The following is a 115,343-nucleotide window of genomic DNA, read 5'->3' as shown; positions in this document are numbered from 1 at the left end:
GAGGCCCGGTTCCGGTCGCGACGAGTACGCACCACCCACGGCGCGTCGCGACTCCCGCCCGCGTGCCCGCTCCCACGGACACCCCGGCGGTCGATCCCGTGAGGTCTTCCTCGCTGCCGAGCGCGAGTGGGTCGGACTCGGCGACCCCATCGAGGACCCGTACGCCCCGTCACTCATCCGATCAGCCCCCCGGTTCATCCGCCGGCTGCTCGGTGAGGCGCTCGCCGAGGAGGCGACCGCCTCGATCGTCGCCGACATGGGCATCGGTGTGACGGTCTGGCACGACCTCGATGCGGGTGCGGAGGGCAAGCTCGACCACGTCGTGCTCATGCCGAGCGGGTTGTGGGCGCTCGAGTCCATCGACTGGGGCGGGCCGGTGCGGATCGACCACGGCGAGATCGTCGGCGAGACGCTCGAGCCGGGGGAGCGCCCCGTGAAGGAGCTCGTCCGCGCGGCCCGTGCCGTCCAGAAGCAGACCCGCGTGCGGTTCACCGGCCGGCTGCTCGTCGTCCCGGACTCCGCGGTCGACCACGACGTGCAGCTCGTCGGCTCCCCGAAGAAGCCGACCGCCTACGTGGTCCGGCGCAGTGCGCTCGGGCAGGTGCTCAACGGCGTGTGGTCCCCGGAGGGCGCGGTCGACGTGTTCGAGATCCGGGACCGCCTGCAGCAGACCGTCCGGTTCGTCTGACGCGCTGGACCATCCGGGCGATCAGTAGCCGCGGAGCTTCTCGAGGTCCCGGCGCTCCCGCTTGCTCGGACGTCCGGCACCGCGATCGCGCATCGGGACGAAGCCGGCCTCTTCCTTCGGCAGGCGGGGCGGGGTCCTGTCGTCGAGGTGCTTCGCCGCCTCGGTGGCCCCGACGCGCTTCAGGATGATGCTCTTCACGACGACGATGCGGTCGAACCCGGCCTGACGGACACGGACCTCGTCACCGGGGCCGACCGGCTGCGACGGTTTCGCCCGCTCGCCGTTGACCCGGACGTGTCCGGCCTTGCACGCGGTCGTCGCGGCGGACCGGGTCTTGGTGATCCGGACCGCCCAGATCCAGCTGTCCACCCGGGCCTTGTCCATCCCCCCACCCTAGGCGTCCGGTACCCGCCCGCGGCAGCCCGTAGGGTCGGGGGCGTGGGAGCGGACGAACAGGGGCGGATCGCACGGGCACTCGCGATCGGCGTGCTCGCCGAGGTCGAGCTGGGGACACGCGTCGTCGTCCGGGCGCACCACGGCGACGGCGCGAGTGACGCACTCGGCGACCTCGTCGCACGCACACCGGACACCGTCACGATCGACACCCGCCGCGGCCGGGTCGAGGTCGCCCTCACCGACGTCGTCGCCGCGAAGCGCGTCCCACCGCCCCCGCCACGTCGTCCTCGCTGACGCCGTTCGAAGCGAGCGACCGCGGCGAGCCGTCGCCGGGCACGCACCCGTGCCGTCGTAGCCTCTGGCCATGGCAGTCCCCGTCCCACCCGGCACCGAGGACCGCACCGCCCGTGTGACGCTCCGCCGCCCAGACTCCTGGCGACGCGAGGACGCGTCCCACGCGGACCTCCGGCTGCGCGGCGACGACGTCGTCCTCACCGTCCGGTCCCGCCCGAGCGATCGCGGCATCGGGGACGAGAACGCCTCGCTCATCGAACGACTCCCCGGGTCCGTCGACGGCCTGCTCCTCGTCGGCTGCGACGTCTGGGGCACGGTCGGCGCACCCGCACGCCTGGTCGAGTACGTCCGCCCCGGCGAGGACGGCGACGAGGACCACGAATCGACCTCGATCGTCGGCGCCCACCTGCTGTTCGTCACCGGACGGCACCGCGTCGACGTGACCGTCGAACGTCCGCTCGCGCGGCTCGACGAGACCGACGACGTCGTGTTCGCCGTGCTCGACTCCGTCCGCGCCGTCGGCCCGGTCTCCGCGTCGTCGCCCCGCGACCTCGAGGAGCTGCCGGCCGCGCAGCCGGCACCGGAGCTCGACGGACCGCACATCGCCTCCGACGCCCTCACCACGCTGCAGAGCATGGCCGGGAAGCGCTGGAGCCCCACGCTCCTGCGCAGTCCCGGCGGACGCGGACTCGTCGACGCCGGCCTGGTCGGACGCTTCGGGACGGTCCCACCGACGACCCAGGCCCTCATCGAACCGTGGGCCGGCGACGTGCAGCCGACCACGCTGGAACAGCACCTGCCAGACGGGCGCGTGTCGCGCCTCCAGGCCTGGTCCGGCACCGTCGTGGACGGGACGGACGACGCGGATTCCGTGATCACCCGGCTCGCGCCGGAGCGCGTGGTCGCGATCGCGGCCGGGAGGCTCGGTGTCGGTCCGGCATGGACCTTCCCGTTCCGCACGGGGTCGCTCCGGGCCGACCTGCTCGGCAGGCGGCTGGCCGGTGGCGACGACGCTCCCGACCTGCCGGCGTCGATCGCCGATGCCGACCCGCGGCTCGCCCGGTTCTGGGCGGCGCCGTGGACGGTGTCGTACCTGCGTCGGCCGGGGAAGCCCCGACCGATCACGATCGTGCACGCCGAGGGACATGGCTTCGCACGCGTCGGACGCACGGAGGCCGGCGCCTCCGCGTTCTGGGCGGAGTCGCCGGCCAACGTCTACCGGTCCTTGGTGCGTGCGTTCCTTGCGTGACGGCGGAGTCGCCGGTCTGGTCAGACCGGTGTACCGGTCCTTGGTGCGTGCGTTCCTTGCGTGACGGCGGAGTCGCCGGTCTGGTCAGACCGGTGTACCGGTCCTTGGTGCGTGCGTTCCTTGCGTGACGGCGGAGTCGCCGGTCTGGCCAGACCGGTGTACCGGTCCTTGGTGCGAGCCTTCCTGTCCTAGGCGGCAGGGCCCGCGGTGAGCGTCACCGTGACGGTGCTCGCCGTGCCGGCGCTGTTCGTGTAGCCGACTGAGACCTTGTCGCCGACGGACTTCGACTGGATCACCTGCGTCAGCTGGTCCGAGCTCGTGATCGCGGTGCCGTCGATCGACGTGATCGTGTCACCGGCAGCGAGGCCCGCTGCCGCTGCGCCTGACCCCTCGACGGTCCCGGCGACCGCGACCCCGCCCGTGGTGGTGGACGTGCCGCTCACCTGGACGCCGAGGAACGCGGGCAGCCCGATCGTGATCGTCCCGGATGCGTCACCGGCGAGGATCTTGTCCGCGATCGCCTTCGCCGTCGTGATCGGGATCGCGTAGCCCGTCACGTCGGCCGAACCCGAGGACGCAGCGGTCGCCATGCCGACGACCTCACCCTCGCTGTCGAGCACCGGACCGCCGGAGTCGCCGGAGACGATGTCCGCGGCGATCTCGATCAGGCCGGTGAGGGACTCGGTGCCCGTGCCGGACTCGCTCTGCACCTGGATGTCCTGGTCGGTCGCGGTGACGGTGCCCTCCGCGGCGACGAGGTTGCCCGTGCCCTCGGCGTTGCCGACGTCGGTCACGGCGTCACCGGTGCTCGGTTCGCCGTCGTCGTCGAGCGTGACGGTCGACAAGCCGGACGCGTTCTCCAGCTTGAGGACCGCCACGTCGTTCGTGGCGTCGGCACCGACCACGTCGGCCTTGTACTCCTTGCCGGTGGTCTCGTCGGTGACCGTGATGCTCGTCGCACCCTGGATGACGTGGTTGTTCGTGAGGATCGTGCCGTCGGAGGTCAGGACCATCCCGGTGCCGGCGGCCTGCGACGACTGGTCGTAGTCCAGGATCGTGTTGATCGTGACGACGCCCTTCTTCTGGGCTGCCGTGGCCGCCGTGGCGGCGGACTCGGTGCTGGTGCCGGACGAGCTGCTCCCGCTCCCGTCGCCGGGCACCGTGAAGCCGTTCGTGCCGTTCCCAGTGCCGCTGCCGGTGTCCGGCGAGGTCGTCGTGCCCTGGGACTGACTCGACGTGGTCTCGGTGCCGACCGACGAGAGCCCGAGTGCCGTCCCGCCGGCGGCACCGACGATCGCGAGGGCGGCGATGCCGGACCCGATCACCAGCCCGAGCTTGCGCTTCTTCGTGCCGGGGCGCGTGCCGAAGGCACCGCTCCACCCCTGCTCCGACGGGTGCTGCTGCGACGGGTACTGCTGCCCGTGCTGCGCCGCGTGGGCCCAGCCCTGGTGGACGCCGGCGAGGGCGGGGCTGCCGATGAGGTACGGGCCACGACCGTCGTGCGTGTAGGCGTACGGGCCGGAGCCGTCTGGTGCGTAGAGGTACGGACCGGAGCCGTCGAACGCGTAGGCGGGACGGAGTGTGGACGCGTCGGCGTGCGGAGCCTCCCACGTGGAGCGGGGTGCGGCGTCCTGTGCGTCGATCGGGGTCGTGCCCGGTTCGGCGTCGGGGTTCGGGGTCTCGTTCATCGGTGCTCTCCGGTCGCTCTCGACGACCCGGTCGGGCGTCGATGGATACGAGTACAAGCCCGTTTCCCATGACGAACCTATGAGCGAGCCCTGCGCGCGCTCACGACTCGCTCGGGGATCACCGAGGGGGAGTGCGGGGGTCGTCGTCGCCCGCGAGACGTTAGGGTTGCCTTACTCCTCATGCGTTCCCCGTCACCAGCGCCGCCGGCGCCCCGTTCCGTGCCCCGACTCGTCGGTGCGACGGTCATCGCCGTCCTGGTGCTCGCCGTGGCCGTCGCCATGAGCGTCGCGTTCGGGTCGCGGCCGATCCCGCTGGGGACGGTGCTCGACACCGTGCTGCACCCGGGCCGGAACGACGAGATCGGGCTCATCGTGCTCGGCAACCGCGTCCCGCGCACCCTCGTCGGTTTGCTCGCGGGCGCAGCCCTCGGGGTCGCCGGCGCCGTGATGCAGGGGGTCACCCGCAACCCGCTCGCCGACCCGAGCATCCTCGGCATCAACTCCGGCGCGGCCCTGGCCGTCGTGACGGGCATCGCGGTCTTCGGCATCAGTGGGACGGCCGAGTACCTGCCGTTCGCCTTCGCCGGTGCCGCGCTCGCCGCACTGCTCGTCTACGGCATCGCCGCGGTCGCCAGGCGGGGGCTGACGCCCGTCGGCCTCGCGCTGTCCGGGGCCGTGGTCGCCGCGGCGCTCGCGTCCATCTCGACCGCGGTCCTCGTGACGAGCCAGAGCCTCCTCGACCAGCTGCGGTTCTGGCAGGTCGGCGCGCTGGCGGGCAAGGACCTCGGCACCGCCGGGGTCGTCACGGTCCCGGTGCTCGTCGGACTGTGCATCGCGTTCGCCCTCGGTCGTTCGCTCAACACGCTCGCACTCGGCGACGAGCTCGCCGCGTCGCTCGGCCAGCGCGTCGTGCTCGTCCGGGCCGTCGGTGGCCTCGTCACCGTGCTGCTCGCCGGCTCGGCGGTCGCCGCTGCCGGGCCCATCGCGTTCGTCGGGCTCGCCGTGCCGCACGCCGTCCGCCGACTGAGCGGTCCCGACCACCGGTGGACGATCCTGCTGTCCGCCATCGTCGCACCGGCCCTGCTGCTCGTCGCCGACGTCATCGGCCGGGTCGTCGCGTACCCGGGGGAGCTGCAGGTCGGCATCGTCACGGCCTTGATCGGTGCGCCGGTGTTCATCGCCCTGGTCCGGTCGAAGGCGGTGACGGGGCTGTGAGCACCACCGACCAGACCCGGGCCCGGACTCGGCCCCGGCTCGGGGCGGCGCGTCGTGAGCTCGTCGTGCTCGGCTCCGTCCTCGTCGTGCTGGTCGGGCTCGTGCTCGTCGGGCTCGGCGTGGGCGAGATCCCGCTCTCGCCCGCTCAGGTCGTCCAGGCGCTGTTCGGGCACGGGGACACGATCTCGGACTTCGTGATCGGGCAGCTCCGCGGGCCGAGGACCCTCGCGGCGCTCCTCGTCGGGGCCAGCCTCGGCGTCGCGGGCGGCATCGTGCAGAGCGTCGTCAGGAACCCCATCGCCAGCCCCGACGTGATCGGCATCACCTCCGGCGCGAGCGCGTCCGGGCTGACCGCGATCGTGCTGTTCGGGGTCTCCGGCATCGGACTGTTCTGGACGGTGCTCGTCGGTGCCCTCGTCGTGTCGCTGGTCATCGCTGCGCTCGCGTGGCGGAGGGGCATCACGGGCAACCGCGTGGTCCTCGTCGGCATCGGGGTCGCGGCGATGTCCCTGAGCGTGACCGGCTGGATGCTCACGAGCGGCTCCGTGCAACAGGCGGGGACGGCACTCCTCTGGCTCTCCGGCAGTCTCAACGCGGTCGACCGGAGCGTCGTCGGTGTGCTCGTGGTGGCGTTCGTCGTGCTCATGGTGCTGGCGCTCCTGCAGTCACCGCGACTGACCGTCCTGACGCTCGGCGACGACGTGGCGGCCGCACTCGGCCTGCGACCGAACCGTGCGAAACTCCTGCTCCTCCTGACCGCCGTGTGCCTCACCGCGGCAGCCGTCGCGACCGCGGGGCCGGTGTCGTTCGTCGCCCTGATGGCGGCGCCGATCTCCAGACGGCTCGTCGGGGGCGGTCGTGTGGCGCTGGGTGTCTCGGCCGCGGTCGGCGCCGTGATCGTGCTCGCGAGCGACCTCATCGCCCAGTTCGCGATCCCCGGGAACGCCCTGCCGGTCGGCGTCGTCACCGGCGTCGTCGGCGCGCCGTACCTGCTCTGGTTGCTCGCGCGCGGTCGCTGACGACCGCCTGCTGCGGACGCGTGCCGTGATCGGCCGTCGTGACCTCCTGCCGCGACGCCCTGCCGCGACGTCCGTGGCGGAGCCGAGCCGAGCCTCCCGTCCGGCCCGCTCAACCGGGACACCACCTGCGGGTCGAACTACGTGAACCTCTCGACCGTGTCGAACTCCTGCTCCGGGATCGACCAGGGCGGGAAGCTCTTCGCCGACGCCCTCGGCAAGGGCTTCACCGGCGGGATCGTCGCCGCGGCGGCCGACGTCACCACGGCGGAGCCCTCGTCCACCGTGCAGCCGACCGATGACCCGTCGACGAGCCCGTACCCGGTGTGGAACACGGACGCCTCGTACCTGGAGGGCACCAAGATCGTCTGGCACCACAACGTCTACGAGGCGAAGTGGTGGACGTCGGGCGACCTGCCGGACGACCCGGTGCTGAGCGCCTACGAGACGCCGTGGCAGCTCATCGGCCCCGTCCTGAAGGGTGAGAAGCCGGTGAAGCAGGTCACCTTGCCGGCCGGCACGTACGACGCGTGGACCGGGACGAAGCAGTACGACACCGGCGACCGTGTGCTGTTCGGCGGCGTGCCCTACCAGGCGAAGTGGTGGAACACGGGCGACAGTCCGCAGGCCTCCACCAGTGACCCGGACGGCTCGCCGTGGGTCAAGCTCAAGGACTCCGAGATCAAGGAGATCCTGTCCGGCCTGCAGGCCGGCGACTGACGGACGGGAGGCTCGGTACCAGCTGGTACCGGGCCTCCTGTCCGTCGTCCGGTCGCGCACCGCTGTCCGCTCGTCGCGGACAGGTCGTGTCACCCGGGTACGGGACTCTCGCTCGGTCGGTCGTTTCCGATACGCTGGGTTGCCAAGAGGAGGAGGTCCACGATGCCAGATCCAGTGGTCCCGCAGCCTGAGGGACAACGACCCCCGGAGCAGCGGCTGGTCGACACGACGCTGACCTTCAGCATGGACATGGGCGCGGCACTCACGCCCGAGTCCGGTGTCTCGCCGGAAGAACGCGACGCCATCAACGCCCTGCCCTCCGGGTCGGCGCTGCTCGTCGTCCGTCGCGGCCCGAACGTCGGTGCCCGCTTCCTGCTCGACTCCGACGTCACGACGGCCGGTCGCCACCCCGATGCGGACATCTTCCTCGACGACGTCACGGTGTCCCGGAAGCACGCGCAGTTCCTCCGTGCCGGGACGGCCTTCACGGTCAAGGACCTCGGTTCGCTGAACGGCACGTACTTCGACGGCGACCGCATCGACGAAGCGCCGCTGTCCGACGGGGCAGAGGTCCAGGTCGGCAAGTTCCGCCTGACGTTCTACGCATCCCGGGTCGACCTGGCGCGCCTGGCGAACGCGTAGTGGCCGCCCGCTCGGCCGCAGCGCGGTCGGGTTCGCCGGCCGCGGACCTGCTGACGATCGGCCAGGTCATCGCTCGGCTGAAGCCCGACTTCCCGGACCTCTCGAGCTCCAAGCTGCGGTTCCTCGAAGAGCGCGAGCTCGTCACACCCGTCCGCACGGCCAGCGGCTACCGCAAGTTCTCCCCGGCCGACGTCGACCGGCTTCGTGTCGTCCTCGGCCTGCAGCGGGACCACTACCTGCCGCTCAAGGTCATCAAGGAGTACCTCGCCGACCTCGACGCCGGGCGCGAGCCCGTGCTGCCCGGCGGTGGCGACGGGCCGAAGCCGTCCATCCTGGGCGGCGAGAAGCGGTACTCCCGCGACGACCTCGTCCGAGCGGCCGGCGCCACGCCGATGCTGCTCTCCGACGCGGTGTCCGCCTCGCTGCTGCCGGCGACCGACACTTTCGGCGAGGACTCGGTCGTCGTGCTCAAAGCCCTCGTCGAGCTGCAGCGGACCGGCATCGAGCCGCGGCACCTCCGCACCTTCCGCTCGACCGCCGAGCGCGAGGTCGGCCTCATCGAGTCCGCGCTGATGCCCGTCTCGCGGCGGGGCGACGCGACCTCGAAGGCGAAGGCCCTCGAGCTCGCGCGGGAGATCTCCGGGCACCTCGAGGTCATCCGGTCCAACCTGATCCGCGCCGCCATCGGCCGGATGGACGCGTGAACCGCCCTGGTGGGGCCCGTGTGCCGGGGCGTATCCTCGACACGCCGGACGCGCCGAGTCGGATGTCCCGCGTCGGAGCCATCGGAGTCGCTACCGTGGACCTCGGCACAACTCTCAACCCGTCGTTGAAGCTTCGGATGAGGGCTCGATCGTCCTGGAAGGCAGTCCAATGAGTGGGAACGAAACCCCCGGTACCCCGTCAGACATGACGCGGTACGACCTCGGGTTGCTCTTCACCGACGGACTCCCGGAGCACGACGAGCAGAACGGCTACCGCGGCACCGTCGCCGCCAAGGCAGCCGGCATCAGCTACCGCCAGCTCGACTACTGGGCTCGCACCGAGCTCGTGCAGCCGACGATCCGCGGCGCCGCGGGGTCCGGTTCGCAGCGGCTCTACGGCTTCCGGGACATCCTCGTCCTGAAGCTCGTCAAGCGACTCCTCGACACCGGCATCTCGCTCCAGCAGATCCGGACCGCCGTCAACCAGCTCCGCGAGTCCGGTGTGTCCGACCTCGCGCAGACCACGCTGATGTCCGACGGCGCATCGGTCTACCTGTGCACCTCGGACGACGAGGTCATCGACCTGGTGTCCCGCGGGCAGGGCGTGTTCGGCATCGCGGTCGGCAAGGTCCTGCGCGAGGTGGAGTCCTCGCTCGTCGAACTCGACGCGACGCCCGCGGCCGACCCGGCCGACGAGCTCGCCGCACGCCGAGCAACCCGCGCTTCCTGACGCCGCGCAGGCGCAGGCGCTTCCTGACGCCGCCCTTCCCCCCTTTCCCCCCCGCTCGCCGCTTGCCGAGTGGCCACGACTTCCCGCACGTCACCCGTCGAGCGGTCGAGGACCGTCGCTCGCGCGCACGTCGATCGACGATTTGCGACACGTCGCGGGACGTGAGCGGGGAGTTGTGACCGGTGACCGGTGACCGGTGACCGGTAAGCGGTAGCGCTTGCCGGGACTGGGTGGGTATCAGCGGCATCCGGTCGGGGGCACCTGTCGAGCGCGCGCCGAGCGGTCGCGCCATGTCGCCGAGTGCGCGCCGAGCGGTCACGACACGTCGCCGACCACACGGCGAGAGGTCAGGAACCGTCGCTTGTTCGTGGTCCAGCCGACGGTTCGTGACCTTCGCCGCAACCTGAGCGGGGAGTCGTGACCGGTCGAGCCTCGTGACCGGTCGTCCCATCGTGGCAGGTCGTCCCTGCGGGGGTCTCCTGTGCGGAGCAGCGCTACTCGGCGATGGCCGCGGCAGCGCCGTCGGCGTAGGGGCCGATCTTGCCCGTCCGCATGATGCGCTCGAGGAGCTGGTCGAAGTTGCGCGCCATCTCCTGTGCGGACTCGCCGGGCCACACGTGCAGGGGCTTCGCGGCACCCTGGGCCTGCTGGAGCGACGTACGCTCGGGCAACTGCGGCGAGAGCACGAGCGGACCGAACATGTCGCGGAGTTCCTTGATGCGGAACTGGTGCTCGAGGGACTGCACGCGGGCACGGTTCACGATGATGCCGAGCGGCTGCAGGCGGGGGGAGAGTCCGCGGCGGATCTCCTCGATCGCGCGGAGGGCACGGTCGGCGGCGGCCACGGAGAAGAGCCCGGGCTCGGTGACGACGGTCACGCGGTCGGACGCGGCCCACGCGGTGCGGGTGAGGGCGTTGAGCGACGGCGCGCAGTCGATGAGGACGAGCTCGTAGTCCTGCTCGACGTTGGCGAGCGCTTCCTCGAGCTTCCAGATGTCGCGGATCGACGGGTGCGGCCCGTCGAAGTTGATGGCGGAGGGGGAGCCGACCATGACGTCGATCTTGCCCTGCGAACCCTTCGTCCAGCCGGACGGCGCGATGGCCTGGCGGACGATCTTCTCCTTCGGGTTCTCGAGTACGTCGGCCACGTTGAGGTGGCCGGCGATGTTGATGTCGAGGCCGGTGGAGACGTCGGACTGGGGGTCGAGATCGACCACCAGCGTTCGCAGACCCTTGGCGAACGCGGCCGAGGTCAGACCGAGTGTGACCGTCGTCTTGCCGACACCGCCCTTGAGAGAGCTCACGCTGAGTACATGCACGTTGAGCAACGTTACCGCCAGTAGGGTTGTCTCACCTGACCCAGCGCTGAAAGGGCCCGCGTGTTCCGCAAGATCCTGGTCGCCAACCGTGGCGAGATCGCGATCCGCGCGTTCCGCGCGGCGTACGAACTCGGCGCCCGCACCGTCGCCGTCTACCCATACGAGGACCGGAACTCGCTGCACCGTCTCAAGGCGGACGAGGCGTACCTGATCGGCGAGCGGGGCCACCCGGTCCGCGCCTACCTCGACGTGTCGGAGATCATCCGCGTCGCCCGGGAATCCGGTGCGGACGCGATCTACCCCGGCTACGGCTTCCTGTCCGAGAACCCGGACCTCGCCGCCGCTGCCGCCGCGAACGGGATCACGTTCATCGGACCCGGCGAGCACGTCCTCGAGATGGCCGGCAACAAGGTCACCGCGAAGGAGCACGCGATCGCGGCCGGCGTGCCGGTCCTCGCGAGCACCCCGGCGAGCCGCGACGTCGACGAGCTGGTCGCCGGCGCCGAGGCGATCGGGTTCCCGGTCTTCGCCAAGGCCGTCGCCGGTGGTGGCGGTCGTGGCATGCGCCGCGTCGAGACCCCGGCCGAGCTGCGTCCGGCGCTCGAAGAAGCGATGCGCGAGGCCGACAGCGCGTTCGGCGACCCCACGATGTTCCTGGAACAGGCGGTCCTGCGTCCGCGGCACATCGAGGTGCAGATCCTCGCCGACGCCACCGGGACCGAGGCCGGGACGATCCACCTCTTCGAGCGGGACTGCTCCGTGCAGCGCCGCAACCAGAAGGTCGTGGAGATCGCGCCTGCGCCGAACCTCGATCCGTCGATCGCACGGGCACTGCACCGCGACGCCGTGGCCTTCGCCCGCTCGATCGGCTACGTGAACGCCGGAACCGTCGAGTTCCTGCTCGACACCGTCGGGGAGCGTGCCGGGCAGCACGTCTTCATCGAGATGAACCCGCGCATCCAGGTCGAGCACACCGTGACCGAAGAGGTGACCGACGTCGACCTCGTGCAGTCGCAGATGCGCATCGCCGCGGGGGAGACCCTCGCCGACCTCGGCCTGTCGCAGGACACCGTGTCCGTGCACGGCGCCGCGCTGCAGACCCGCATCACGACCGAGGACCCGACCCAGGGCTTCCGACCGGACACCGGGCGGATCACCACCTACCGCAGCCCTGGTGGCGCCGGGGTCCGCCTCGACGGCGGCACGGTCGCCACCGGCGCGCAGATCAGCCCGCACTTCGACTCGATGCTCGCGAAGATGACGTGCCGCGGCCGGGACTTCCCGACCGCCGTCGCCCGTGCCAAGCGCGCCCTCGCCGAGTTCCGCATCCGCGGGGTCAGCACGAACATCCCGTTCCTGCAGGCCGTGCTCGAGGACCCCGACTTCGCGCGGGGCGACATCTCGACCGCGTTCATCGGCGAACGTCCGCAGCTGTTCAGCGGACACGTGTCCAAAGACCGCGGCACGAAGGTCGTCAACTGGCTCGCCGACGTCACGGTGAACAAGCCGAACGGCGAACCCGGCGCGCAGATCGTCGACCCGGCGCTGAAGCTGCCGACCGTCGACCTCACCGCGGAACCGCCGGCCGGTCAGCGCCAGAAGCTGCTGCAGCTGGGTCCGGTCGGATGGGCGAGGGCCCTCCGCCAGCAGACCGCCCTCGCCGTCACCGAGACGACGATGCGCGACGCCCACCAGTCGCTCCTCGCGACGCGGGTCCGCAGCAAGGACCTCGTCGCCGTGGCGCCGTCCGTGGCGCGGCTGACCCCGGAGCTGCTCAGCATGGAGGCATGGGGCGGCGCGACCTACGACGTCGCGCTCCGCTTCCTCGGCGAGGATCCGTGGGAGCGCCTGGCGTCCCTGCGCGAGGCGATGCCGAACATCCCGATCCAGATGCTCCTGCGCGGGCGCAACACCGTCGGGTACACGCCATACCCGACCGAGGTCACCGACGCGTTCGTCGCCGAGGCCGCGGCCACCGGCGTGGACGTGTTCCGCGTGTTCGACGCCCTGAACGACGTCAGTCAGCTGCGACCGGCGCTCGACGCCGTGCTCGCGACGGACACCGCGGTCGCCGAGGCGGCCCTCTGCTACTCCGGCGACCTCCTCGACCCCGCCGAGGACCTCTACACGCTCGACTACTACCTGCGCCTCGCGGAGCAGATGGTGGACGCCGGCGCGCACGTCATCGGCATCAAGGACATGGCGGGGCTCCTCCGTGCCGGCGCCGCCGAGAAGCTCGTGACCGCGTTGCGGGAGCGGTTCGACCAGCCGGTGCACGTGCACACGCACGACACCGCCGGCGGACAGCTCGCGACGCTCCTCGCTGCCGCGCGTGCCGGCGCCGACGCGGTCGACGTCGCGGCGGCACCGATGGCGGGGACGACGAGCCAACCGAGCATGTCCGCCCTCGTCGCGGCCCTCGCACACACCGAGCGCGACACCGGCATCTCGTTGGACGCGGTCGGCGACCTCGAGCCCTACTGGGAGGCGGTCCGTCGCGTGTACGCACCGTTCGAGTCGGGTCTCGCGGGTCCGACCGGCCGGGTCTACAAGCACGAGATCCCGGGCGGCCAGCTGTCGAACCTCCGACAGCAGGCCATCGCGCTCGGCCTCGGCGACCGCTTCGAGCAGGTCGAGGACTGGTACGCCGAAGCGAACCGGATCCTCGGTCGCCCGACGAAGGTCACGCCGTCGTCGAAGGTCGTCGGCGACCTCGCGCTGCAGCTCGCGGCCGTGGACGCCGATCCGGCCGACTTCGAGGAGAACCCGCAGAAGTACGACATCCCGGACTCGGTGATCGGCTTCATGGCCGGTGAGCTCGGTGAGCTACCCGGCGGATGGCCGGAGCCGTTCCGGACGAAGGTGCTGGCCGGACGCGACATCGTCCCGACCATCACCCCGGTGCCCGACGACGAGCGCACGGCACTCGAGACCCCGGGCGCCGACCGCCGGCAGGCCCTGAACCGGCTGCTGTTCGCCGGCCCGACGAAGGCGTTCCAGCAGGTCAGGGACGACTTCGGCGACCTCTCCGTCGTCTCGACCGTCGACTACCTCTACGGCCTGCGTCCCGGCGAGGAGCACGTCGTGCCGCTCGGCAAGGGCGTGAACCTGCTCGTCGGGCTCGAGGCGATCGGTGAAGCGGACGAGCGCGGCATCCGGACGGTCATGGCGACGCTCAACGGCCAGCTCCGCCCGGTGTACGTCCGCGACCGCTCGATCCACGTCGAGACGAAGGCCGCCGAGAAGGCGGACAAGTCCGACCCGAAGCACGTCGCGGCGCCGTTCTCCGGCGTGGTGACGCTCAAGGTCGCCGTCGGTGACGTCGTCGAAGCCGGTGCGCCGGTGGCGAGCATCGAGGCGATGAAGATGGAAGCGGCCATCACGGCGCCCGTCGCGGGCACCGTCGGCCGTCTCGCGATCCCGGCGACCCAACAGGTGGACGCCGGCGACCTCCTGGTGGTGCTGCAGTAACGTGACCGTCCGTCCCATCCGCCTCTTCGGCGACCCCGTCCTCCGCTCCCCGGCGGACCCGATCCGACCCGAGCAACTCGGCAGCGCGGGCATCCGCGACCTCGTACAGGACCTCGTCGACACCGTGCAGGAGCCGGGGCGCGCCGGCGTCGCGGCCCCGCAGATCGGTGTCGGCCTGCGCGCGTTCTCCTACAACGTCGACGGCGAGGTCGGGTACGTCCTGAACCCCGAGGTCGTCGAGGTGTCCGGGGAGCCCGAGCTCATGGACGAGGGCTGCCTGTCCGTCCCCGGGCTCTCGTACCCGACGACCCGTCACCCCTACGCCAAGGTCCGTGGCGTGGACGTCGACGGCAACGAGGTCGTGCTCGAGGGAACGGGGCTCATGGCCGAGGCGCTCCAGCACGAGGTCGACCACCTCGACGGCACCGTCTACGTGATGACGCTGGCCCCGGAGACCCGCAGGCAGGCGCTCCGCGACATCCGCGAACAGGACTGGTTCCACTAGGACCGACTTGTCCCCGAAGTGGCGGACACCCGATCGTGGGGGTCCGCTCCGGCCTGGTTCCACGTAGGTTCGACCCGTTCACCACGACGGGGCAGGGGCGCACCATGGAACGACGGACCACGACCACGCGGCGGGTGGTCGCACTGACGCTGGCCGTCATCGCGGCGGCGACCGCCGTGACGACGGCGACGGCAACGGGTGCGTCGACCGCACCGGCGACGGCTGCGACCAGCACCGAGCGCGAGGCGGCCGACTACGCCACCGACGTCTACGGCGACGCCTGGGACTTCACGAACTCCGGCGACGCGAACACCAGCTTCACGGCGGCGCCGTCCGGTGTCTCCGGCGGCTCGCTCAACGTGGACCTCACGGACGGCGACTCGGTGATGCTCGTGCACTCGATCTCCGGCAGCGTGCCGTTCGGTCGCGACGGTGCACTCCAGCCGGTCGACACCGCGAAGTACACGCGGCTGTCGTTCTCGATGGACCAGCCGCTGGCGAACCGCATCGGCGCGGTCTACTGGTTCACCTGCCGGGAGCAGACCGCGGCCTGCGGCGGCGGTGTGACCTTCCCGACCGTGCAGGGGAAGAACACCTACGACCTCGACCTCGCCGCCTCGTCGACCCTGCTCGGCAAGCGTGCGTGGCGCTCGGCGAAGATGGTCGTCGTCCGGTTCGACCCGGTCGTCCTGCCTGCGCACACCGCGAAGGCGGGGACGGCGAAGATCGACTGGGTCCGGCTGCACGCCGCACCGGACGCGGCGCACCCGCACGCGGCGATGCCGCCGGGAGCGTACGGCGCGTACACCGTGACCCCGTTGCCGCAGCTCGTCGTCGACTCGCCGAACCCGTCGCAGGGCGCCGACCTCGCTGCCGTCCAGCGCGGTCGTTCATGGGACTTCCGATCGGCACCGGCGACGGGGGCGGTGCGCTACCAGGACGCCACCCTCCTGGCGCGCGACGCACGGGGGATCACGGCGCGGAACGCCGGGCCCGCGCAGAACGACCCCAGGGTGCTGTTCCCGGTGTCCGCGTTCTCCGGCAACACCTACCACTACCTGCAGTTCGACATGTCCTACGACGGCAAGTTCGACCTGTCCGGCAATCCCGGTGGCGGGAAGATGGCGCGGCTCATCTGGAACGTGTCCGGGTCGGGAACGCCGCAGATCAGCAACGACATCCTGACCTACGACTCCGGCAACCAGTCGGAGGTGACCCTCGACCTCACCGCAGGTGACCCGCTCGACGAGAACGCGATCGCTCCCCGCCTCGGCTGGGGTGGTCGAACGGTGACCGGCCTGCGGTTCGACCCGAACGAGGACCCGGGAGCCGCCACGTGGCACCTCCGGTCCCTGCACCTCCGCGCCGACCCGGCGGCGGCGGGCTCGACGACGGTGCAGTTCCACGACGCGGCGTGGGTCGCCGGCTCGACGGCCACGGTCGCGGTCGGGATGCACCCGCCGGGGAGCCGCGGGTACGTGGCGATCGCGAAGGACGTCGCGGTCGCGAAGGGGACGAACGGGGCGAAGTTCGCGCTCGGTTCGATGGCACCGGGGCGGTACTGGGTCAAGGTCACCCTGCGGCACCCGGACGGCAGCGAGGCGACCCGGTACGCCGCGGCACCCGTCGTCATGCGCCGCTGATCCCGCACGCGCGGCTGCGGTTCCCCGCACGTTCGTGACACCCGGACGCGGGATTGTCGCCATGTCCTGACGAGGAGGTACCGTGTCCGGGTCGGGATCCCCACCGACACGGTTTCCCACCCCCCACAGGACGCACGATGGCACCTCAGGACGACGAGCTCAGCTCGCACCGCACCCGCACGAACCGCCGCCCCGAGCCGGTCCAGTCGACGACGTCGGCGACCGCCGTGCTCGAGCCCACGGACGTGCAGCAGCAGCAGAACGGCTGACCGCGCGCGGTGCCCTCGACGACGCACCGCACGCCATGAACGCAACGCACTGGAGGCCCGGTGCCGGTCCCTGGGACCGGCACCGGGCCTCCTTGCGGTCGCGTTCCGACCCATCGCACCCGCAATCGAAAGCCGATTCGCGCGTAGGCGGCCGGAACAACCGACCTCCTACGCGCGATTCGACCTCCTACGCGCGGGACCGCCTGCGTCCCTGCACCACCGGCGTCGCCGTCGTCTGCACCTTCGAGCCCGAGTAGATGTGCTCGATGTCCGCCGCGAAGTCCTTGAGCACGACGTTCCGCTTGATCGTCAGCTTCGGCGTGAGGTGCCCGGACGCCTCCGTCAGCTCCGTGTCGAGGATCGTGAACGACCGCACGGACTCGGCACGGGAGACCCGCCCGTTCGCGGTGTCGACGGCGTCCTGTACGGCGGCGAGCACACGCTCGTCGTAGGCGGCCTCGTGGGCGGACAGCGCCGGGCTGATGCCGCGTGCCTCGCACCACCCGGGGAGCATGTCCCGGTCGAGGGTCACGAGCGCGGCCACGAAGGGCTTGCCCTCGCCGACCACGACGACCTGCCCGACGAGCGGGTGCTCGCGCACACCGTCCTCGAGCGGCGCCGGTGCCACGTTCTTACCGCTCGCGGTGACGATGAGCTCCTTGGCGCGTCCGGTGACCGTGAGCACGCCGTCGCCGTCGAGCCGGCCGAGGTCGCCGGTGCGGAACCAGCCGTCGGCGAAGGCCTTCGCGGTCGCCTCGGGGTTCTTCCAGTACCGGTCGAAGACGTCGACGCCGCGGATCAGGATCTCCTCGTCGTCGGCGATGCGGATCTCGACGCCGGGGAGTGCCCGACCGACGCTCCCGATGCGGAGCTCGGCTGCGCGGTTCACGGTGGCGGGCGCCGTGGTCTCGGTGAGGCCGTAGCCCTCGAGGATGAGCACCCCGATCGAGCGGAAGAAGTGCGACAGCCGGGGCGACAGGGGAGCGGAGCCGCTGATGGCGTACCGGACGCGACCACCGATCGCGTCGCGGAGCTTGGCGTAGACGAGCTTGTCGAACAGACGGAACTTCAGCGACAGCACGAGGGGCACCTTGCCGGCCGCGAGGGCCTGGGAGTGCGCGACGGCGGTGTCGGCGGCTGCGCGGAAGATCCTGCCCCGCCCCCCGAGGTCCGCCTTCTGCTCGGCCGAGTTGTAGATCTTCTCGAACACCCGCGGCACCGCGAGCAGGAACGTCGGCTTGAACGTCGACACGGCCTGCATGAGGTCCTTCGTGTCGGGCTCGTGGCCGACGAGGACGCCCTCGGCGACGCTCATCACGGCGATGAACCGCGCGAACACGTGGGCCATCGGGATGAAGAGGAGTGTGGACGCGTCGTCGGCGACGACCTCGGGCATCGCCTCGGCTGCCCCCTCGACCGTGCCCGTGAAGTTGTCGTGCCGGAGCACGCACCCCTTCGGGCGACCGGTGGTGCCCGAGGTGTAGATGATCGTGGCGTCGTCGTGCCCGTGCACCGCTGCGGTGCGGGCGTCGAGCTCCTCGTCGGTGACGTCCTCGCCGAGCCGGGTCAGGTCGTCGAGTCCACCGCCGTCGATCGTCCAGTGCTGCCCGAGGTGCGGCAGGTCGGGTGCGATGCCGGCGACGCGGCGGGCGTGCTCCTCCTGCTCGACGACGATCGCCACGGACTCGGAGTCCCCGAGGATCCACCGGATCTGGTCGGGGGAACTCGTCTCGTAGACCGGGACCGAGACCAGCCCGGCGGTCCACATCGCGAAGTCGACGAGCGTCCACTCGAGTCGGGTCCGCGAGAGGATCGCGACGTGCGCGCCGGGTTCGAGCCCGGCGGCGACGAACCCCTTGGCGATGCCGCGGACACGCGCCAGGACGTCGGACGCGGGGATCGTCGTCCAGGTGTCGCCGTGGCGTTCTCCGAGGATCGGACGGTCCGGCGTGAGCCGTGCGCGGTCGGCGAGCAGACGCGCTGCCGAACCGTGGTCGGGCGCGACGGGGGCCTGGCTGGACGGGGTGGTGGCTGCGCTGGTTGTGGCGGGCCGCTGATCGTTCACGGTGACTCCCTTGTCGGCCGATTCGATTCGAGTGCTTCTCATCTTCGAGAGCTCTGCTCCCAGCATAGGGCCCGAGGTCGCGCGTTCGATGAGTACGCACCGAACCGGTAGGCTCGGTCCTCGTGCACGCCATCGGAATCGACATCGGGGGCACCAAGATCGCGGGAGCGGTCGTCACGGAACTGGGTGAGATCATCGCCGAGGACCGTGTGGCCACGAACGCTGCGGACCCGGACGCAATGCTCGACGACGTCGTCGCGATGGTCTCGCGACTTCGCGACTCTCAGGACGTCGGGGCCGTCGGCGTCGCGGCGCCGGGGTTCATCGATGCGTCGCAGTCGATCGTCTACTACACGCCGAACATCCGGTGGCGGAACGAACCGCTCCGCCAGAAGCTGCAGCAGCGGCTCGGCGACCTGCACATCACCGTCGACAACGACGCGAACGCCGCCGGCTGGGCGGAGTTCCGCTTCGGTGCCGGCCGGCTCGTGTCGGACATGACGATGCTCACCATCGGCACCGGTGTCGGCGGGGCCATCGTGACGGAGGACCGTCTGTTCCGCGGCGGCTTCGGCACCGGTGGTGAGATCGGCCACCTGCGCATCGTCCCGAACGGCCTGCCGTGTGGGTGCGGCGCCCGCGGCTGCATCGAGCAGTACGGCTCCGGTCGCGCGCTGCAGCGCATGGCGAACGACGTCGCCGACGCCGGCGGCATCGGCGTCGCGCTCGCCCAGGCCCGCGACGACAACGGCGGCCACCTGGACGGCAAGGTCGTCGGCGACCTGATCCTGGCAGACGACCCCGGTGCGCTCGCGGCGCTCCGTCGTCTCGGCCGGCACCTCGGTGAGGCGTGTGCCTCGCTGTCCGCCGTGCTCGACCCGCAGCTGTTCGTGTTCGGCGGCGGCGTCGCGAGCGCGGGGGAGCGGCTGCTCGAGCCCATCCGTCAGGCCTACCTCAACAACCTGCCGGCCCGTGGGTACCACCCGGAGCCCGAGTTCGTCATCGCCGAGCTGGTCAACGACGCCGGCGTCGTCGGTGCCGCGGACCTCGCACGGATCCACGCCCGCACCGCCTGACGCACCACCCGAACCGGAGTCGACGATGCTCTACTGGCTGCTGAAGAACTTCCTGCTCGGTCCGCTCATCCTCACGCTGTTCCGGCCGTGGGTGGTCGGGCGCGAGAACGTCCCGACCTCGGGACCGGTGATCTTCGCGTCCAACCACGTGTCGTTCATCGACTCGGTGATCCTGCCGGCCGTGCTGGACCGCCGGATGTCGTTCCTCGCGAAGAGCGACTACTTCACCGGCCGTGGGCTCAAGGGCTGGGCGACGAAGACGTTCTTCAACGCGATCGGTCAGCTGCCGATCGACCGCTCCGGCGGCAAGGCGTCGGAGGCCTCGCTCCGCACCGGGCTCCAGGTCCTGGCGCGCGGTGAGCAGCTCGGCATCTACCCGGAGGGCACGCGCAGCCCCGACGGCAAGCTCTACCGGGGCCGCACCGGCATCGCGCGGATGATCCTCGAGGGTCGTGTCGTGGTGATCCCCGTCGCCATGATCGGCACGCGAGAGGTGCAGCAGATCGGGCAGCGCATCCCGAAGTTCAAGCGCGTCGGCGTCGTCTTCGGCAAGCCGCTCGACTTCTCCCGCTTCCAGGGGTTCGAGACCGACCGGTTCATCCTGCGGAGCGTCACCGACGAGGTCATGCACGAGCTCGCCGGTCTCAGCCGGCAGGAGTACGCCGACGTCTACGCGACGAGCGTCAAGGAGCGTGCGAGCTCGGCGCGCGAGAAGGTCATGCGGGAACGCCAGGGCACGCCTGCACGTTAGGCTCTGATGGTCCCGGCATCCCCGCCGGGACGGACCAACTCCCAGAACACCGAGGTACTCCCTTGTTCGAGTCGACCGACTTCGTCGCCCTGCAGGATCCGGACGTGATCGAGGGCCTCGACTATTGGCGGACGCTCCCGATCAAGCAGCAGCCGAGCTGGCCCGACCAGGCCGCCGCCGAGGCCGCCTCGGCCGAGCTCGCCACGCTCCCGCCGCTCGTCTTCGCGGGCGAGGTGGACCAGCTCCGCGACCGCCTCGCTGCTGCGGCGCAGGGCAAGGCCTTCCTGCTGCAGGGCGGTGACTGCGCCGAGACCTTCGCCGGAGCGACCGCGGACTCCATCCGTGACCGCGTCAAGACGATCCTGCAGATGGCCGTCGTGCTGACGTACGGCGCCTCGATGCCCGTCGTCAAGATGGGTCGCATGGCCGGGCAGTTCGCCAAGCCGCGCTCGAGCGACTTCGAGACCCGTGGTGACGTGACGCTGCCGGCCTACCGCGGCGACATCGTGAACGGCTACGACTTCACGCCGGAGAGCCGTCAGGCGGATCCCCGTCGCCTCGTGCAGGGGTACCACACGGCAGCGTCCACGCTGAACCTCGTCCGCGCATTCACGCAGGGCGGGTTCGCGGACCTCCGCCAGGTCCACTCGTGGAACAAGGGCTTCGCGTCGAACCCGGCGAACGCGCGCTACGAGCACCTCGCGAAGGAGATCGACCGCGCCATCCGGTTCATGGGTGCGTGCGGCGCGGACTTCGACCAGCTCAAGCACGTCGAGTTCTTCGCCTCGCACGAGGGCCTGCTCATGGACTACGAGCGCCCGATGACCCGGATCGACTCCCGCTCCGGCCAGGCGTACGACACGTCGGGCCACTTCATCTGGATCGGGGAGCGCACGCGTGACCTCGACGGCGCGCACGTGGACTTCCTGTCCCGCGTGCGGAACCCGATCGGCGTCAAGCTCGGCCCGACCACGTCGGTCGCCGACATGGAGGCGCTCATCGAGAAGCTCGACCCGAACCGCGAGCCCGGCCGTCTGACCTTCATCACCCGCATGGGTGCCGGCAAGATCCGCGACGAGCTGCCGAAGCTCCTCGAGGCGATCAAGGGCATGGACGCGAACCCCCTGTGGGTGACCGACCCGATGCACGGCAACGGCCTGACGACGCCGACCGGCTACAAGACGCGCCGGTTCGACGACGTCGTGGACGAGGTCCTCGGCTTCTTCGAGGTCCACCGCGAAGCCGGCACGTACCCGGGTGGCATGCACGTCGAGCTCACGGGCGACGACGTCACGGAGTGCCTGGGCGGGTCGGAGCAGATCGACGAGGCCACCCTCGCGACCCGCTACGAGTCCCTGTGCGACCCGCGCCTGAACCACATGCAGTCGCTGGAGCTGGCGTTCCTCGTGGCCGAGGAACTGAGCGCGCACCCGCACACCGCGCGGTAATCGCGACCACGAGACGGACGGGAGGCCCGGTGCCAGCTGGCACCGGGCCTCCCGTCCGTCGTCTCGCGGGCGGAACCGCGCGGCTACTGGTCGTAGGCCAGGGTGATCGTGTCGCCCTTGTGGACCGTGGTCCCCGCGGCGGGGTCCGTGGACCTGACCGGCAGGCTCGCCTTCCAGTCGTAGAAACCGCAGAGGATGTTCGTGCAGTCGGGCACCGAGACCTTCAACCCGAGGTTCTCGAGGGTCGAGGTCGCCTGGTTGATCGTCTTGCCGTGCACGTCGGGCAGTGCGATCGGCGCCGGGCCCTTCGACACGACGAGGTCGACGGCCGTGCCCTGCACGACGGGGTCGTCCTGCGGCTTCGCGGAGATGACCTGTCCCTCCGGGACGTCGTCGCTGTACTGCTGGTCCTGCGACCCGACCGTGAGCTCGACGGCCTCGAGCGCCGCCTGTGCATCGGCGGCGGACTTGCCGACGACGTCGGGCACGGGGCCGAGCGACACCGTGAGCGTGATCGGGCCGCGTTCGCCGTACTCGGTGACCGTGGTGAGGTCGACGCCGTTGCCGTCCGCGTCCCGCCCGGTCGCCGCGATGACGGTGTCCTTCGCGACGTCGGCCGAGAACTGGTACTGCGGGTCCTGCAGGTCGAAGTCGTCGTCGAGCGCGGCCTGCGCGGTCGACACCGACTGCCCGACGATCGCGGGGAGGGCGATCATCTTCGGGCCGTCGGACACCAGGATCTGCACGGAGGTGCCCTTGCGGACCTCTCGGGACGCCGCGGGGGCCGTCGCGGACACCTGCCCCTTCGCCACGACGGCGTCGAACCGGGTACCGGTCTTGTCCGCCGCCTGCAGGCCCTGTGCCTCGAGCAACTGGCGCGCCTGGGACACGGACTTGCCGGCGACCTGCGGGATCCGCACGTTGCCACCAGGGCCTGGGCCGAGGTACCAGCCGACGCCGGCACCGACCAACGCCAGCACGACGAAGACGGCGAGGAGGATCCAGCCGCGCTTGCGTCGCTTCGCAGACTTGTCCGCGAGCCGCTGCCCGGCGGGGGAGAGCGCGTTCGGGTCCACCCCGATGCGTCGTGGTCCCGGGGCGTTCTTGCCTGCACGCTTCGCCGCTGTGGTCTCACCCGATGGCTGTCGTCCGCCGTGCGGCTCGAGGACCGTGGTGGCGTCGGACGCGTCAGGACCGGGAGCGCCGGCCGGGAGGATCGCGGTGGCGTTCTCCGGTCGGAGCACCGCCGTGCGGTACTGCCCGGTCGCGCGCTGCTGGTTGCCGGTGATGTGATCGAGCATCTCCCGGGCGTCCCGCGGACGGTCGTCGGGGTCGCGCGCCGTGGCCCATGCCACCAGGTCGTCGAGCTCCGACGGGACGCCGGGGACCACGGCGCTCGGGGCGGGGACGGTGTCGTTGGCGTGCTGGTAGGCGATCTGCATCGGCTGCTCGCCCTTGTACGGCTGCTCGCCGGTGAGCATCTCGTAGAGCATGATGCCGACGGCGTAGATGTCGCTGCGGGAGTCGGCGGCTCCGCGCGTGACGAGCTCGGGGGAGAGGTACGCGATCGTGCCGAGGAGCGCCGCTCCGGTCGCGGTGTTCTGCGTCGACGCACGGGCCAGCCCGAAGTCGCCGAGCTTGATCCGGCCGTCGTCGGCGAGCAGCACGTTCTCGGGCTTGAGGTCGCGGTGCACGATCCCGGCTCGGTGTGCGGACGCCAACCCGGCGAGCACGGCGCGGATGATGTCGGTCGCCTGTTCTGGCGTCAGCGCGCGGTGCTCCTGCAGGAGGTCGCGGAGCGTGATGCCCGGGATGTACTCCATGACGATGTAGGCGGTGTCGCCCTCTGCGCCCTGGTCGTACACGCCGACGAGGTTCGGGTGCGACAGCCGTGCTGCGGAACGGGCCTCCTGGATGAAGCGCTCGCGGAAGGCCGCGTCGTCGGCCAGGTGGCCGTGCATGATCTTGATCGCGACCCTGCGCTCGAGTCGGACGTCGGTCGCGAGGTACACGGTCGCCATGCCCCCGCGCGCGATGCGGGATCGGACGCGGTACCGCTGATCGATCATGCGACCGATCATCGGATCCGTGGCGGCGTTCGTGCTCATCGGCGGCATTCTACGAATCCGGAGTGCACGACACCGCATCGGCGCACCGGTCGTGATGCAATCTCGATCGAACGGATGACCCCGGACCGCTCACGGGACCGGCAGCCGGGCCCGCTCGCGGTCGTGTTCAGAGCGTCGCCAGCCAGGCGGTCGCCGACTTCTCCCACTGGGCGTACGCCTTCGGGTACGCGGAGAGCTGCACGGCCTGCGCGGCGTCCGTCACGCTCTTCGTGGACCAGCCCGGGATGTCGAGGAGCCCAGCGGTCTTCCCGGCGTTCGGGTTCGACTTCCCGCCGAAGAACAGCCTGGTCGCGTAGGTCGGGTCCTGCAGCTGTGCCGCCGTGCCCCAACCCTGGCTCGGACGCTGCTGGAACAGTCCGACCGAGTCGCGGTCGCCGTGGGACAGGTTCCGGAGACCGGACTCCTGCATGGCGGCGGCCAGCGCGATCACGAGGCCCCGGTCGGACACGCCGAGCGAGCGCCCGACGCTGACGATGGTCTCGGCGTTCGCGCGCTGCTCGGCGGTGAGCGACGGTCCGGACGACGGCAGGACGAGCGTCCTGCCGGCGTAGATCGTGCTCGTGTAGGTCAGGCCGTTGGCGGAGAGCAGCGCCGAGACGGAGACGCCGTGCGAGGCCGCGATCGACGCGATGGTGTCACCGTTGCCGATGGTCACCGATCCGCCCTTCGACGCGGCCGGAGCAGCGGCGGCCGGAGCAGCCGCGACCGGGGCAGCAGCGGTCGGAGCAGCGGCCGCTGCCGCCGGAGCCGAGGACCCGGCGCGAGGCACGGTGAGGGACTGGCCCGGGTAGATGACGCTGCCGAGCGAGAGCTTGTTCGCGCCGAGGAGCGCACTGGTCGACACGCCGACCCTGGCCGCGATGCCCGAGATCGTGTCGCCCTGCTTGACGTGGTACGTCGCGCTCGACGAGGTGGTCGCGCTGGCGGTGGTCGCGACGGGCGTCGAGGCGAGGTGGAGCGACTGGCCCGGGTGGATGATCGTGTTCCACCCCAGTCCGTTGCGCACGAGGATCTCCTGCGCGGAGAGTCCGTAGCGGGCGGCGATGCCCGAGACGGTGTCGCCCTGGCGCACGGTGTACGTGGTCGGAGCCTGCTGCACCGACGCGACGGTGGTCACCGTGGTCTGGGACGGGCGGGCGACCGCGGTCCCGAAGACCGAGCGGTGCCCGACGTTCTGGTCCTCGTCCACGTGGCGCTTGTTGTTCGAGTCGTCGTCGTGGCGGGGTTCGGCGTGGGCGACCGGGCCGGTGAGGCCTGCGGTCACGGCGATCGTCCCGGCGAGGACGATCGGCATGGTGGCGAATCGTGCAGATCGTGCGCGTCGAGCGCGGTCCTGGGCTTCGGTGTCCACGGTGTGCTCCTGTCTCCGGGTGAGCCGTGCGCACGCAGGCGCGCACTCACAGGTGGCTCCACGCTGGCATGTCGTGAATCGCAAGTCAACCAGAGAGTCGAGTGTGAAGTGTGTGACGAATGTGACTCGTGAGTTGGTGCTCGGTTCCGCGGCACTCTGGCAACATGGGCGTGTGAGTGCCACACCCACGGATGACATGACCCTTTCCGAACGCTGGTTGACGGTCCCGGACCTCGTCGAGATGCTCGGCGTGAGCCCCGGCCGCGTCCACCGCCTGTTCGAGCAGCGCACCCTGCTGCCCGCCCGCATCGGCGGTGTGCTGCGCGTCCCGAGCGAGTTCTTCGAGGACGGTGAGCCGCGGCCCGAGCTCCGGGGCACGTTGATCGTGCTGAACGACAACGGCTTCTCGGACGACGAAGCCGTGCGCTGGATGCTCACGGTGGACGACGCGATCGGCGACTCGCCGATCAACGCGCTGCGCGCCGGCCGCAAGGCCGAGGTGCGCCGCATCGCGCAGTCCCTCCTCTAGCCGCCGTCGGCTCCCGGCGACCGGTCGCCGGTCGGGAGGCCCGGTGCCGGCTGGCACCGCGCCTCCCGACCGTTGGTGGTGCGGATCAGGCGGACCGGCGGCTGACCGTGTCGGCGAGCGTCGCGAGCTGCTCCCGCGCCGACGGCGTGAGCGGGGCGGCGTCGAGCGCCGCCTTCGCACGCTGCACGTGCCGGTCGATCGAGCGCTCCACCGCGGTCACGGCGCCGGACTCGGTGAGGGTCGCGCGGAGCATCTGCACCTGGTCCTCGTCGAGGTCCGGGTCGCCCAGCAGCTCGTCGAGGAGCGAGCGTGCTCCACCCGGCAGTGCCTTGCGTGCCGTGGCGATCAGGACGGTGCGCTTGCCCTCGCGCAGGTCGTCACCGGCGGGCTTGCCCGTGAGCTCCGGGTCGCCGAAGACGCCGAGCATGTCGTCGCGCAGCTGGTACGCGACGCCGAGCGGGAGCCCGAAGGCGCGGAGGCCCTCGAGCTGGGACTCGGTCGCTCCGGCGACGAGTGCACCGATGACGAGGGGTGCCTCGACCGAGTACTTCGCCGACTTGAAGACGATGACCCGCTGCGCGCGGAGGAGCTGTTCGCTCTCGTCCACGGTCGGCCAGGCCGTCTCCTCGTGGATGTCGAGGTACTGGCCCGCCGTGACGTCGAGCCGCATGGCGTGGAACTCCTGACGGACGATGCGCGCCCGGACCGGGTCGAGGAGCGCGAGGCCCTCGTCGAAGACGGCGTCGCTCAGGGAGAGCAGCAGGTCGCCGAGGAGCAGCGCGGAGTTGGTGCCGTAGAGGGCACGGTCGCCGACCCACCCGGACTCCTCGTGGCGGGACTCGAAGCGGCGGTGTGCGGCGGGACGACCACGACGGGTGTCCGAGCGGTCCATGATGTCGTCGTGCACCAGGGCCGCGGCGTGGAAGACCTCGAGCGCGGCGGCGACGGTGACGACCGCCTCTGCCGTGGTCTGCCTCGCACCCTCGGCGAGCGGGTCGAACGAGCCCGAACGGCCGGCGACCGACTGCCATCCCCAGTAGCAGAACAGCGCCCGGAACCGCTTGCCGCCGGACAGCAGGTCCCGCGCGTACTCGTCGAACGGAGCCAGGTCGGGACTGATCGCGAGGAGGCGATCACGTTGCTCGTCGAGCGCTCGATCGATCCGAGCCGAAACGAGGTCCACTAATCGCGTACTCTCAGCCACGATCCCTACCCTAGTGGGTGGCCGAGACATACAATCGGTCCACTGACCACGCGTTGATCCCAGGGACAAAGAGGGAATCAAGATGCCACTCTCGGAGCAAGAGCAGCGACTTCTCGAAGAGATGGAGCGCAGCCTCTACCAGAACGACTCCGACTTCGTGGCGCGCGTCACCCGGCGACAGGGGCGACCGACCTACACGTCGATCACACTCGGTGTCCTGGGCGCGCTCGCTGGAGTCGCCGTCGTCATCCTCGGGTTGGTCCTGCGCCAGCCCCTCATCGGCATCGTCGGCTTCGTCGTCATGCTCGCGGGCGTGCTCTTCGCGCTGCGCCCGGGGATGCGAGCGCCGAAGTCCAAGGCTCCCCGGACGCCGTCGTCCGGTGGTGCTCGCGGATCGTCGCCGTCGGGTGGCTCGTTCATGGACCGCATGAACGACCGCTGGGACAAGCGGAACGACCAGAGTCAGTAGGACTCCACTCCACACTCCTCCACGGGGTCGGCCCACACGGGCCGGCCCCGTTTTTCGTGCCCGGGCGGGATCCCGAGTCGGGCGGGCTGCGAAAACCCTCCACTTTCCTCCCCACGTGACCCATGGCGGGAGAACCGCGGAATTCCGGGCTTGTGCTGCCTGCCCGAGGTGGGTCGAGCCTCCCGTCTGCACCCCAAAAGGGGTGTCAGGGGTGTTTTGGGGAGCTGATTTCCACCGCGGTGGAGGGAAGTGGAGTACCGTGGGGCTCATCGACAACCGGTGGAGCTGAGGGGAGGCCCCGACGTGCTGCTCGGTACCCATGCCCCGAAGCTGGACGAGAAGGGTCGCGTGATCCTCCCCGCCAAGTTCCGGGACGAGCTGTCCGGGGGTCTCGTGATGACCCGTGGGCAGGAGCGCTGCGTGGTGGTCTTCAGTGCCAGGACGTTCGAGGAACTCCACGAACGCATTCGTCAGGCGCCGATGACGTCGAAGCGCACCAGGGACTACATGCGCCTGTTCCTCTCGGGGGCCAGCGCAGAACAGCCCGACAAGCAGAACCGCGTGACGATCCCGCAGAACCTCCGTGAGTACGCGGGGCTCGAGCGGGACCTCACGGTCATCGGCAGCGGTGACCGTGCCGAGATCTGGTCGACCACCGCGTGGGAGGCCTACTACGCCGAGGCCGAAGAGGCCTTCGCCGAGAACGACGAGGAGGTGATCCCGGGCATCTTCTGATCCGCGGATCGGGACTCCCAGCCGTCCGCCCTGATGCACCTTCCCCGGTGTCAGGTCGGTATGGATGGGGATCCGGACCCGTGGCCCACGAAGAGCAGGGCTGGACATGGCAGAGACCGAACGGTTCCCACACACCCCCGTCATGCTCGAGCGCATCGTGGACCTCTTCACGCCGACGCTCGAGGGACCGGGCAAGGTCGTCGTCGACGCGACGCTCGGCATGGGCGGGCACTCCGAGGGGCTGCTCGAGCGGTTCCCGGAGCTGACGCTCATCGGCCTCGACCGGGACACCGACGCGCTCGGCATCGCGGGGGAGCGGCTCGCCCGCTTCGGCGACCGGGTGCGCCTCGTGCACACCGTCTACGACGAGATCGTCGACGCGATCCGCGGTGAGGGGTTCGACGAGGTGGACGGCGTGCTGTTCGACCTCGGCGTCTCCTCGCTGCAGCTGGACCGTGCCGAGCGCGGCTTCGCCTACAGCCAGGACGCCCCGCTCGACATGCGGATGGACCGGACGCAGGGGATCACCGCGGCCGAGGTCCTCGCCGACTACGACGAGGGCGAACTCCGGCGGATCTTCCAGCGCTACGGCGAGGAGAAGCTCGCCGGCCGGTACGCCAAGGCCATCGTCGAGCGCCGCGCCGAGACGCCGTTCACGATGTCCGGCGACCTCGTGCAGGTCCTCCACGACGCCACCCCCGTGGCCATCCAGCGGCAGGGCCACCCGGCGAAGCGCGTGTTCCAGGCGCTCCGCATCGAGGTCAACACGGAGCTCAGCGTGCTGGAGCGGGCGATCCCGGCGGCACTCGACTCCATCGCCGTGGGTGGCCGCATCGTCGTCGAGTCGTACCAGTCGCTCGAGGACCGCATCGTCAAGCGGGCCCTCGTCAAGCGGACGACGTCGAGCGCGCCGGCCGACCTGCCGGTGGAGCTCCCCGAGCACGCCCCCACCTTCTCCCTGATCGTCAAGGGCGCGGAACTGGCCGACGAGGCCGAACGCGCCGCCAACCCCCGAGCAACACCCGTGCGTCTCCGCGCGGCCGAGCGGATCCGGAAGTGACATGAGCACGAACCTCGCACTCGTCGACCCCGTCGTCGCCCCGTCGCGCGCACCGCGCCCGTCCCGCAACCGACCGGAACTCGTGGAGGTCACCCCGACCAAGGCGCAGCGTCGGGCACGTCCGCGCATCGCCTACGCGATCGTGGCGGTCGCGGCGCTCGGCACCCTGCTCCTGGCGCAGCTCGGCATCAGCATGGTGCTCAGCCAGGGCGCCTACGAGCTGAACTCCCTGACCGCGGAGCAGACCCGGCTCAGCCGCACCCAGCAGTCGCTGTCCGAGGACCTCCGTGTGCTCGACTCACCGCAGAACCTGGCGCGCAACGCCCAGGCCCTCGGGATGATCGCGAACTCGACGCCGGTGTACCTCGACCCGAAGACCGGCCGGGTGTACGGCACGCCCACCCCGGCGACCCCGGACGAGGCGACGGGCAACACCGCGAACCAGGTCCCGAACTCGCTGCTCGACGACGTCCCCATGGTCGCGAAGCAGGGCGACACGTCGACCAGCAAGGAGAACGGCGCCGCGACCGGATCGACGGACAGCTCGGCGACGGCCAAGGACGACGCTGGGAACACGAGCGGCGCCAGCGCGTCGGACTCGGGTTCGTCCAAGTCGTCCGTAGAGTCCGACCCGAACCAGCTCCAGGCGCCGTCCACCAGGTGACCACGGGGTCAGTACTGCCCGGGAAGGACCGCACCGCGTGACGAAGACGATCCGCAACCGCCGACTCCGATACAGCGTCGTGATCGTCGCCGTGATCGCGCTCGTGGCGGTGTTCGTGATCCGCCTGGTCGACATCCAGGTGGTCCAGGCGGCCGAGCTCAACAAGGCCTCCAGCGCGAAGCGCAGCATCCCCGTGACGCTGTACGGCGCGCGTGGGTCGATCGTCGACCGCAACGGCACCGAGCTCGCCGACAGCGTCACGCGGTACAACATCACGACGGCTCCGCGCCTGGTGAAGGACTTCGAGGGCAAGCTCGGCGGGACCCGCACGAAGGACATCACCGTCGACGACGCCCTCGCCGCGATCGCGGAGGCATCCGGCGGCGACGCGGCCGCCATGAAGAAGGCGATCGAGGCGAACCCGAAGTCCGACTTCGCCTACCTGGTCAAGGGCCTCGACGTGAAGCACTACGAGACGGTCCAGGCCCTCGACGTGCCGTGGCTCTACCCGCAGCAGCAGTCGGCCCGGACGTACCCGACCGGTGCGACGACGGGCAACATCACCGGGTTCATGGGCACCGACGGCGCCCAGGCCGGTCTGGAGTACGCGTACAACAAGTGCCTCGCCGGCACGAACGGTTCCGAGACGTACGAACGCGGTGAGGACGGTGTGCAGCTCCCGGGCAGCACGGTCACCACCAAGGAGGCGAAGGACGGCGGCACGCTCCAGACCACGATCGACAGCGACCTGCAGTACATGGCAGCGCAGGACATCGCCGACGCCGCCCAGCAGCTCGGCGCGGTGTCCGCGACCGCCACGGTGGTGAAGGCGAAGACCGGCGAGGTGCTCGCGGTCGCCGACTACCCGACGGTGGACCCGAACAACGTCGACGGCACCACCGACAAGGGCGCGTTCGGCTCCAGGGCGTTGACCGACACGTACGAGCCGGGGTCGACGATCAAGGCGGCCATCGCGGCGGCGCTGATCGACCAGGGCAAGGCCACCCCGACGACCGGTGTCACCGTGCCGTACTCCCGCACGTTCCCCTGGGGCGGCACGATCCACGACTCCGAGTTCCACGAGACCGAGAACCTGACGCTCACCGGCATCCTCCGTGACTCGTCGAACGTCGGCATCACCGAGCTCGGCTCCCGCTTGACCGAGCAGCAGCGCTACGACGTCATGAAGAAGTTCGGCCTGTTCCAGCCGGAGTCCGCGATCGACTACCCGGGTCAGCCGGGGATGCAGTACGGCGCGAGCCCGAACTGGGACCAGCAGACGGACATCAACTCGATGTTCGGGCAGGGCATCTCGACGACGGCCATGCAGGTCGCGAGCATCTACCAGACCATCGCCAACGACGGCGTCCGCATCCCGCTGCACTTCGTCAAGGGCTGCACGACGGCGGACGGCACCACGATCGACGCGCCCGACGTGCAGAGCGAGCGCGTCGTGTCCGCGAGCGCAGCGACGCAGGTCACCGACATGCTCCAGAGCGTGGTCACCGGTGGCACGCTCGTGGGCATGAAGCCGATCTCCGGCTACAACATCGCCGCGAAGACGGGGACCGCCGAGGTCGCGGAGGGCTCGAAGGGCTACGGCTCGGAGCGCATCACCTCGGTGGCCGGAATGGCACCCGCCGAGGACCCCCAGTATGTTGTCACGGTGACGTTCACGAAGCCGCAGGCCAACAAGTGGTCCAGCGGAGCGGCTCCGGCGTTCCGCACACTCATGTCCCAGGTGCTCGAGAAGTACCGTGTCGCCCCCTCCACGACAGAGGCGAAGACCTACCCGTCGACGTGGTAGACCCACCCGTCCACGTGGAGAGGAAGAAGGAGCACTTGTCCGCACGGATCCCCCCGGTCCTCCGACCCGAACACCCGACCCCGAGGGCCGTGGCCGAGCTGGCCAACGCCTTCGGCCTGCGGGTCGTCGGTTCGCTCGACGCGGTCGAGACGACCGGTGTCACGCTGAGCGCTGCCGAGGTGCAGCCGGGTGACCTGTTCGTCGGCGTGCACGGTGCGAACCGGCACGGCGCGGAGTTCGCGACCCAGGCCGCTGAGCGCGGTGCCGTCGCGGTCCTGACCGACGCCGACGGCGTGGCACTGGCCGAGCCGTCCGGGCTGCCGGTCCTGGTCGTCGACGACCCCCGAGCGGCGCTCGGCGACGTCTCGGCGTGGGTCTACCGCACGCACCCGGACGAGGCGACCGACCTGCCGCAGCTGTTCGCGGTCACGGGCACGAACGGCAAGACCAGCACGTCGTACATCCTCGAGGGCATCCTCAAGCAGCTCGGCCTGGTCTCGGGCCTCAGCTCCACCGCGGAGCGCCACATCGGCTCGCTCAGCGTCACGAGCCGGCTCACCACGCCCGAGGCGAGCGAGATGCACGCACTGCTCGCCCGCATGCGCGAGAGCGAGGTCCGCGCCGTCGCCGTCGAGGTGAGCGCGCAGGCCCTCAGCCGTCACCGGGTCGACGGCATCGTCTTCGATGTCGTGGCGTTCACGAACCTCAGCCACGACCACCTCGACGACTACGCCGACATGGAGGAGTACTACCAGGCGAAGCTGCCGCTGTTCCAGCCGGAGCACGGTCGTCGCGGCGTCGTCTCGCTCGACACCGACTGGGGTCAGCGCGTCGTCCAGGACTCCCGCATCCCGGTCACGACCATCACCGTGCACCCCGAGATCGAGGCCGAGTGGCACGTCGACATCGTCGACGCGCACGCCGCGTACACGGAGTTCCGTCTGACCGGCCCCGAGGGTCGCGAACTCACCACCCGTGTGCCGCTCATCGGCTGGCACATGGCCGCGAACGCCGCGCTGGCGATCGTGATGCTCGTCGAGGGCGGCTTCGAGCTGGGTGCGATCGCGCACGCGCTCGAGAGCAACCACCGGCACTACGAGGACGGTGCGGACCACACGGTCAGCGCCATCGAGTGCTACCTGCCCGGCCGCACCGAGCGGGTCTCCGGCGACCGCGGGCCGAGCGTCTACGTGGACTTCGGGCACAGCCCCGACGCGTTCCTCAACACCCTCGCCGCCGTGCGCCAGTTCACCCCGGGCAAGGTCGTCATGCTGTTCGGCGCCGACGGCGATCGCGACACGACGAAGCGCGGCGACATGGCCAGGGTCGCGGCCGAGGGCTCCGACATCCTCGTCGTGACCGACCACCACCCCCGCTTCGAGGACGCCGCGTCCATCAGGAAGACCCTGGTCGACGCCGCCCGCGCAGCGTTCCCGGACCACGAGATCCACGAGGTCAGCCCGCCGGAAGCGGCGATCCGCACCGCGGTGGGGCTCGTCGGCGAAGGGGACTCGATCCTGTGGGCGGGCCCCGGCCACCAGGACTACCGCGACATCCAGGGCGTCAGGACCCCGTACTCCGCCCGCGACGAGGCCCGTGCGGCCCTCCGTGAGGCCGGCTGGGAGCCGAACGCCGGCCCGGTGGAGGAAACGCGATGATCGCCCTCTCCCTCGCCGAGATCGCCGCCGCGGTCGACGGCGAGCTCGTTCGCGGTGCCGCCGACACGGTCGTGGACGGCCCCGTCGAGACCGACTCCCGCCTGGTCACTGCCGGCAGCGTCTTCTTCGCCTTGCTCGGCGAGGAGACCGACGGACACCGGTTCGTGCCGTCGGCCGCCGAAGCCGGTGCAGCCCTCGTGATCACCGAGCACGAGACCGCGCTGCCGGACGGCACCGCGACCGCCCAGATCGTCGTCGCGGACGGGTACGCCGCCCTCGCCGCACTGGCACACGAGGTGGTCGCCCGCGTCCGCGCGGGTGGCGCCCTCGAGGTCGTCGGGATCACCGGCTCGAACGGCAAGACGAGCACGAAGAACATGCTGCGGACCATCCTGCAGCAGCACGGCGAGACCGTCGCGCCGGAGGGTTCGTTCAACAACCACGTCGGCGCACCGATCTCGATGCTCCGGATCACGCACGACACCCGCTACCTGGTGGTCGAGATGGGTGCGAGCGGCATCGGCCACATCGCCAAGCTCGTCCGCATTGCCGAACCCGACATCGGTGTCGTCCTCAAGGTCGGCCTCGCCCACGCGGGGGAGTTCGGCGGCATCGAGGCGACGCAGCGCGCGAAGTCCGAGATGGTCACCGACCTGCCGGCCAGCGCGACCGCGCTGCTCAACGTCGACGACGACCGCGTCGCCGCCATGCGCGGCCTCACGGCCGCCCGCGTCGTCGGCTTCGGCACGTCGGACGACGCCGACTACCGCCTGTCCGGTGTGTCCACGGACCGCGACGGCACGCGCTTCACGCTCACCGCGCCTCCCGTCAGTGGCGATGACAGTTCGACGGGAGGCTCGGGGCAGGTCCCCGAGACCGTCGACGTCCGCCTCGCCATCCTGGGTGAGCACCACGCGATGAACGCGACGGCCGCGCTGGCCGTCGCGCACCGCTGGGGCGTCCCACTGGCCGACGGCGCCGCCGCGCTCGCGTCGATGACGCGTGCCGAGCGCTGGCGCATGGAGCTGCTCCACGGTGGCCCCGACGGCGTCACCGTGATCAACGACGCGTACAACGCGTCGCCAGACTCGACCGCCGCCGCGCTCCGCACCCTCGCACAGGTCGTGCGACCGGGGGAGCGCACCATCGCCGTGCTCGGCGAGATGGCCGAGCTCGGCGAGTACTCCGTCGAGGAGCACGACCGCATCGGTCGGCTCGTCGTGCGTCTCGGCATCGGACAGCTCGTGGTCGTCGGCCGCGGCGCGATGCCCATCCACCAGGCCGCCACCCTCGAGGGATCGTGGGACGGCGAGTCCGTGTTCATCGAGGACGTCGACGACGCCGTCCACACCCTGCAGGAGATGGTCCGCCCCGGCGACGTCGTCCTCGTCAAGTCCTCGAAGTCGGCCGGGCTGCGATTCCTCGGCGACCGTCTCGGAGGTGTCTCCGTATGATCGCCCTCTTGATCGCCGGCGCCGTGTCGCTGGTGTTCACACTGCTGCTCACGCCCCTGTTCATCAAGCTGTTCCACCGCCTCGGCTGGGGACAGTTCATCCGCGACGACGGGCCGCAGTCGCACCACACCAAGCGCGGCACCGCGACGATGGGCGGCATCGTCCTGATCCTCGGCACGGTGATCGGGTACTTCGTCGGTCACCTGGTCGGGCGTGACTCGATCACGCTGTCCGGTGTGCTCGTGCTGTTCCTGATGGTCGGCCTCGGACTCGTCGGCTTCGTCGACGACTTCCTCAAGGTCCGGCGCCAGCGCAGCCTCGGTCTCGGCGGGTGGGCGAAGATCCTCGGGCAGGTCATCGTCGGCGTCATCTTCGCCACGATCGCCCTCGTCGTCCCGAGCGCGAACGGCAAGCCGCCGGCATCCACGATGGTGTCCGCGATCCGTGACATCCCGTGGCTCGACTTCATGGCGCTCGGCACGGTCATCGGCACGATCCTGTTCCTGGCGTGGATCGTCTTCCTGACGGTCGCGACGTCGAACGGCGTGAACGTGGCCGACGGCCTGGACGGGCTCGCGACCGGATCGAGCATCCTCGCGATCGGGTCCTACGTCATCATCTCGTTCTGGCAGTCCAACCAGATGTGCGGCGGTGCCCGACTCGACGCGAACACGGAGCACGCCTGCTACACGGTGGCGAACCCGCTCGACCTCGCGGTCGTGGCGGCCGCGGTCTGCGGTGGCCTGATCGGGTTCCTCTGGTACAACACCTCCCCTGCGCAGATCTTCCTCGGCGACACGGGCTCGCTCGGCCTCGGTGGCGCGCTGGCCGGTCTCGCGATCCTCAGCCGCACCGAGCTCCTGCTCGTCCTGATCGGCGGCCTGTTCTTCATCGTCACCGGCTCGGTCATCCTGCAGCGGGCGTACTTCAAGATCACCGGCGGCAAGCGCATCTTCCGGATGAGTCCGCTGCACCACCACTTCGAGCTCAAGGGCTGGGCGGAGGTGACGGTCGTCGTCCGGTTCTGGATCATCGCCGGACTCTGCGTCGCGGCCGGCATCGGGCTCTTCTACCTGGAATGGATCGCGCGCGTTGGCTGACCGTCTGGATGGTCTCGACAGCTGGTACTCGGAGGGCTGGAAGGGCCTCGACGTCGCCGTGCTCGGCCTCGGCGCGACCGGGTTCTCGGTCGCGGACACGCTCGTCGAGCTCGGCAGCACCGTCACGGTGTACTCCACCAACGCGCCGTCCGACAGCGTCGAACTCCTCGCGGTGATCGGCGCCCGCTTCGTGCAGACCCCGCTGGACTCGGTGCCCGCCGCGCTGCAGGACCAGGCGCCGGACCTCGTCGTGGTGTCGCCCGGCCTGCCGCCGCACAACCCGACCGTGCAGTGGGCAGTGGAGCACAGCAGCGTCTGGGGCGACATCGAGCTCGCCTGGCGCGTGCGCGACAAGGTCGTCCGCGGCCCGGTCGCCGCTCCGTGGGTGACGATCACCGGGACCAACGGCAAGACCACCACGACCCAGCTCACCACCGCGATGTACGAGGCCGAGGGACTGCGGGCGGTCGCCTGCGGCAACATCGGCGTCCCGGTGCTCGACGTCGTGCGCGACCCGGACGGCTTCGACGTCCTCGTGGTCGAGCTCTCCAGCCACCAGCTGCACTACATGGCCGACTCCGGTGACGGTGCGGTGCTGCCGCTCGCGTCGGCGTGCCTGAACATCGCCGACGACCACCTCGAGTGGCACGGGTCCGCCGCGGCCTACCGCGCCGCGAAGGCGAAGGTCTACGAGCGGACCGTCCTGGCGTGCGTCTACAACGTCACCGACGAGGTCACCCGCGCCATGGTCGAGGACGCCGATGTCGTGGAGGGCTGCCGTGCCGTGGGCTTCACGCCGGGCATCCCCGCCCCCGGCGAGGTCGGGGTCGTCGAGGACGTCCTCTGCGACCGGGCCTTCACCGAGGACCGGCAGAAGAGCGCGCTCGAGCTGGCCACGCACGCCGACCTCGAGCAGGCAGGGCTCGCGAGCCCGCACATGACGATGAACGTCCTCGCCGCCGCCGCCCTGGCGCGTGCGGGTTCCGTCCGCCCGAGCTCGATCCAGACCGCCGTGCAGGCCTTCCGCGCCGACCACCACCGCACCGAGCTCGTGGCCACGGCCGACGGCATCGCGTGGGTCGACGACTCGAAGGCCACGAACCCGCACGCCGCGACGGCGTCGCTGTCGTCGTTCGAGTCCGTGGTCTGGGTCGTCGGTGGCCTGTTCAAGGGCGTCGACATCGACGGGCTGGTCGAGCGCTTCGGCCCCACCGCCCGCGGCGTCGTCGTGATCGGGACCGACCGCGGCCCCGTGCTCGAGGCATTCGCGCGACACGCGCCGTCGGTGCCCGTCCTGCAGGTCGAAGCATCGGACACTGATCAGGTCATGCCCGAGGCGGTCCGGCATGCCGCCTCGGTCGCGAGACCGGGCGACACGGTCCTCCTCGCCCCGGCTGCGGCGTCGTTCGACCAGTTCGGCTCCTACGCGGACCGAGGCGAGCGCTTCGCGGCGGCGGTCCACGAGCACCTGGGAGGAAACGCCGATGGCGACGACGGATCTTCCGAACGGCCGTAGCGGCCGCGTGACCACGTCTACCCAGAACGCCGCTCGTCGCACGAACGGCGCGGTCGTCGCCGTCAAGAACGTCTTCGTCGCCGAGTCCAGCTCGTTCTACACGATCCTCGGCGTCACCCTCTTCCTCGTCGTCTTCGGCGTCGTGATGGTGCTCTCGTCCTCGAGCGTCGAGCAGTACAAGGAGACGCACGACTTCTTCGGCGCCTTCACCCGACAGGGCATGTACGCCGTCATCGGCGTCCCGCTCATGCTGATCGCCAGCAGGCTCCCCGTGGCGTTTTGGCGGAAGTGGGCGATGTGGATCGTCGGCGTCGGCCTCGTCGTGCAGGCGCTCGTCGTGCTGACGCCCCTCGGCTACTCGATCCAGGGCAACCGGAACTGGATCCGCCTCGGGTCGTTCACGGCGCAGCCCTCCGAGATCCTCAAGCTCGCACTGGTGCTCGGCATCGGCGCGATCATGTACGTCAAGCGCGACAAGCTCGACGACTGGAAAGAGGTCTTCGTCCCGGTCGGGATCGCGAGCCTGCTGTCGATCGGCCTGGTCCTGGTCGGCGGTGACCAGGGCACGGCGATGATCATGATGATCCTGGTCTTCGGGTCGCTGTTCGTCGGGGGAGCACGGCTCCGGCACCTGCTCGTCGGGGTCGTCGGCATCGCCGTGCTGCTGCCGTTCGTCACCATGGCGTCGAGTTCCCGGTCGTCCCGCATCAGCGCGTGGCTCTCCGGCTGCACCGACACCAGCCAGTACCAGGACCTCTGCTGGCAGCCGGTCCACGGTATGTGGGCGCTGGCGTCCGGTGGTGTGTTCGGCGTCGGGCTCGGCAACTCCAAGGCGAAGTGGTCGTGGCTCCCCGAAGCCGACAACGACTACATCTTCGCGATCATCGGCGAGGAGCTCGGCCTCATCGGCGCCGTCGTGGTGCTCGCCCTCTTCGTGGTGCTCGCGATCGGGATGATCAAGGTCATCCGGCTCTCGAACGACCCCTTCGTGCGCACCGTGACGGGCGGTGTGCTGGCCTGGGTGATCGGGCAGGCGCTCGTGAACATCGGCGTCGTCCTCGGACTGCTGCCCGTGCTCGGCGTGCCGCTGCCGCTCATCTCCGCCGGTGGATCCGCGCTCATCATGACCCTCGTCGCGATCGGCGTCGTGCTGTCCTTCGCCCGCGAACTCCCCGGGAAGCACGACCTGCCCAGGACGACCGACCTTCGGAACGGATCACCCCGGTGAGCACCTACCTCTTCGCCGGCGGCGGCACCGCCGGACACGTCAACCCCCTGCTCGCGGTCGCGGACCGGCTGACGGAGCGTTCCCCCGAGGACTCCGTCATCGTGCTCGGCACCGCGGAGGGACTCGAGTCGCGACTCGTCCCGATGCGCGGGTACGAGCTGCTGACCATCCCGCGGCTGCCGTTCCCGCGGAAGCCGAACGCCGCTGCGCTGCGGTTCCCGAAGGCGTTCTGGGCGGCGGTCAAGCGCACCGAGCAGATCATCCGCGAGCGACAGGTCGACGTGGTCCTCGGCGTCGGCGGCTACGCGTCCGCACCGGCGTACATCGCCGCGAAGCGCACCGGCACGCCGATCGTCGTGCACGAGCAGAACGCCAAGCCCGGGCTGGCGAACCGGCTCGCCGCGTTCCTCACCAGGTACGTCGGCGTGACGTTCTCGAACACCCGCCTCCGGAACTCCCGGGTCGTCGGCATGCCGCTGCGCCGCGAGATCGAGTCGCTCGACCGGCGGGCGAGCCGCGCGGAGGGCCTCGCCGAGTTCGGCCTCGACCCCGCACGACCGGTGCTCCTGGTCACCGGCGGGTCGTCCGGTGCCCGGAGCATCAACCGCACGATCAACCGCTCGGCAGCGACGATCGTCGGCGCCGGGTGGCAGGTGCTGCACGTCGTCGGCGGCAAGTCCGACATCGGTCCGAGCGACCTCGACGGCTACACGGTCCTGCCGTACTGCGACCGGATGGACCTGGCGTACGCGGCGTCCGACTTCGTGGTCTCCCGCTCCGGCGCCGGCATGGTCTGCGAGCTCACGGCCGTCGGGCTGCCGAGCGTCCTGGTGCCGTACCCTGTCGGCAACGGCGAGCAGCGACACAACGCCCGCGACGTCGTCGGCGCCGGGGGAGCGGTGCTCGTCGCCGACGAGGAATTCGACCAGGACTGGGTGACGTTCCAGCTCCTGGGCATCCTGCAGGACCGCTCCCGCATCGCGAACATGGCGGTGCAGGCCGGCAGCGTCGGACACCGCGACGGTGCGGACCGGATGACCGACCTCGCCCTCGACGCGGCGCGTTCGAGCGGCAGCACCACGGAGGAACCATGACCATCAAGCCGGACCTGACCCAGCCGATCCCGGACGACCTCGGCACGGTCCACTTCGTCGGCATCGGCGGCTCCGGCATGAGCGGCATCGCCCGGATGTTCCTGGCAGCAGGGCACACCGTGACGGGCAGCGACTCCCGCGAGACCGCGACGACCGGCCGGATGCGCGAGCTCGGCGCCGACGTCCACATCGGGCACGACGCCGCGAACGTCGGTGACGCCGACACCATCGTCGTGACGAGTGCGCTCTGGCCGGACAACCCCGAACTCCTCGAGGCCCAGCGCCGCGGTCTGCCGGTGCTGCACCGTTCCCAGGCCCTCGCGGCGCTGATCGCCGAGCACCGGCTGGTCGCGGTCGCAGGCGCACACGGCAAGACCACCTCGACGGGCATGATCGTCACCGCGATGGTCGAGCTCGGTCTGGACCCCAGCTTCGTCAACGGCGGCGTGATCCAGTCCCTCGGCACCAGCTCTGCCCCCGGTTCGAGCGACCTGTTCGTGGTCGAGGCCGACGAGTCCGACGGCTCCTTCCTGCTCTACGACGTCGCCGTCGCGCTCATCACGAACGTCGACGCCGACCACCTCGACCACTACGGCAGCGAGGACGCCTTCATCGACGCCTTCGTCGAGTTCGCGGCCAAGGCGAGCGAGACCGTGGTCGTGTCGAGCGACGACGCCGGCGCGAAGCGCGTGACAGCGGGCGTCCGCTCCCGACCGGACGCTCCGGCGATCACCACGTTCGGCGAGGCCACCGACGCCGACGTCCGCATCGAGCGCATCGTGGAGTCCGCCGGCGTCGAGGTCGACTTCCGGGCGGCGGGCGAGTCCCACCACCTGACCCTCCGCGTCCCCGGCCGGCACAACGCGATCAACGCCGTCGGCGCCTTCGCGGTGCTCACCGGCCTCGGCGTCGCCCCGGCAGACGCGATCCGCGGCATCGAGGCCTTCGGTGGCACCGAGCGCCGCTTCGAGCTGCACGGCGTCGAGCGCGGCGTCTCGGTCTACGACGACTACGCCCACCACCCGACCGAGGTCGCCGCGGCGCTCAAGGCGGCGAGGAACGTCGTCGGCGACGGCCGGATCATCGCGATCCACCAGCCGCACCTGTACTCGCGCACCCAGCTGATGGCCGGTGACTTCGCGAAGGTCTACGAGGAGCTCGCGGACCACACCGTCGTCCTCGACGTCTACGGCGCGCGGGAGGACCCGGTCCCCGGTGTCACCGGCGCACTCGTCCAGGAGCGCTTCGCCGACCAGTCCCGCGTCGAGTTCCTGCCCGACTGGGCAGCGGCGTCCGCGCGCGCGGCGGCCGTCGCCCGTGACGGCGACATCATCATGACGCTCAGCTGCGGCGACGTGTACCGCATCATCCCGCAGGTCCTCGAGGCGCTGTCGCGGTGAAGCGACCAGAGGGCTTCGACGAGGGTCCGGCACAGCCGGAGGCCCCGGTCGAGCACGACCGCGCACCGCGCGAGCGACGGGTACCGCGACTCCCGCGGCTGCCCGTCCGTCGTGGTGCCGGCGCCGATCAGGAGGCCCGCCCCGCCCCCGCACCGTCGGATCCAGAGCCGAAGCGGCCGACTCCGGCGACCACCGGGCTCCGCGCATCGCACCCCGCTGCGGACGCGGGCGCGACACCGGATGTCGACGACCGCGATGCCGCCACTGGTGAACGCGAGCACGTCGCACCCGTCACCGACGTGGTCGACGCGACCACTGCCTCCCGTCCGAGCAGTCCGGAGCGCGCCGAGGAGACGCCCATCGGCGCCCGCGTCCGCGCCGCGGAGACCGCGCGCGAAGCGCGCGTCGCCCGCAAGCGCCGGAAGCTCCTCGAACGAGCCGAGGTCCGTCGGTTCACCCGCCGCTCCCGCCACCGTCGCGTCGCGTGGGCCACGGCCGGGGGTGTCGTCGTCGTCCTCGGCGTCTCCATCCTCGTCGCCGTGTACTCGCCGCTGATGGCGCTCCGGACGATCGAGATCAAGGGCACCAGCCGTGTCGACGACGCGGCGCTCCGCCAGGCACTGTCCGAGCAGATCGGCACGCCGCTCGCCCGGCTCGACTTCGGTGCGATCAAGAAGGACATCGCTGGCTTCCCGCTCATCGAGAGCTACGTCACCGAGGAGGAGCCGCCGAACACGCTCGTCGTCACCGTGACGGAGCGCTCCCCGGTCGTGGCCGTCAAGACGGGCGACTCGTTCTCGCTCGTCGACCCCGCCGGCATCGTCGTGCAGTCCTCGCCGACGCAGCCGGACACGATGCCCCTCGCTGACATCGGCTCCGCGAAGCTGGGCTCGAGCGTGTTCCGCACCATGACCGAGGTCGTCCTCGCGCTGCCGTCGACGGTCCGCGCGCAGGTGTCCGGCGTCTCGGCCACCACGGCGGACGACGTCACGCTGACCATGAAGGACGGCTCCCGGGTCGTGTGGGGGAGCCCGGACGAGTCCGACGCGAAGGCCGCACTGCTCGACGCCCTCGTGAAGGACCACGCCTCCCGCGACCCGGACACCGCGGTCGAGTACGACGTCTCAGCCCCGGACAACGGCATCATCCGCGCCCAGTCGTAGGCTGGCCGGGGAATTGCGGGACCGCATCTCCCGACACGCGGCGTGGCGGCACGACAGCGCAGCGAGCGCACCCGTAGCGTCGTTGCAAGCACCACACCTAGCAGCAAAGACCCTGAACTTCAAGTAGAGGTTGAGGGTTCAACCGGAGGCCGGACTGACGTGACCACGAACCACAACTACCTCGCCGTCATCAAGGTCGTCGGTGTCGGCGGCGGCGGCGTCAACGCCGTCAACCGCATGATCGAGCTGGGCCTCCGTGGGGTCGAGTTCATCGCGATCAACACCGACGCCCAAGCCCTGCTGCTCAGCGACGCCGACGTCAAGCTCGACGTCGGTCGCGAGATCACCCGTGGCCTCGGCGCCGGCGCGGACCCCGAGGTCGGCCGTCGTGCCGCCGAGGACCACGCCGAGGAGATCGAAGAGGCCCTCGCTGGTGCCGACATGGTCTTCGTGACCGCCGGCGAGGGCGGTGGCACCGGCACCGGTGGCGCACCCGTCGTCGCTCGCATCGCGAAGTCGATCGGTGCACTCACCATCGGCGTCGTCACGAAGCCGTTCAGCTTCGAGGGCAAGCGCCGGCAGTCGCAGGCCGAGAACGGCGTCGCCGGACTCAAGGACGAGGTCGACACGCTCATCGTCGTGCCGAACGACCGCCTGCTCGAGATCTCCGACCGTGGCATCTCGATGGTCGAGGCGTTCGCGACCGCCGACCAGGTGCTCCTCGCCGGCGTCCAGGGCATCACCGACCTGATCACGACCCCCGGGCTGATCAACCTCGACTTCGCCGACGTGAAGAGCGTCATGCAGGGTGCCGGTTCGGCGCTCATGGGCATCGGGTCCTCGCGGGGCGCCGACCGTGCCATCAAGGCCGCCGAGCTCGCAGTCGCGTCCCCGCTGCTCGAGGCCTCGATCGACGGTGCGCACGGCGTGCTGCTCTCGATCCAGGGTGGCTCGAACCTCGGCATCTTCGAGATCAACGACGCCGCGCGTCTCGTGCAGGAGGCCGTGCACCCCGAGGCGAACATCATCTTCGGTGCCGTCATCGACGACACGCTCGGCGACGAGGTGCGCGTCACGGTCATCGCAGCGGGCTTCGACGGTGGCGAGCCGACGCAGCAGCTCAAGGAGCGTCGCTCGAGCTGGGTCGACCCCGATGGCGGCTCGACCGTGCCCGTCGCCACCGGCGCGAGCGGTGCCATCGAGGACTCGACCACCTCGTCGCCGTCCTGGGCGTCGCAGGAGCACGAGCCGCCGGCGCAGCGCGCTGCCGACCCCGCCTTCGACGGTGACGACGACGAGCTCGACGTCCCCGACTTCCTGAAGTAACCCTCTTGTCGGACGCTCGCACGAGCCTCCAGGACCGGCTGGCCCGTGTCCGCGACGGCATCGCCGACGCGGCGCGGGCCGCTGGCCGTGACCCCGGCGAACTCACGCTCGTCGTCGTGACCAAGTACCACCCGGCGTCGCTCGTCCGCGAGCTCGCGGCACTCGGCGTCACCGACGTGGGGGAGAACCGCCACCAGGAGGCGCAGGCCAAGGCGGCGGAGCTCGCCGACCTCGCCCTGACGTGGCACTTCGTCGGGCAGCTCCAGTCCAAGAAGGCGCGCCAGGTCCGCCGGTACGCGCACGTGGTGCAGTCGCTCGACCGCGGTTCGGTCGTCGACGCGTTCGCGCCGAACGAGTCCGAGCCCGAGCCGCCGGTGATCGACGGCTTCGTGCAGGTCAACCTCACGGACGACCCCGGTCGCGGTGGGGTGGCGCCCGACGACGTCGAGGCGATGGTGGAGCGCATCGTGCGCACGGGCACGATCGCCCTGCGCGGCGTGATGGCCGTCGCGCCGCTCGACGAGGAGCCCCGTCCGGCCTTCGCCCGGCTGCGGTCGATCTCCGAGCGCGTGCAGCGGCTCGTGCCGACCGCGACGGACATCTCGGCCGGCATGAGCGGCGACTTCCCCGACGCCGTGCTCGAGGGCGCGACACACCTACGGATCGGCACGGCAATCACCGGAAACCGTCCCGTCTCGCCCTAGCCTCGTCGCAGGGCATCCACGAGCACGAACACCACTGGAGGAACCATGGCCGGTCCGTTGAAGAAGACGATGGTGTACCTCGGCCTCGCCGACGAGGAACTCGAGTACGAGGACGAGCAGCAGCAGGCGTCGCCGGCCCAGGCACGCGCCCAGCAGCAGCAGCCGGCACCTCCCGCGGTGCAGCACGAGGCAGCACCGGCAGCGGCCCCCGCCGCCGCACCGGCAGCCACGGCGACCGCCCCGGCTCCGGCCGAGCCGAAGCACACCCACCAGCGCGGCGCCCAGGTCACCCCGCTCCGCCGTTCGCACACGACCGCACAGAAGGCGACCCCGGTCCAGGAAATGAACGAGATCCTCACCGTCCACCCGCGCGAGTACAAGGACGCCCAGTCCATCGCCGAGAGCTTCCGCGACGGGATCCCCGTCATCATCAACCTCTCGCAGATGACCGAGGCCGACGCCCGCCGCATGATCGACTTCGCGAGCGGCCTGTCCCTCGGCCTCTACGGCAAGATCGAGCGCGTCACCAACAAGGTGTTCCTGCTCTCGCCGGCCCACGTCGCAGTGAGTGGTGAGGCGCCCGAGGTAGAGTCCGACATCGAGGCGTCCTTCTTCGCCCAGTCCTGAGTCGTCGCGTCGCGCGGTCCCCGTGACCGTGTGGCGCCGCCCAGGCCCACCCGCCCCGTACGCGGTGTCCGCTGGGCACCACGTACCCGAGACGAGCGAGCCGCACCGTGTCCGTGATCTTCACGATCCTGTACTTCCTCCTCCTGCTGTACTTCTTCGTGCTCTGGGGGCGGTTCGCGCTCGACATGGTGCAGGCGTTCAACCGGTCGTGGCGTCCCCGCGGCGGGATGCTCGTCGTGGCCGAGTTCGTCTACACGTTCACGGATCCGCCGATCCGGACCGTGCGCCGTGCCCTGCCGCCGCTGCGGATGGGTGCCGTCGCACTCGACTTCGGCTGGTCCATCGTGATGCTCGTCACGATCATCCTGATGAGCATCGTGCGGGTCATCTCGGTCACGGTCTGACCCGCAGGACCCGGTCCACGTCGTCCGCGACGCGCCACGCCCAGGTCATGATCACGGATCGGGCCCCGCGTCGGTGTACGGTGGTCGGGATCGATGCCCGCTCCGGTGGGCATCCGCACCGGGAGTCTCGCCTGGTACATTCGCAGCGAGACGTTTCGGTTCCACACGTTCAGCAGTTCTATTGAGGTGACGGCAATGGCTTTGACGCCGGAAGACGTAGTCAACAAGCGGTTCCAGCCGACCAAGTTCCGCGAGGGCTACGACCAGGACGAGGTCGACGACTTCCTCGACGAGGTCGTGGTCGAGCTGCGTCGCCTGACCCAGGAGAACGACGAGCTCCGTCAGCGCCTGCAGGCCGCCGAGTCCGCGCCGAAGTCGGCCGAGACCGAGCAGCCCGCCCCCGCTGCAGCGCCCGAGCCGGAGCCGGCCCCCGTCGTCGCCGCTCCCGAGCCCGCACCGGTGGCCGCTGCTGCAGCCCCGGCCGCCACGGTCAGCGCGGACGAGGACACCGAGGGCACCACGAACCTCCTGACGCTCGCACGTCGTCTCCACGAGGAGCACGTCCGCGAAGGCGTCGAGAAGCGCGACGCGCTCATCGCCGAGGGTCAGGCCCAGGCCGCGCGCCTCGTCTCCGATGCAGAGGCCAAGCAGCGCCAGATCATCGCCGACACCGAGAACACCAACCGTCAGCGTGTCGCGGTGCTCGAGCAGGAGCGCACGCAGCTCGAGGGCAAGATCGACGAGCTCCGCACGTTCGAGCGCGACTACCGCGCCCAGCTGAAGAGCTACATCCAGAGCCAGCTCAGCGAACTCGACTCCTCGTCGGGCACCGAGCAGTCTGGTCTCACCCCCGCGCCGGCATCGGCGCAGGGCTTCGGCAACTGATTTGTCCCAGCAAGACCAACGAGCGAAGGTCAGTGTCCGCGCGATCGCGGCACTGGCCTTCGCCGCTGTCGTGGTGGTGGCGTTCGACCAGGTCGTGAAGGCGATCGTCGTCGCGAACCTCCCGTACGGTCAGGTCGTCCCCGTGCTCGGGAACGCCCTGCAGTTCCTCTACGTCAGGAACCCCGGTGCCGCGTTCTCGTTCGCGGTGAACATGACCTGGGTGTTCTCGATCGTCTCCGCCGCCGTCGTGGTCGCGATCATCGTCTTCGCCCGGCGCATCCACTCGATGTGGTGGGCGATCGTGCTCGGCATGCTGCTCGGCGGGGCGCTCGGCAACCTCAGCGACCGGCTCTTCCGTGAGCCGGGGTTCGGGCAGGGGCACGTCGTCGACTTCATCTCGACGCCGTGGATGATGCCGGCGATCTACAACATCGCGGACTCGTTCATCTGCATCAGCATGGTGGTCTTCGTGCTGCTGGTCGTCTTCGGGGTGAACCTCGACGGCACCAGGACGGTGTCGTCCAAAAAGGGCGGACAGGAGGCTCGTGGCGACGCCGCCACGGACGCTGCGGTTCCCGAGTCGGGAACCGTCGCCGACGTCGCGGACACCAGCCGTGCCTCCCGTCCCTCGTCCGACTCGCTGGGGCACGACGCGACGTGACCGAGTCGCGTTCCCTGCCCGTTCCGGACGGGCTCGCCGGTGAGCGTGTCGACGCCGCCATCGCGAAGCTCCTCGGCTTCAGCCGGTCCTTCGCCGCCGACGTCGTGGCGGCCGGCGGCGTGCGCGTCGACGGTGCCGTCGTCGACAAGTCCGACCGGCTCCACGCGGACTCGTGGCTCGAGGTCGAATGGACCCCGAAGGAAGCGCCGCGGATCGTCCCCGCGGTCGTGCCCGGCATGACGATCGTCCACGACGACGAGGACATCGTCGTCGTCGACAAGCCCGTCGGCGTCGCCGCGCACCCGTCTCCCGGGTGGGACGGCCCGACGGTTCCCGGTGGCCTCGCCGCCGCCGGGTTCACCATCGCCACGTCCGGCGCCGCCGAGCGTGCTGGGATCGTGCACCGGCTCGACGTCGGCACCTCGGGGCTGATGGTCGTCGCGAAGACGGAGCTCGCGTACACGCACCTCAAGCGGGCGTTCAAGGAGCGCACGGTCGAGAAGGTCTACCACGCACTCGCGCAGGGACACCCGGACCCGACCTCCGGCACGGTCGACGCGCCCATCGGACGGCACCCATCCAGCGACTGGAAGTTCGCGGTCACCTCTGACGGCAAGCCGAGCGTGACGCACTACGAGACGCTCGAGGCGTTCCGGTCGGCGACCCTGCTCGAGGTGCACCTCGAGACCGGGCGCACGCACCAGATCCGCGTGCACATGGCCGCGACCAGGCATCCGCTGGTCGGCGACACGATGTACGGCGCGGACCCGGTGCTCGCCGAGTCGCTCGGGCTGACGCGGCAGTGGCTCGACGCCGTCCGGCTCGGGTTCGCGCACCCGCGGACCGGCGACTGGGTCGAGTTCCAGGCGGCGTACCCGGAGGACCTGGCGCTCGCGCTCGAGAAGATCCGCGGCGCGTCGGTCTGATCGCGCTGACACGCCCGCCGGGCTGATCACTCGACGGTGGTCACTCGACGGTGGTCACTCGACGGTGCTCACTCGACGGTGCTCACTCGACGGTGCTGGTCGCCGGCTGGCGGGTGGACGCGGACGTGGACACCGGTGTCTCGCCACCGGCTGCCTGACGACCGGGCAGCAGCAGCGCGAGCACCGTCGCGAACCCGGTGATGCCGATCGCCCACCAGAACGCCTGCTGGAACGCCGCAGCCGCGTCGCCCCCTGCCGCGGCGCCAGCGAGCACGACGGCGAGCACGGCAGTCCCGAACGCGCCGCCGAGCTGCTGGGCGAGCCGGGTGATGGTGCTGGCGTGCGGCATCTCCGGTCGGTCGAGCCCGACGAAGCCGACGGCCATGATCGGGATCATCACGGCACCGAGGCCGAGCCCGCGGACCACGAGGACGAGTGCGATCCACCACTCGTTCGTGGAGCCGTCCGCGAAGGCGAAGGGGATCGTCGCCGCGACGACCACGGCGAACCCGACGACCGCGACCAGCCGTGCACCGATCCGGTCCGTGAGGCGTCCGGCGAGCGATCGACTGAGCAGTGAACCGACGCCCTGCGGGATGAGCAGCAGCCCGGCACCGAGCGCGTCCGTCCCGCGCAGCTCCTGGAACGACAGCGGCAGCAGGAGCATCCCGCCGTACAACGCCGCGCCCATCAGGAACATCAGCGTGGCCGCGGCGGCGAGCGGACGGTGTCGGAGCAGGGCGAGGTCCACCAGGGCGGCACCCCGGCGGCGTGTGGCCCAGAGGACGAACGCGGCGAGCAGGACGACGCCGGCGCCGAGGGGTGCCCACACGTCGAACCGGGCGAAGCCGCCCGACCGGCTCGCGTTGCTCAAGCCGTAGAGGACGCCGACGACCGCGGGGGAGAGCAGCACGAGGCCCACGGCGTCCAGCCGCGCCGTGCCGACGGGTCCGTCCGCCGGCATGAACCGCCACGCGAGGACGAGTCCGGCGACCGCGAACGGAACGTTCACCCAGAACAGCCACGGCCAGCTGCCGGCACCGAGGATGAGGCCGCCGATGACCGGGCCGAGGATCGGCCCGAGCGCGGTGGGCAGCGACGCGATCGACATGAGCTTGCCGACGTTCCGTCCACCGGCCGCCTGCATCAGGAGCGTGGTCAGCAGCGGCATCATCGCGCCGGCGCCGACACCCTGGACGACACGGAACAGGATGAGGCTCGGCGCGTCCCACGCGAGGGAGCACAGGATGCTGCCGATCAGGAAGACCACGAGCGACGCCATCCAGAGGCGCCGCCCGCCGACGCGGTTCTGCAGCCACCCGACGAGGGGCACCGTGACGCCCATCGCGAGGAGGTAGCCGGTGCTGACCCACTGGATGGTGTCGACGCTGGTGTGCAGGTCGCGGCTGAGTGTGTGCAGTGCCACGCTCACGATCGTCGAGTCGAACAACGGTGCCATCGCACCGACGACCAGCGCGATGGCCAGTCTGCTGAGGTTCTTGTCCATTTGGAGATACGCTCCCGTTTCTTGTTGGCGCCAAGCTACTGCGGCGCGTTAAGATACGCAAGTGGATCTTGCAAGGACACGACGCCGCGGTGCCGAGCTCGAGTCGGCGCTGCTCGACGCCGCCTGGCAGGAGCTCGAGCAGGTGGGCTACGCCGGGCTGACCTACGAGGGGGTCGCTGCACGCGCCGAGACCTCGAAGCCCGTGCTCTACCGCAGGTGGCCGACGAAGGTGGACCTCGTGCTCGCGGCGCTGCAGCACGCCGGGCTGTTCGAGCGTCGTCCCGTCGTGGACACCGGGTCGCTCCGAGGGGACATCCTCGCGACGCTGCGGGACTTCAACGCGGCGCGGTCCGACTTCATCACCGTGATCAGCCTGTACATGTCGAACATCAACGCCGACACCGGACTGTCGCCGGCCGATCTCCGGTCCCGGTTGCTGGGGGGCCGGGCGACCATCGGCAGGGTGTTCCTCGAGCGCGCGGCGGCCCGTGGCGAGATCCCGGCCAGGGACTGGCCGGAGGGACTGGTGTCGCTGCCGTCCGACCTGATGCGGCACGACCTCGTGATGACACTGAAGCGGGTGCCCGACGCGCGGATCCTCGAGATCGTCGACGACATCTGGTTGCCGCTCATCCGCTGACGTCCGGGCAACGAGCGGCGCCGTCCGGGCCGGGATCGGTGCCGTCGGGGCCGCGGTTGTCGCCCGTCGCGGTTAGGCTGTTCCCACCCCGCAGCAGCGTCACCAACCGGAGGTTCCGTGTCGGATTCCGACTCCTTCGTCCACCTGCACGTGCACAGTGAGTACTCGATGCTCGACGGTGCCGCGCGACTGAACGACCTCGTCGCCGAGACCGCGGCGCAGGGCATGCCGGCCGTGGCGGTGACCGACCACGGCAACATGTTCGGGGCCTTCGAGTTCTGGAAGGCCGCCAAGGCCGGCGGCGTCAAACCCATCATCGGGACAGAGGCGTACATCACGCCCCGCACCCACCGGACCGACAAGACCCGGGTGCGTTGGGGCGACGGCGGCGGGGACGACGTCTCCGGTGCGGGTTCCTACACGCACATGACGATGTTCGCCGAGAACACGACCGGCATGCACAACCTGTTCCGGCTGTCGTCGAAGGCCTCGATCGAGGGCTACTACTTCAAGCCGCGCATGGACATCGAGCTCCTGCAGGAGTACCACGAGGGCATCATCGCCACGACGGGCTGCCCGTCCGGCGAGATCCAGACGCGCCTGCGCCTCGGGCAGTACGACGAGGCGATCAAGGCGGCAGCGGACTACCGCGACATCTTCGGCAAGGAGAACTACTTCGCCGAGGTGATGGACCACGGGCTCGAGATCGAGCGCCGGGTGATGAGCGACGTCATCAAGATCGCGAAGGACCTCGGCATCCCGCTGGTCGGCACGAACGACCTGCACTACACGCACTCCCACGACGCCAAGTCGCACGCGGCGCTGCTCTGCGTGCAGTCCGGCTCGACCCTGAACGACCCGAACCGCTTCAAGTTCGACGCCGACGAGTTCTACCTGAAGACCCCGCAGCAGATGCGGCACGTGTTCCGCGACAACCTCGACGCGTGCGACAACACCCTGCTGATCGCCGAGCGGTGCAACGTCGAGTTCGACACCTCGGCGAACTACATGCCGAAGTTCCCGGTGCCGGAGGGTGAGACCGAGCACTCCTGGTTCGAGAAAGAGGTGGCGAAGGGCCTGCAGTACCGGTACCCGGACGGCATCTCCGACGAGGTCCAGGCCCGCGCCGACTACGAGGTCGGGATCATCAACCAGATGAACTTCCCCGGGTACTTCCTCGTGGTCGCCGACTTCATCAACTGGTCGAAGGACCACGGCATCCGCGTGGGACCTGGACGTGGTTCCGGTGCCGGCTCGATGGTGGCGTACGCGATGCGCATCACCGACCTCGACCCGATCCGGCACGGGCTGATCTTCGAGCGCTTCCTCAACCCCGACCGCGTCTCGATGCCCGACTTCGACGTCGACTTCGACGACCGGCGCCGCGGTGAGGCGATCAAGTACGTCACCGAGAAGTACGGTTCCGAACGCGTCGCGCAGATCGTCACGTACGGCACGATCAAGGCGAAGCAGGCGCTCAAGGACTCCTCGCGCGTCCTCGGGTTCCCGTTCGGGATGGGCGAGAAGCTCACCAAGGCGATGCCGCCGCCCGTGATGGGCAAGGACATCCCGCTGACCGGGATCTTCGACAAGAACCACCCGCGCTACAAGGAAGCCGTCGACGTCCGCACCGTCGTCGAGACCGACCCGGAAGCCAAGACGGTGTTCGACACCGCGCTCGGGCTCGAGGGGCTGAAGCGCCAGTGGGGCGTGCACGCGGCCGGCGTCATCATGTCGAGCGACCCGCTGATCGACATCATCCCGATCATGAAGCGGGAGCAGGACGGCCAGATCGTCACGCAGTTCGACTACCCGGCATCGGAGTCGCTCGGCCTGATCAAGATGGACTTCCTGGGGCTCCGGAACCTCACGATCATCAGTGACGCCCTCGACAACATCAAGACGAACCGCGGCATCGAGCTCGACCTCGAGACCATGGGGCTCGAGGACCCCGAGGCGTACGCGCTCCTGCAGCGCGGTGACACCCTCGGCGTCTTCCAGCTCGACGGCGGCCCGATGCGTGGCCTGCTGCGGCTGATGAAGCCCGACAACTTCGAGGACATCTCCGCGCTCATCGCCCTGTACCGACCGGGCCCGATGGGTGCGAACTCGCACACGAACTACGCGCTCCGCAAGAACGGCGAGCAGGCGATCACGCCGATCCACCCGGAGCTCGAGGAGCCGCTCAAGGACATCATCGGCACGACCTACGGCCTGATCATCTACCAGGAGCAGGTCATGGCCATCGCGCAGAAGGTCGCCGGGTTCTCCCTCGGCCAGGCGGACATCCTCCGTCGCGCGATGGGCAAGAAGAAGAAGTCCGAGCTGGACAAGCAGTACGCGGGCTTCGAGAAGGGCATGCAGGACAACGGCTACTCGGCCGCTGCGATCAAGACGCTGTGGGACATCCTGCTGCCGTTCTCCGACTACGCGTTCAACAAGGCGCACTCCGCGGCGTACGGCGTGGTGTCGTTCTGGACCGCGTACCTCAAGGCCCACTACCCGGCCGAGTACATGGCGGCGCTGCTGACCAGTGTCGGCGACGCCCGCGACAAGCTCGCGCTGTACCTCAACGAGTGCCGCCGGATGGGCATCAAGGTCATGCCGCCGGACGTCAACGAGTCGATCGGCTTCTTCGCGGCAGTCGGCGACGACATCCGCTTCGGCATGGGCGCGATCCGGAACGTCGGGTTCAACGTCGTCGACGACATCGTGAAGGCCCGCACCGAGAAGGGCGCGTTCGACTCGTTCCACGACTTCCTCCGCAAGATCCCGATCTCGTCCGCGAACAAGCGGACCGTCGAGTCGCTCATCAAGGCGGGCGCGTTCGACGAGTTCGGCGACACCCGACGTGCCCTCGTGGAGATCCACGAAGGCGCGGTCGAGGCCGCGGTGAAGGTCAAGCGCGACGAGGTGCACGGCAACGTCGGGTTCGACTTCGACTCGCTCTTCGCCGAGGTCGCCGAGGAACAGCCCTCGATGACCGTGGTGTCACAGGTGCCCGACCGCCCGGAATGGTCCAAGCGCGACAAGCTGGCGTTCGAGCGCGACATGCTCGGGCTCTACGTGTCCGACCACCCGCTCGCGGGGCTCGAGATCGAGCTCGCGAAGCACCAGTCGGTCACCATCGCGGACCTGATCGGCATGGACGACTCGGTCGAAGGCGAGACGGTCACCGTCGCCGGCCTGCTGACGAGCGTGCAGCACCGCGTCGCGAAGACGAGCGGCAACCCGTACGGCATCGTCCAGATCGAGGACTTCGGCGGCGAGATCGGCGTGATGTTCCTCGGCAAGACCTACCAGGAGTTCGGGCCGTCGCTCGTGGCCGACTCGATCGTGGTGCTGCGTGGTCGTGTCAACGTGCGCGACGACGGCAAGGCGCTGCATGCGGTGAGCATGTTCCAGCCCAACCTCGGTGACGTCATGGGTTCCGGCCCGCTGACGCTGAGCGTGCCGGAGCGGCAGGCGACGACGGAGATCGTCACCGAGCTCGCCGCCGTGCTCGGTCGGCACAGCGGCGAGACGGAGGTCCGGCTGAAGCTGCTCAAGGACGACGTCGCCCGCACGTTCGAGCTGCCCTTCCCGGTGAACCTCACCCCGGACCTGTTCGGCGAGCTGAAGAGCCTGCTCGGTCCGCGCTGCCTGGTGTAGGGGAGCGGACGTGGCCGGACACCGCATCTTCGGGACGCCGTTCGCTGCGGTTTACCCGCTCTACCTCGCGAAGCTGGAGCGCAAGGGCCGGACGAAGGAGGAGCTCGACGCCGTCATCGCGTGGCTGACCGGTTTCGACGAAGTGGCGCTCGCGCAGCAGCTCGCCGACGAGTCGACGTTCGAGGCGTTCTTCGAACAGGCGACGCTCAACCCCGACGCGTCGCAGGTCACGGGGATGATCTGCGGCATCAGGGTCGAGGAGATCGACGACCCGCTGATGTGGCGGATCCGCGTCCTCGACAAGCTCGTCGACGAGCTCGCCAAGGGCCGACCGATGACGAAGGTCTTCCGGACTCCGTGATCGCGGGCGATGCTGCGGCTCCGGGGGAGGACGTCCTCCGCGCCTTCGGGGTGCAGGGGGCGGTGATCGAGCGACTCGTCGGTGGTCGCGGGCTGACGTGGCGCGCCGGGGCCGTTGTGCTCCGGCCGCACGACGGCCCCGCCGAGACTGACTGGCGTGCCGGCGTTCTCGCGTCGTTGCCGGACGGCGACGGGTTCCGGACCCCTCGACCCGTCCGGACGATCACTGACGAGTGGCGGCACGGCGCCTGGGAAGCGTGGGAGTGGCTCCCCGGACAGGCCGACGAGACCCGGGTCGCTGACGTCATCCGCGCGGGCACCGCCTTCCACCGGGCGATCGCCGGGCTCGAGCGTCCGGCGTTCCTCATGGCGAAGGACGACGCGTGGTCGCGTGCGGACCGGGCCGTGTGGGGTGACGGCGCGCTGCCCCGGGACCCGTCGCTCGACCGGCTGGTCGAGGCCTTCCGTCCCGTCGAGGCACCGTCGCAGCTGGTCCACGGCGACCTCCTCGGCAACGTGCTCTTCGTGGACGGGCACCCGCCGGCGGTCATCGACTGGCCGCCGTACTGGCGACCAGCGGGGCTCGGTGCCGCGATCGCCGCGGTGGACGCGGTCTGCTGGCACGGGCACCCGCTCGACGGCCTCGAGCGACTCGGCGACGGGGTCCCGGAGTGGTCGCAGCTGCTCGTCCGCGCGCTCGCGTTCCGGATCGCCACGCTGCTCGTCGCCGGCGCATGGGGGAGTGACGACGTCGAGCGGCACGCGCCCGTCATCGACGCCGTACTCGGACGTGCACCCCGCGTCGGTACGCTGGACGCCTCATGATGCAGCGAATCGACCTCCGTGGCGGACTGCCCGTCCGCGCCGAACTCCTCCGTCTCATGCCGCGTGCCGTCGGTGACGTCGGGCACGCGGTGGAAGCGGCCCGGGCGCTGGTGGACGACGTCCGCGAGCGTGGAGCCCAGGCGCTGCAGGAGCAGGCCGAGCGGTTCGACGGGGGAGCACCGGCGGCCGTCCGGGTGCCGGCCGCCGACATCACCGCCGCGGTCGCCGGGCTCACGCCGGAGCTCCGCACGGCGCTCGACGAGGCGATCCGCCGCGTCCGGGCAGCGAGTGCCGCCCAGGTCCCCGCCGCGTCCGTGACGACCCTGGCCGACGGCGCCGAGGTCCACCAGCGCTGGCAGCCCATGCGGCGCGTCGGGCTCTACGTCCCCGGCGGCAAGGCCGTGTACCCGTCGAGCGTCGTCATGAACGTCGTCCCGGCGCAGGTCGCCGGCGTCGGTTCGATCGCGCTCGTGTCCCCGCCGCAGCGCGACCACGGCGGCGCCGTGCACCCGACGATCCTCGCCGCGGCCGGGCTCCTCGGCATCGACGAGGTCTACGCGATGGGCGGAGCCGGAGCGATCGGCGCGCTGGCGTACGGCGTGCCGTCGATCGGCCTCGAGCCGGTCGACCTCGTCACCGGGCCCGGCAACAACTACGTCGCCGCAGCCAAGCGCCTGGTCCGTGGCGTGGTCGGGATCGACGCCGAGGCCGGCGCCACCGAGATCCTCGTCATCGCCGACGAGTCCGCCGACCCCGCGTACGTCGCTGCCGACCTCATCAGCCAGGCCGAGCACGACGAACAGGCCGGCAGCGTGCTGGTGACGACGTCGGCGACGTTCGCCGATGCGGTGGAAGCCGCCATCCCGGGACAGACGGCGGTGCTCGGGACGGCCACGCGCCTCCAGGCCGCGCTCGACGGCCCGCAGTCCGCAGTCGTCCTGGTGGACTCGCTCGCGGACGCGGCGACCGTGAGCAACGCGTACGGGCCGGAGCACCTCGAGATCCAGACCGTCGACGACGACGCGGTCCTGGCGGACATCGACGCGGCTGGTGCGGTGTTCGTCGGCCCGAGCACGCCCGTGAGTCTCGGGGACTACCTGGCCGGCTCGAACCACGTGCTGCCGACCGGCGGCCAGGCCCGGTTCGGCTCCGGACTGTCGGCGTCGACGTTCCTGCGACCCCAGCAGGTGATCCGCTACACGGCCGACGCACTGGCCGAGGTCGCTCCGCACATCGTCGCGCTCTCGACCGAGGAGCAGCTCCCCGCCCACGGTGCAGCGGTGACCGCCCGCACAGGTTCGCCCGTCGGCCCGTAGCGGGCGTGCCGAACCGATAGCCTGGGGCACGACATGTTCTGCCCCTTCTGCCGCCACCCGGACTCCCGCGTCGTCGACTCCCGCACGAGCGACGACGGCACCTCGATCCGTCGCCGCCGCCAGTGCCCGAACTGCGGGCGTCGCTTCTCCACGACGGAGACCGCATCGCTCAACGTCGTGAAGCGGAACGGGGTGCTCGAACCCTTCAGCAGGGAGAAGATCATCTCCGGCGTGCGGAAGGCCTGCCAGGGCCGCCCCGTGACGGACTCCGACCTCGCGGTGCTCGCGCAACGGGTGGAGGAGATCGTGCGGTCCTCGGGCGCCAGCCAGATCGAGGCGAACGACATCGGCCTGGCGATCCTCGACCCGCTGCGTGAACTCGACGAGGTCGCCTACCTGCGGTACGCCAGCGTGTACCAGGCGTTCGACTCGCTCGAGGACTTCGAGTCCGCGATCGGGCAGCTCCGCATCGACCACCACGGTGAGCCGCAGTCGACGACCGGGGCCGACGCGTGAGCGGCATCGCGGAACGCATCGTCCGCGCCGGGTACGGGGCCGTCTTCCGTGGCGTCTTCGCGAACATGGACCCCGAGCGTGCCCACCACCTGGCGTTCGGCGTCATCAAGGTGCTGCCGAGGGTCCCGATCGTGCGGGGGCTCGTGGAGCGGTACTCCCGTCCGTCGGCCGACGACGGCGTCACGACGATGGGCATCCACTTCCCGTCCCGGTTCGGCCTCGCCGCCGGGTTCGACAAGGACGCCAGGGGGATCGGCGGCCTCGGTCTGCTCGGCTTCGGGCACGTCGAGGTCGGCACGATCACGGCGAAGCCCCAACCGGGCAACGAGAAGCCGCGGTTGTTCCGGCTCATCGCCGACCGTGCCCTGATCAACCGCATGGGGTTCAACAACCAGGGTGCAGCGGCCGCGGCACGCCGGCTCGAGCGTGCTCGCCGGAACCCCGGTCGGCCCGTCATCGGCGTGAACATCGGCAAGAGCCGCGTGGTCGACGTCGCGGACGCGGTCGACGACTACCTCGAGTCGACGCGGCTCCTCGCGCCGTTCGCGGACTACCTCGCGGTCAACGTGAGCTCACCGAACACGCCGGGCCTCCGTGGGCTGCAGGAGCTCGACCAGCTCCGACCCCTGCTCTCCGCCGTGAACGACGCCGCCGGGCGGGTCCCCGTGCTGGTGAAGATCGCGCCGGACCTCACCGACGAGCAGATCGACGCGATCGCCGGGCTCGCGGTGGACCTCGGGCTCGCCGGGGTCATCGCGAACAACACGACGATCTCGCGCTCCGGGCTCGCGACCCCGGTCGCCGACGTCGAGGCGATGGGGGCTGGCGGACTCTCCGGGGCGCCGCTGTCCGCCCGGTCGCTCGACGTCCTGCGCCGCGTGCGCGCCGCCGTGCCGACCGACTTCTGCGTGATCGCGGTCGGGGGCGTCACCTCCGAGGCGGACGTGCAGGCCCGTGTCGACGCCGGCGCGACGCTCGTGCAGGGCTACACGGCGTTCCTCTACGAGGGGCCGACCTGGGCGACGCGGATCAACCGGCTGCGGCGGCGTCGGCTGAAGCGCGAAGCGCGCGCCGCGCGCTGAGCGCCGCCGGGGGCGCTGTCGCGTCCCCCCCGCTCACGTTCGCCGCGACCGGTCGCGACACCCCGCTCACGTTCTTCGAGCGGTCGCGTTCCGTCGGTCCCGGAAGGTCGCAACGACACTCTTCGACCGGTCGGCGGAAGACCGGCGACGTGTCGTGACCAGTCGACGGACGGGAGGCTCGTTGCGGCTCGGCTTCGAGCCTCCCGTCCGGCGCGTCACCGGACACGGCCCCCGGCGCGCCCACCCGGCTCCACCCCGCCGCGCGCCGGGACGACGAAGCGCCGCCGGCCAGGGGCCGGCGGCGCTTCGGGACGAACGGGTCAAACGGAGGGGTACTGACCGCGCTTGACCTGGGGCTTCGGCAGGCGCAGGAAGCGCAGCTGCCACGCCCGCGTCAGGATGTAGAAGAACGTTCCCTTCTGGAACACGCCGAACTTCGCGGTGAGCTTCTTGCGCAGCACGACCCAGAGCACGACGCAGTCGAGGATGAACAGCGCCACGAACGCCCACACGAGCAGCAGCGCGTACGAGGCGGCAGCGGTCTGCGACGCGACGAACCCGACGATCAGGAAGACCACGAGGACCGGCATCATCACCTCGCCGACGTTCCAGCGCGCGTCGATGTAGTCGCGCACGAACTTGCGCTGCTCGCCCTTGTCCTTCGCGGGGAGGTACCGTTCCTCGCCGTTGGCCATCCCGACGCGGGCCTTCTCGCGCTCGTTGTTGAGGCGGGCGCGCGCTGCCTTCTTGTCGACGGGCGTGTTGCCGACGAGCGGGCGGCGGTTCGCTGCCTCGCGCTCGCGGCGGGACGGCGTCGGACGACCCTTGCCCTGCTCCAGCAGTTCCTCTTCCGAGGGGTTGACTGTCGTGTTGGTCTTGGGTGCTGCCTTCGCCACGGTGATTCCTGCTGGTCGGTGAGCGGTGCGCCGGGGAACGCCCCGGCACCGGTTGTCCTCTAGATTACCGGGCATGACCGACCACGCACAGTCCGCACCCGCGACCGACTCCGACCTGCTCGACGCCCTCCGCGAACAGGTGCAGGGCGACCTGCCGACGACGATCGCCGACCTCTCGGGTCTGGTGCGGATCCCGTCGGTGTCCTGGTCGGCGTTCGACCCCGCGCACGTGCGGCGGAACGCGGAGGCCGTGGCCGACCTGGCGCGCAGCACCGGTGTGTTCGACGAGGTCAGGATCATCAGGAGCGCCGTCGAGGGCGACACGCCCGCCGGTGCCTCGGATGCGACCGGGACGGAGCTCGACGGCGTCGAGCTCGGGCAGCCCGCGGTCCTCGCCGTCCGCCCGGCCCGCAACGGCAAGCCGACCGTGATGCTCTACGCCCACCACGACGTCCAGCCGCAGGGCGACGACGCGCCGTGGGAGACCCCGCCGTTCGAGCCGACGCTCCGCGGGGACCGCCTGTACGGCCGCGGCGCCTCGGACGACAAGGCCGGCGTGATGACCCACGTCGCCTCGCTCCGTGCCCTGCACGCGCGGTTCGGCGACGACCTCGACCTCGGCATCGTCCTCTTCGTGGAGGGCGAGGAGGAGTTCGGCTCCCGCTCGTTCCGCACGTTCCTCCGCGAGCAGAAGGAGCACCTGGCCGCCGACGTCATCGTGGTGGCCGACAGCGACAACTGGTCCACCGAGGTCCCCGCGATCACGGTCTCCCTCCGCGGCAACGTGACGTTCAAGCTGACCCTGACGACGCTCGAGCACGCGAGCCACAGCGGCATGTTCGGGGGAGCGGCACCCGACGCGATGCTGCCGATGGTCCGGCTGCTCGCCTCGCTGCACGACGACGCCGGTTCGGTGGCCGTCGAGGGGCTGACCTCGTACGACGCGCCGGTGCCGGCCCGCAGCGAGGACGAACTCGCCGCCGATGCGGCGCTGGTCCCGGGTGCGAGGCCGGTCGGCACCGGCGACGTCCTGTCGCGCATGTGGTTCCAGCCCTCGATCACCGTCACGGGCATGGACGTCCCGAGCGTCGCGAACGCGTCGAACACGCTGCTGCCGACGGTCTCGGCGCGCGTCTCGGTCCGGGTCGCCCCCGGACAGTCCGCACGCGACGCGTACGCCGCCGTCGAGCGCCACATCGCCGCGCACACGCCGTTCGGCGCCCGCGTGGAGATCAGCGAGCCCGACGCCGGGGACGGCTTCCTCGTGGACACCAGCGGGTGGGCCGTCCGTGAGGCACGCACCGCGATGGCCGAGGGATGGGGCGCAGAGCCCGTGGAGCAGGGCATCGGGGGATCGATCCCGTTCGTGTCCGACCTGGCCGCCGAGTTCCCCGAGGCGCAGATCCTGGTGACCGGGGTCGAGGACCCCGACACGCGGGCGCACAGCCCGAACGAGTCCCAGCACCTCGGCGTGCTGCACCGTGCGATCGCGGCCGAGACGATCCTGCTGGCCCGCCTCGCGACGCGCTGACCTGCCTGGAGGCTCGGTGCACGTTCTCCACATCGGCTGCGGTCCGTCGGTGGGCGTGCTTACAATCGACCAGGCAGCGGTGACCGGCACCGCAGCAGAGGGAGGCGCGCATGAGCGACACCATCACCACCGAGACCACGGCCGCGACGGCACCGTCGTCGCACGGGGTCCTGCTCAGCGACGCCGCGGCGGGGAAGGTGGCGAGCCTCCTCGAGCAGGAAGGCCGTGACGACCTCCGTCTGCGCCTCGCCGTCCAGCCTGGTGGCTGCTCCGGGCTGATCTACCAGCTCTATTTCGACGAGCGTCTGCTCGACGGTGACGCCACCGCCGAGTTCGACGGGGTCGAGGTCGTCGTCGACAAGATGAGCGTCCCGTACCTCGACGGTGCGACGATCGACTTCGAGGACACCATCCAGAAGCAGGGCTTCACCATCGACAACCCCAACGCGCAGGGCAGCTGCGCGTGCGGAGACAGCTTCCACTGACCTGGGGCAGTCCCGACGACGCGAGCGGGGAGCGACCGACACGGTTGCTCCCCGCTCGCGTTTTCCGTGCTCGCAGGCCCGCGATGACCAGGGAAAAACCGAGTCGGACACGGTCGGATCGGGCCCGAGGGTGTGTCGGGCGTGCACGAGGCGTCACCAGCTGCGAGTAAGCTAGGAGTGTTCCAACCAAGCTGGGAGCCAGCCATGAGACGCCTTCGTGCGCCTCGCGTCGGTCTTCGACGCAACTGCGCTCCGGGTTCACGTCATTCCGAGAGGTAACAGTGCGTTCGAATCGCCGTATACGTTGGGCGGCCGTCCCGGTGGCCGTCGGTCTGGTCATCGCACTGGCGGGTTGCTCGCAGCAGCAGCTCAACGGGTGGCTGCCGGGCACCGATGAGACGAAGGACGTCACGAACCACACCAGCCGCATCGTCGGCCTGTGGACCACCAGCTGGATCGTGCTCCTCGCCGTCGGGCTCATCGTGTGGGGCCTGATCATCTGGGCAGCGATCGTCTACCGCCGTCGGAAGGGCCAGACCGGCCTCCCGGTGCAGATGCGCTACAACATGCCGCTCGAGATCTTCTACACGATCGTGCCGCTCATCCTCGTGCTGGGCTTCTTCGCCTTCACCGCCAAGGACCAGGCCGCGATCGAGAAGCCGTTCGCGCAGCCGGACACCACGGTGCACGTCTACGGCAAGCGCTGGGCGTGGGACTTCAACTACATCGACCAGAACGACCCGTCGAAGAGCGTCTACTACCAGGGCATCCAGGCCCAGGAAGAAGAGAACAAGAACGGCGCGATCGACGAGTCGCAGCTCCCGACCCTCTACCTGCCGGTCGGCAAGAAGGTCAAGATCGAGCTCGACTCCCGCGACGTCGACCACTCCTTCTGGATCATCGACTTCTTGTACAAGAAGGACATGCTCCCCGGGAAGACGAACTACGAGTACTTCATCCCGCAGAAGGAAGGCACGTACCAGGGCAAGTGCGCCGAACTCTGCGGCGAGTACCACTCCCTCATGCTCTTCCAGGTGAAGGTCGTGTCGCCCGCCAAGTACGAGGCGTACCTCGACACCCTCAAGGACCAGGGCAAGGTGGGCCTGCTCGGCGACGAGTACAACACCAACACGAACCAGCCTGACAACAAGGCGCCCGTCACGGCGTCGGACGACAAGTAGGGGCTCGCCAGATGACCACGTCATTCGTCGGCCAACCGACCAGCACCTCGACGCCGGACTTCCAGGCGTCGAAGGTCGGTCGGAAGGGCAACATCATCGTCCGGTGGATCACCTCCACGGACCACAAGACGATCGGGTACATGTACCTGATCACGTCGTTCCTGTACTTCCTGCTCGCCGGCGTGATGGCGCTCGTCATCCGCGCGCAGCTCTTCGAGCCGGGGCTGCAGCTCGTCGCGACGAAGGAGCAGTACAACCAGCTCTTCACGATGCACGGCACGATCATGCTGCTGCTGTTCGCGACGCCGCTGTTCTCGGGCTTCGCGAACGCCATCATGCCGCTGCAGATCGGTGCGCCGGACGTCGCGTTCCCGCGTCTGAACGGCTTCGCGTTCTGGCTCTACTTCTTCGGTGGGCTCATCGCCGTCGGCGGCTTCCTCACCCCGCAAGGTGCGGCGTCGTTCGGCTGGTTCGCCTACGCGCCACTGAGTGACACCACGTTCACACCAGGGCTCGGTGGCACGTTGTGGGTCTTCGGGCTCGGCCTGACGGGCTTCTCGACGATCCTCGGTGCGGTGAACTTCATCACGACGATCATCACGATGCGCGCCCCCGGCATGACCATGTTCCGCATGTCGATCTTCACGTGGAACACCCTCGTGACGTCGCTCCTCGTGCTCATGGCCTTCCCGGTCCTCGCCGCCGCACTGTTCGGGCTCGGTCTCGACCGGGTGTTCGACGCCCAGGTGTTCAATCCCGCGAACGGTGGAGCCCTGCTCTGGCAGCACCTCTTCTGGTTCTTCGGCCACCCAGAGGTGTACATCATCGCGCTGCCGTTCTTCGGCATCGTCTCCGAGGTCTTCCCGGTCTTCAGCCGCAAGCCGATCTTCGGGTACAAGACCCTCGTCTACGCGACCATCTCCATCGCGGCCCTCTCGGTCACGGTGTGGGCGCACCACATGTACGTCACCGGCTCGGTGCTGCTGCCGTGGTTCTCGCTCATGACGATGCTCATCGCGGTCCCGACCGGCGTGAAGATCTTCAACTGGGTCGGCACGATGTGGCGCGGCTCGGTGACCTTCGAGACCCCGATCCTCTGGGCGATCGGCTTCCTGATCACCTTCACGTTCGGCGGTCTGACCGGTGTCATCCTGGCCTCCCCGCCGCTCGACTTCCACGTGTCGGACTCCTACTTCGTCGTCGCGCACTTCCACTACGTGGTCTTCGGCACCGTCGTGTTCGCGATGTTCTCCGGCTTCTACTTCTGGTGGCCGAAGTGGACGGGTCGCATGCTCAACGAGCGCCTCGGGAAGATCCACTTCTGGCTGCTCTTCATCGGCTTCCACACGACGTTCCTCATCCAGCACTGGCTGGGCGTCATCGGCATGCCGCGTCGCTACGCGACGTACCTGCCGAACGACGGCTTCACCTGGATGAACCAGCTGTCGACCATCGGCGCGATGATCCTCGGCATCTCGTTCCTGCCGTTCATCTTCAACGTCTACGTCACCGCGCGGAACGCCCCGAAGGTGGCCGTGAACGACCCGTGGGGCTACGGCCGCTCGCTCGAGTGGGCGACCAGCTGCCCGCCGCCGCGGCACAACTTCACGTCGATCCCGCGGATCCGTTCGGAGTCCCCGGCGTTCGACCTGAACCACCCCGAAGCGGGTGTGCCGATCGGTGTGGGTCCCGCGAAGGACGCTCCCGATGCCCCGACCTACGACGCCGCGAAGGGCGAGGTGAAGTAAGGCGATGCGCGCCAACGTCAACCTGTTCTGGATCCTCTTCGGGTTCTTCATCCTCGCGGACGCCGCGTACACGATCTGGTTCGCCCTCGCCCACAACGGTGGGTGGGAGCCAGTCGGCACGGTCGGCATCGGCCTGGTCGGGCTCATGGCCGCGTTCATCGCGTTCTACCTCGGCCGCGTGCTCTCCGCCCAGGGCGGGGACCTGCCGGAAGACCGCCAGGACGCCAACATCGAGGACGGCGACGCCGAGCTCGGGCACTTCAGCCCGTGGTCGTGGTGGCCCATCCTCCTCGCCGCGTCGACGTCGATCTGCTTCCTCGGTGTCGCAGCCGGCCTGTGGATCGTCCCGATCGGTCTGGCGCTCGTCGCCGTGACGCTGGTCGGCTGGGTCTTCGAGTACTACCGCGGCAACTTCGGGCACTGACCCACGACAGACGCGCTTCGGGCGGCACCAACTTCGGTGCCGCCCGAACTGCGTCCTGACGACCTCCATGAGAGCGCGCGCAGCCCGCCGCTCATCAGGGAATCAACCGGCCCGTGTACGGCTTGCAGCCATGCGGACCCATCCACCACGCGAAAGGAGTCACCACCGGTGACCGACAAGCGCACACTCATCATCTTCGGTGCGACGGGCGACCTCGCCTCCCGCCTGCTCCTGCCGGGCCTCGGCACGTTCCTGCAGAGCGGCCGTGCCGTCCCCGTCCAGCTGATCGGCACGGGCCGCAGTGAGCGCACCCCGGAGAAGTGGAAGGACATCGTCACGAAGTCCTTCGCCTCGCAGGACGTCAAGGGACCCGAGGTCGACGCGACCATCGAGTCGACGATCTTCATCCAGGGCGACCCGACCGACCCGAAGCACCTCAAGGCGCTGCTCGACGCCGCCGAGAACGAGCCGATCCTGTACTTCGCGCTCCCGCCGCAGATCGCGTCGGACATCTGCGAGGCCCTGCAGTCGGTCGACCTCCCCGAGGGCACGACCCTGGCGTTCGAGAAGCCCTTCGGCACCGACGTCGCCAGCGCCAAGGCCCTCAACGAGACGGTCCTCAAGATCGTCCCCGAAGAGCGCGTGCACCGCACCGACCACTTCCTCGGCCGGACCACGGTCCTGAACATCATCGGTCTGCGTTTCGCGAACCGCCTGTTCGAGCCGATCTGGAACGCGGAGAACATCGAGAAGGTCGACATCTTCTACGACGAGACCCTCGGCCTGGAGAACCGCGCCCAGTACTACGACGAGGCCGGCGCGATGGTGGACATGATCCAGTCGCACCTGCTGCAGATCCTCGGCCTCGTGACGATGGACGCCCCGGCTGCCATCGACGCCGTCGAGTTCCGCTCGTCGCTCGCCCGTGCGCTCCGCTCGACCCGACTGAAGGGCGACGACGCGAAAATCGCCTCGCGCCGCGCGGTGTACACGGCCGGCACGATCGACGGCAAGGAGCTCCCGTCCTACCAGGACGAGCAGGGCGTCGAGCCTGGTCGTCAGACCGAGACGCTCGCCGAGATCTCGGTGGAGGTCGACACCGCACGCTGGAAGGGCGTCCCCTTCACGCTGCGTTCCGGCAAGGCGCTCGGCGCGAGCCGCAAGGAGGTGCTGATCACCTTCAAGCCGGTTCCGCGCCTGCCCTCCGGCCTGACCGGTCGCCCGAAGACGGACACGCTGCGCATCGTCCTGAACCCGGACGAGATCGAGCTGACCGTGTCGGCGAACGGTGGGGGCAACCCCTTCGAGATGGGCCAGGTCACGCTGTCGTCGTCGTTCAGCGACGGCGAGCTGACCCCGTACGGCGAGGTGCTCAACGGGATCTTCCACGACGACCCGCTGCTCTCGATCCGCGGCGACGTCGCGGAGCGGTGCTGGGAGATCGTCGAGCCCGTCGTCGCCGCCTGGAAGGCGAACGAGGTCCCGCTCGAGGAGTACCGCGCGGGTTCGCGCGGTCCCGCGGACTGGGAGTCGTCGTCCTGACGCACTGATCCGGACCACACACGGACGGGAGGCGCGGTGCCAGCTGGCACCGCGCCTCCCGTCCGTCGTCTGCGTGCGTTCCGTCCCACAACGGCCGCAATGGAAAGCCGAAACGCGCGTAGGTGGTCGGGATTCCGCGCCTCCTACGCCCGATTCGGCCCCCTCCGCGCGATTCGGCCCACAGGGCGGCGGCGCGTCAGGCCGGGGTGCCCGCGCGCTCGCCCTCGCCCGTCCACGACCTGGTGCCGCCGTCGTGCTGGGGGATCCGGGTGCGGTGCCCCGTCGCCTTGCCGCGGGCACGTTCGATCGCGTCCGCCGCGGCCACCAGCGTCAGGTGCGAGAGCGCCTGCGGGGTGTTGCCGATGTGGTGCCCCGTCTCGACGTCGATCTCCTCCGAGAGCATGCCGACGTCGTTGGCGTACCCGACGAGCACGTCCATGAGCCGCTCGGCGTCCTCGATTCGCCCCGATGCCGCGTACTGCTCGACCAGCCAGAACGAGCAGGCCAGGAACGGGTGCTCGCTGCCGCTCAGCCCGTCGAACCCGGCCGTGGTGCGGTACCGCAGCACGAGCCCGTCCGAGCCGACGCGGAGGTCCTCCTCGATCGCGGCGACGGTCCCGAGCATCCGCGGGTCGGTCGCCTTGCAGTAGCCGATCTGCGGCAGGACGAGCAGGCTCGCGTCCACCTCGTCGGTGTCGTAGTGCTGGCGGAAGGAGCCGCGTTCGGCGTTCCACCCGTGCTCGTCGATCTCCGCACGGACGGCGTCGCGGAGCCGGCGCCAGCGGTCCACGGGGCCTTCGAGTCCGAATTCCTCGACCGCGGCGACCCCTCGGTCGAACGCGGCCCAGATCATCGCCCGCGAGTGCGTGAAGCTCCGCCGGGGGCCGCGCATCTCCCAGATGCCGTTGTCCGGTTCCTGCCAGTGCTCCTCGACGTAGCCGAGCAGGGCCCGCTGGAGCGCCCACGAGTCGGCGTTCTCCTCGACGCCGAGCTCGCGGGCGTCGTGGAGCGCCGCGAGCACCTCGCCGAACACGTCGCCCTGGTACTGCGTGTACGCACCGTTCCCCACCCGCACGGGCTTCGATCCCGCGTACCCGGCGAGGTGGTCGAGCTCACGTTCCGGCAGCTCGCGTTCGCCGGCGATGCCGTACATGATCTGCACGTCGGCCGGGTCGCCTGCGATCGCCCGGAGCAGCCAGCCGCGCCAGTGCTTCGCCTCGTCCTGGTAGCCGTGGGCGATCATCGACGCGAGTGCCAGCGAGGCGTCGCGGAGCCAGACGTACCGGTAGTCCCAGTTGCGTTCGCCGCCCGGGTCCTCCGGCAGGCTCGTGGTGGCCGCGGCGACGACCCCGCCGGTCTCCGCGTGGGTCATCGCACGGAGGAAGAGCAGCGATCGGCGGGTGGCGTCGGCGTACCGGCCGCCGACGCGGGCGGTGCCGGTCCAGTCGCGCCACCACTGCCTGGTGCGGTGGAGTGCGTCGTCGACGTCGAGTTCCTCCGGGGGCTCGCGGTGCGACGGGTACCAGGTCAGCACGGTGTCGAGCACGTCGCCGTCGTGCACCGTACGGGTCGCGACGTGACGGTGGTCGTCGGCGTGGAACCGGACGCCGCGGACGATGACCGACCCGGGCCCCGCCGTCGCGACGAGTGCTGGGTCGTCGTCGTCGCCGACCTGGCGGACCCAGGGGAGTGCGCGGGCGTAGTCGAACCGGATGCGCAGGGCCTGTCGGACCTCGACCTCGCCCGTGAGCCCCCTGACGCGCCGGACGACCGATGCCCGGTGCGCGCCGATTGGCATGAAGTCGGTGACCTCGACGACGCCGGTGGACGTGGTCCAGATCGTCGTCAGGACGAGGGTGTCCTCCTCGTACCGACGCTCGGCGATGGCGTCGGGGTCGGTGGGTCGGAGCGTCCAGTGCCCGTCGTGCTCGCCTCCCAGCAGGGACGCGAAGGTCGAGGGGCTGTCGAAGCGGGGGAGACACGCCCAGTCGATCGTGCCGGCACGGTCCACCAGTGCGGCCGTGTAGCAGTCCCCGATGATCGCGTGGTCCTCGATGCGTTGCGCCATGCCCCCGATCGAACCACTGACCGCCGATGTTCCACCGGCGTCATGCGTCACCGACTGAGAGTGCGCGCAGGCTCTAGTCGAGTTCGGTGATCCCGACGCGGGCGAGCTCGGTCCAGAGACCGGCGCCGTCCGGGGCGTAGACCCACGGCGCGGCGGATTCCCTGGAGCGTTCCTGGGCCCTGGACCGCCCACCGGCGAGGACGGCCTCACTCGTGGACAGCTGCCGGATCGCGACACCCGCGACGTTGTCCGGGTGCTCGCGCGCGAAGTCGCCGTACAGGGTCTCGTCGTGCTGCCCGTCGTCACCGACGAGCAGCCACTTGATGTCCGGGAAGTCGCGGGCGAGCCGCCGGAGGTTCTCGTGCTTGTGCAGCTGCCCGCTCCGGAAGAAGCGGTCGTGCGTCGGGCCCCAGTCGGTGAGCAGCAGGGTGCCGGACGGGTACATGTTCCTGGTGAGGAAGCGCTGGAGCGTCGGCCCGACGTTCCACGCACCGGTGGAGAGGTACACCGTCGGCGACCCGGGGTGCTGCGCGAGCACACGCTCGTAGAGGACGGACATGCCGGGGACCGGGCGGCGCGCGTGCTCGGTGAGGACGAAGGAGTTCCACGCGGCCAGCATCGGACGGGGGAGCGAGGTCACCATCACGGTGTCGTCGATGTCGGACAGCAGCCCGAACCGCGTGTCCGGGTGCACGACGAAGACGTCGGCCTCGGCGTCGCGCTGCCCGCCGGCGGACAGCCTGATGGTCTGCCAGCCCGGTTCGAGGTCGATCGGGACGATGGTGTCGACCACGCCGCCACGGTCGGACTGCACGGTGTGGGTGACCCCGCCGGCGGTGATGGTCACCTCGGCGTGGTCGACCGCCACGCTCGTGAAGGTCCGCCAGCCGCGGACACCGGTGTACGCCGCGTCCGAGGCGAGTCCACGCCGGGTCAGCAGCACCCGGCAGAGCACCCGGATCCACCCGGGCGCGCCGTACCCGGTGTACGGGATGACGGTCGGCACGAGGCCGCGTCGACGGGCGCGCTGTTCACGGAACTCCTGCACGGCGTCCTCGATCCGGGCGGCACGATGCAGGATCGGCTCGGCCAGCGACGGTTCGTGGGACGTCGGGTCGGGCATCGGCCCATCATCCCACGGAGGGGTGGAGGATGGGCACGACGCACTCGACACCCGGAGAATCGCAGCGGGATTCCAGCCGGGCTCTGCGAGAGTTGCCCCGTCACACAATCAGCCCGCGGTCGCCGCGAGAAGGAGAACACGTGCTCGTCACCGAGGTTTCGAACGCACTGCCGGGGGGATCATCACTGCTCAGGAACGAGCCGGTCCAAGCCCGCAGTTCGGCGCGCCTCGCCGGGCTCCTCGACGCCGCAGCCGCGGTGATCGACGAGATCGGCTTCGAGCGGCTCACCACGGCCATGGTCGCCGAACGGGCGGGGGCGTCCATCGGCACGGTCTACCGGTACTTCCCGGACCGCATCGCCGTGGTCGAGGCGCTCGCCATCCGCTGCACGCAGCGGCTCGCGTCCCGGTTCGTCGACGCGCTCGACGCCAGCGGCGCGACGACCTGGCAGGACGCCTGCGACGCGCTCATCGACATGACGAGCGAGATGTACCGGGCCGAGCCGGGGTTCCGCGCGATCCGCTTCGGCGACGCCGCGGACTCCGGCGTCGGTGACGAGGAAGACCGCATGGGTGCCCTCGGCGGGGCGGTCGGCGCGATCATGCGCGAGCGCTTCGGCCTGCCGGACAACGACGCCGTCGCGCGAGCGTGGGTCGTCCTCGCCGAATCCGGACACGCAGTGCTGGCCAGGGCACACCAAGACCGCGAGCACCCGGACACCGGGCTCATCGCGGCATACCGCGTCATGAACAAGACGTACCTGGAGTCGGTGATCGCCGCCTCCTGACCACCGGTCACCAATCCGAACGGCGCCCGCCCTCCGAATTGGAGGCGCGGGCGCTGTCGTGTCCGCGGCATCCGCCGTGCGCGGGGTCGGCTCCAGAGCCGTGGCGGCTTCCGCAGACCGGCCGCCGCCGGGTGGCGCTGTCCGGGACACGCCCGGTCACGTCACGGATCGTCACCTGGACGTACCGCTGTCGGTGCTGACGGGTACTCTCACTCGGAGTCGGGCTACCTCCTACCAGAAGGGCACCCATGATCGAGTTCCGCCAGGTGCGCAAGACGTACCCGGACGGCACGGCCGCAGTCGAGCGGTTCGACCTCGTCATCCCATCACGCACCACGACGGTCTTCGTCGGGTCGAGTGGTTGCGGGAAGACGACGCTGCTCCGCATGATCAACCGGATGGTCGACCCCACTGCCGGGTCCGTCTCCATCGACGGTGAGGACGTCGCAGGCGTCGACCCGGTGAAGCTCCGCCGCAGCATCGGCTACGTGATGCAGAACGCGGGCCTGCTGCCGCACCGCAAGGTCGCGGACAACATCGCGACCGTGCCGCTGCTCACCGGTGTGTCGAAGCAGGAAGCCCGCGCGCGGGCGCTCGAGCTGATGGACACCGTCGGACTCGACCGCGGCTTCGCCGACCGCTACCCGTCGCAGCTGTCGGGTGGCCAGCAGCAGCGCGTCGGTGTCGCCCGCGGGCTCGCCGTCGACCCGAACATCCTGCTGATGGACGAGCCGTTCGGCGCGGTGGACCCGCTGGTCCGCAACGACCTGCAGGACGAGCTCATCCGGCTCCAGCGCGAGCTCGGCAAGACGGTCGTGTTCGTGACCCACGACATCGACGAGGCGTTCAAGCTCGGCGACCAGGTCGTCATCCTGAAGAAGGGCGGCGAGATCGCGCAGCTCGGGACACCGGCCGAGATCCTCTCGGAACCGGCGGACGACTTCGTGGCGAACTTCATCGGCGCCGGACGTGGTCGTCGAGCGCTCCGTGTCGAGCAGACGCCCACCGGGCCCATCGTGGTCGATGGGGACGGACGGGCCGCCGGTGTGCTCACCGGTCCGGTCCCGGTCGTCGACGCGGCGTCCGCAGTGCCGCAGCCGGCCGGGCCGGACGCCGCACACCGGGACGCCGCGCACCGGGACAGCGTGTGAACTGGGTCACCGGCAACCTCGACACGATCACGTCGAACCTGATCGCGCACGTCTGGCTGTCGATCCCGCCGATCGTCATCAGCTTCGTGCTCTCGGTGCCGATCGGCCTGCTCGTGAACCGTCTGCGCAAGGGTCGCCGAGGTGCACGGGCGACCGGTTCGACGATCATCGTGGTGGCGAGCCTGCTCTACGCCATCCCGTCCTTCCCGCTCTTCCTCGCGTTGCCGCCGTTGCTCGGGACGAACATCCTGGACCCGGCGAACGTCGTCATCGCGCTGACGATCTACGGCGTCGCCCTGATGGCGCGCTCGGCGGCCGACGCACTCGACGCCGTCGACCCCGCGGTGCTGAACGCCGCGGCGGCCATGGGGTACTCGCCCGTGCAGCGGTTCTTCCGCGTCGAACTGCCCCTCGCCGGCCCCGTGCTCCTCGCCGGCATCCGGGTGGTCGCGGTCAGCACGGTGAGCCTCGTCACGGTCGGTGCGCTCCTGGGGATCCCGAACCTCGGGTTCCTGCTCACCGACGGCCTCAAGCGCGGCATCAGTGTCGAGATCCTGACCGGCATCGTGCTGACGATCGTCCTGGCGCTCGTCATCGACGGCCTCCTGGTGCTCATCGGGCGCATCGTGATGCCGTGGACCCGCGGTGGCAGCCGTGACGCCAAGCGCATCCGGCGTCGTGCAGCGGCGGACGTCCGGACCGGGGAGGTGTCCGCGTGAACCTCTTCGCCGGCGCCATCGCCTGGATCTTCGACCCCGCCAACTCCGTCGGGGCGAACGGCATCCCGGTCCGTCTCTGGGAGCACGTGTGGATCACGCTGCTCACCATCGTCATCGCCTGCGCCATCGCGGTGCCCCTCGGCCTCGTGATCGGGCACACCGGGCGCGGCAAGAGCCTCGCCGTGGGGTTCTCCGGCGGGGTCAGGGCGCTCCCCACGCTCGGCCTGCTGACGATCCTCGCCCTGTGGATCGGGCTCGGCATCGAAGCGCCGCTCATCTCACTCGTCATCCTGGCGATCCCGTCGATCCTGGCCGGCACGTACTCCGGCCTCGAGGCGATCGACCGTGTGACCATCGACGCCGCCAAGGCGCAGGGCATGACCACGTGGCAGCTGCTGACGAAGGTGGAGATCCCGCTCGGGCTCCCGCTGATCGTCGGCGGCATCCGTGCCGCGGTGCTCCAGGTCATCGCGACCGCCACGCTCGCCGCCTACATCAACGCGGGCGGTCTCGGCGGGTACGCGTTCTCCGGGCTCGCCAACCAGGACTACGAAGAGGTCCTCGGCGGTTCGCTCCTGGTGATCGCACTCGCCATCGTCTTCGAGATCGTGTTCGCCGTCCTGCAGCGGCTCGCGGTGCCGGCGGGTACCACCGCCGCCTCCGCGGGTGATGGACGGCGCGACGCTGACCGCTCGGAAAGTCGGGCATCAACCCCCTTGGAAGGAACCCTCCAGTGACCACTGCACGCACCAAGCGCCTCGGCGCGACCATCGCGGTCGCGACCGCCGCCGCGATCGCCCTCGCGGGCTGCTCGTCAGGCGACCCGCTCTCCTCCGGCGGCGGCTCCGGCTCGTCGGACACCATCACCGTCGGCTCGCAGGCCTACCCGTCGAACGAGATCATCGCGGAGCTCTACGCGCAGGAACTCGAGAAGGCCGGCTTCACCGTCACCAAGAAGCTCAACATCGGACAGCGCAAGGCCTACTGGCCCGAGGTCGCCAAGGGCAACATCGACGTGTTCCCGGAGTACAACGGCAACCTGCTGAACTACCTCCTGCAGTCCGACAACAAGGACACGACGACGGAGACCACGACGGACGGCATCAACGCCGCCCTGAAGGACGAACTGCCCTCCGGCGTCAAGGCCCTGCCGTCCGCGGACGCATCCGACTCGGACACGTACACGGTCACGCAGGAGCTCGCCGACAAGTACGACCTCAAGTCGATCGGCGACCTGTCGAAGATCGGTGGCACCATCTCGATCGCGGCGAACCCCGAGTTCGCCACGGCTGCGTACGGTCCGACCGGCCTGAAGGCGAAGTACGGCATCACCGGTGAGGTCAACCAGCAGAACGACTCCGGTGGCCCGCTCACGGTCAAGGCGATCAAGGACGGCGACTCGCAGGTCGCCGACATCTACTCGGCCAGCGCGTCGATCGCCACCGAGAAGCTCGTCACGCTCGAGGACCCGAAGAACCTCGTGCCGGTGAACAACGTCACGCCCATCGTGTCCTCGAAGCTGGACTCGAAGGCGACCGCGGCGATCGAGAAGGTCAACAAGGTGCTCACCACGGACGCGCTCATCGAGCTCGACCGTCAGAACTCCGTGGAGCAGAAGTCCGCGGCCTCGGTGGCCAAGGCCTTCCTGCAGGACAAGGGTCTGCTCTAGTCCTCCAGCAAGTGTGAGATAAACGACAGGTGTCGGGCAATGTGCCCGGCACCTGTCGTCGTTCCCCGGCACATCCGTTCGGCACGGTTGTGCCGTTCACAGGCCCTGCACGTTCGTGCAGTTCGGGTTTCTACAAGTTGTCGAATCGAGTCGCCTGCCGGTACCGTGGAGGTGTCCCAACGGTTGTGACACCCAGAAGTACCCCTTCCACAGGAAGCAACTGACGTGCACGAACAGCGCGCGGCGTTCCCGATCGGTACAGCCGCATGAACGACATCCTCGATCCGCTCATCCTGTCCAGGTGGCAGTTCGGGCTGACCACCATCTACCACTTCCTCTTCGTCCCGTTGACGATCGGCATGGCCGTGGTCGTCGCGACGTTCCAGACGGCGTGGTACCGCACCGGTCGGGCGCACTACCTGCAGCTCACCCGGTTCTTCGGCCGGATCTTCCTCATCAACTTCGCGATGGGTGTCGTGACGGGCATCGTGCAGGAGTTCCAGTTCGGCATGAACTGGTCGAACTACTCCCGGTTCGTCGGGGACGTGTTCGGCGCCCCGCTCGCACTCGAGGGGATCCTCGCGTTCTTCTTCGAGGCGGCGTTCATCGGCGTCTGGATCTTCGGGTGGGACCGGTTGCCCAAGGGCCTGCACCTCGCGAGCATGTGGTGCGTCAGCGCCGGGACGATCATGTCGGCGTACTTCATCATCGCCGCGAACGCGTTCATGCAGCACCCCGTCGGCTACGTCATCAACGAAGCCAAGGGCCGCGCGGAACTCACCGACATCTGGGCGGTGCTGACGAACAAGGTCGCACTGGCCGCGTTCCCGCACACGCTCTTCGCGTGCTTCATGGTGGCCGCCGGCGTGATCATCTCGGTCGCGTCGTACCACCTGGCGCGCAACCAGAACCTCGAGACGATGATGCCGGCGCTGAAGTTCGGCCTCTGGACGATGGTCGCCGCCGGTGCGCTGACCGTCCTCACCGGCGACCAGCTCGGGCTGACGATGGTCGACACGCAGCCGATGAAGATGGCCGCGGCCGAGGCGCTGTACAACACGGCGACCGGCAAGGACGCCTCGTTCTCGATCTTCACGCTCGGCACACCGGACGGCGTGCACGAGCTGTTCTCGATCCGTGTGCCGTACCTGCTGTCGTTCCTCTCGACGCACACCTTCAACGGCACGGTCGAGGGCATCAACGACCTGCAGGCGCAGTACACGCAGGTGTACGGCCCCGGTGACTACAAGCCGATCATCTGGGTGACGTACTGGTCGTTCCGCTGGATGATCGCCCTCGGCGTCGGCGCGGTCCTCGTCGCCCTCGCCGGACTGTGGCTGACCCGCAAGGGCCGTTTCCCGACGCAGCGCTGGGTGTGGCGGATCGCCACCTGGGCGGTGCCGCTGCCGATGGCCGCGATGATCGTCGGCTGGATCTTCACCGAGATGGGCCGGCAACCGTGGCTCGTGTTCGGGCTGCTGAAGACCGCTGACGGGGTGTCCCCGAACGTGACCGGCGTCGAGGTCCTCATCTCGCTCGTCGTCTTCACGCTGATCTACGGCGCGCTGGCGGTGGTGGAGTTCCGGCTCATCAAGAAGGTGGCGCAAGAAGGCCCCGCTGCTCCGGCGCCGGTGGACGAGGAGACCGGCGAGGTCAAGCACGAAGTGACGGTGTACTGATCATGGACCTCCCCGTTCTCTGGTTCGCCATCGTCGGCGTCTTCTTCGTCGGCTACTTCGTGCTCGACGGGTTCGACTTCGGCGTCGGCATGGCCCTGCCGTTCCTCGGCAAGGACGACACCGACCGTCGCGTCATGATCAACACGATCGGCCCCGTCTGGGACCTCAACGAGACCTGGGTCATCGTGGCCGGCGCCTGCCTGTTCGCGGCGTTCCCGGAGTGGTACGCCACGATGTTCTCCGGGTTCTACCTGGCGCTGCTGCTGATCCTCGCGGCGCTCATCGCCCGTGGGGTCTCGTTCGAGTACCGCCACCAGAACAAGCAGCTGCAGTGGAAGCGTTCGTTCGACCTGATGATCATCGTCGGCAGCGCCGTGCCGTCGTTCCTCTGGGGCGTCGCGTTCGGCAACGTGGTCCGCGGGATCCCGATGGACTCCGGGCACAACTACACGGGCACGCTGTTCGACCTGCTCAACCCGTTCGCGCTGCTGACCGGGCTCGCGACGCTGCTGGTGTTCTTCACGCACGGCGTCGTCTTCATCGCGCTGAAGACCGAGGGTGACATCCGCGACCGTGCGAAGCGGCTCGCCACCAGGGCCGGCATCGTGACGATCGTCGTCGCGGCGGCCTTCCTCGTGTCGATGGCGTTCGTCCGGGCCACCCCGGCGTCGCTGGTGCTCTCCGTGGTCGCCGCGCTCGCGCTCGTCCTCGCGGTGCTGTGCAACGCGTGGGGCAAGGAGGGTCGGGCGTTCACGCTGATGGCGGTCACGATCGCCGCGGTGGTGCTCGCGATGTTCACGGCGATCTTCCCGAACGTGATGCCCGCCTCGAACGACGTGGCACGGAGCCTCACGGTCTACAACGCATCGAGTGGCACGTACACGCTGACGGTCATGAGCTGGGTCGCACTGATCTTCGTCCCGCTCGTGTTCGCCTACCAGGCGTGGACGTACTGGGTGTTCCGCAAGCGGGTCTCGCGGGCGCAGGTCACCGCGGCCGCCCACTAGGTGCGTCGCCGATGAAGCCGCTCGACCCGCGTCTGCTCCGCCTCTCACGCTCGGCGCGCGGCTTCATCGTCGCCGCGGCCGGGACGGGTGTCGTCCGCACGCTCGCGACCATCGCGATCGCGTGGGCCGTCGCCGCTGCCGTCACCGAGGTGGTCGACGCCGTGCACCACGGCGGCGTCGTCCCCGCGGTGTTCGTGCCGACGCTGGCGCTGCTCGGCGGTGCGTTCGTCGTGCGCGCCGTGGCGGCGTGGGCGACGGACGACCTCGCCGCACGGGCCGCAGCGACCGTGAAGAGCGAGCTGCGCCGCACCGTGCTGGCGCGGGCGGCCGAACGCGGACCCGGGTGGCTCGCGGAACGGTCGAGCGCCGGCTTCGCGACGACGCTCGGTCCGGGGCTCGACGCCCTCGACGCCTACTTCGGGCGCTACCTGCCACAGCTCGCACTCACGGCGATCGCGACCCCGGTGCTGCTCGTCGCGATCGGTCTCGGCGACCTGACGAGCGGGCTCGTCGTCCTCTGCGCGCTGCCGGTCATCCCCGTGTTCATGATCCTCATCGGTCTCGCCACGCAGTCGTTGCAGCGGAAGCAGTCCGACGCGCTGGCGCGACTCGGCGGTGCATTCCTCGAGGCCGTCGAGGGGCTGTCCACGCTGAAGGTCTTCGGTCGTGCGCGTCGGCAGGTCGCCCGCATCGGCACCGTCACGGACGAGTACCGACGCGGGACCCTCGGCGTCCTCCGGTTGTCGTTCGTGAGCGGCTTCGCGCTCGAGCTCGCCGCCAGCCTCTCGGTCGCCCTCGTCGCGGTGTCGATCGGCATCCGGCTCGTGGACGGCTCGCTCGGGCTCGGCGCCGCGATGTTCGTCCTGGTGCTGGCACCGGAGGCCTTCGCGCCGATCCGACAGGTCGGTGCCGACTTCCACGCCGCGCAGGACGGCGTCGAGGCGTCGGCAGCCGTGCTCGACGTGCTCGACGACGACCGCACGCCGGCTGCTGCTCCGCCGACGCCGCCCGCCGCCACCGACCTCGTGCTCCGCGGCGTGGCCATCAGGCGCCAGGACGTGGTGATCGGGCCCGTCGACCTCGACGCCCGCCCCGGCACGGTCCTCGCGCTCGTCGGTCCGAGCGGTGCCGGCAAGTCGAGCCTCATCGCGGCGATCCGCGGTGCCGTGCCGCACGACGGCACGGTCGTCGTGCCCGGTCCGGCCGGTTCGACCGTGGACGACCGGATCGCGTGGGCCGACCAACGCGCACGACTCGTCCGCGGCACCATCGCCGAGAACGTGGCCCTCAGCCAGCGGCCCGACGACGACGACGTGCTGACCGCGCTCGGTGACGCGGGGCTGGGACTCGACCCGAGCCTCCAGGTCGGTGCAGGCGGCGCCGGACTGTCCGGCGGACAGGCGCAGCGCGTCGCCGTCGCCCGAGCGCTCTACCGGCACCGTCGATCCGGCACCCGCCTGGTGCTCCTCGACGAACCGACGTCCGCACTGGACGCCGACGCGGAGGCGCACCTGATCACGACGATGCGGCGGCTCGCCGCCGACGGTGCGGTGGTCGTCGTCGCGAGCCACCGGCCGGCGGTCGTCGCCGCGGCCGACGTCCGCGTCGACGTCGCCGCGAGCGGTGCCGTCGCGGTCCTCGGAGCGCACGCGTGACCGGCCAGGAGGCCCGTGGCGGCTCCGTCCTGCGGCTCGCGATGCCGCGCGGTGCCGGGTGGGGCAAGGCGGTCGCCGCCGGCTCGCTCAGCGCACTGTGCGCTGTGGCCCTGCTCGCGGCGAGCGGGTACCTGATCACCCGGGCGGCGGAACACCCGCCGATCCTCTACCTGACGCTCGTCATGGTCGGGGTCCGGGCGTTCGCGCTCGGTCGGGCGGCGCTGCGGTACGTGGACCGGCTCGCCGGGCACGACGCGTCCTTCCGGCAACTCGCCGTGGTCCGGACCGAGATGTACCGCCGGCTCGCGTCGGTCGCGCCGGCGGGCCTCGGGAGCACCGGACGCGGTGACCTGATGACCCGCCTGGTCACCGACACCGATCGGCTGCAGGACCTGCCGATCCGCGTCGTCGGTCCGCTCGTGTCCGCCGGTGTGACCGCGCTGCTCTCGGTCGTCGCCGTCGCACTGGTGTCCGTCCCCGCCGCCCTCGTGCTGCTCGTGGCCCTCGTGCTCGCCGCCGTCCTCGGTTCCGTCGTCACCGCGTCGATCGCGCGCCGCAGCGACGAGGAGACCGCGGCGGACCGCGGGCGCGTCGCCGACCTGGTCCTGGACACGGTGCGGACGCTCGACGTGTTCGCCGCCTACGGCACCCTCGACGAACGGCTCACGCACATCGCCGCACTCGACGCCCGGGTCACCCGTGCGGTCCGCCGTCGGGCCACGGTCGAGTCGCTCGTCGGGGCGTCGGTCGGACTCATCGGCGGTGCCGCGGTGATCGGGATCCTCGCGACCGGTGCACCAGCGGTCGTCACCGGTGCGCTCGACGGACCGCTCTGGGCGCTCGCGGTCTTCGTCCCGCTCGCGCTGTTCGAGGTCGTCGGGGCGCTCCCGCTCGCGGTGCTGACGTACCGGCGGGTGCGGGCGGCCGCCGACCGGGTCGAGCGGGTGGTCCCCGCCGTCACGCCGGACGGGATCGTCCAGGAGCCCGCTGCCGATGCGGAGCCGGCGTCCCTCGTGGTCGACGGTCCGGTCGCGGTGTCCGTGTCCGGGCTGACCGTCCGGTGGCCGGGGGCGATCGACGCCGCCGTGGACGACGTCTCGTTCGACCTGCTCCCCGGCGAGGTCGTCGTGGTCCAGGGGCCGAGCGGCGCGGGCAAGTCGACGCTGGTGGACGCGCTCGTGCGGTTCGTCGAGTACCGGGGCAGCTACACGATCGACGGGGTCGAGGCACGGACGATGCACCCGGACGCCGTGCGTGCGCGGGTCGGACTCATCGAGCAGGACCCGTTCGTGTTCGACCAGTCGATCCGGCAGAACCTGCTCTTCGCGCGGGAGACCGCGACGGACGACGACCTGCTCGGCGTGCTCGACCGGGTCGGCCTCGGGGCGTGGGTGGAGCGCCGTGGTGGTCTCGATGCGGCCGTGGGGGAGCGCGGTGCCCTCGTCTCCGGCGGGCAGGCACACCGGCTCGCGCTCGCCCGGGCGCTCCTGCACGCCTTCCCCGTGCTCGTGCTCGACGAGCCGACGGCCGACATCGACCCGGATCTCGGCGACGCCGTGCTGCGCGACCTCGTGACCACCGCCCGGGCAGCAGGGCGGACCGTCGTGGTGGTGTCGCACGTGCCGGTGGCGCCGGACCTCGTCGACCGGACCATCGGGATGCGCGACGGCCGCATCGCGGCCTGACCATCCCCGGGACGTTCGCTCCTGGCCGTCCGCGAGTGAGGCCCGTGCCTTGTAATCTTGAGGACCGACACGTGTCTGACGGACGTGTGTCGTGCCTCTCCCCGCTCGCTCGGCCGGATCATCGCTCCGCAAGCTCCACGATGACCCGGAACCGACGAGTGGGGGCCCAGACCGATTGAGAGTTCCGTGACCATCGAGCAGCACGTCGAGGACCCGCACACCTACGACTTCCGGCGCATCCAGGACAAGTGGCAGGGGCGGTGGGAAGAGCTCGGCCTCTTCACCGTCGACCCCGATGACCGTCGTCCCCGGAAGTACATCCTCGAGATGTTCCCGTACCCGTCCGGCGACCTGCACATGGGGCACGCCGAGAACTGGGCGCTCGGTGACTTCGTCGCGCGCTACTGGCGGCAGCAGGGCTTCAACGTGCTCCACCCGATCGGCTGGGACTCCTTCGGGCTGCCGGCCGAGAACGCGGCGATCAAGCGCGGGGTGGACCCGAAGGACTGGACCTACGCCAACATCGAGCAGCAGAAGGCGTCGTTCAAGCGGTACGCGCCGTCCTTCGACTGGACGACGGAGATCCACACCTCGGACCCCGAGTACTACAAGTGGAACCAGTGGCTGTTCCTGAAGATGTACGAGAAGGGCCTGGCCTACCGCAAGGACAGCTGGGTGAACTGGGACCCGGTGGACCAGACCGTGCTCGCGAACGAGCAGGTCCTGCCGGACGGCACCTCGGACCGCTCCGGCGCCGTCGTGGTCAAGAAGAAGCTCACGCAGTGGTACTTCAAGATCACCGACTACGCGGACCGGCTGCTCGACGACCTCAACCAGCTCGAGGGTCGCTGGCCCGCGAAGGTCCTGGCGATGCAGCGCAACTGGATCGGTCGCTCGGTCGGCGCCGACGTCGACTTCGTGATCGAGGGGCGCGACGAGCCGGTGACCGTGTTCACCACGCGTCCGGACACGATCAACGGCGTGACGTTCCTCGTGGTGGCGCCGGACTCCGACCTCGCGGCATCGCTGGTGGCGGCTCCGTCGGTCTCCGACGAGGTCCGCGCCGCGTTCGAGTCGTACTTGGTGGCGACGCAGAAGACCTCCGAGATCGACCGGCAGAACGCCGACCGGCCGAAGACCGGCGTCCCGCTCGACCGGTTCGCGATCCACCCGCTCACCGGTGAGCGCCTGCCGATCTGGGCGGCGGACTACGTGCTCGCCGACTACGGCCACGGCGCCGTCATGGCCGTGCCCGCGCACGACCAGCGCGACCTCGACTTCGCACGGGCGTTCGACCTGCCCGTGAAGGTCGTCGTCGACACGAACCAGCCGGTGACCGGGGCGATCCCGGTGATCCCGGAGGGCGCGACCCTCGACGACTTCGACCTGCCCGTCCTCGACCCGGCCGCCACGGGTGAGGCCCTGACCGGGCAGGGTCGGATGATCAACTCCGGGCCGCTCGACGGCATGTCGAAGCAGCACGCGATCACCGCGGCGATCAAGCTCCTCGACGAGCGCGGCACCGGCCGTGCCGCCAAGACGTACCGTCTGCGCGACTGGCTCATCTCGCGCCAGCGCTTCTGGGGCACCCCTATCCCGATCATCCACGGGGAAGACGGCACCGAGTACCCGGTGCCCGAGGACCAGTTGCCAGTCGTGCTGCCCTCGACCGAGGGGCTCGACCTCAAGCCGAAGGGCACGTCGCCGCTGGGTGGCGCGACCGACTGGGTGAACGTCCCGAACCCCGTGGACGGATCCCCGGCGAAGCGCGACGCCGACACGATGGACACGTTCGTGGACTCGTCGTGGTACTTCCTGCGGTTCCTGTCGGCGAACGACGACACGCAGGCGTTCGACCCCACGCTCGTCAACAAGTGGGCGCCGGTCGACCAGTACATCGGCGGCGTCGAGCACGCGATCCTGCACCTGCTCTACGCGCGCTTCGTCACGAAGGTCCTCTTCGACCTGGGCTACCTCGACTTCACCGAGCCCTTCTCGGCGCTGCTGAACCAGGGCATGGTCCTGTCCGGCGGCTCGAAGATGTCGAAGTCCAAGGGCGGCGTCTCGCTGGGTGACGAGCTCGACGCGCACGGTGTCGACGCCATCCGCATGGTGATGGGCTTCGCCGGTCCGCCGGAGGACGACATCAACTGGGAGGACGTCTCGCCGGCGGCCTCCGCCCGCTTCCTGGCCCGCGCCTACCGCCTCGCCACCGACGTCACCTCGACGCCGGACGCGGTGTGGGCGGACGGCGACCGTGCCCTGCGGCAGGTGACCCACCGGTTCCTCGCCGACTCCCCGGGGCTGATGGAGTCGTTCAAGTTCAACGTCGTGATCGCGCGGCTCATGGACCTGGTGAACGTCACCCGCAAGGCGATCGACAACGGACCGGGCGCCGGTGACCCCGCCGTGCGCGAGGCCGTCGAGACGATCGCGCTCGGCCTGAGCGTCTTCGCGCCGTACGCCGGTGAGGAGATGTGGGAGAAGCTCGGCTACGAGGGCTCCGTCGCGACCTACGGGTGGCGGAAGGCGGACCCGACGCTGCTCGTGCAGGAGTCGTTGACGGCCGTCGTGCAGGTCAACGGCAAGGTGCGCGACTCGTTCGAGGTGTCGAAGTCGATCGACCCGGCGGAGCTCGAGGCCCTCGCGCGCGCGTCCGCGAACGTGCAGCGGTACATCGGGGACCGCGAGATCGTGAAGGTCATCGTGCGGGCGCCGAAGCTCGTGAACATCGCGATCAAGGCGTAGTTCCTCCACAGCGGTGTGCCGGCCTTCCCGGTGCACCGTTCACACCGCGAGAGCCCGGCCGGTCGGCCGGGCTCTCTAGCGTTTCGGCATGTCCCGTTTCTCGCTCTCGCCGCGCGCCGCGCTCGTGCTGGCCGGCGTCGTCGTGGTGGTCGCGCTGGTCGTCGTCCTGCTCGGGGCGCGGGGGAGCGGCGCCGGGGGTGTCGCCACGGTGACGGGTGCGCCGGTGGTGTCCGATCGGCCGTCGGACGGCCCACGGACCCCGGATGCGACGTCGTCGCCGGCTCCCTCGGTCGTGGTGCACGTGCTCGGTGCGGTCCACCGGGCGGGGGTCGTGACGGTGCCGGGGACGAGTCGGGTGACGGACGCGCTGGCGGCGGCGGGTGGTGCGGCCGACGATGCCGACCTCGCGCGGTTGAACCTCGCACGGCCGGTCCAGGACGGCGAGCGGCTGTACGTGCCGCGGGTCGGCGAGGTCGAGGTACCGCAGGAGCTCGACGGCGGTGCGGGTCGCGGCGCGGGGACCGGGAGCGGCGCCGGTGCGGGTGGCGGTGGCGGTGGCAGTGGCGGTGGCAGCGGCGGTGCGGCCGGCGTCGGCGACGTGGTCGACCTGAACACCGCGGACCAGGCGGCGCTCGAGACCCTTCCGGGCATCGGACCGGCACTCGCGGGGCGCATCCTGGCCTGGCGCGACGAGCACGGTCGGTTCGCGAGCGTCGACGACCTGCTCGACGTCAGCGGGATCGGTGACGCGCGCTTGGCCGACCTGCGGGATCGGGTGCGGGTGTGAACCTCGCGGCCGACCGGACGGACCTCCGGGTCGCGGTCCCGGTGGCGATCGGCTGGGTGGTCGCGGCGGTGCTCGTCGGGAAGCCGGACGTGGCGTGGATCGTCCTGGCGGGCTCGAGCGCGGTCCTCGCAACCGGGGTGGTCCTCGTGTGCTGCTCGCCGGTCGTCGTCGTCCGGGTCGTCGTCACGGCGGTGATCACGTCGGCAGCCGTGGTCGGACTCGTGGCGGTGGCGGTCGCTGTGGGAGACGTCCGGCGGACGCCGCCGGTGCTCGACCGACTGAGCCAGACGCCCGTGCAGGTCGACGTGGTCCTGGACCGTGACCTCGCCGCCGGTGACCGTTCGGTCATCGGCACGCTGTCGCACGTCGACGGAACGACGGTCGACGTGCCGGTCCGCGTGGTTCCCGACCGGTTCGCGGGCGTCGTGCGCGCACTGGCGGCGGGCACTCGGATGTCAGCGCGTGCGGTGGTCGAACCGGACGAACCCGGTGCAGCGACGGCGTCCGTGCTCTTCCTCCGCGGTGCCGTCGACACCGAGGCGCCGTCGGGCTTCCTCGCCGGGACCGACCGTGCACGCAGCGCCTTCGCCGACGTGACCGCTGCACTGCCCGAACCCGGCGGCGCGCTGCTCCGCGGACTCGCGATCGGGGACCGCAGCGGGCTCGACCCCGACACCGAGACGGCGATGGAGACGAGTGCGCTGACCCACCTGACGGCCGTGTCGGGGTCGAACTGCGCCGTCATCGTCGCGGTGGTCGTCCTGGTCGGTCGTGCGCTCGGACTCGGGCGTGCCGTCCGCGCCGCCGTGGCGATCGCGCTCTTGGTCGGGTTCGTGGTGCTGGTCCGTCCGGATCCGTCCATCCTCCGCGCCACCGTGATGGCCGTCGTCGTGCTCGTCGTGCACCTGTCCGGGCGTCCGGTCCGGGGCGTCCCGCTCATCGCGCTCGCGGTCATCGGCATGCTGGTCCTCGATCCGTGGTTCGCCCGGTCCTTCGCGTTCGGGCTGTCCGTGCTCGCGACGAGCGGGATCGTGGTGCTCGGACCACCGTTGACCGCGCTCCTCACGCGGTGGTGTTGGGGCCCGTTCGCTGCGGCGATCGCGGTCCCCGTCTCGGCGCAGATGGCGTGCTGGCCGTTGACGATCCCGCTCGCTGCGGCGCTCCCGACGTACGCGGTACCGGCGAACCTCCTCGCCGAGCCGTTCGCGCCGGTCGTCACCGTCGTCGGGCTCCTCGCCTGCCTGCTCGCTCCCATCTGGCCCGCAGGTGCATCGGTCGTCGCCGCGGTCGCCTGGCTGCCCGCATCGGCGATCGGCGCGATCGCGCACGGCGCCGCAGCGCTCCCCGCGGCGTCTGTGCCGTGGCCGGCCGGGCTCGTCGGCGTGGGTGCAGCCGTGCTGGTGTCAGGAGCACTCGTCGGCGCGGTGCTCGGGCCCGCGGCGGCACGGGTGCGCTTCGTCGTGGCGGCGGCGACGGTCGGGGTGATCGGCGCGGGTACCGTGGTCGTCCCGCTCGTGGTCGTCCGCGTCGGGATACCCGCCGACTGGGCGATCGCGATGTGCGACGTGGGGCAGGGGGACGCGGTGCTCCTCCGCAGCGCTGCGAGCACGGCGCTCGTCGACACCGGCGACGACCGGGAACGCCTCCGCGCGTGTCTCGACCTGCTCGAGGTCGGCCGGCTCGACCTCCTGGTGCTCACCCATTTCGACCGGGACCACGTCGGTGCGGTCGACGAGGTCGCCGGTGACGTCGACGTCGCGCTCACCGGGCCGGTCGGGCGTCCAGCGGACGAATCCGTCGTCCGCGGCCTGACGGGTGCCGGCGCCGACGTCCGCCGCGCGGACGACGGGACCGCTGGGACCCTCGGCCACGTCCCGTGGCGTGTGCTCTGGCCGCGGGCGGGCGACGGGGCGAGCGGCAACGACGCGAGCATCGTCGTGGCGGTCGAGGCGCCGGACACCTGTGGGTCGTGTCTCTCGGCGGTCCTGCTCGGCGACCTCGACCGGTCCGCGCAACGACGCCTCCGCGGAGTGGCTCCCGGACCCGTCGACGTCGTCAAGGTCTCCCACCACGGGTCCGCCGACCAGGACCCGGAGCTCTACCGACAGCTCGCCGCACGCGTCGGGCTGATCGGTGTCGGCGCCGACAACACCTACGGGCACCCGACCGACCGAGCACTCGCGATGCTGGCGGCAGCGGGGACGACACCGTTCCGCACCGACCTGCAGGGGACCGTCGTCGTGCGCAGGGGAACGGCAGGACCGGAGGTGTGGACCGAGCGGGCGTCCCCGGAGCAAGCGCCCCCGGGCCAAGCGCCCTCGGACCAAGCGCCCTCGGGGCAATCGCCCTCGGGGCAAGCGCCCTCGGGACGGGCACCGGGAGGGTCGGCGGTGGCCCGTAGACTCGGACCCGCACCATCGGAAGGAACGCATGCCCGCCAAGAAGCCCGCGCGCGCCGCCGCGAAGATCGACCAGGTCCCGTGGTCCGGCATCCGTCCAGCGCCCGTCGTCCTCGTGACCGGGCCGGAGACGTTCCTCGCCGAGCGGGCGACGGGCATGCTCCGCGATCTGCTGGTCGGCGAAGACCCCGCGCTCGAGGTCCACGACCTCGAAGCCGACCAGTACGCACCCGGGCTCCTGGCGACGCTCGCCAGCCCGTCCCTCTTCGGTGAGCCGCGCCTGGTCCGGGTCACCAACGTCGAGAAGTGCACGGACGCCTTCATCACCGAGACCATCTCGTACCTCGGCGCGCCGGCGGACGACGTCACCCTCGTGCTGCGGCACGGCGGGGGAGTCCGCGGCAAGAAGCTCCTCGACGCGATCCGCGGCGGGTCGGGCGGCGGGATCGAGGTCCAGTGCGACGAACTCAAGCGTGAGACCGACCGCATCGACTTCGTGAACGCCGAGTTCCGCGCCGCACGTCGGAAGATCGCACCGTCCGCGGTGCGGACTCTCGTGGCGGCGTTCGCGGACGACCTCGCCGAGCTCGCGGCCGCGTGCCGGCAGCTCCTCGCCGACGAAGCGCAGGAGATCACGGACAAGGTCGTCGACAAGTACTACGGCGGCCGCGTCGAGACCAACGCCTTCAAGGTCGCCGACATCGCACTCGCGGGTCGATCGGCGCCGGCCATCGTCGAGCTGCGGCACGCTCTGTCGACCGGCGAAGCACCCGTGCCGATCGTCGCCGCGTTCGCGAGCAAGATCCGCACGATGGCGAAGGTGAGCGCCTACCGGGGCTCGAGCGGCCAGGCCGCGTCCGCGCTCGGCATGGCGCCGTGGCAGGTCCAGCGTGCGCAACGTGACGTCGCCGGGTGGAGCGAAGCCGGGCTCGCGAACGCGATCATCAGCATCGCCGAGGCGGACACCGCGGTGAAGGGTGGCTCGCGCGACGCGCACTACGCGCTCGAGGTCATGGTCCGCACCATCGCCCGTCGCGGCGAACCCCGCTGACCCGACCAGAGCCTCCCGTCCGTCAGGCGCTGCCTGCCCATCGAGACGCAACCGGACCCCCGCAACGACGAAGGCCCCGCACCGGAACGGTGCGGGGCCTTCGAGGGGGTCGGTGCGTCAGAGCGCAGCGACCTTCTTCGCGATGGCCGACTTGCGGTTCGCGGCCTGGTTCTTGTGGATGACGCCCTTGCTCACGGCCTTGTCGAGCTTCTTCGACGCGACGGCGAGAGCGGCGGTGGCCTTCTCCTTGTCGCCGGCGACGATCGCCTCGTTGGTGTGACGGATGAACGTCTTCAGCTCGGACTTGTAGGCCTTGTTGCGCTCGGTGGCCTTGAGGTTGGTCTTGATGCGCTTCATCTGCGACTTGATGTTCGCCATGCGTGGTGCTCCTGCTTCGTCTCGTACGGGTGAATGCGACCGCTGGGTAGAGGGGCCCTTGGTCGTCTCGCGTTCCACCCGTGGGCGGGGAACGCGCAAGCCAGCAAGCAACACTACCAGGACGGGGCACCCGGTTCAACGCGCACGACCCGTGTCACCGCGCGGAAACACGGCTCCGTTACCGTGACGGACATGCCGTCCCTCGCACCCCGGATCGACACCGTCCCGCCCTCCGGCATCCGCCGGGTCTTCGAACAGGCCGCCCTGCTGCAGCAGAGCGGTGCAGACGTGACCATGCTCGTCGTGGGAGAGCCCGACGTCCCGGTCGCCGCACACATCGGGGACGCGGCGAAACGGGCGTGGACCGAGGACCGGACGGACTACACCCCGAACGGCGGGATCCTGCCGCTGCGCCAGGCGATCCAGCAGAAGCTGCTGCGCGAGAACCGCATCGAGGTGGACCTCGAGCAGATCTGGATGACGATCGGCGCGACGCAGGCACTGTTCCAGGCGATGACCCTGGTGCTGAGCCCCGGCGACGAACTCCTGGTGCCGGACCCCGGCTACACGACGTTCACGATGAACGCGCACATCCTCGGTGCGACCCCGGTGCCGTACCGGCTCGAGCCGCAGCACGGGTTCGAACCCGACCTCGACGCGCTCGAGGCGAGCATCACCGAGCGCACCAGGGCGATCGTGGTCAACTCGCCGTCGAACCCGCTCGGGTCGGTCTTCGGCGAGGAGACGCTCCGCAGCATCCTGGCCCTGGCGAAGCGGCACGACCTGTGGGTGATCAGCGACGAGGTCTACGAGTACTTCACCTACGACACGCGGCACGTCAGCCTCGCGGCCCTCGACGAGGACGACCGGGTGTTCACCGCGTTCTCGCTGAGCAAGACGTACGCGATGACCGGCGTCCGCGTCGGGTACCTCGTGACGCCGAAGGGGCTCGGCGCGACCATGCGGACCACCCAGGAAGCGATGATCAGCTGCGTCGCGGAGCCCGACCAGTACGCGGCCCTCGCGGCGACCGTCGGCGATCACTCCGCGGTCCGGGACGCCCGCGAGCACTACCGTGCCAACCTCCAGGTCGCGACCGAGGTGCTCGACGCCGCCGGCATCCGGTACAACGACCCGAAGGGTGCGTTCTACCTGTGGATCGACATGTCGCACGCCGCGGACGGGGACGTCGCGGAGTGGGCGCTCGGGTTCCTGCAGCGCGAGAAGATCGCCGTCGCACCCGGGAGCGCGTTCGGGCGCACGGGCGAGGGCTGGATCCGCGTGTGCCTCGCCGCAACGCCGGACGACCTGCGCCACGGCCTCGGAGCCTTGCCCGCCCCGCACGCCGAGCACGCACAACCGTGGGACAATCGTTCGACCGTCCGACCCACCTGAGGAACCGTGAGCCCACAAGCATCCGCTCCGCTCGAGCCCGCCGCGACTCCGGCCGAGGCGATCCGCAACTTCTGCATCATCGCGCACATCGACCACGGCAAGTCGACGCTGGCCGACCGCATGCTGCAGATCACCGGCATCGTCGAGGACCGTGCGATGCGTGCGCAGTACCTCGACCGCATGGACATCGAGCGCGAGCGCGGCATCACGATCAAGTCGCAGGCGGTCCGCATGCCGTGGGAGCTCGACGGCACGACGTTCGCGCTGAACATGATCGACACGCCCGGCCACGTGGACTTCTCGTACGAGGTCTCCCGTTCCCTCGCCGCGTGCGAGGGAGCGATCCTGCTGGTCGACGCGGCGCAGGGCATCGAGGCCCAGACGCTCGCGAACCTGTACCTGGCGCTCGAGAACGACCTCGAGATCATCCCGGTCCTCAACAAGATCGACCTCCCCGCGGCCGATCCCGACAAGTACGCCGCCGAGCTCGCGCAACTCATCGGCGGCAAGCCGGAGGACGTCCTCCGCGTCTCCGGCAAGACGGGCGTCGGGGTCCCCGAGCTCCTCGACCGTGTCGTGCGCACCGTGCCGAACCCCGTCGGCGACGCCGAGGCCCCCGCTCGCGCGATGATCTTCGACTCGGTCTACGACAGCTACCGCGGCGTCGTGACCTACGTCCGGATGATCGACGGATCGATCGCCCCGCGCGAGAAGGTCCAGATGATGTCGACCAAGTCGACGCACGAGATCCTCGAGATCGGGGTGTCGAGCCCCGAGCCCAAGCCGACCAAGGGTCTGGGCGTCGGTGAGGTCGGCTACCTGATCACGGGCGTCAAGGACGTCCGGCAGTCCAAGGTCGGCGACACCGTCACGAGCGCGCAGCGGCCCGCCACCGACGCCCTGCCCGGCTACACGGACCCGAAGCCGATGGTGTTCTCCGGCCTCTACCCGATCGACGGCTCGGACTACCCGGACCTCCGCGACGCGCTCGACAAGCTCAAGCTCTCCGACGCGGCGCTGGTCTACGAACCCGAGACGTCCGTGGCGCTCGGTTTCGGCTTCCGTTGCGGCTTCCTCGGCCTGCTGCACCTCGAGATCATCACCGAGCGACTCAGCCGCGAGTTCGGTCTCGACCTCATCACGACCGCGCCCAGCGTGATCTACGACGTCACGACCGAGGACAACACCACGGTCCAGGTGACGAACCCGTCCGAGTTCCCGACCGGCCGCATCGTCGAGGTCCGCGAGCCGATGGTCCGCGCCGCGATCCTCGCGCCGAAGGACTACGTCGGCGCGATCATGGAGCTCTGCCAGCAGCGCCGTGGCTCCCTGCTCGGCATGGAGTACCTCGGCGAGGACCGCGTCGAAATCCGCTACCAGATCCCGCTCGGCGAGATCGTGTTCGACTTCTTCGACCAGCTGAAGAGCAAGACGCAGGGCTACGCCAGCCTCGACTACGAGCCCACCGGCGACCAGGCGGCCGACCTCGTGAAGGTCGACATCCTGCTGCAGGGCGACCAGGTGGACGCGTTCAGCGCGATCGTGCACCGCGACAAGGCGTACGCGTACGGCACGCTCATGACGGAGCGGCTCCGCAAGCTCATCCCGCGCCAGCAGTTCGAGGTCCCGATCCAGGCGGCGATCGGCGCCCGCATCATCGCGCGCGAGAGCATCCGCGCGATGCGCAAGGACGTCCTCGCGAAGTGCTACGGCGGTGACATCAGCCGGAAGCGCAAGCTCCTCGAGAAGCAGAAGGAGGGCAAGAAGCGCATGAAGACCATCGGCCGGGTCGAGGTCCCGCAGGAAGCCTTCATCGCCGCGCTCTCCGGCGACGTCGAAGAGAAGAAGAAGTAGCGCGAGAGCGACAGTCTGCGCCGGCACCGTGAAGCTGGTTCCTTGAAAGCGACAGTGTTCGCCCGCATTCGGGCGGGAGGCTGTCGCTTTCGCGTGACCGGGACCGGGACCGGGACCGGGACCGGGGACCGGGGACGGGGCTGCGCGGAACCGGCTCAGCGGCGGGCGCGGGCCCGCAAGGCGGCCAGAACAACCGCCGGGAGGCTCGCAGCAGCCAGTCCCGCCAGCGCGGTCCGCACGATGGTCGCCTCCGACACCGTGGCGAAGTCGGTCGCGGACGTCGCGACCACCGCGGCCACGACGGCACCGAGCGCCAACAGGACGGTCGTCCCGCCGAGCAGGACCGGGAGCCGAGGGTGGTGGTGGCGGCGCACCGCGGTGACGAGCGTCGCGCCGAACAGCAGCACGCCGGCGCCGGCCGCCGACGCCCCGATGCCGGCGACGACGTTGACGGTGTCGAACGGGGTCCAGCCGCTCGCCGCCCCGGTCGAGTAGCGCGACGACGCGCCGTACCCGGCGACGGCCTGGTCGACGGTGATCCGTGCCGCGGCGGCAACCGCGAACGCCACGAGCGTCGCGATGGCGAGGACGACGACCCGGCGGTCGACGGACCGGCGGGGGGTGGGCTCGGGCGTGGGCACGCGCCAACGATAGGGGCGGGACCGGGGCGACCACGGCCTCCAGTTCGGGGTGCGCGGAAAGCGGACGGCGACCCGAGCGGGGTCCGGGCCGGTCGGTTCGATCCGTGCTCCGCGCCCCAGTACGATGGCCGCATGAGCAGCCGCGGAGGGTACCTGACCGCCCTGACCTACGGAGCGGTCGGTGCGACGCAGGCGCCGGACCTCATGACCTACCCGCCGGAGGGCTTCGTCCCGGCGGAGTCGCGCTCGCGGATCGGCCACGGCGACCAGCGGTTCGAGACCGCGGTGACGCAGGCGCTGACGTGGCAGATCCAGGAGCGCAGCGGCATCCGCGTCCACGTGGAAGAAGCGCCGGACGACGACGAGGTCCGCTACAACCCGGTGACGTTCGACGAGCAGGGCGTCCCGATCGCCCCGGCATCGATCGGCACTCCCCGGGTCGAGAAGTTCGCGCCGGACGGCACGCCGCTCGTCACCGCGGGGACCTCCGCCGTGCTGACGATGCACGCGTTCGGGCGGACGGTGCAGGCGCCGGTGCGGGTCGTGTCCGTGATCGACGAGCCCGACCGCAAGGGGTTCGCGTACGGCACGCTCGAAGGGCACCCGCTCTCCGGTGAGGAGTCGTTCGTGGTGGAGCGCACCGCCGACGGCTCGGTGTGGCTGCAGGTCCGACAGTTCTCGCAGCCGGCGAGCCGCAAGTGGCAGTTCGTCGCACCGCTCCTGCGTCGGCAGCAGCGCGTGATGGCCGAGAAGTACCTCGGGGCGCTCCGCGGCGACTAGTCCTCGTCGACCGGCCGGAGCGGCGGCAACGCCGCGATCGCGTCCTCGATCAGCGCGGCGTCCGTGACGCAGTCGCGCGCGATCGCGACGGCGTTCGTGTGTCGCAGTGCGTCCACGTCGTAGACCCCGGTCGCGACGGCCAGGAACGGGATCCCGACCGCGTCGGCCGCTTCGCCGTCCCTGGGGGTGTCGCCGACGATGACGGCGCGGGTGCCGGCGAGTGCGGTGGCCGCGAGGGCGGTGACGCCCGCCCGCTCGATCTCCTCGTCGCCGAAGTACGAGTGCTCCCAGTCGAACGCGGCGACGTCGAACCCGGCGCCGAGCAGCTTCACGCGGGCCCGGTACGCGGAGTTGCCGGTCAGCAGGCCGTTGCGCCAGCCGATCTCGGCGAAGCGCGCGACCAACGCCGTGGCCCCTGGTGCCGGCGTCCGGTGGTCGCCGGCGCGGTGTCGTTCCTCGGACAGGTCGCGGAGGTGGCTGCTGACGGTCGGGATGACCCCGTCGTCGAGGTCGTGCGCGCGGACGTGCTCCGCGATGATGCCCGCGTCGGTGCGGCCGTGCTGGTGCCCGACGAGCTGGGGGAGGTCGCGCCCGATCGCCCGCTCGAGGGCCAGGTGGTAGAGGTTGCCCGGGGACGTCGCGTTGCGGACGAGGGTGCCGTCGATGTCCCACAGCACCGTGGTGGGGACGGGGTGGTGCTCCATGACTCCATCATGACGGACAATGGACTCCATGCCGAGTGCTCTGCCGATCGCCGACCCGGCTCCCGTGGACGGCCTGATCACCCCCGGGCCGGGCGCGGGCGACGTGCCGTTCGGCGTCTACGTGCACGTGCCGTTCTGCCGCGTCCGCTGCGGGTACTGCGACTTCAACACGTACACGGCCTCCGAGCTCCGCGGCGTCCGTCGTGACGACTACGCCGGACACGCCGTCCGCGAGATCCAGTGGGCCGCGCAGGTGCTCGACCGTTCCGGTGTGCCGCGTCGTCCGGTCTCGACGGTCTTCTTCGGCGGAGGGACGCCGACGATGCTGCCGGCGAGCGACCTCGCGATGGTCCTCCGCGCCATCGACGACACGTGGGGGATCCTGCCGGGGGCCGAGGTCACCACCGAGGCGAACCCGGACTCGGTCGATGCGTCCTCGCTCGAGACGCTCCGCGCCGGCGGGTTCAACCGGATGAGCTTCGGCATGCAGTCGGCGGTGCCGCACGTGCTCGCCACCCTCGACCGCACCCACGACCCGGAACGCGTGCCGCTCGTCGTCGACCTCGCGAAGCAGCTGGGACTCGACGTCTCGCTCGACCTCATCTACTCGACGCCGGGGGAGTCCCTCGACGACTGGCGCACCTCGCTCGACGCGGCGATCGCGTGCGAGCCCGACCACGTGTCGGCGTACTCGCTCATCGTCGAGGACGGCACCGCCATGGGCCGCGCGGTCAAGCGCGGCGAGCTGCCGGCGCCGGACGACGACGTCGCCGCGGACATGTACGAGCTCGCGGACCGGGTCCTCGGCGATGCCGGGTACGGCTGGTACGAGGTGTCGAACTGGGCGAAGGGCGACGAGCACGCCAGCCGCCACAACCTGTCGTACTGGAAGGGCCACGACTGGTGGGGTGTCGGCCCCGGCGCGCACTCGAGCGTCGCCGGCACGCGCTGGTGGAACGTCAAGCACCCGGCCGCGTACGCGAACCGGGTGCTCGCCGACGAGTCGCCGGCCGCAGGGCGCGAGACCCTGGACGACGAGACCCGGTACGTCGAGCGCGTGCTCCTCGCCACGCGCGTCCGCGGCGAGCTCCGGACGTCCGAACTCCGCCAGGAGGGCCGTGGCCGGGTCGCGGGGCTCATCGCCCGTGGTCTCGTGGACGGGCGCAGTGCCCTGGGGGCGCCCGGTACGCCGGGTCGCCTGGACCTGACGCTGCGCGGCCGCCTGCTCGCCGATGCAGTGGTCCGCGAGCTGCTCGACTAGCCCTGGTCCGTCAGTTCTTGACGAACTCGATCGACAGCGGGTACCGGTAGAAGCGGCCCTGGTTCGCGGCGACGGCGGCCATGATGCCGAAGACGATCGACACGACCCACACGCCGAAGATGATCAGCACGCCGATGCCGAGCCACGACGTGACGACGCCGACCGCGTACGCGATGGCCATCGTGATGTGGAAGTTCAGGGCGACCCGGGTGTGCTCGCGGACGAACTGGCCACGGTCGCGCAGGACGAAGTACGCCACGAGCGGGGCGATGAAGTTGAAGAGGATCCCGCCGACGTGCGTGAGCGTGGCCCAGAGGCGCTGGTCCTCCGGCGTCATCGGCTGCGGTGGCTGGTAGTACGGCCCGGGGCCCTGCGGTCCGCCGGGCTGCTGGCCCCAGGGTCCGCCCGGCTGTCCGTTGCCCGGCTGCTGTCCGTAGGTCATGCCGGAAGCGTAGCGACCCGATGTGGAGAAGTGTCGGGACGTCGGTGCGCGGGCGTAGGATCAGCACTCGACACGTCCGAGTGCCAGCACGAGTGGAAGGGGTCCGGGTTGGTCAGCGAACGCTCCCTCGAGGTCCTCAAGGCCATCGTGCGCGACTACGTCGCCTCGCGCGAGCCCGTCGGGTCGAAGACGATCGTCGAGCGCCACGCCTTCGGGGTCAGCGCCGCGACGATCCGCAACGACATGGCCCTGCTCGAGGACGAGCAGCTGATCATCGCGCCGCACACCTCGTCCGGGCGGGTGCCCACCGACAAGGGGTACCGCGTGTTCGTGGACCACCTCGCCGCCGCCCGCCCGCTCTCCAGCGCGCAGCGGCACGCCATCGAGACCTTCCTCGGCGCGTCCAACGACCTCGACGACGTCCTCGGCCGGACCGTCCGGCTGCTCAGCCAGCTGACCAACCAGGTCGCCCTCGTCCAGTACCCCTCGATGGTGCGGGCGCGGGTGCAGCACGTCGAGCTCGTCCGGCTGGGGGACTCGCGGCTGATGGTCGTGCTCATCACCGACACCGCCAGGGTCGAGCAGCGCGTCGTCGAGACCGACGTCGCGCTCGACGAATCCGCGCTCGTCGAGCTCCGCACGGTGCTCAATGCCGCGACCGTCGGGCTCCTGCTCCACGACGTCCCGACGGCGCTGCGGGAGATCCCCGCGCAGATCCGGCCGGAGTCGCAGACCCTCGCCGGCGTCGTCGTCGCGACCGTGATCGAGCAGGTCGCGGCGAACCGGCAGGACCGCCTGGTGATGGCGGGCGCGGCGAACCTCGCGAAGAGCGAACAGGACTTCTCCGGCGGACTCTTCCCGGTGCTCGAAGCGATCGAGGAACAGGTGACCCTCCTCCGGTTGTTCGGGGAGATGCAGCTCGACGACGTGTCCGTCACCGCACGGATCGGCGTCGAGAACGCGGAGTACGGCCTCGACGCGACGAGCATCGTCGCCGGCGGGTACGTCGCCGCAGGTGGTGAGGTCGCCCGACTGGGCGTCCTCGGACCGACCCGAATGGACTACGGCTCCAACATGGCCGCGGTCCGCGCGGTCGCGCGGTACCTGTCCAGACTGCTCGGAGAGAATTGACGACCGCCGCAGTGCACGCCGACCGTGCCAGCCCGACCACGGCGGCGACGCGGGCCGACCGCGTGACGTGACCACGGCCTCCAGGCCGAACCGACCAGACGACCGACGAAACCAACTGAGGGATACGTGGCAGACCACTACGACGTCCTCGGTGTCCCGCGTGACGCGGCCGACGCCGACATCAAGAAGGCGTACCGACGCCTCGCGCGCGAGCTCCACCCGGACGTGAACCCGAGCCCGGACGCAGCCGAGCGCTTCAAGGACGTGACGCACGCGTACGACGTGCTGAGCGACCCCGAGCAGCGGAGACGGTACGACGCCGGCCCGCAGGCCGACAGCCCGTTCGGCGGTGGGGCCGGCGGCTTCAGCGACATCTTCGACGCCTTCTTCGGCGGCGGCGGGGGCGGCGGCCGGGGCACCGGTCCGCGCAGCCGTGCCGAACGCGGACAGGACGCCCTGCTCCGCATCGACGTCGACCTGGACGAGGTCGTCTTCGGCACGCACAAGGACGTCGAGGTCGACACGGCGGTCCTCTGCGAGACGTGCGGCGGTTCCTGCTGCGCCCCCGGCACGAGCCCGCGCACCTGCGACATCTGCGGCGGTTCCGGCCACATCCAGCGCCAGGTCCGGTCGCTCCTCGGCAACGTCGTGACGAGCGCACCGTGCGGCACCTGCCGCGGCCACGGCACCGTCATCCCGAACCCGTGCCCGACCTGCCAGGGCCAGGGCCGCGTCCGCGCCCGTCGCACCATCCCGGTGGACGTCCCCGCCGGTGTCGACTCCGGTCTGCGCCTGCAGATGCCCGGTCAGGGCGAGGTCGGCCCGGCCGGCGGCCCGTCCGGCGACCTGTACCTCGAGATCCGCGTGCGCCACCACGACGTCTTCAGCCGTGACGGGGACGACCTCCTCGCCACGCTCGAGGTCTCGATGACCGACGCGGTGCTCGGCACCACGGCGACGATCGACGGGCTCGACGGTCCGGTCGAGCTCGAGATCCGTCCCGGCGTGCAGAGCGCCGACGTGCTCGTGCTGAAGGACCGCGGCGTCACGAAGCTGCGAGGGAACGGCCGTGGCGACCTCCGGGTCGGTGTGCAGGTCGTGACCCCGACGAAGCTGTCGCACAAGGAGCGTCAGCTCGTCGAGCAGCTCGCGAAGTCGCACAAGGCGTCGCCGCCGCAGCTCGCCCGGTTCCAGCAGGGGATGTTCGGCAAGCTCCGCGATCGCTTCTTCAACTTCTGATGGCGTCGCTCTACCTGGTGGAGTCGCTCGACGGTGTGGGCGTCGGCGGCTCCGTGACGCTCGACGGTGCCGAGGGCCGGCACGCCGTGAAGGTGTCGCGGGTGCGCGTCGGGGAGACGCTGCGGCTCTCGGACGGCCAGGGCACGGTCGTCGTCGGTGCGGTCTCGTCGCTCGGCCGCGACTCGCTGTCGCTGACGGTGTCGGACGTCCTGGTGTCGTCGCGCCCGGTGCCGTCGCTCACGCTCGTGCAGGCCCTCGCGAAGGGCGGCCGGGACGAGATGGCGGTGCAGGCGGCGACCGAGGTCGGCGTCGACCACGTCGTGCCGTGGTCCGCGGCACGCAGTGTCTCCCGGTGGGAGGGCGCGAAGGTCGCGAAGGGTCGTGCCCGCTGGCAGGCGATCGCGCACGAGGCGTCGAAGCAGGCGATCCGGTCGTGGGTGCCGTCAGTGACCGACCCGGTGACGACCGCAGCGCTCGCGGCGTCCGCGTCGTCGGCCGGTGTCGTGCTCCTCGTGCTCGACCCGACCGCCACCGAACGGCTCGCCACGTGGGAGCCGCCTGCTGACGCGACGTCGATCTCGCTGGTCGTCGGCCCCGAAGGCGGTATCGACGGGTCGGAACTCGAACGCTTGTCGGCTGCCGGTGCCGTCCTGGTCCGGCTCGGTGACACCGTGCTCCGGACGTCCACCGCGGGACCCGCCGCGTTGGCGGTGCTGCAGTCGCGGCTCGGCCGCTGGTAGCGGCCGACCGCCCGCGCGGTGATGATCGTCAGGCGCGGCGGTCGAGCCAGGCCTGCAGCTCGGCGCGGGCGTCGGCGATCTCGGCCTCGGACGGGTTCGGGGAGTACCGCGTCCCGATGAACGCGTTGACGAGGGTCTCCCGCGTGACGCCGTCCGCGCCGCGCCAGTCGATCGACGGGAAGCGGTCGACGGCGACGATCTGGTCGCGCCGGATCCGTGTCGAGAACGCGAAGCCGCGCACCACGAGTTCGTCCTCCGACAGGTCGACGCCCGTCCGTGCCCAGCGGAGGGCGACGAGCCCGGCGGCGACGACCAGCACGGCGCTGACCGGCCAGGCGTCCCGTTGCGCGAGCACCAGCGCGACCGCGAACGCGACCGCGATGGCCGCGGCGACCTGCAGGATCAGGCGGATTCGACGGGGCATCGGGATCGTCCGGGAAGACTGCGGGTCGGTCACGCGTTCTACGATGGACCAATGAGCAGCGTGTTCACCAAGATCATCGACCGTGAGATCCCCGCGACCGTCGTCGCCGAGGACGACCGCGTCATCGCGATCGAGGACATCGCCCCGAAGGCGCCCGTCCACGTGCTCGTGATCCCCAAGACCGAGGAGTACGCGAACGTGGCCGAACTCGCCGCGGGGGACCCGGACCTCCTCGCGCACGTGGTCGCCACCGCCCAGCGCATCGCCGACGAGCGCGCCGGCGGCCAGTTCCGACTCGTCTTCAACACCGGCGAAGCCGCCGGACAGACCGTGTTCCACGTGCACGCGCACGTACTCGCAGGCGACCTGCAGGAAGGCAACATTGCCAGCTGACGAAACCGCATCCGCCGAGACCGAAGCCGTCTCGGAACTCAGTGTCGACGGCATCGCCATGGTGCAGCTGCTCGGCCCGCAGGACCGGCTCCTCAAGACCGTGGAACGTCAGTACCCGGGTGTCCGGGTCCTGGTCCGCGGCAACGAGGTGACCCTGACCGGGCCGGAGCGCGACGTCGCCCGCGCCCGCGCGCTCGTCGACGAGCTCGTGGGCATGGTCAAGCGCGGGCAGGACGTCGGGCAGGCCGACATCCCGACCTCGGCCCGCATCATCGACGAGCAGCGCAGCCCGTCCGACGTGTTCGGCTCGCCGATCGTGTCGAGTCGCGGCAAGTCGGTGCGGCCGAAGACGGACGGCCAGCGTGCCTACGTCGACGCCATCGACGAGAACACGATCACGTTCGGCATCGGCCCGGCCGGCACCGGCAAGACGTACCTGGCGATGGCGAAGGCCGTGCAGGCCCTGCAGCGTCGCGAGGTCACGCGGATCATCCTCACCCGACCCGCGGTCGAAGCCGGCGAGCGGCTCGGGTTCCTCCCCGGCACGTTGACGGACAAGATCGACCCGTACCTGCGGCCGCTCTACGACGCGCTCAACGAGATGATGGACCCCGAGCTCGTCCCCAAGCTGCTCGCGGCCGGCACGGTCGAGGTCGCTCCGCTGGCGTACATGCGCGGACGGACGCTCAACGACTCGTTCGTCGTGCTCGACGAGGCGCAGAACACCACGCCGGAGCAGATGAAGATGTTCCTGACGCGTCTGGGCTTCGGCTCGAAGATGGTCGTCACCGGCGACATCACGCAGGTGGACCTGCCGGGGAACGTGTCGGGGCTGCGGCTCGTCACGCAGATCCTCTCCGAGGTGCAGGACATCCACTTCGCCCGGCTCGGCAGTGAGGACGTGGTCCGGCACACGCTCGTCGGCCGCATCGTGGACGCCTACACGGTCTACGACGAGCAGCGGCTCGCCGAACAGGCCGGGCACCGACCTGGAGGCCGTGGCACGGCCCCGGCGGGGAACCCAGCCGGTGCGAACCGGGCCGAGCGCCGTGGCCGGGTCCCGCAGGACCGCCAGACCAGCCCCTACCCCCAGAACGATCCTCGAGGAGGAACCCGGTGAGCATCGAGCTCAACAACGAGTCCGGTGTGCAGATCGACGACGACGCGGTCCAGCGTCTCGCGGCCTTCGCGCTCGACGCGCTGCACGTCCACGCCGACGCGGAGCTCGCCATCGTGCTCGTCGACGAGGGGGCGATGGAGCAGCTGCACGTCCGCTGGATGGACGAACCTGGCCCGACCGACGTGCTGAGCTTCCCGATGGACGAGCTCCGCCCCGGCACCGAGGACGACCCGACACCCGCCGGACTGCTCGGCGACATCGTGCTCTGCCCGCAGGTCGCCGAGGCGCAGGCGAAGACCGCCGGGCACTCCACGACCGACGAGCTCCTGCTCCTGACGTGCCACGGGATCCTGCACCTGCTCGGCTTCGACCACGCGGAGCCGGAGGAGAAGGCCGAGATGTTCGGGCTCCAGGGGGAGATCCTGACCGCCTTCGCCGCCCAGCGCCGGTGGCGGTGACCGCAGTGCTGCTCGTCGCCGTCCTGCTCGCGGTGGCGTTCGTGCTCGTCGTCCTCGGCGGGCTGCTCGCCGCGTCCGACGCCGCGCTCGGGGTGCTCTCCCGCGCTGATCTCGACGACATCGCCAGGGGCAGCAAGCGTCGCCGTGCCATCGAGGCGATCGGGGACGACGTCGGCGCCCACGTCAACGCGCTGAACTTCTTCCGGGTGCTCGCCGAGACGGCAGCGGCCGTGCTCGTCACCATCGCGCTGTTCTCGGTCCTCGACACGTGGTGGCTCGCGCTGATCGTCTCCGCGGCGATCATGACCGCGGTGTCGTTCGTGCTCGTCGGGTCGAGCCCCCGCAGCGTCGGCCGAGCCCACGCGGACCGGCTCATCGGGGTCACCGGTGGGCTCGTGCACGCGGTGCGCATCGTCCTCGGGCCGCTCGCCGGACTGCTCGTGCTCATCGGCGACCGTGTCACACCCGGGCGGAACGGCAGCACGTCGAGCGTGTCGAGTGAGGAGCAGCTCCTGTCGCTCGTGGACGAGGCCACCGAGAGCAACGTGCTCGAGGCGGACGACCGCGAGCTGATCCACTCGGTCTTCGAGTTCAGCGACACGCTCGTGCGCGAGGTCATGGTGCCGAGGACCGACATGGTCACGGCGGACGCAGCGGACACCGTGTCGACGGTGATGGAGGAGTTCCTCGCCGCCGGGGTCTCCCGCATGCCCGTGACCGGCCGGGACAGCGACGACGTCCTCGGCGTCGTCTACCTCCGCGACCTGGCGCGCGCCCTGTACGAGAACGAGAGCGCCGGCGGCCGGGCCGTGACCTCGTTGCTCCGGGCGGCCGAGTTCGTCCCGGAGTCGAAGCACGCCGACGAGACACTGCGGCACATGCAGGCCGCGAAGAACCACCTGGTGCTCGTGGTCGACGAGTACGGCGGCGTCGCGGGGCTCGTCACGATGGAGGACCTCATCGAGGAGCTCGTCGGTGACATCTCCGACGAGTACGACCGCACCGTGATCGACCGCGTCGAGGTCTCCGACGGCGTCTGGCGGATCTCCGCGCGGATGCCGATCGACGACCTCGGCGACCTGTTCGGCGTCGACCTCGACGACGACGACGTCGACACCGCCGGCGGCCTGCTCACCAAGGAACTCGGTCACCTGGCGATCGCCGGCGAGTCCGTGACCGTGTCCGGCGTCGTGCTGACGGCGGACCGCGTCGAGGGCAAGCGCCGCCACCTCATCTCCGTGCTCGCCGAACGCACCGACGCCCTCGCCGGCGCGGAGCAGGCGTTCGACGGCACCGCACCCACCACGACGGGATCCACCTCAGCATGAGCGACACCGACAGCACCCCCACCTTCCGAGCCGGCTTCGTCTCGTTCGTCGGACGACCGAACGTCGGCAAGTCGACGCTGACCAACGCGCTCGTCGGGCAGAAGGTCGCGATCACGTCGTCCAAGCCCCAGACGACCCGCCGGGCGATCCGCGGCATCGTGCACCGACCCGACGGGCAGGTCATCATCGTCGACACGCCGGGTGTGCACCGGCCGAGGACCCTGCTCGGCGAACGGTTGAACGACCTGGTGCAGTCCACCCTCGCCGACGTCGACGTCATCGGGTTCTGCGTGCCGGCGAACGAGCCGATCGGGCCCGGCGACAAGTTCATCAACGAGACGCTCGACCACTTCCCCCGCGCGAAGAAGATCGCGATCGTGACGAAGGTCGACCGCGCCGGCAAGGAGAAGATCGCCGAGCAGCTCATCGCGGTCTCGCAGCTCCGCGAGTGGGACGCGATCGTCCCGACGTCGGGGACCGAGGGGACCCAGCTGGAGGCTCTGCTCGGCGAGATCACCAAGCTGCTGCCCGAGTCGCCGGCGCTCTACGACGCCGAGGCCGTCACCGAGGAGACGAGCGAGGACCGCATCGCCGAGCTCATCCGCGAGGCCGCCCTCGAGGGCGTCCGCGACGAGCTCCCGCACTCGCTCGCGGTGCTGATCGAGGACATGGTCGAGCCGGACCCGGACGACGACCCGAACGGACCGCTGCGCATCTTCGCGAACCTGTTCGTCGAGCGCGACAGCCAGAAGTCGATCGTGATCGGGCACAAGGGCGAACGGCTGAAGGACGTCGGTTCCCGGGCACGTGCCGAGATCGAGTCGCTGCTCGGCGGACGCCACGTCTACCTGAACATCCGCGTGAAGGTCGCGAAGGAGTGGCAGCGCGACCCGAAGCAGCTCGGTCGACTCGGGTTCTGACGCGGGTCATTCCGTGGATTGACGCGCACGACGGCGCGCAGCCGTACCGTGGACGGGTGTTCCGTCCCATGCTGCGCGCCCAGATCGTCGTGGACCTCGTGGTCGCCGGCGTCCTCGGCGTGCTCGTCGCGGTCACGTCGACTCGGGGGATCGACGGACCGCTCGCCTACCTGACCGTTCTCGGCATGACGGTGGCGCTCGCGCTCCGGCGGCTCTCGCCGGGCCTCGCGCTGACCGTCGCGTGGGTCACAGCGGTCTTCCAGATGGTGACGGGGCAGGACCCGGACGGTGCCGACGCGTTCATCGCCGCGATCGTCTACACGACGAGCGCGTACGGCAGCCGACGCGTCCGGCTGGCGGGACTCGTCTCGGCGATCGGCGGCGCGGTCACGGCCGCCGTGTACGTCGGCGCCAAGGACTACGCCCAACGACTGACCATCGACACCGCGACGACTCCGGCGCGCGAGTCGATGCAGGTCACGATCGCGTACTTCGTGGTCATCCTCGCGCTGCTCCTGCTGCCGTGGCTCGCCGGCGTCGTCGTGCGGACCCGTCGAGCCGCGCGGATGAGTCGTGAGGCCCTGCTCCTCGCCGAACGCGACGCGGCCCGCGCGGACCGTGCGGTCGCCGTCGAGCAGGAGCGGGTGCGGATCGCCCGTGACATGCACGACATCGTGGCGCACTCCCTCGCAGTCGTCATCGCGCAGGCGGACGGTGCCCGGTACGCACTGAAGGCCGATCCGGCCGTCGCCGACCAGGCACTCAGCACGATCTCCGGGACCGCCAGGCGGGCACTCGGCGACGTCCGTGAGCTGCTCGGCGCCCTCCGCCACGAGCAGGGAACCGCGCCGACCCCGGACGTCGACGACATCGAGCGCCTCGTGACGGAGATGCGCGCCGTCGGCCTCGACGTCCGGGTCGATCGCAACGGTGACTCCACCACGCTGCCGACCACCACCCAGCTCGCCGTCTACCGCATCGTCCAGGAGAGCCTGACGAACGCGTACAAGCACGGCGAGCACGGCACCCCGGTGCACGCCACCTTGACGTACCGCCCGGACACCGTCGAGATCGACGTGGTCAACCGCCGCGCTGACCACGGGCACGCGGGACCGGGGACCGGGCACGGGCTCGTCGGGATGCGGGAGCGTGCCACCATGTCCGGGGGCAGCATGACCGCTGGACCCCGCGGCGACGACTTCGCCGTCGCGGTCCGGATGCCGGCGCACCCCGCGAGCGGGCAGATGCCGCGGGGGCTCGTCACGACGAGGCAGCCGACGGACCACACCACCGACCAGGAGCACACAGGACGATGACCGACACCCCGATCCGCGTCGCGCTCGTCGACGACCAGGCCCTGTTCCGCACCGGGATCCGGATGCTCATCGACTCGCAGCCGGACCTCCGCTTCGTGGGAGAGGCGGGCGACGGCGCCGCCGGTGTCGAACTCGTCCGCACGGGGCGCCCGGACGTGGTGCTCATGGACGTCAGGATGCCGGTCATGGACGGCATCACGGCGACCGCGAAGATCGTCGAGGACGGCGGGACGGACGGCGCGAAGGTCCTGGTGCTCACGACCTTCGACTTCGACGAGGCCGCGGCGAAGGCGATCCGTGCCGGGGCGAGCGGGTTCGTGCTGAAGGACGCCGACCCGGAGTTCCTGCTCGCGGCGATCCGGACGGTGCACGCGGGGACGGCCGTGTTCGCGGCCTCGGCGACCCGTGAACTCCTCCGCCGGTACGACGACGCGCAGGAGCAGGCGGCGAACGTGCCGGCCGCGTTCGCCGAACTGACGCCCCGGGAACGGGAGATCTTCGACCTCGCGGCCAGGGGCTTCAGCAACAGCGAGATCGCCCAGCACGAGTTCGTCAGCGAGGCGACGGTGAAGACCCACATCTCACGGGTGCTCACGAAGCTCGAGCTGCGGGACCGTGTGCGGCTCGTGGTGTTCGCGCACCAGCACGGGCTCGTCACGAAGGACTGACGATCGGGTACTGCGCGCAGCGCCCGGCACCGCACGGTGTCATCCGGTGGGATGACCCGTCCACAGCGAACCGAGTCGAGCGGACGATCCACGGGAGCCGACGGACCGACGCGGACCGGGCCTCCTGATCGTCAAGGTGGATGCATGACCACCAGCCACGCACCGATCATCCGCCTCGACCACGTGTCCAAGCACTACGGCGACGCCGCGCGCCGCGTCACGGCGCTCGACGACGTCAGCGTCGACATCGGCGCCGGCGAGTTCACCGCGGTGATGGGCCCGTCCGGTTCCGGCAAGTCCACGCTCATGCACGTCGCAGCCGGCCTCGACACGGTGTCCGGGGGGCACATCCAGATCGACGGCACCGACATCACGCAGCTCGGTGACAAGGAGCTCACCGAACTCCGTCGACGTCGACTCGGGTTCGTGTTCCAGTCGTTCAACCTCGTCCCGACGCTCGACGTCGCCGAGAACATCCGGCTGCCGTTCCTGCTCGGCGGGCACAAGCCCTCAGCGGAAGAGTCCGCGTGGATCGACCGGCTCGTCGAGATGCTCGGACTCGGCAACCGCCTGACGCACCGGCCGCACCAGCTGTCCGGCGGTCAGCAGCAGCGGGTCGCGATCGCACGCGCGCTGGCATCGCGTCCGGCGGTGGTCGTCGCCGACGAGCCGACCGGCGCACTCGACTCCCGGACCGGGCGCGACGTGCTCGGCATCCTCCGCGGTGCCGTCGCCGAGTGGGGGCAGAGCGTCGTCATGGTGACCCACGACCCGGTCGCGGCCGCCAACGCCGATCGCATCCTCTTCCTCGCGGACGGCCGCATCGTCGGGGACCGCCCGGCGATGAGCGCCGCGGACATCTCGACCACCATGCTGGGGATGGAGGCAGCAGCGTGAACGCCATCCGCGACTTCTCGCCCACCGTCCTGGTCGCCGCGCTCGGCACCACGTTCGGTTCCGCCCTGGTCATCGCACCCGGCATCGTCACCCAGGCGCTGACGGCCGCCGGCCTCTCCGACCTCGGCCCGATCAAGGCGATCCTCGACGTGATCGGCTGGCTGTTCCTCGGCATCGCACTGTACGTCGGGGCCATCGTCACGGCGAACACCTGCGCAACGCTCATCGCCGGGCAGACGCGGGTCCTCGCGCTCCAGCGCCTGGTCGGTGCCACCGGCGCGACGCTCCGGTCCCGCATCACCCGGGCGGGACTCGTCGTCGGTGTCGTGGGTGGACTCGCCGGTGCGGTCGTCGGCACCGGGCTCTCCGCGCTCTTCGTCGCCGTCCTCCGGGGCAACGGGTTCCTGCCCGACACGTCGTACACGCTCATCCCGTGGCAGCTCGTGCTGCCGATCGTCGCGGTCGTGCTGGCGACATGGGGCGCGTTCGCGGTGGGGTCCCGTCGAGTCCTGACGGTCACGCCGCTCCAGGCGCTGTCCTCGAGCGTCGAGCCGAGCCACGACGACGTCCGGTCCGGCACGGCACGCAAAGTCTGGTCGATCCTGCTGATGGCCGGCGGTGGAGCGCTGATGCTCGTCGGACTCGCCGTGAGCAGCGCGTCACCGCTCGCGGTCCTCCCTGCTGCACTCGGCGGGTTCGTGTCGTTCGCCGGGATCGCCGTCGGCGCGACGATCGTGATGCCGCCCGTCCTGGCGCTGATCGGGCGCATCGGTGCCAAGGACCCGGTGGTGCTGCTCGCCGGCCGGAACGCGATGCGTGCGCCGGGCCGGTCGTCCCGGGCGACGATCGGACTCGTGATCGGCGTCACCCTGCTCGTCACCTTCGCCGTCGCGCTCGGGATGATGCAGCAGGTGCTCGAAGCACAGCTCCGCGGGCAGCTCCAGAGCGGGAGCCCTCAGCAGCTGCAGGGCATGCGCGACTTCTTCGTCCAGGTGAACGGCGTCGTCAGCGTCATCGTCGGGTTCTCCGCGGTGATCGCCGCGGTGGGTGTCGTCAACGCGCTCGCGCTCGGCGTGCTGCAGCGACGGCGAGAGCTCGGGCTGCTGCGTGTGCTCGGGCTGACCGGTGCGCAGGTGCGTCGGATGATCGTGACGGAAGCCGTACAGATGGTCGTCGCGGCCGTCCTCACCGGGCTCGTGCTCGGGACGTTCTACGGATGGGTCGGCGGGCAGACGCTCCTCGGGTCGCTCGGTGACCCTGTCGGCCCGGTGCTCCCGCCGACCACGATCGTCATCGTGGTGGCTGGTGCGCTCGTCCTCGCGGTGGTCGCCACCGTCGCTCCGGTCCGGCGCGCGATGCGCGTCCCGCCGACCGAGGCGCTCGCGGTCGACTGACGGTGCCGGTGGTGCGGAACCGACGCGTCACACGAGGCGGACCGGTGCTACGGTGAAGGAGCTATGTACTCGGCGCTCCTCCTCCTTCGCTGCCGCGACGAGGCCTGACACACCGGCCCACCTCGTCGCGGAGTCTCGTCGTCGGCCGACACCACCTGACGAACCGAAAGCGAACGACCGATGCAGAACACGCAGCGCCCCTCCGGGATGCCGATCCACAAGTACGTCCCGTTCCACGAGCAGATCACCGTCGAACTGCCCGACCGCACCTGGCCGACGAAGCGCATCGACCGCGCTCCCCGCTGGTGCGCCGTCGACCTGCGTGACGGCAACCAGGCCCTCATCGACCCGATGGACGCCGAGCGCAAGCGTGCGATGTTCGACCTGCTCGTGCGCATGGGCTACAAGGAGATCGAGGTCGGGTTCCCCAGCGCCTCGCAGACGGACTTCGACTTCGTCCGCAGCCTGATCGACGAGGGCGCGATCCCCGACGACGTCACGATCCAGGTCCTGACGCAGGCGCGCGAGCACCTGATCCAGCGCACGTACGAGGCGATCGACGGTGCCAAGCAGGCCATCGTCCACCTCTACAACTCGACGTCGATCGTCCAGCGCGAGGTCGTCTTCCGCACCGACGTGCAGGGCGTCGTCGACATCGCGGTGGCCGGCGCGAAGCTCTGCAAGGCCGCAGAGGCCACGCTGCAGCACGACACGACGGTCTACTACGAGTACTCGCCGGAGTCCTACACGGGCACCGAGCTCGAGGTCGCGCTGGAGATCTGCAACGCCGTGCTGGAGGTCTTCGAGCCGACGCCCGACCGCAAGGTGATCATCAACCTGCCGGCCACGGTCGAGATGGCGACGCCGAACGTCTACGCCGACTCCATCGAGTGGATGTCACGCCACCTCGCCCACCGGCAGGACGTGATCCTGTCGCTGCACCCGCACAACGACCGTGGGACCGCCGTCGCCGCCGCCGAGCTCGGGTACATGGCCGGTGCCGACCGCATCGAGGGGTGCCTGTTCGGCAACGGGGAGCGCACCGGGAACGTCGACCTGGTCGCCCTCGGCATGAACCTGTTCACGCAGGGCATCGACCCGGAGATCAGCTTCGCGGACATCGACCAGATCAAGCGCACGGTCGAGTACTGCAACCAGTTGCCCGTGCCGGAGCGCCAGCCGTGGGCCGGTGACCTCGTCTACACGGCGTTCAGCGGATCGCACCAGGACGCGATCAACAAGGGCTTCGACGCCATGAAGGCCAAGGCGGCCGCAGCAGGGAAGAGCATCGACGACGTCGAGTGGGCGGTGCCGTACCTGCCCGTCGACCCGAAGGACATCGGACGTTCGTACGAGGCCGTCATCCGCGTCAACTCGCAGTCCGGCAAGGGCGGGGTCGCGTACCTGCTCAAGACGGACCACGCGATCGACCTGCCCCGCAAGCTGCAGATCGAGTTCTCCGGTGTCGTGCAGCAGCGCACCGACACCGAGGGCGGCGAGTTCACCTCGGAGAAGATCTGGGACCTCTTCCGCGACGAGTACCTGCCGGCCGATGACGAGTCGGACAAGTGGGGGCGGTACGAGATCACGAAGACCGCGACCTCGAGCGACTTCGACGGCACCACGAAGCTCGCCGTCACGATGCGTGTCGACGACGGATCGGTGGACGCCGATGCCGTCGGGACCGGCCCGATCGACGCGTTCCTCTCCGTGATGCGCGAGCAGGGCGTCGACGTCACGCTGTACGACTACTCGGAGCACACGATGAGCGCCTCCGGTGACGCGAAGGCGGCCTCGTACGTGGAACTCGACGTCGACGGCGTGCGGCTCTGGGGCGTCGGGATCGACGCCGACATCGCGACCGCGTCGCTCAAGGCGATCGTGTCCGCCGTGAACCGTGCGGTCCGTGCGGGCGCTGCCGCCGGCGCCTCCCCGGAGCTCGTCTCCGCCTAGCCGGTACGCCACCGGCGCACCGAGGGCCGGATCGCGCCCAGCTGCACACATCGCGCCCCGTCACGACGGGGCGCGATGTGCGTGCGGGGGTGCGACCCGGCGCGTTCCCACGCGGAAGGACCCGCGGCACGCGCGGAAGCCCCGCGCGCGGCGCGCCGTGTCGGGGGCGCGGGGGATACTGGGGGCATGCCGCTGTACCGGGACGAGTGTGTCGTGCTCCGCACCCACAAGCTCGGTGAGGCGGACCGCATCGTCACGATGCTCAGCCGACAGCACGGCAAGATCCGCGCCGTCGCGAAGGGCGTCCGGCGAACAGCATCGAAGTTCGGCTCGAGGCTCGAGCCGTTCATGGTCGTCGACGCCCAGTTCTACGAGGGCCGCTCGCTCGACATCGTGACCCAGGCGGAGTCCCTCGGGTCCTACGGCGCGCAGATCGTCGCCGACTACAGCGCGTACACGGCCGCCAGCGCCATGGTCGAGACCGCCGATCGCTTGAGCGAGGCGGACGCCGGACTCCAGCAGTACCTGCTGCTCGTCGGTGCCCTCCGTTCCCTCGCCCGCAGCGAGCACGTGCCGAGCGCGACGCTCGACTCGTACCTGCTCCGCGCGATGAGCATCGCTGGATGGGCGCCCTCGTTCTCGGACTGCGCGGTCACGGGGGAGCCCGGCCCGCACTCGGCGTTCGTCGTCCAGCTCGGCGGGGTCGTCGCCGACGGGGCCGCGCCTCCCGGATCGCCCCGGCTCGACCTGACGACGCTGTCGCTCCTCGGCTCGCTGCTCGCGGGGGACTGGCGCACGGTCGACGCGGCCGACGAACGGAGCAGGTCCCGGGCCTCCGGCGTGGTCGCGGCGTACGCCCAGTGGCACCTGGAACGATCGCTGAAGTCCCTGCCGCACGTCGACCGCACCGAGTACCCCGTTCCGGTTCCGACCACGCACGGCGGACCGGAAGCGACGGCCAGGGCGGTCGCGACCACCCCGGCACCCCCGCCACCGACCCCCGACCGCAGCGCCCCCGAAGGGACCCGCACCGCATGAGCCCCCGTCGTTCCGTCGAACCGGAGTCCTTCAAGCCGATCGACTGGACCGGCGAGACGCCCCCGGCGATCCCCGCGCGGTTCGTCCCGGACCACGTGGCGATCGTGATGGACGGCAACGGCCGGTGGGCGAACGGTCGCGGGCTCACGCGCATCGAGGGACACAAGGCGGGAGAGGCATCCCTGCTCGACGTCGTCGCCGGCGGGATCCAGATCGGCGTCAAGCACATCTCGGCGTACGCGTTCTCGACGGAGAACTGGAAGCGCTCCCCGGAAGAGGTCCGGTTCCTGATGGGCTTCAACCGTGACGTCATCCGCCGCCGTCGTGACCAGCTGAACGAGTGGGGCGTCCGCGTCCGCTGGGCCGGACGGCGCCCACGGCTCTGGCGCAGCGTCATCGAGGAACTCGAGACCGCCGAGCGGATGACGGCGGGCAACGACGTGCTCACCCTGACGATGTGCGTCAACTACGGCGGTCGCAACGAGATCGCCGACGCGGTCCGATCGCTCGCCGAGGACGTCGCAGCCGGCCGTCTCAAGCCGAGCCAGGTGACCGAGAAGGCCCTCGCGAAGCGCCTGTACGTGCCGGAGATGCCCGACGTCGACCTGTTCCTCCGGAGCTCGGGCGAACAGCGCACCAGCAACTTCCTGCTGTGGCAGTCCGCCTACGCCGAGATGGTGTTCCTCGATCGTCTCTGGCCGGACTTCCGACGCTCCGACCTGTGGGGCGCGATCGAGGAGTACGCGAGCCGCGATCGCCGCTACGGCGGCGCCGTGGACGCCCCCACCGCGTAGCCGCAGGACACACACCACGGGTCAGGCGCGCACCGGGTCAGGCCAGCAAGGGTTCCGCCGCACGCACCGCATCGAGCGCCGCCCGGACACTCGGCACCCGTTCGGCACCGCGAGCGACGACGACCTCGACGCGCCGCGCGAGCTCGTCGTCGACCGGATCGATCGACACCCCTGGCGGGATCACCGTCGTCGCGAGCGCCAGCCGGGGGAGGAGCGCCACCCCGAGTCCGGCCGCGACGAGCCCGACGACCGCTGCCGCGTTGTCGGTCTCGAGCACGATGTCCGGTACGAACCCCGCGCTCGCGCACGAGGCGAGCAGGTGCCCGCGGCAGCGCGGGCAGCCGCCGATCCAGCGCGCACCACGCAGGGAGGCGAGATCGACCGCCGTGGAACCGGCGACGGCACCGACCGGGCCGGCGGGGCGGACGTGCCCCGGGCCTCCCGACCGGAGGAGCGCGAGTCGGACGAGGGCGAGCGGATCGCGACCCAGCGCCCGGGTGACGAGCCCGGCGTCGGTCGCGACGTCGTCACCCACGTACGTGAACGTCAGCGCGACGTCGACCTCGCCGCGCCGGACCAGTTCGAGCGCCTCCGGCGGCTCGACCTCGACGTAGGACGTCGTGACCCCGGGGACCGCGGCCGCCATCGACGCGAGCACGGCGGGCACCAGTGTCGACGAGGCGCTCGGGAAGCCGGCGATCCGGACGCGTCCGCGGGCGAGCCCTCCGACGGCGTCGAGGTCCTCCCGTGCAGCGGTCAGCGCTGCCTGCACGTGCAACGCGTGGTCGGCGAGCACCTGTCCGGCCTCGGTCAGGGTGACGCCGCGTGCACCCCGGAGCAGCAGCGCGTGCCCGAGTCGCTGTTCGGCTCGCTGCAGGAGCTGGCTGACGGCTGGCTGGCTGTACCCGAGCGTGGCTGCGGCGCCGGTGATCGACCCGGCGTCGGCGACGGCTCGGAGCGCGCGGAGCAGCTGCGGGTCGAGATCATCCATAACGCAATGCTATGGCGTTGCAAAGGGACCTGCTCTGGTGTGATGGATCGGGGCACACGAACATGATCCGCATGGACTCCTTCGTCGACGGCCACGGATACCTCGCCGCCTGCACCGCCGGGCTCCCGACGCGGGGGACCCTCGCGGCGATGCGTGCCGACCTCGACGAGTGGGGCACCGGCGGATCGAGTCCGATCCGGTACGGGGACCTCGTGGAAGCAGGGCGGGCCCTGTTCGCGCAGATCGTCGGCGTCGATGCCGGCCGGGTCGCGACCGGTTCGCAGACCTCCGCGATGACCGCGGTCGTCGCGTCGTCGCTGCCGGACGGCGCCGAGGTCCTCGTCCCGGACGGGGACTTCAGCTCGATCGTCTTCCCGTTCCTCGCGCAGGCGCACCGCGGGATCCGTGTCCGGAGCGTCCCGCTCGCGTCGCTCGCGACGGCCGTCACCCCGGACACCGCACTCGTGGCGTGGTCGGCGGTCCAGTCGGCGACCGGCGCGGTTGCCGAGAACGACGCCGTCGTCGCCGCCGCCCGTACCGTCGGCGCGCGGACCCTCTGCGACCTCACCCAGGCAGCGGGGATCCTGCCGATCTCGGCCGCACCGTTCGACGTCACCGTCACCCACGCCTACAAGTGGCTCTGCGCGCCGCGGGGCGTCGCGTTCATGACGGTGTCCGCCGCCGCCCAGGAGTGGCTCCGCCCGATCCAGGCCGGCTGGTACGCCGGCGAGGACGTCTGGTCCTCCTGCTACGGCCCTGCGATGCGGCTCGCCGACGACGCCCGCCGGTTCGACGTGTCGCCGGCATGGCAGGCCTGGCCCGGGGCGGTCGCCGCCCTGCGGCACGTCGCGTCGCTCGACATGGACACGGTCTGGAGGCACGGCACCGGCCTGGCGGACCGGCTGGCGGCCCGCCTCGGGGTCGCCGGGCAGTCGCAGGCCGTGATGACGGTGCCGGATCCGTCCGGCGCGGGGTTGGCCGCGCTCACCGCGGCGGGGATCACGGCGTCCGGCAGGGCGGGGCGACTCCGACTCGCGTTCCACCACTGGAACGACGAGTCGGACGTGGACGCAGTGGCGGCGGTGCTGGGCCGTTAGTCTTGCCGGGTACGTTTCCCGAACCGGGCATCCAGCTCGGCGACCTTACGGAGTTCTCCTTGGCTCAGCCCTCCCGTCTCGACTCGGTCATCGCCCTCGCCAAAGGCCGTGGGTTCGTCTTCCAGTCGGGTGAGATCTACGGCGGATCCCGCTCCGCATGGGACTACGGGCCCCTCGGCGTCGAGCTGAAGGAGAACATCAAGCGCCAGTGGTGGCAGCGGTTCGTCCGCGGCCGTGGCGACATGGTCGGGCTCGACTCCGCCGTGATCCTGCCCCGCAAGGTGTGGGAGGCCTCCGGCCACGTCGCGACCTTCACCGACCCGCTCGTCGAGTGCCTGCACTGCCACCACCGCTTCCGCGAGGACCACCTGATCGAGGCCTTCGAGGCGAAGAAGAACCGTGCACCGGAGGGTGGCATGGCGGAGATCGCCTGCCCGAACTGCGGGACCCGCGGTCAGTGGACGGAGCCCCGCGAGTTCTCCGGGATGCTGAAGACCTACCTCGGCCCGGTCGAGTCCGAGGAGGGCCTGAACTTCCTCCGTCCCGAGACGGCGCAGGGCATCTTCACCGACTTCGCGCAGGTCGTCACGACCAGCCGCATGAAGCCCCCGTTCGGCATCGGCCAGGTCGGCAAGGCGTTCCGCAACGAGATCACGCCCGGCAACTTCATCTTCCGGACGCGGGAGTTCGAGCAGATGGAGATCGAGTACTTCGTCCCGCCTGCCGACGCCGAGACCCACTACGAGCAGTGGATCGCGGACTCGATCGCCTGGTACACGGACCTCGGCATCGACCCCGAGAACCTCCGTCGCTTCGACGTGCCGGACGGCGAGCGTGCGCACTACTCCGACGCCACCGCGGACATCGAGTACCGCTTCGGGTTCCAGGGCTCGGAGTGGGGCGAGCTGATGGGTGTCGCGAACCGCACCGACTTCGACCTCAACAACCACATCGAGTCCTCCGGCAAGGACCTCCGGTACTTCGACCAGGCCGCCAACGAGAAGTACGTCCCGTACGTCATCGAGCCGTCCTTCGGCCTGACGCGGGCGCTCATGGCGTTCCTGCTCGACGCGTACCACGAGGACGAGGCCCCGAACGCGAAGGGCGGCGTCGACAAGCGCACGGTCCTGCGTCTCGACCCGCGCCTCGCCCCGGTCAAGGCCGCGGTGCTGCCGCTGTCCCGCAACGAGCAGCTCTCGCCGGTCGCCCGTGGGCTCGCCGACGACCTGCGGAAGAACTGGAACGTCGACTTCGACGACGCCGGGGCGATCGGCCGCCGCTACCGTCGCCACGACGAGATCGGCACGCCGTTCTGCATCACGGTCGACTTCGACACGCTCGAGGACAAGGCCGTCACCGTCCGCGAACGCGACACCATGGCGCAGGAACGCGTCGCCCTCGACCAGCTGCAGGGCTACCTCGCGCAGCGCCTCGTCGGCGCGTAACGACCGAGCACCACCGACGCGGTCGACTCCGGGAATGCTCCGGGGTCGGCCGCGTTGTCGTTGAGCATGAGCAACGACAGCGTGAAGGTCGATGTCTGGTCCGACATCGCGTGCCCCTGGTGCTACATCGGCAAGCGGAAGTTCGAGGCGGGCGTCAGCGCGTTCGGAGGCGACGTCGAGGTCGAGTACCACTCGTTCGAACTGAGCCCGGACACCCCGGTGGACTTCGAGGGCACCGAGGCCGAGTTCCTCTCCGGACACAAGGGCATGCCCGTCGACCAGGCGCAGCAGATGCTCGACCAGGTCAGCGGGATCGCGGCGTCCGTCGGGCTCGACTACGACTTCGACTCGATGCACCACACCAACACCGTGAAGGCGCACCAGGTCATCCACCTGGCGAAGCAGCACGGCAAGCAGCTCGACATGGTGGAGCGGCTCTTCGCGGCGTACTTCGAACGTGGTGAACACGTCGGACAGGAGTCCTCGTTGGCCGACCTGGCCGCCGAGGTCGGGATCGACCGCGACGAGGTGCTCGCGACCCTGCGCGACGACGCCAAGCTCGCCGACGTCCGTGCCGACCAGGCGCAGGCCCAGGCGTACGGCATCAACGGCGTGCCGTTCTTCGTGATCGACGGCAAGTACGGCGTGTCCGGTGCGCAGGACCCCGCGGCGTTCGAGCAGGTGCTCCGCCAGGTCGTCGCGCTGCGCGAGTCGACGCCGGAGGAAGTGGCCGCGGCGACCGAGCGCGCTGCGGACGACGCGAGCGCGGACGTGGAGGCGACCCGATGACGGACCTCGACGTGCGCGCACAGGCCGCGCCGAGCCTCCAGGCCGTGCCGGGACTGCAGCCCCTGCTGGCGGACGCCGTCGTCTGCGACGGCGACTCGTGCTTCGTCCCCGGGGCGGAGGGCGACTGGTCAGAGGTCCCCGACTAGGGGCGCGGCCTCAGCGCTGGGGTTCCTCGTCGGTGATGTCCGCGACCGTCGCGCCGTAGGCCGCGATCAGGTCGTCGGCGTCCACGAACGCGCTCGCACCGTGGCGGCCGGCGCCGAGGGCGACCCGGCGGCCGACGATGCGTTCGTCGGCGAAGACCGGCAGGTCCCCGGTCGCACCGATGGGCGTGATGGTGCCGCGTTCGTAGCCGGAGGCCTGGAGCGCGGTCGCTGCATCGGGCATCGACAGCTTGTTCACGCCGACGAGCGCTCGGAGCTTCTTCCACGCGATGCTCCGGCCGCCCGGGACGAGCGCCAAGACGAAGTCGCCGTCGTGGCGCTTGACGACCAGGGTCTTGACGATGTCGCCCGGGGTGATGCCGAGCAGGTCTGCTGCCTCGGCGAGGGAGTTCGCGGCCGGTCGTTCGACCACCTCGACCCGGAGTCCGCGGGCTGCGGCGTCGGCGTCGAATCGGGCGATGGCATCGGTCGTCATGGGGAGAACGCTACCGGCGCGTGCCGACGTGGGAGAATGGAACCCGTATGACGATCACACAAGCCCCCCGGAAGCCCCTGCGCATCGGCCCGATCGAGGTCGACGTGCCCGTCGTGCTCGCGCCGATGGCGGGCATCACGAACATGGCGTACCGCCGGCTCTGTCGTGAGTACGGTGCCGGGCTGTACGTCTGCGAGATGATCACCTCCCGCGCCCTGGTCGAGCGCACGCCGGTGTCGATGCAGCTCATCCAGCACCACGAGTCCGAGACCCCTCGCTCCATCCAGCTGTACGGCGTCGAGCCGAACACGGTGGCAGAAGCCGCGACGATCCTGGTCGGCGAAGACCGTGCCGACCACATCGACCTGAACTTCGGGTGCCCGGTGCCGAAGGTCACGCGCAAGGGCGGGGGAGCGGCGTTGCCGTGGAAGACCGAGCTCTTCAAGGAGCTCGTCACGAAGACCGTCCGTGCCGCCGGTGACGTCCCGGTCACCGTGAAGATGCGCAAGGGCATCGACGCCGACCACCTCACGTACATCGACGCCGCACGCATCGCGCGCGACGCCGGTGTCGCCGCGGTCTCGCTGCACGCGCGCACCGCGAACGAGCACTACTCCGGCGAAGCCGACTGGTCCGCGATCGCGACCTTGAAGGAAGCCGTCACCGACATCCCGGTCCTCGGCAACGGCGACATCTGGTCGGCTGCCGACGCGCTCCGCATGGTCGACGAGACCGGTTGCGACGGTGTCGTGGTGGGGCGTGGGTGCCTCGGCCGGCCGTGGCTCTTCGGCGACCTCGCGGCGGCGTTCCGGGGCGAGGGCCTGCGGTACATGCCGTCCCTCGGAGAGGTCGCGGTCGGGTTCCGTCGGCACGCCGAGCTCCTCGTCGAGTTCTTCGG

105 protein-coding genes (2 of these 105 cut by a window edge) are annotated in these 115,343 nt (G+C 70.4%); 87 read left to right on the top strand and 18 right to left on the bottom strand.

From position 1 onward, the window contains the following. Positions 1-688 carry the 3' portion of a DnaJ domain-containing protein gene (locus tag ACEN9V_RS04005; RefSeq protein ID WP_413602219.1) on the top strand. 254 nt of this gene lie to the left of the window's left edge, so 688 of the gene's 942 nt are visible here — the last part of the coding sequence; its start codon lies off the left edge, out of view; the stop codon is at positions 686-688. Positions 689-709: 21 nt separating this feature from the next. Here ACEN9V_RS04005 and ACEN9V_RS04000 read toward each other — a convergent pair whose 3' ends face one another. Next, positions 710-1,072 carry an RNA-binding S4 domain-containing protein gene (locus tag ACEN9V_RS04000; RefSeq protein ID WP_281264153.1) on the bottom strand — a complete coding sequence of 121 codons (363 nt, stop codon included), beginning with the start codon at positions 1,070-1,072 and terminating at the stop codon, positions 710-712. Between the two features lie 54 nt (positions 1,073-1,126). Here ACEN9V_RS04000 and ACEN9V_RS03995 point away from each other — a divergent pair, with 54 nt between their 5' ends. After that, entirely contained in the window at positions 1,127-1,378 is a 252-nt protein-coding gene (locus ACEN9V_RS03995) for a hypothetical protein (protein WP_413602218.1), read from the top strand. 70 nt (positions 1,379-1,448) lie between these two features. Further along, positions 1,449-2,627: a hypothetical protein gene (locus ACEN9V_RS03990; protein ID WP_413602217.1), complete on the top strand. Its 1,179-nt coding sequence runs from the start codon at positions 1,449-1,451 to the stop codon at positions 2,625-2,627. Positions 2,628-2,815: 188 nt separating this feature from the next. On the opposite strand, the gene ACEN9V_RS03985 is transcribed toward ACEN9V_RS03990, so the two are convergent. Beyond that, the gene (locus ACEN9V_RS03985; RefSeq protein WP_413602216.1) at positions 2,816-4,315 is read right to left on the bottom strand and encodes a S1C family serine protease; all 1,500 of its coding nucleotides are present in this window, start codon (positions 4,313-4,315) and stop codon (positions 2,816-2,818) included. 180 nt (positions 4,316-4,495) lie between these two features. Between ACEN9V_RS03985 and ACEN9V_RS03980 the strand changes: the two genes are divergently transcribed. The 6 genes from ACEN9V_RS03980 (at position 4,496) to ACEN9V_RS03955 (ending at position 9,342) form a co-directional block, all read left to right on the top strand. Continuing rightward, positions 4,496-5,530: a FecCD family ABC transporter permease gene (locus tag ACEN9V_RS03980; RefSeq protein ID WP_413602215.1), complete on the top strand. Its 1,035-nt coding sequence runs from the start codon at positions 4,496-4,498 to the stop codon at positions 5,528-5,530. Then, positions 5,527-6,549 carry a FecCD family ABC transporter permease gene (locus ACEN9V_RS03975; RefSeq protein ID WP_413602214.1) on the top strand — a complete coding sequence of 341 codons (1,023 nt, stop codon included), beginning with the start codon at positions 5,527-5,529 and terminating at the stop codon, positions 6,547-6,549. The genes ACEN9V_RS03980 and ACEN9V_RS03975 overlap by 4 nt, the downstream gene beginning before the upstream one ends. A 141-nt stretch (positions 6,550-6,690) precedes the next feature. Further along, positions 6,691-7,266: a carbohydrate-binding protein gene (locus ACEN9V_RS03970; RefSeq protein ID WP_413602213.1), complete on the top strand. Its 576-nt coding sequence runs from the start codon at positions 6,691-6,693 to the stop codon at positions 7,264-7,266. Between the two features lie 162 nt (positions 7,267-7,428). Next, a complete protein-coding gene (locus ACEN9V_RS03965) occupies positions 7,429-7,908 on the top strand; it encodes an FHA domain-containing protein (protein WP_413602212.1) in 480 nt (159 codons plus the stop codon). Further along, positions 7,908-8,612: a MerR family transcriptional regulator gene (locus ACEN9V_RS03960; RefSeq protein ID WP_281264162.1), complete on the top strand. Its 705-nt coding sequence runs from the start codon at positions 7,908-7,910 to the stop codon at positions 8,610-8,612. Before ACEN9V_RS03965 ends, ACEN9V_RS03960 begins: the two co-directional genes overlap by 1 nt. Before the next feature lie 205 nt (positions 8,613-8,817). Next, positions 8,818-9,342: a MerR family transcriptional regulator gene (locus tag ACEN9V_RS03955; RefSeq protein ID WP_144759900.1), complete on the top strand. Its 525-nt coding sequence runs from the start codon at positions 8,818-8,820 to the stop codon at positions 9,340-9,342. A gap of 494 nt (positions 9,343-9,836) precedes the next feature. Here the strand turns inward: ACEN9V_RS03955 and ACEN9V_RS03950 are convergent, their stop codons facing one another. Beyond that, a complete protein-coding gene (locus ACEN9V_RS03950; protein ID WP_281264164.1) occupies positions 9,837-10,661 on the bottom strand; it encodes a ParA family protein in 825 nt (274 codons plus the stop codon). 60 nt (positions 10,662-10,721) lie between these two features. Between ACEN9V_RS03950 and ACEN9V_RS03945 the strand changes: the two genes are divergently transcribed. The 4 genes from ACEN9V_RS03945 (at position 10,722) to ACEN9V_RS03930 (ending at position 16,549) form a co-directional block, all read left to right on the top strand. Beyond that, positions 10,722-14,132, top strand: coding sequence for a pyruvate carboxylase (locus ACEN9V_RS03945; protein ID WP_413602211.1), 3,411 nt, complete (start codon positions 10,722-10,724; stop codon positions 14,130-14,132). A 1-nt stretch (position 14,133) separates the two neighbouring features. Beyond that, positions 14,134-14,637, top strand: a complete 504-nt coding sequence (locus tag ACEN9V_RS03940; RefSeq protein ID WP_413602210.1) for a peptide deformylase — start codon at positions 14,134-14,136, stop codon at positions 14,635-14,637. A 104-nt stretch (positions 14,638-14,741) separates the two neighbouring features. Further along, entirely contained in the window at positions 14,742-16,280 is a 1,539-nt protein-coding gene (locus tag ACEN9V_RS03935) for a hypothetical protein (protein WP_413602209.1), read from the top strand. 137 nt (positions 16,281-16,417) lie between these two features. Continuing rightward, entirely contained in the window at positions 16,418-16,549 is a 132-nt protein-coding gene (locus ACEN9V_RS03930; protein WP_413602208.1) for a hypothetical protein, read from the top strand. 187 nt (positions 16,550-16,736) lie between these two features. Here the strand turns inward: ACEN9V_RS03930 and ACEN9V_RS03925 are convergent, their stop codons facing one another. Further along, a complete protein-coding gene (locus ACEN9V_RS03925) occupies positions 16,737-18,614 on the bottom strand; it encodes an AMP-dependent synthetase/ligase (RefSeq protein ID WP_413602207.1) in 1,878 nt (625 codons plus the stop codon). Between the two features lie 122 nt (positions 18,615-18,736). Here ACEN9V_RS03925 and ACEN9V_RS03920 point away from each other — a divergent pair, with 122 nt between their 5' ends. From ACEN9V_RS03920 to ACEN9V_RS03910, 3 genes are all read left to right on the top strand, one after another. Continuing rightward, positions 18,737-19,690, top strand: coding sequence for an ROK family glucokinase (locus ACEN9V_RS03920; RefSeq protein ID WP_413602206.1), 954 nt, complete (start codon positions 18,737-18,739; stop codon positions 19,688-19,690). A 25-nt stretch (positions 19,691-19,715) separates the two neighbouring features. After that, on the top strand, positions 19,716-20,441 hold the full coding sequence (locus tag ACEN9V_RS03915) for a lysophospholipid acyltransferase family protein (protein ID WP_413602205.1): 726 nt from the start codon (positions 19,716-19,718) through the stop codon (positions 20,439-20,441). Positions 20,442-20,545: 104 nt separating this feature from the next. Further along, the gene (locus ACEN9V_RS03910; protein WP_281267567.1) at positions 20,546-21,889 is read left to right on the top strand and encodes a class II 3-deoxy-7-phosphoheptulonate synthase; all 1,344 of its coding nucleotides are present in this window, start codon (positions 20,546-20,548) and stop codon (positions 21,887-21,889) included. A gap of 83 nt (positions 21,890-21,972) precedes the next feature. On the opposite strand, the gene pknB is transcribed toward ACEN9V_RS03910, so the two are convergent. Continuing rightward, positions 21,973-23,997 (bottom strand): Stk1 family PASTA domain-containing Ser/Thr kinase, encoded by a 2,025-nt coding sequence (pknB, locus tag ACEN9V_RS03905; protein ID WP_413602204.1) that lies wholly within the window; start codon positions 23,995-23,997, stop codon positions 21,973-21,975. Between the two features lie 127 nt (positions 23,998-24,124). Then, complete coding sequence (locus ACEN9V_RS03900) at positions 24,125-25,312, bottom strand: LysM peptidoglycan-binding domain-containing protein (protein ID WP_413602203.1); 1,188 nt, start codon at positions 25,310-25,312, stop codon at positions 24,125-24,127. A 253-nt stretch (positions 25,313-25,565) separates the two neighbouring features. Between ACEN9V_RS03900 and ACEN9V_RS03895 the strand changes: the two genes are divergently transcribed. Next, a complete protein-coding gene (locus ACEN9V_RS03895; protein ID WP_281264174.1) occupies positions 25,566-25,898 on the top strand; it encodes an Rv2175c family DNA-binding protein in 333 nt (110 codons plus the stop codon). Between the two features lie 85 nt (positions 25,899-25,983). Here the strand turns inward: ACEN9V_RS03895 and ACEN9V_RS03890 are convergent, their stop codons facing one another. Beyond that, positions 25,984-27,102: a polyprenyl synthetase family protein gene (locus tag ACEN9V_RS03890; protein ID WP_281264175.1), complete on the bottom strand. Its 1,119-nt coding sequence runs from the start codon at positions 27,100-27,102 to the stop codon at positions 25,984-25,986. 82 nt (positions 27,103-27,184) lie between these two features. On the opposite strand from ACEN9V_RS03890, the gene ACEN9V_RS03885 reads away from it, so the two are divergent. From ACEN9V_RS03885 to ACEN9V_RS03790, 20 genes are all read left to right on the top strand, one after another. Then, positions 27,185-27,571, top strand: a complete 387-nt coding sequence (locus ACEN9V_RS03885; RefSeq protein WP_281264176.1) for a DUF3040 domain-containing protein — start codon at positions 27,185-27,187, stop codon at positions 27,569-27,571. 303 nt (positions 27,572-27,874) lie between these two features. Further along, positions 27,875-28,306, top strand: a complete 432-nt coding sequence (gene mraZ, locus ACEN9V_RS03880) for a division/cell wall cluster transcriptional repressor MraZ (protein ID WP_144759890.1) — start codon at positions 27,875-27,877, stop codon at positions 28,304-28,306. Positions 28,307-28,412: 106 nt separating this feature from the next. Beyond that, on the top strand, positions 28,413-29,366 hold the full coding sequence (gene rsmH / locus ACEN9V_RS03875; protein ID WP_402728432.1) for a 16S rRNA (cytosine(1402)-N(4))-methyltransferase RsmH: 954 nt from the start codon (positions 28,413-28,415) through the stop codon (positions 29,364-29,366). 1 nt (position 29,367) lies between these two features. Continuing rightward, positions 29,368-30,030 (top strand): hypothetical protein, encoded by a 663-nt coding sequence (locus tag ACEN9V_RS03870; RefSeq protein ID WP_413602202.1) that lies wholly within the window; start codon positions 29,368-29,370, stop codon positions 30,028-30,030. A 37-nt stretch (positions 30,031-30,067) separates the two neighbouring features. After that, positions 30,068-31,837 carry a peptidoglycan D,D-transpeptidase FtsI family protein gene (locus ACEN9V_RS03865; RefSeq protein ID WP_413602201.1) on the top strand — a complete coding sequence of 590 codons (1,770 nt, stop codon included), beginning with the start codon at positions 30,068-30,070 and terminating at the stop codon, positions 31,835-31,837. Positions 31,838-31,872: 35 nt separating this feature from the next. Further along, positions 31,873-33,495, top strand: a complete 1,623-nt coding sequence (locus tag ACEN9V_RS03860) for a Mur ligase family protein (RefSeq protein ID WP_413602200.1) — start codon at positions 31,873-31,875, stop codon at positions 33,493-33,495. After that, a complete protein-coding gene (locus ACEN9V_RS03855; protein WP_413602199.1) occupies positions 33,492-34,949 on the top strand; it encodes a UDP-N-acetylmuramoyl-tripeptide--D-alanyl-D-alanine ligase in 1,458 nt (485 codons plus the stop codon). The genes ACEN9V_RS03860 and ACEN9V_RS03855 overlap by 4 nt, the downstream gene beginning before the upstream one ends. Continuing rightward, complete coding sequence (mraY, locus tag ACEN9V_RS03850) at positions 34,946-36,049, top strand: phospho-N-acetylmuramoyl-pentapeptide-transferase (RefSeq protein ID WP_413602198.1); 1,104 nt, start codon at positions 34,946-34,948, stop codon at positions 36,047-36,049. The genes ACEN9V_RS03855 and mraY overlap by 4 nt, the downstream gene beginning before the upstream one ends. Beyond that, the gene (gene murD, locus ACEN9V_RS03845) at positions 36,042-37,565 is read left to right on the top strand and encodes a UDP-N-acetylmuramoyl-L-alanine--D-glutamate ligase (RefSeq protein WP_413602197.1); all 1,524 of its coding nucleotides are present in this window, start codon (positions 36,042-36,044) and stop codon (positions 37,563-37,565) included. The genes mraY and murD overlap by 8 nt, the downstream gene beginning before the upstream one ends. Before the next feature lie 7 nt (positions 37,566-37,572). After that, the gene (ftsW, locus tag ACEN9V_RS03840) at positions 37,573-38,793 is read left to right on the top strand and encodes a putative lipid II flippase FtsW (RefSeq protein WP_413602196.1); all 1,221 of its coding nucleotides are present in this window, start codon (positions 37,573-37,575) and stop codon (positions 38,791-38,793) included. Then, a complete protein-coding gene (locus ACEN9V_RS03835) occupies positions 38,790-39,887 on the top strand; it encodes a UDP-N-acetylglucosamine--N-acetylmuramyl-(pentapeptide) pyrophosphoryl-undecaprenol N-acetylglucosamine transferase (RefSeq protein WP_402728437.1) in 1,098 nt (365 codons plus the stop codon). Before ftsW ends, ACEN9V_RS03835 begins: the two co-directional genes overlap by 4 nt. Then, the gene (gene murC, locus ACEN9V_RS03830; protein WP_281264186.1) at positions 39,884-41,287 is read left to right on the top strand and encodes a UDP-N-acetylmuramate--L-alanine ligase; all 1,404 of its coding nucleotides are present in this window, start codon (positions 39,884-39,886) and stop codon (positions 41,285-41,287) included. Before ACEN9V_RS03835 ends, murC begins: the two co-directional genes overlap by 4 nt. Next, entirely contained in the window at positions 41,284-42,450 is a 1,167-nt protein-coding gene (locus ACEN9V_RS03825; RefSeq protein WP_413602195.1) for an FtsQ-type POTRA domain-containing protein, read from the top strand. Before murC ends, ACEN9V_RS03825 begins: the two co-directional genes overlap by 4 nt. Positions 42,451-42,609: 159 nt before the next feature. Continuing rightward, the gene (gene ftsZ / locus ACEN9V_RS03820) at positions 42,610-43,776 is read left to right on the top strand and encodes a cell division protein FtsZ (RefSeq protein ID WP_413602194.1); all 1,167 of its coding nucleotides are present in this window, start codon (positions 42,610-42,612) and stop codon (positions 43,774-43,776) included. 5 nt (positions 43,777-43,781) lie between these two features. Beyond that, entirely contained in the window at positions 43,782-44,480 is a 699-nt protein-coding gene (locus ACEN9V_RS03815) for a YggS family pyridoxal phosphate-dependent enzyme (protein ID WP_413602193.1), read from the top strand. 45 nt (positions 44,481-44,525) lie between these two features. Next, a complete protein-coding gene (locus ACEN9V_RS03810; protein WP_413602192.1) occupies positions 44,526-45,107 on the top strand; it encodes a cell division protein SepF in 582 nt (193 codons plus the stop codon). Between the two features lie 107 nt (positions 45,108-45,214). Next, positions 45,215-45,511 carry a YggT family protein gene (locus ACEN9V_RS03805; RefSeq protein ID WP_281264191.1) on the top strand — a complete coding sequence of 99 codons (297 nt, stop codon included), beginning with the start codon at positions 45,215-45,217 and terminating at the stop codon, positions 45,509-45,511. Positions 45,512-45,706: 195 nt separating this feature from the next. Continuing rightward, on the top strand, positions 45,707-46,396 hold the full coding sequence (locus tag ACEN9V_RS03800) for a DivIVA domain-containing protein (protein WP_413602191.1): 690 nt from the start codon (positions 45,707-45,709) through the stop codon (positions 46,394-46,396). A gap of 1 nt (position 46,397) precedes the next feature. Next, entirely contained in the window at positions 46,398-47,057 is a 660-nt protein-coding gene (gene lspA / locus ACEN9V_RS03795; RefSeq protein ID WP_413602190.1) for a signal peptidase II, read from the top strand. Further along, complete coding sequence (locus ACEN9V_RS03790; RefSeq protein WP_413602189.1) at positions 47,054-47,983, top strand: RluA family pseudouridine synthase; 930 nt, start codon at positions 47,054-47,056, stop codon at positions 47,981-47,983. The genes lspA and ACEN9V_RS03790 overlap by 4 nt, the downstream gene beginning before the upstream one ends. Before the next feature lie 82 nt (positions 47,984-48,065). Here ACEN9V_RS03790 and ACEN9V_RS03785 read toward each other — a convergent pair whose 3' ends face one another. Beyond that, positions 48,066-49,490, bottom strand: coding sequence for an MDR family MFS transporter (locus ACEN9V_RS03785; RefSeq protein ID WP_413602188.1), 1,425 nt, complete (start codon positions 49,488-49,490; stop codon positions 48,066-48,068). Positions 49,491-49,551: 61 nt separating this feature from the next. On the opposite strand from ACEN9V_RS03785, the gene ACEN9V_RS03780 reads away from it, so the two are divergent. From ACEN9V_RS03780 to ACEN9V_RS03750, 7 genes are all read left to right on the top strand, one after another. After that, positions 49,552-50,130 (top strand): TetR/AcrR family transcriptional regulator, encoded by a 579-nt coding sequence (locus ACEN9V_RS03780; protein WP_413602187.1) that lies wholly within the window; start codon positions 49,552-49,554, stop codon positions 50,128-50,130. A 168-nt stretch (positions 50,131-50,298) separates the two neighbouring features. After that, positions 50,299-53,781, top strand: a complete 3,483-nt coding sequence (gene dnaE, locus ACEN9V_RS03775) for a DNA polymerase III subunit alpha (RefSeq protein ID WP_402728977.1) — start codon at positions 50,299-50,301, stop codon at positions 53,779-53,781. 10 nt (positions 53,782-53,791) lie between these two features. Beyond that, positions 53,792-54,142 (top strand): DUF2200 domain-containing protein, encoded by a 351-nt coding sequence (locus tag ACEN9V_RS03770; RefSeq protein ID WP_413602186.1) that lies wholly within the window; start codon positions 53,792-53,794, stop codon positions 54,140-54,142. Then, on the top strand, positions 54,139-54,966 hold the full coding sequence (locus ACEN9V_RS03765; protein ID WP_413602185.1) for a hypothetical protein: 828 nt from the start codon (positions 54,139-54,141) through the stop codon (positions 54,964-54,966). Before ACEN9V_RS03770 ends, ACEN9V_RS03765 begins: the two co-directional genes overlap by 4 nt. Beyond that, positions 54,963-56,282 carry a histidinol dehydrogenase gene (gene hisD / locus ACEN9V_RS03760; RefSeq protein WP_413602184.1) on the top strand — a complete coding sequence of 440 codons (1,320 nt, stop codon included), beginning with the start codon at positions 54,963-54,965 and terminating at the stop codon, positions 56,280-56,282. Before ACEN9V_RS03765 ends, hisD begins: the two co-directional genes overlap by 4 nt. Before the next feature lie 33 nt (positions 56,283-56,315). Then, on the top strand, positions 56,316-56,798 hold the full coding sequence (gene nrdR, locus ACEN9V_RS03755; RefSeq protein ID WP_402728452.1) for a transcriptional regulator NrdR: 483 nt from the start codon (positions 56,316-56,318) through the stop codon (positions 56,796-56,798). Next, a complete protein-coding gene (locus tag ACEN9V_RS03750; protein WP_402728453.1) occupies positions 56,795-57,880 on the top strand; it encodes a quinone-dependent dihydroorotate dehydrogenase in 1,086 nt (361 codons plus the stop codon). The genes nrdR and ACEN9V_RS03750 overlap by 4 nt, the downstream gene beginning before the upstream one ends. Before the next feature lie 320 nt (positions 57,881-58,200). Here the strand turns inward: ACEN9V_RS03750 and ACEN9V_RS03745 are convergent, their stop codons facing one another. Beyond that, the gene (locus ACEN9V_RS03745; protein WP_413602183.1) at positions 58,201-58,776 is read right to left on the bottom strand and encodes a DUF3043 domain-containing protein; all 576 of its coding nucleotides are present in this window, start codon (positions 58,774-58,776) and stop codon (positions 58,201-58,203) included. Between the two features lie 73 nt (positions 58,777-58,849). Here ACEN9V_RS03745 and ACEN9V_RS03740 point away from each other — a divergent pair, with 73 nt between their 5' ends. The 6 genes from ACEN9V_RS03740 to ACEN9V_RS03715 all read left to right on the top strand — a co-directional run bounded on the left by ACEN9V_RS03740 (position 58,850) and on the right by ACEN9V_RS03715 (position 65,687). Beyond that, positions 58,850-60,307: a dipeptidase gene (locus tag ACEN9V_RS03740; protein ID WP_413602182.1), complete on the top strand. Its 1,458-nt coding sequence runs from the start codon at positions 58,850-58,852 to the stop codon at positions 60,305-60,307. A gap of 110 nt (positions 60,308-60,417) precedes the next feature. Continuing rightward, a complete protein-coding gene (locus tag ACEN9V_RS03735; RefSeq protein WP_281264201.1) occupies positions 60,418-60,792 on the top strand; it encodes a HesB/IscA family protein in 375 nt (124 codons plus the stop codon). Positions 60,793-61,073: 281 nt separating this feature from the next. Then, a complete protein-coding gene (gene coxB, locus ACEN9V_RS03730) occupies positions 61,074-61,973 on the top strand; it encodes a cytochrome c oxidase subunit II (protein ID WP_413602181.1) in 900 nt (299 codons plus the stop codon). An 11-nt stretch (positions 61,974-61,984) separates the two neighbouring features. Next, complete coding sequence (ctaD, locus tag ACEN9V_RS03725) at positions 61,985-63,721, top strand: cytochrome c oxidase subunit I (protein ID WP_413602180.1); 1,737 nt, start codon at positions 61,985-61,987, stop codon at positions 63,719-63,721. A 4-nt stretch (positions 63,722-63,725) separates the two neighbouring features. Continuing rightward, the gene (locus tag ACEN9V_RS03720; RefSeq protein WP_413602179.1) at positions 63,726-64,145 is read left to right on the top strand and encodes a cytochrome c oxidase subunit 4; all 420 of its coding nucleotides are present in this window, start codon (positions 63,726-63,728) and stop codon (positions 64,143-64,145) included. 168 nt (positions 64,146-64,313) lie between these two features. Further along, entirely contained in the window at positions 64,314-65,687 is a 1,374-nt protein-coding gene (locus tag ACEN9V_RS03715) for a glucose-6-phosphate dehydrogenase (protein ID WP_402728457.1), read from the top strand. A 196-nt stretch (positions 65,688-65,883) separates the two neighbouring features. Here the strand turns inward: ACEN9V_RS03715 and ACEN9V_RS03710 are convergent, their stop codons facing one another. Both ACEN9V_RS03710 and ACEN9V_RS03705 read right to left on the bottom strand, forming a co-directional pair. Further along, entirely contained in the window at positions 65,884-67,755 is a 1,872-nt protein-coding gene (locus ACEN9V_RS03710; RefSeq protein ID WP_413602178.1) for a glycoside hydrolase family 15 protein, read from the bottom strand. 73 nt (positions 67,756-67,828) lie between these two features. Further along, positions 67,829-68,878: an App1 family protein gene (locus ACEN9V_RS03705; protein ID WP_281264207.1), complete on the bottom strand. Its 1,050-nt coding sequence runs from the start codon at positions 68,876-68,878 to the stop codon at positions 67,829-67,831. Positions 68,879-69,018: 140 nt separating this feature from the next. Between ACEN9V_RS03705 and ACEN9V_RS03700 the strand changes: the two genes are divergently transcribed. From ACEN9V_RS03700 to holA, 13 genes are all read left to right on the top strand, one after another. Further along, on the top strand, positions 69,019-69,666 hold the full coding sequence (locus tag ACEN9V_RS03700; RefSeq protein WP_413602177.1) for a TetR/AcrR family transcriptional regulator: 648 nt from the start codon (positions 69,019-69,021) through the stop codon (positions 69,664-69,666). Positions 69,667-69,914: 248 nt separating this feature from the next. After that, positions 69,915-70,817 carry an ABC transporter ATP-binding protein gene (locus ACEN9V_RS03695; protein ID WP_413602176.1) on the top strand — a complete coding sequence of 301 codons (903 nt, stop codon included), beginning with the start codon at positions 69,915-69,917 and terminating at the stop codon, positions 70,815-70,817. Continuing rightward, positions 70,814-71,536 (top strand): ABC transporter permease, encoded by a 723-nt coding sequence (locus ACEN9V_RS03690; RefSeq protein ID WP_281264210.1) that lies wholly within the window; start codon positions 70,814-70,816, stop codon positions 71,534-71,536. The genes ACEN9V_RS03695 and ACEN9V_RS03690 overlap by 4 nt, the downstream gene beginning before the upstream one ends. Further along, positions 71,533-72,273, top strand: a complete 741-nt coding sequence (locus tag ACEN9V_RS03685) for an ABC transporter permease (RefSeq protein WP_402728461.1) — start codon at positions 71,533-71,535, stop codon at positions 72,271-72,273. Before ACEN9V_RS03690 ends, ACEN9V_RS03685 begins: the two co-directional genes overlap by 4 nt. After that, on the top strand, positions 72,270-73,205 hold the full coding sequence (locus ACEN9V_RS03680) for an ABC transporter substrate-binding protein (RefSeq protein WP_413602175.1): 936 nt from the start codon (positions 72,270-72,272) through the stop codon (positions 73,203-73,205). Before ACEN9V_RS03685 ends, ACEN9V_RS03680 begins: the two co-directional genes overlap by 4 nt. Positions 73,206-73,471: 266 nt before the next feature. Then, a complete protein-coding gene (locus tag ACEN9V_RS03675) occupies positions 73,472-74,884 on the top strand; it encodes a cytochrome ubiquinol oxidase subunit I (RefSeq protein ID WP_281264213.1) in 1,413 nt (470 codons plus the stop codon). A gap of 2 nt (positions 74,885-74,886) precedes the next feature. After that, positions 74,887-75,891 (top strand): cytochrome d ubiquinol oxidase subunit II, encoded by a 1,005-nt coding sequence (cydB, locus tag ACEN9V_RS03670; RefSeq protein ID WP_281264214.1) that lies wholly within the window; start codon positions 74,887-74,889, stop codon positions 75,889-75,891. Between the two features lie 11 nt (positions 75,892-75,902). After that, entirely contained in the window at positions 75,903-77,546 is a 1,644-nt protein-coding gene (cydD, locus tag ACEN9V_RS03665) for a thiol reductant ABC exporter subunit CydD (protein ID WP_413602174.1), read from the top strand. Continuing rightward, on the top strand, positions 77,543-79,231 hold the full coding sequence (gene cydC / locus ACEN9V_RS03660) for a thiol reductant ABC exporter subunit CydC (protein ID WP_413602173.1): 1,689 nt from the start codon (positions 77,543-77,545) through the stop codon (positions 79,229-79,231). Before cydD ends, cydC begins: the two co-directional genes overlap by 4 nt. Positions 79,232-79,417: 186 nt before the next feature. Continuing rightward, entirely contained in the window at positions 79,418-81,979 is a 2,562-nt protein-coding gene (leuS, locus tag ACEN9V_RS03655; RefSeq protein WP_413602172.1) for a leucine--tRNA ligase, read from the top strand. Between the two features lie 88 nt (positions 81,980-82,067). Beyond that, positions 82,068-82,766: a ComEA family DNA-binding protein gene (locus ACEN9V_RS03650; protein WP_413602171.1), complete on the top strand. Its 699-nt coding sequence runs from the start codon at positions 82,068-82,070 to the stop codon at positions 82,764-82,766. Next, entirely contained in the window at positions 82,763-85,438 is a 2,676-nt protein-coding gene (locus ACEN9V_RS03645) for a ComEC/Rec2 family competence protein (RefSeq protein WP_413602170.1), read from the top strand. Before ACEN9V_RS03650 ends, ACEN9V_RS03645 begins: the two co-directional genes overlap by 4 nt. After that, positions 85,323-86,216 (top strand): DNA polymerase III subunit delta, encoded by an 894-nt coding sequence (gene holA, locus ACEN9V_RS03640; protein ID WP_281264224.1) that lies wholly within the window; start codon positions 85,323-85,325, stop codon positions 86,214-86,216. The genes ACEN9V_RS03645 and holA overlap by 116 nt, the downstream gene beginning before the upstream one ends. Before the next feature lie 117 nt (positions 86,217-86,333). Here the strand turns inward: holA and rpsT are convergent, their stop codons facing one another. Beyond that, positions 86,334-86,594: a 30S ribosomal protein S20 gene (gene rpsT, locus ACEN9V_RS03635; protein WP_071299347.1), complete on the bottom strand. Its 261-nt coding sequence runs from the start codon at positions 86,592-86,594 to the stop codon at positions 86,334-86,336. A 192-nt stretch (positions 86,595-86,786) separates the two neighbouring features. On the opposite strand from rpsT, the gene ACEN9V_RS03630 reads away from it, so the two are divergent. Further along, complete coding sequence (locus ACEN9V_RS03630; RefSeq protein WP_413602169.1) at positions 86,787-87,989, top strand: pyridoxal phosphate-dependent aminotransferase; 1,203 nt, start codon at positions 86,787-86,789, stop codon at positions 87,987-87,989. Between the two features lie 6 nt (positions 87,990-87,995). Then, positions 87,996-89,843, top strand: coding sequence for a translation elongation factor 4 (gene lepA, locus ACEN9V_RS03625; RefSeq protein WP_281264226.1), 1,848 nt, complete (start codon positions 87,996-87,998; stop codon positions 89,841-89,843). 155 nt (positions 89,844-89,998) lie between these two features. Here the strand turns inward: lepA and ACEN9V_RS03620 are convergent, their stop codons facing one another. Next, positions 89,999-90,484: a hypothetical protein gene (locus ACEN9V_RS03620; RefSeq protein ID WP_413602168.1), complete on the bottom strand. Its 486-nt coding sequence runs from the start codon at positions 90,482-90,484 to the stop codon at positions 89,999-90,001. A gap of 132 nt (positions 90,485-90,616) precedes the next feature. On the opposite strand from ACEN9V_RS03620, the gene ACEN9V_RS03615 reads away from it, so the two are divergent. Continuing rightward, complete coding sequence (locus tag ACEN9V_RS03615; protein WP_413602167.1) at positions 90,617-91,264, top strand: DUF1990 family protein; 648 nt, start codon at positions 90,617-90,619, stop codon at positions 91,262-91,264. On the opposite strand, the gene ACEN9V_RS03610 is transcribed toward ACEN9V_RS03615, so the two are convergent. Beyond that, complete coding sequence (locus tag ACEN9V_RS03610) at positions 91,261-91,968, bottom strand: HAD family hydrolase (RefSeq protein ID WP_413602166.1); 708 nt, start codon at positions 91,966-91,968, stop codon at positions 91,261-91,263. The genes ACEN9V_RS03615 and ACEN9V_RS03610 overlap by 4 nt on opposite strands. A 28-nt stretch (positions 91,969-91,996) precedes the next feature. Between ACEN9V_RS03610 and hemW the strand changes: the two genes are divergently transcribed. Beyond that, on the top strand, positions 91,997-93,229 hold the full coding sequence (gene hemW, locus ACEN9V_RS03605) for a radical SAM family heme chaperone HemW (RefSeq protein ID WP_413602165.1): 1,233 nt from the start codon (positions 91,997-91,999) through the stop codon (positions 93,227-93,229). Between the two features lie 10 nt (positions 93,230-93,239). Here hemW and ACEN9V_RS03600 read toward each other — a convergent pair whose 3' ends face one another. Further along, positions 93,240-93,671, bottom strand: a complete 432-nt coding sequence (locus tag ACEN9V_RS03600; RefSeq protein WP_281264231.1) for a DUF4870 domain-containing protein — start codon at positions 93,669-93,671, stop codon at positions 93,240-93,242. 108 nt (positions 93,672-93,779) lie between these two features. Here ACEN9V_RS03600 and hrcA point away from each other — a divergent pair, with 108 nt between their 5' ends. The 3 genes from hrcA (at position 93,780) to ACEN9V_RS03585 (ending at position 96,781) form a co-directional block, all read left to right on the top strand. Next, on the top strand, positions 93,780-94,802 hold the full coding sequence (hrcA, locus tag ACEN9V_RS03595) for a heat-inducible transcriptional repressor HrcA (RefSeq protein ID WP_402728474.1): 1,023 nt from the start codon (positions 93,780-93,782) through the stop codon (positions 94,800-94,802). A gap of 126 nt (positions 94,803-94,928) precedes the next feature. Beyond that, the gene (dnaJ, locus tag ACEN9V_RS03590; protein WP_413602164.1) at positions 94,929-96,041 is read left to right on the top strand and encodes a molecular chaperone DnaJ; all 1,113 of its coding nucleotides are present in this window, start codon (positions 94,929-94,931) and stop codon (positions 96,039-96,041) included. After that, complete coding sequence (locus tag ACEN9V_RS03585; RefSeq protein ID WP_413602163.1) at positions 96,041-96,781, top strand: 16S rRNA (uracil(1498)-N(3))-methyltransferase; 741 nt, start codon at positions 96,041-96,043, stop codon at positions 96,779-96,781. The genes dnaJ and ACEN9V_RS03585 overlap by 1 nt, the downstream gene beginning before the upstream one ends. Positions 96,782-96,809: 28 nt before the next feature. Here the strand turns inward: ACEN9V_RS03585 and ACEN9V_RS03580 are convergent, their stop codons facing one another. Next, positions 96,810-97,238: a hypothetical protein gene (locus ACEN9V_RS03580; protein ID WP_413602162.1), complete on the bottom strand. Its 429-nt coding sequence runs from the start codon at positions 97,236-97,238 to the stop codon at positions 96,810-96,812. A gap of 18 nt (positions 97,239-97,256) precedes the next feature. Between ACEN9V_RS03580 and ACEN9V_RS03575 the strand changes: the two genes are divergently transcribed. The 12 genes from ACEN9V_RS03575 (at position 97,257) to ACEN9V_RS03520 (ending at position 109,484) form a co-directional block, all read left to right on the top strand. Beyond that, entirely contained in the window at positions 97,257-97,598 is a 342-nt protein-coding gene (locus ACEN9V_RS03575; RefSeq protein ID WP_281264236.1) for a histidine triad nucleotide-binding protein, read from the top strand. Next, complete coding sequence (locus ACEN9V_RS03570; protein WP_413602161.1) at positions 97,588-98,718, top strand: PhoH family protein; 1,131 nt, start codon at positions 97,588-97,590, stop codon at positions 98,716-98,718. The genes ACEN9V_RS03575 and ACEN9V_RS03570 overlap by 11 nt, the downstream gene beginning before the upstream one ends. Next, entirely contained in the window at positions 98,715-99,176 is a 462-nt protein-coding gene (gene ybeY, locus ACEN9V_RS03565) for an rRNA maturation RNase YbeY (protein ID WP_413602160.1), read from the top strand. The genes ACEN9V_RS03570 and ybeY overlap by 4 nt, the downstream gene beginning before the upstream one ends. Next, a complete protein-coding gene (locus ACEN9V_RS03560; RefSeq protein WP_413602159.1) occupies positions 99,173-100,504 on the top strand; it encodes a hemolysin family protein in 1,332 nt (443 codons plus the stop codon). The genes ybeY and ACEN9V_RS03560 overlap by 4 nt, the downstream gene beginning before the upstream one ends. Continuing rightward, positions 100,501-101,424 carry a GTPase Era gene (gene era / locus ACEN9V_RS03555; protein WP_281264239.1) on the top strand — a complete coding sequence of 308 codons (924 nt, stop codon included), beginning with the start codon at positions 100,501-100,503 and terminating at the stop codon, positions 101,422-101,424. The genes ACEN9V_RS03560 and era overlap by 4 nt, the downstream gene beginning before the upstream one ends. Before the next feature lie 56 nt (positions 101,425-101,480). Further along, positions 101,481-102,740: a sensor histidine kinase gene (locus ACEN9V_RS03550; protein WP_413602158.1), complete on the top strand. Its 1,260-nt coding sequence runs from the start codon at positions 101,481-101,483 to the stop codon at positions 102,738-102,740. Beyond that, a complete protein-coding gene (locus tag ACEN9V_RS03545) occupies positions 102,737-103,408 on the top strand; it encodes a response regulator (protein ID WP_402728480.1) in 672 nt (223 codons plus the stop codon). The genes ACEN9V_RS03550 and ACEN9V_RS03545 overlap by 4 nt, the downstream gene beginning before the upstream one ends. 144 nt (positions 103,409-103,552) lie before the next feature. Continuing rightward, entirely contained in the window at positions 103,553-104,305 is a 753-nt protein-coding gene (locus ACEN9V_RS03540; RefSeq protein ID WP_281264242.1) for an ABC transporter ATP-binding protein, read from the top strand. Further along, positions 104,302-105,699: an ABC transporter permease gene (locus tag ACEN9V_RS03535; protein WP_413602157.1), complete on the top strand. Its 1,398-nt coding sequence runs from the start codon at positions 104,302-104,304 to the stop codon at positions 105,697-105,699. Before ACEN9V_RS03540 ends, ACEN9V_RS03535 begins: the two co-directional genes overlap by 4 nt. A 180-nt stretch (positions 105,700-105,879) precedes the next feature. Next, positions 105,880-107,652 (top strand): 2-isopropylmalate synthase, encoded by a 1,773-nt coding sequence (gene leuA / locus ACEN9V_RS03530; protein WP_413602156.1) that lies wholly within the window; start codon positions 105,880-105,882, stop codon positions 107,650-107,652. Positions 107,653-107,838: 186 nt separating this feature from the next. Continuing rightward, positions 107,839-108,690 (top strand): DNA repair protein RecO, encoded by an 852-nt coding sequence (gene recO / locus ACEN9V_RS03525; RefSeq protein WP_413602155.1) that lies wholly within the window; start codon positions 107,839-107,841, stop codon positions 108,688-108,690. Next, positions 108,687-109,484: an isoprenyl transferase gene (locus ACEN9V_RS03520; protein WP_413602154.1), complete on the top strand. Its 798-nt coding sequence runs from the start codon at positions 108,687-108,689 to the stop codon at positions 109,482-109,484. The genes recO and ACEN9V_RS03520 overlap by 4 nt, the downstream gene beginning before the upstream one ends. A 37-nt stretch (positions 109,485-109,521) precedes the next feature. Here ACEN9V_RS03520 and ACEN9V_RS03515 read toward each other — a convergent pair whose 3' ends face one another. Beyond that, positions 109,522-110,475: a LysR family transcriptional regulator gene (locus ACEN9V_RS03515; RefSeq protein WP_413602153.1), complete on the bottom strand. Its 954-nt coding sequence runs from the start codon at positions 110,473-110,475 to the stop codon at positions 109,522-109,524. Between the two features lie 71 nt (positions 110,476-110,546). Here ACEN9V_RS03515 and ACEN9V_RS03510 point away from each other — a divergent pair, with 71 nt between their 5' ends. The 4 genes from ACEN9V_RS03510 to ACEN9V_RS03495 all read left to right on the top strand — a co-directional run bounded on the left by ACEN9V_RS03510 (position 110,547) and on the right by ACEN9V_RS03495 (position 113,952). After that, the gene (locus tag ACEN9V_RS03510) at positions 110,547-111,572 is read left to right on the top strand and encodes an aminotransferase class V-fold PLP-dependent enzyme (protein ID WP_413602152.1); all 1,026 of its coding nucleotides are present in this window, start codon (positions 110,547-110,549) and stop codon (positions 111,570-111,572) included. Between the two features lie 59 nt (positions 111,573-111,631). After that, positions 111,632-113,017, top strand: a complete 1,386-nt coding sequence (locus ACEN9V_RS03505; protein WP_281264249.1) for a glycine--tRNA ligase — start codon at positions 111,632-111,634, stop codon at positions 113,015-113,017. Between the two features lie 66 nt (positions 113,018-113,083). Continuing rightward, positions 113,084-113,806, top strand: a complete 723-nt coding sequence (locus ACEN9V_RS03500) for a DsbA family protein (RefSeq protein WP_413602151.1) — start codon at positions 113,084-113,086, stop codon at positions 113,804-113,806. Continuing rightward, positions 113,803-113,952 (top strand): hypothetical protein, encoded by a 150-nt coding sequence (locus ACEN9V_RS03495; RefSeq protein WP_281264251.1) that lies wholly within the window; start codon positions 113,803-113,805, stop codon positions 113,950-113,952. Before ACEN9V_RS03500 ends, ACEN9V_RS03495 begins: the two co-directional genes overlap by 4 nt. Before the next feature lie 10 nt (positions 113,953-113,962). On the opposite strand, the gene ACEN9V_RS03490 is transcribed toward ACEN9V_RS03495, so the two are convergent. Continuing rightward, positions 113,963-114,445, bottom strand: a complete 483-nt coding sequence (locus ACEN9V_RS03490; RefSeq protein ID WP_402728488.1) for an aminoacyl-tRNA deacylase — start codon at positions 114,443-114,445, stop codon at positions 113,963-113,965. A 47-nt stretch (positions 114,446-114,492) separates the two neighbouring features. Here ACEN9V_RS03490 and dusB point away from each other — a divergent pair, with 47 nt between their 5' ends. Continuing rightward, on the top strand, positions 114,493-115,343 hold the 5' portion of the coding sequence (dusB, locus tag ACEN9V_RS03485; protein ID WP_402728489.1) for a tRNA dihydrouridine synthase DusB. The gene runs 304 nt beyond the window's last position; 851 of the gene's 1,155 nt are visible here — the first part of the coding sequence; the start codon lies at positions 114,493-114,495; its stop codon lies off the right edge, out of view.

The organism is Curtobacterium sp. Curtsp57 (assembly GCF_047324335.1).
GTDB lineage: Bacteria > Actinomycetota > Actinomycetes > Actinomycetales > Microbacteriaceae > Curtobacterium.
Note: the sequence above shows the minus strand (reverse complement) of the source record. Positions and strands in the feature narration are given on the sequence as shown.

Coding starts and splice junctions, on each gene's coding strand:
- ACEN9V_RS03495 (WP_281264251.1), top strand. CDS start 113,803: ATGACGGACCTCGACGTGCGCGCACAGGCCGCGCCGAGCCTCCAGGCC.
- hemW (WP_413602165.1), top strand. CDS start 91,997: ATGCCGAGTGCTCTGCCGATCGCCGACCCGGCTCCCGTGGACGGCCTG.
- ACEN9V_RS03895 (WP_281264174.1), top strand. CDS start 25,566: ATGACCCTTTCCGAACGCTGGTTGACGGTCCCGGACCTCGTCGAGATG.
- ACEN9V_RS03735 (WP_281264201.1), top strand. CDS start 60,418: ATGAGCGACACCATCACCACCGAGACCACGGCCGCGACGGCACCGTCG.
- ACEN9V_RS03900 (WP_413602203.1), bottom strand. CDS start 25,312: ATGCCGATCGTCCTCGCCGGGACGATCGCCGTGACCGCAGGCCTCACC.
- holA (WP_281264224.1), top strand. CDS start 85,323: ATGCTCCGCGATCTGCTGGTCGGCGAAGACCCCGCGCTCGAGGTCCAC.
- era (WP_281264239.1), top strand. CDS start 100,501: ATGAGCGACACCGACAGCACCCCCACCTTCCGAGCCGGCTTCGTCTCG.
- ACEN9V_RS03650 (WP_413602171.1), top strand. CDS start 82,068: ATGTCCCGTTTCTCGCTCTCGCCGCGCGCCGCGCTCGTGCTGGCCGGC.
- murC (WP_281264186.1), top strand. CDS start 39,884: ATGACCATCAAGCCGGACCTGACCCAGCCGATCCCGGACGACCTCGGC.
- rsmH (WP_402728432.1), top strand. CDS start 28,413: ATGGCAGAGACCGAACGGTTCCCACACACCCCCGTCATGCTCGAGCGC.
- leuA (WP_413602156.1), top strand. CDS start 105,880: ATGCAGAACACGCAGCGCCCCTCCGGGATGCCGATCCACAAGTACGTC.
- ACEN9V_RS03785 (WP_413602188.1), bottom strand. CDS start 49,490: ATGGACAAGAACCTCAGCAGACTGGCCATCGCGCTGGTCGTCGGTGCG.
- cydD (WP_413602174.1), top strand. CDS start 75,903: ATGAAGCCGCTCGACCCGCGTCTGCTCCGCCTCTCACGCTCGGCGCGC.
- ACEN9V_RS03490 (WP_402728488.1), bottom strand. CDS start 114,445: ATGACGACCGATGCCATCGCCCGATTCGACGCCGACGCCGCAGCCCGC.
- ACEN9V_RS03800 (WP_413602191.1), top strand. CDS start 45,707: ATGGCTTTGACGCCGGAAGACGTAGTCAACAAGCGGTTCCAGCCGACC.
- ACEN9V_RS03695 (WP_413602176.1), top strand. CDS start 69,915: ATGATCGAGTTCCGCCAGGTGCGCAAGACGTACCCGGACGGCACGGCC.
- ACEN9V_RS03740 (WP_413602182.1), top strand. CDS start 58,850: ATGACCGACCACGCACAGTCCGCACCCGCGACCGACTCCGACCTGCTC.
- dnaE (WP_402728977.1), top strand. CDS start 50,299: ATGCTCGACGGTGCCGCGCGACTGAACGACCTCGTCGCCGAGACCGCG.
- ACEN9V_RS03500 (WP_413602151.1), top strand. CDS start 113,084: ATGAGCAACGACAGCGTGAAGGTCGATGTCTGGTCCGACATCGCGTGC.
- recO (WP_413602155.1), top strand. CDS start 107,839: ATGCCGCTGTACCGGGACGAGTGTGTCGTGCTCCGCACCCACAAGCTC.
- ACEN9V_RS03955 (WP_144759900.1), top strand. CDS start 8,818: ATGACGCGGTACGACCTCGGGTTGCTCTTCACCGACGGACTCCCGGAG.
- ACEN9V_RS03510 (WP_413602152.1), top strand. CDS start 110,547: ATGGACTCCTTCGTCGACGGCCACGGATACCTCGCCGCCTGCACCGCC.
- ACEN9V_RS03935 (WP_413602209.1), top strand. CDS start 14,742: ATGGAACGACGGACCACGACCACGCGGCGGGTGGTCGCACTGACGCTG.
- hisD (WP_413602184.1), top strand. CDS start 54,963: ATGATGCAGCGAATCGACCTCCGTGGCGGACTGCCCGTCCGCGCCGAA.
- ACEN9V_RS03545 (WP_402728480.1), top strand. CDS start 102,737: ATGACCGACACCCCGATCCGCGTCGCGCTCGTCGACGACCAGGCCCTG.
- cydB (WP_281264214.1), top strand. CDS start 74,887: ATGGACCTCCCCGTTCTCTGGTTCGCCATCGTCGGCGTCTTCTTCGTC.
- ctaD (WP_413602180.1), top strand. CDS start 61,985: ATGACCACGTCATTCGTCGGCCAACCGACCAGCACCTCGACGCCGGAC.
- ACEN9V_RS03540 (WP_281264242.1), top strand. CDS start 103,553: ATGACCACCAGCCACGCACCGATCATCCGCCTCGACCACGTGTCCAAG.
- ACEN9V_RS03520 (WP_413602154.1), top strand. CDS start 108,687: ATGAGCCCCCGTCGTTCCGTCGAACCGGAGTCCTTCAAGCCGATCGAC.
- ACEN9V_RS03615 (WP_413602167.1), top strand. CDS start 90,617: ATGAGCAGCCGCGGAGGGTACCTGACCGCCCTGACCTACGGAGCGGTC.
- ACEN9V_RS03575 (WP_281264236.1), top strand. CDS start 97,257: ATGAGCAGCGTGTTCACCAAGATCATCGACCGTGAGATCCCCGCGACC.
- ACEN9V_RS03515 (WP_413602153.1), bottom strand. CDS start 110,475: ATGGATGATCTCGACCCGCAGCTGCTCCGCGCGCTCCGAGCCGTCGCC.
- ACEN9V_RS03610 (WP_413602166.1), bottom strand. CDS start 91,968: ATGGAGCACCACCCCGTCCCCACCACGGTGCTGTGGGACATCGACGGC.
- ACEN9V_RS03585 (WP_413602163.1), top strand. CDS start 96,041: ATGGCGTCGCTCTACCTGGTGGAGTCGCTCGACGGTGTGGGCGTCGGC.
- nrdR (WP_402728452.1), top strand. CDS start 56,316: ATGTTCTGCCCCTTCTGCCGCCACCCGGACTCCCGCGTCGTCGACTCC.
- ACEN9V_RS03810 (WP_413602192.1), top strand. CDS start 44,526: ATGGCCGGTCCGTTGAAGAAGACGATGGTGTACCTCGGCCTCGCCGAC.
- ACEN9V_RS03870 (WP_413602202.1), top strand. CDS start 29,368: ATGAGCACGAACCTCGCACTCGTCGACCCCGTCGTCGCCCCGTCGCGC.
- ACEN9V_RS03990 (WP_413602217.1), top strand. CDS start 1,449: ATGGCAGTCCCCGTCCCACCCGGCACCGAGGACCGCACCGCCCGTGTG.
- ACEN9V_RS03930 (WP_413602208.1), top strand. CDS start 16,418: ATGGCACCTCAGGACGACGAGCTCAGCTCGCACCGCACCCGCACGAAC.
- ACEN9V_RS03720 (WP_413602179.1), top strand. CDS start 63,726: ATGCGCGCCAACGTCAACCTGTTCTGGATCCTCTTCGGGTTCTTCATC.
- ACEN9V_RS03705 (WP_281264207.1), bottom strand. CDS start 68,878: ATGCCCGACCCGACGTCCCACGAACCGTCGCTGGCCGAGCCGATCCTG.
- ACEN9V_RS03675 (WP_281264213.1), top strand. CDS start 73,472: ATGAACGACATCCTCGATCCGCTCATCCTGTCCAGGTGGCAGTTCGGG.
- ACEN9V_RS03600 (WP_281264231.1), bottom strand. CDS start 93,671: ATGACCTACGGACAGCAGCCGGGCAACGGACAGCCGGGCGGACCCTGG.
- ACEN9V_RS03630 (WP_413602169.1), top strand. CDS start 86,787: ATGCCGTCCCTCGCACCCCGGATCGACACCGTCCCGCCCTCCGGCATC.
- ACEN9V_RS03855 (WP_413602199.1), top strand. CDS start 33,492: ATGATCGCCCTCTCCCTCGCCGAGATCGCCGCCGCGGTCGACGGCGAG.
- pknB (WP_413602204.1), bottom strand. CDS start 23,997: ATGAGCACGAACGCCGCCACGGATCCGATGATCGGTCGCATGATCGAT.
- ACEN9V_RS03985 (WP_413602216.1), bottom strand. CDS start 4,315: ATGAACGAGACCCCGAACCCCGACGCCGAACCGGGCACGACCCCGATC.
- ACEN9V_RS04000 (WP_281264153.1), bottom strand. CDS start 1,072: ATGGACAAGGCCCGGGTGGACAGCTGGATCTGGGCGGTCCGGATCACC.
- mraY (WP_413602198.1), top strand. CDS start 34,946: ATGATCGCCCTCTTGATCGCCGGCGCCGTGTCGCTGGTGTTCACACTG.
- ACEN9V_RS03885 (WP_281264176.1), top strand. CDS start 27,185: ATGCCACTCTCGGAGCAAGAGCAGCGACTTCTCGAAGAGATGGAGCGC.
- ACEN9V_RS03915 (WP_413602205.1), top strand. CDS start 19,716: ATGCTCTACTGGCTGCTGAAGAACTTCCTGCTCGGTCCGCTCATCCTC.
- rpsT (WP_071299347.1), bottom strand. CDS start 86,594: ATGGCGAACATCAAGTCGCAGATGAAGCGCATCAAGACCAACCTCAAG.
- ACEN9V_RS03965 (WP_413602212.1), top strand. CDS start 7,429: ATGCCAGATCCAGTGGTCCCGCAGCCTGAGGGACAACGACCCCCGGAG.
- ACEN9V_RS03710 (WP_413602178.1), bottom strand. CDS start 67,755: ATGGCGCAACGCATCGAGGACCACGCGATCATCGGGGACTGCTACACG.
- ACEN9V_RS03980 (WP_413602215.1), top strand. CDS start 4,496: ATGCGTTCCCCGTCACCAGCGCCGCCGGCGCCCCGTTCCGTGCCCCGA.